General features: G+C 68.6%; 107 protein-coding genes and 1 other RNA gene. 34 read left to right on the forward strand and 74 right to left on the reverse strand.

The features are described 5' to 3' along the window. The first annotated feature begins 151 nt into the window (after positions 1 to 151). The 8 genes from C8263_RS14700 (at position 152) to C8263_RS14730 (ending at position 13,852) form a co-directional block, all read left to right on the forward strand. Positions 152 to 2,470: an eCIS core domain-containing protein gene (locus C8263_RS14700; RefSeq protein ID WP_233218840.1), complete on the forward strand. Its 2,319-nt coding sequence runs from the start codon at positions 152 to 154 to the stop codon at positions 2,468 to 2,470. Positions 2,471 to 2,473: 3 nt separating this feature from the next. Beyond that, positions 2,474 to 3,334, forward strand: a complete 861-nt coding sequence (locus tag C8263_RS19000; protein WP_146160707.1) for a hypothetical protein — start codon at positions 2,474 to 2,476, stop codon at positions 3,332 to 3,334. Between the two features lie 27 nt (positions 3,335 to 3,361). Continuing rightward, positions 3,362 to 4,150, forward strand: a complete 789-nt coding sequence (locus C8263_RS14705; RefSeq protein WP_107138897.1) for a TIGR00282 family metallophosphoesterase — start codon at positions 3,362 to 3,364, stop codon at positions 4,148 to 4,150. A 39-nt stretch (positions 4,151 to 4,189) separates the two neighbouring features. Beyond that, positions 4,190 to 6,676: a phosphoenolpyruvate carboxylase gene (locus tag C8263_RS14710; RefSeq protein ID WP_107138982.1), complete on the forward strand. Its 2,487-nt coding sequence runs from the start codon at positions 4,190 to 4,192 to the stop codon at positions 6,674 to 6,676. A 102-nt stretch (positions 6,677 to 6,778) separates the two neighbouring features. Then, complete coding sequence (locus tag C8263_RS19345) at positions 6,779 to 9,742, forward strand: winged helix-turn-helix domain-containing protein (protein ID WP_158263820.1); 2,964 nt, start codon at positions 6,779 to 6,781, stop codon at positions 9,740 to 9,742. A 555-nt stretch (positions 9,743 to 10,297) separates the two neighbouring features. Then, positions 10,298 to 10,450, forward strand: a complete 153-nt coding sequence (locus C8263_RS19350; protein WP_158263821.1) for a hypothetical protein — start codon at positions 10,298 to 10,300, stop codon at positions 10,448 to 10,450. Positions 10,451 to 10,453: 3 nt separating this feature from the next. Continuing rightward, a complete protein-coding gene (locus C8263_RS14720; protein WP_107138898.1) occupies positions 10,454 to 10,795 on the forward strand; it encodes a hypothetical protein in 342 nt (113 codons plus the stop codon). An 81-nt stretch (positions 10,796 to 10,876) separates the two neighbouring features. Further along, positions 10,877 to 13,852, forward strand: a complete 2,976-nt coding sequence (locus C8263_RS14730) for an AfsR/SARP family transcriptional regulator (RefSeq protein WP_107138900.1) — start codon at positions 10,877 to 10,879, stop codon at positions 13,850 to 13,852. Positions 13,853 to 14,084: 232 nt separating this feature from the next. On the opposite strand, the gene C8263_RS14735 is transcribed toward C8263_RS14730, so the two are convergent. From C8263_RS14735 to C8263_RS14775, 9 genes are all read right to left on the reverse strand, one after another. Continuing rightward, positions 14,085 to 15,824 carry a thiopeptide-type bacteriocin biosynthesis protein gene (locus tag C8263_RS14735; protein WP_107138901.1) on the reverse strand — a complete coding sequence of 580 codons (1,740 nt, stop codon included), beginning with the start codon at positions 15,822 to 15,824 and terminating at the stop codon, positions 14,085 to 14,087. Beyond that, positions 15,821 to 16,951 carry a hypothetical protein gene (locus C8263_RS14740; RefSeq protein WP_107138902.1) on the reverse strand — a complete coding sequence of 377 codons (1,131 nt, stop codon included), beginning with the start codon at positions 16,949 to 16,951 and terminating at the stop codon, positions 15,821 to 15,823. Before C8263_RS14740 ends, C8263_RS14735 begins: the two co-directional genes overlap by 4 nt. A 40-nt stretch (positions 16,952 to 16,991) precedes the next feature. After that, positions 16,992 to 18,890 carry a TOMM precursor leader peptide-binding protein gene (locus C8263_RS14745; protein ID WP_107138903.1) on the reverse strand — a complete coding sequence of 633 codons (1,899 nt, stop codon included), beginning with the start codon at positions 18,888 to 18,890 and terminating at the stop codon, positions 16,992 to 16,994. Positions 18,891 to 18,936: 46 nt separating this feature from the next. After that, complete coding sequence (locus C8263_RS14750) at positions 18,937 to 20,547, reverse strand: hypothetical protein (protein WP_107138904.1); 1,611 nt, start codon at positions 20,545 to 20,547, stop codon at positions 18,937 to 18,939. After that, a complete protein-coding gene (locus C8263_RS14755; protein WP_107138905.1) occupies positions 20,544 to 21,662 on the reverse strand; it encodes a lantibiotic dehydratase C-terminal domain-containing protein in 1,119 nt (372 codons plus the stop codon). The genes C8263_RS14750 and C8263_RS14755 overlap by 4 nt, the downstream gene beginning before the upstream one ends. Then, entirely contained in the window at positions 21,659 to 24,337 is a 2,679-nt protein-coding gene (locus C8263_RS14760; protein WP_146160708.1) for a lantibiotic dehydratase, read from the reverse strand. The genes C8263_RS14755 and C8263_RS14760 overlap by 4 nt, the downstream gene beginning before the upstream one ends. Before the next feature lie 106 nt (positions 24,338 to 24,443). Beyond that, on the reverse strand, positions 24,444 to 24,638 hold the full coding sequence (locus C8263_RS14765) for a thiazolylpeptide-type bacteriocin (RefSeq protein WP_107138907.1): 195 nt from the start codon (positions 24,636 to 24,638) through the stop codon (positions 24,444 to 24,446). 171 nt (positions 24,639 to 24,809) lie between these two features. Further along, complete coding sequence (locus C8263_RS14770; protein ID WP_107138908.1) at positions 24,810 to 25,622, reverse strand: ABC transporter permease; 813 nt, start codon at positions 25,620 to 25,622, stop codon at positions 24,810 to 24,812. Continuing rightward, complete coding sequence (locus C8263_RS14775; RefSeq protein ID WP_158263822.1) at positions 25,619 to 26,488, reverse strand: ABC transporter ATP-binding protein; 870 nt, start codon at positions 26,486 to 26,488, stop codon at positions 25,619 to 25,621. Before C8263_RS14775 ends, C8263_RS14770 begins: the two co-directional genes overlap by 4 nt. A 437-nt stretch (positions 26,489 to 26,925) precedes the next feature. Here C8263_RS14775 and C8263_RS19355 point away from each other — a divergent pair, with 437 nt between their 5' ends. From C8263_RS19355 to C8263_RS14785, 4 genes are all read left to right on the forward strand, one after another. Further along, complete coding sequence (locus tag C8263_RS19355) at positions 26,926 to 27,075, forward strand: hypothetical protein (protein ID WP_158263823.1); 150 nt, start codon at positions 26,926 to 26,928, stop codon at positions 27,073 to 27,075. A 171-nt stretch (positions 27,076 to 27,246) separates the two neighbouring features. Further along, a complete protein-coding gene (locus C8263_RS14780) occupies positions 27,247 to 27,474 on the forward strand; it encodes a hypothetical protein (RefSeq protein WP_107138910.1) in 228 nt (75 codons plus the stop codon). A gap of 17 nt (positions 27,475 to 27,491) precedes the next feature. Then, positions 27,492 to 27,641, forward strand: a complete 150-nt coding sequence (locus C8263_RS19360) for a hypothetical protein (protein ID WP_158263824.1) — start codon at positions 27,492 to 27,494, stop codon at positions 27,639 to 27,641. A gap of 112 nt (positions 27,642 to 27,753) precedes the next feature. Further along, positions 27,754 to 29,208: an alpha-amylase family glycosyl hydrolase gene (locus tag C8263_RS14785; RefSeq protein WP_107138911.1), complete on the forward strand. Its 1,455-nt coding sequence runs from the start codon at positions 27,754 to 27,756 to the stop codon at positions 29,206 to 29,208. 41 nt (positions 29,209 to 29,249) lie between these two features. On the opposite strand, the gene C8263_RS14790 is transcribed toward C8263_RS14785, so the two are convergent. Further along, on the reverse strand, positions 29,250 to 29,630 hold the full coding sequence (locus tag C8263_RS14790) for a hypothetical protein (RefSeq protein WP_107138912.1): 381 nt from the start codon (positions 29,628 to 29,630) through the stop codon (positions 29,250 to 29,252). Between the two features lie 136 nt (positions 29,631 to 29,766). Here C8263_RS14790 and C8263_RS14795 point away from each other — a divergent pair, with 136 nt between their 5' ends. From C8263_RS14795 to C8263_RS14810, 4 genes are all read left to right on the forward strand, one after another. Next, positions 29,767 to 30,315: a P-loop nucleotide/nucleoside kinase family protein gene (locus tag C8263_RS14795; RefSeq protein WP_107138913.1), complete on the forward strand. Its 549-nt coding sequence runs from the start codon at positions 29,767 to 29,769 to the stop codon at positions 30,313 to 30,315. 251 nt (positions 30,316 to 30,566) lie between these two features. Then, complete coding sequence (locus C8263_RS14800; protein WP_107138914.1) at positions 30,567 to 31,160, forward strand: chromate transporter; 594 nt, start codon at positions 30,567 to 30,569, stop codon at positions 31,158 to 31,160. After that, positions 31,157 to 31,675, forward strand: coding sequence for a chromate transporter (locus tag C8263_RS14805; RefSeq protein WP_107138915.1), 519 nt, complete (start codon positions 31,157 to 31,159; stop codon positions 31,673 to 31,675). Before C8263_RS14800 ends, C8263_RS14805 begins: the two co-directional genes overlap by 4 nt. Then, on the forward strand, positions 31,676 to 32,494 hold the full coding sequence (locus C8263_RS14810) for a phosphotransferase family protein (RefSeq protein WP_107138916.1): 819 nt from the start codon (positions 31,676 to 31,678) through the stop codon (positions 32,492 to 32,494). A gap of 61 nt (positions 32,495 to 32,555) precedes the next feature. Here the strand turns inward: C8263_RS14810 and C8263_RS14815 are convergent, their stop codons facing one another. From C8263_RS14815 to C8263_RS14840, 6 genes are all read right to left on the reverse strand, one after another. After that, positions 32,556 to 35,855: an SMC hinge domain-related protein gene (locus C8263_RS14815; RefSeq protein ID WP_107138917.1), complete on the reverse strand. Its 3,300-nt coding sequence runs from the start codon at positions 35,853 to 35,855 to the stop codon at positions 32,556 to 32,558. A gap of 140 nt (positions 35,856 to 35,995) precedes the next feature. Continuing rightward, positions 35,996 to 36,547 (reverse strand): GerMN domain-containing protein, encoded by a 552-nt coding sequence (locus tag C8263_RS14820; RefSeq protein WP_332888952.1) that lies wholly within the window; start codon positions 36,545 to 36,547, stop codon positions 35,996 to 35,998. After that, complete coding sequence (locus tag C8263_RS14825; protein WP_233218841.1) at positions 36,544 to 37,923, reverse strand: N-acetylmuramoyl-L-alanine amidase; 1,380 nt, start codon at positions 37,921 to 37,923, stop codon at positions 36,544 to 36,546. Before C8263_RS14825 ends, C8263_RS14820 begins: the two co-directional genes overlap by 4 nt. Positions 37,924 to 37,928: 5 nt before the next feature. Next, positions 37,929 to 38,360, reverse strand: coding sequence for an SsrA-binding protein SmpB (smpB, locus tag C8263_RS14830; protein WP_107138918.1), 432 nt, complete (start codon positions 38,358 to 38,360; stop codon positions 37,929 to 37,931). An 81-nt stretch (positions 38,361 to 38,441) separates the two neighbouring features. Then, positions 38,442 to 39,155 carry an SDR family oxidoreductase gene (locus C8263_RS14835; protein ID WP_107138919.1) on the reverse strand — a complete coding sequence of 238 codons (714 nt, stop codon included), beginning with the start codon at positions 39,153 to 39,155 and terminating at the stop codon, positions 38,442 to 38,444. Positions 39,156 to 39,221: 66 nt separating this feature from the next. Continuing rightward, positions 39,222 to 39,683: a hypothetical protein gene (locus C8263_RS14840; RefSeq protein ID WP_107138920.1), complete on the reverse strand. Its 462-nt coding sequence runs from the start codon at positions 39,681 to 39,683 to the stop codon at positions 39,222 to 39,224. 120 nt (positions 39,684 to 39,803) lie between these two features. On the opposite strand from C8263_RS14840, the gene C8263_RS14845 reads away from it, so the two are divergent. After that, on the forward strand, positions 39,804 to 40,478 hold the full coding sequence (locus C8263_RS14845) for a MazG family protein (protein ID WP_107138921.1): 675 nt from the start codon (positions 39,804 to 39,806) through the stop codon (positions 40,476 to 40,478). Then, a complete protein-coding gene (locus tag C8263_RS14850) occupies positions 40,475 to 41,050 on the forward strand; it encodes an NUDIX hydrolase (RefSeq protein ID WP_107138922.1) in 576 nt (191 codons plus the stop codon). The genes C8263_RS14845 and C8263_RS14850 overlap by 4 nt, the downstream gene beginning before the upstream one ends. Before the next feature lie 104 nt (positions 41,051 to 41,154). Here the strand turns inward: C8263_RS14850 and C8263_RS14855 are convergent, their stop codons facing one another. The 7 genes from C8263_RS14855 to mraZ form a co-directional block, all read right to left on the reverse strand. Then, positions 41,155 to 42,180, reverse strand: a complete 1,026-nt coding sequence (locus C8263_RS14855) for a DUF4384 domain-containing protein (protein WP_107138923.1) — start codon at positions 42,178 to 42,180, stop codon at positions 41,155 to 41,157. A 381-nt stretch (positions 42,181 to 42,561) separates the two neighbouring features. After that, on the reverse strand, positions 42,562 to 43,734 hold the full coding sequence (locus C8263_RS14860) for an ABC transporter permease (protein WP_107138924.1): 1,173 nt from the start codon (positions 43,732 to 43,734) through the stop codon (positions 42,562 to 42,564). A gap of 77 nt (positions 43,735 to 43,811) precedes the next feature. Then, positions 43,812 to 44,387: a 3D domain-containing protein gene (locus C8263_RS14865; protein ID WP_107138925.1), complete on the reverse strand. Its 576-nt coding sequence runs from the start codon at positions 44,385 to 44,387 to the stop codon at positions 43,812 to 43,814. A 916-nt stretch (positions 44,388 to 45,303) separates the two neighbouring features. Then, positions 45,304 to 46,647, reverse strand: coding sequence for a peptidoglycan D,D-transpeptidase FtsI family protein (locus C8263_RS14870; RefSeq protein WP_107138926.1), 1,344 nt, complete (start codon positions 46,645 to 46,647; stop codon positions 45,304 to 45,306). After that, positions 46,638 to 47,045, reverse strand: coding sequence for a hypothetical protein (locus tag C8263_RS19365; RefSeq protein WP_107138927.1), 408 nt, complete (start codon positions 47,043 to 47,045; stop codon positions 46,638 to 46,640). Before C8263_RS19365 ends, C8263_RS14870 begins: the two co-directional genes overlap by 10 nt. Beyond that, entirely contained in the window at positions 47,042 to 47,950 is a 909-nt protein-coding gene (gene rsmH, locus C8263_RS14880) for a 16S rRNA (cytosine(1402)-N(4))-methyltransferase RsmH (protein ID WP_107138928.1), read from the reverse strand. Before rsmH ends, C8263_RS19365 begins: the two co-directional genes overlap by 4 nt. Before the next feature lie 3 nt (positions 47,951 to 47,953). Beyond that, positions 47,954 to 48,382: a division/cell wall cluster transcriptional repressor MraZ gene (mraZ, locus tag C8263_RS14885; RefSeq protein ID WP_107138985.1), complete on the reverse strand. Its 429-nt coding sequence runs from the start codon at positions 48,380 to 48,382 to the stop codon at positions 47,954 to 47,956. Between the two features lie 245 nt (positions 48,383 to 48,627). On the opposite strand from mraZ, the gene C8263_RS14890 reads away from it, so the two are divergent. After that, positions 48,628 to 48,984 carry a DUF423 domain-containing protein gene (locus C8263_RS14890; protein WP_107138929.1) on the forward strand — a complete coding sequence of 119 codons (357 nt, stop codon included), beginning with the start codon at positions 48,628 to 48,630 and terminating at the stop codon, positions 48,982 to 48,984. Between the two features lie 125 nt (positions 48,985 to 49,109). Here the strand turns inward: C8263_RS14890 and rnpB are convergent. The 3 genes from rnpB to C8263_RS14905 form a co-directional block, all read right to left on the reverse strand. Further along, positions 49,110 to 49,548, reverse strand: an RNA gene (rnpB, locus tag C8263_RS14895) — RNase P RNA component class A. 87 nt (positions 49,549 to 49,635) lie between these two features. Further along, positions 49,636 to 50,394 carry a pseudouridine synthase gene (locus C8263_RS14900; protein ID WP_107138930.1) on the reverse strand — a complete coding sequence of 253 codons (759 nt, stop codon included), beginning with the start codon at positions 50,392 to 50,394 and terminating at the stop codon, positions 49,636 to 49,638. Further along, on the reverse strand, positions 50,394 to 50,765 hold the full coding sequence (locus C8263_RS14905; RefSeq protein ID WP_107138931.1) for a hypothetical protein: 372 nt from the start codon (positions 50,763 to 50,765) through the stop codon (positions 50,394 to 50,396). The genes C8263_RS14900 and C8263_RS14905 overlap by 1 nt, the downstream gene beginning before the upstream one ends. A 38-nt stretch (positions 50,766 to 50,803) precedes the next feature. Here C8263_RS14905 and truB point away from each other — a divergent pair, with 38 nt between their 5' ends. Then, the gene (truB, locus tag C8263_RS14910; protein WP_107138932.1) at positions 50,804 to 51,730 is read left to right on the forward strand and encodes a tRNA pseudouridine(55) synthase TruB; all 927 of its coding nucleotides are present in this window, start codon (positions 50,804 to 50,806) and stop codon (positions 51,728 to 51,730) included. Here truB and C8263_RS19005 read toward each other — a convergent pair whose 3' ends face one another. From C8263_RS19005 to C8263_RS14930, 5 genes are all read right to left on the reverse strand, one after another. Continuing rightward, on the reverse strand, positions 51,731 to 52,054 hold the full coding sequence (locus C8263_RS19005) for a hypothetical protein (protein ID WP_146160709.1): 324 nt from the start codon (positions 52,052 to 52,054) through the stop codon (positions 51,731 to 51,733). It abuts the gene before it with no gap. Positions 52,055 to 52,179: 125 nt separating this feature from the next. Next, a complete protein-coding gene (locus C8263_RS14915; protein WP_233218842.1) occupies positions 52,180 to 52,623 on the reverse strand; it encodes a DUF6210 family protein in 444 nt (147 codons plus the stop codon). 60 nt (positions 52,624 to 52,683) lie between these two features. Continuing rightward, entirely contained in the window at positions 52,684 to 54,135 is a 1,452-nt protein-coding gene (gatA, locus tag C8263_RS14920; protein ID WP_107138933.1) for an Asp-tRNA(Asn)/Glu-tRNA(Gln) amidotransferase subunit GatA, read from the reverse strand. Positions 54,136 to 54,398: 263 nt separating this feature from the next. Next, entirely contained in the window at positions 54,399 to 55,160 is a 762-nt protein-coding gene (locus C8263_RS14925) for a DUF4388 domain-containing protein (RefSeq protein ID WP_107138934.1), read from the reverse strand. Between the two features lie 101 nt (positions 55,161 to 55,261). Then, entirely contained in the window at positions 55,262 to 56,665 is a 1,404-nt protein-coding gene (locus C8263_RS14930; protein ID WP_233218843.1) for a S8 family peptidase, read from the reverse strand. 68 nt (positions 56,666 to 56,733) lie between these two features. On the opposite strand from C8263_RS14930, the gene C8263_RS14935 reads away from it, so the two are divergent. Continuing rightward, positions 56,734 to 57,279: a hypothetical protein gene (locus C8263_RS14935; protein WP_107138935.1), complete on the forward strand. Its 546-nt coding sequence runs from the start codon at positions 56,734 to 56,736 to the stop codon at positions 57,277 to 57,279. A gap of 188 nt (positions 57,280 to 57,467) precedes the next feature. On the opposite strand, the gene C8263_RS14940 is transcribed toward C8263_RS14935, so the two are convergent. After that, on the reverse strand, positions 57,468 to 57,800 hold the full coding sequence (locus C8263_RS14940; protein WP_107138936.1) for an HNH endonuclease: 333 nt from the start codon (positions 57,798 to 57,800) through the stop codon (positions 57,468 to 57,470). Between the two features lie 112 nt (positions 57,801 to 57,912). Here C8263_RS14940 and C8263_RS14945 point away from each other — a divergent pair, with 112 nt between their 5' ends. The 3 genes from C8263_RS14945 to C8263_RS14955 all read left to right on the forward strand — a co-directional run bounded on the left by C8263_RS14945 (position 57,913) and on the right by C8263_RS14955 (position 59,382). After that, positions 57,913 to 58,470: a Uma2 family endonuclease gene (locus C8263_RS14945; RefSeq protein ID WP_107138937.1), complete on the forward strand. Its 558-nt coding sequence runs from the start codon at positions 57,913 to 57,915 to the stop codon at positions 58,468 to 58,470. 74 nt (positions 58,471 to 58,544) lie between these two features. After that, positions 58,545 to 59,090, forward strand: a complete 546-nt coding sequence (locus tag C8263_RS14950) for a Uma2 family endonuclease (RefSeq protein ID WP_107138938.1) — start codon at positions 58,545 to 58,547, stop codon at positions 59,088 to 59,090. Between the two features lie 13 nt (positions 59,091 to 59,103). Continuing rightward, entirely contained in the window at positions 59,104 to 59,382 is a 279-nt protein-coding gene (locus C8263_RS14955; RefSeq protein ID WP_107138939.1) for a hypothetical protein, read from the forward strand. Between the two features lie 71 nt (positions 59,383 to 59,453). On the opposite strand, the gene acnA is transcribed toward C8263_RS14955, so the two are convergent. After that, complete coding sequence (gene acnA, locus C8263_RS14960; RefSeq protein ID WP_107138940.1) at positions 59,454 to 62,165, reverse strand: aconitate hydratase AcnA; 2,712 nt, start codon at positions 62,163 to 62,165, stop codon at positions 59,454 to 59,456. 147 nt (positions 62,166 to 62,312) lie between these two features. On the opposite strand from acnA, the gene C8263_RS14965 reads away from it, so the two are divergent. Continuing rightward, complete coding sequence (locus C8263_RS14965; RefSeq protein WP_107138941.1) at positions 62,313 to 63,143, forward strand: hypothetical protein; 831 nt, start codon at positions 62,313 to 62,315, stop codon at positions 63,141 to 63,143. A gap of 107 nt (positions 63,144 to 63,250) precedes the next feature. Here the strand turns inward: C8263_RS14965 and C8263_RS14970 are convergent, their stop codons facing one another. Further along, positions 63,251 to 63,535, reverse strand: coding sequence for a helix-turn-helix transcriptional regulator (locus tag C8263_RS14970; protein ID WP_199188412.1), 285 nt, complete (start codon positions 63,533 to 63,535; stop codon positions 63,251 to 63,253). Positions 63,536 to 63,625: 90 nt separating this feature from the next. Between C8263_RS14970 and C8263_RS14975 the strand changes: the two genes are divergently transcribed. From C8263_RS14975 to C8263_RS14980, 3 genes are all read left to right on the forward strand, one after another. Further along, a complete protein-coding gene (locus C8263_RS14975) occupies positions 63,626 to 65,119 on the forward strand; it encodes an NADP-dependent isocitrate dehydrogenase (protein ID WP_233218844.1) in 1,494 nt (497 codons plus the stop codon). Between the two features lie 288 nt (positions 65,120 to 65,407). Continuing rightward, a complete protein-coding gene (locus C8263_RS19500; protein WP_199188413.1) occupies positions 65,408 to 65,578 on the forward strand; it encodes a hypothetical protein in 171 nt (56 codons plus the stop codon). Positions 65,579 to 65,604: 26 nt separating this feature from the next. Further along, a complete protein-coding gene (locus C8263_RS14980) occupies positions 65,605 to 65,787 on the forward strand; it encodes a hypothetical protein (RefSeq protein WP_107138943.1) in 183 nt (60 codons plus the stop codon). A gap of 117 nt (positions 65,788 to 65,904) precedes the next feature. Here C8263_RS14980 and C8263_RS14985 read toward each other — a convergent pair whose 3' ends face one another. From C8263_RS14985 to C8263_RS15000, 4 genes are all read right to left on the reverse strand, one after another. Next, a complete protein-coding gene (locus tag C8263_RS14985; RefSeq protein WP_107138944.1) occupies positions 65,905 to 66,975 on the reverse strand; it encodes a type III polyketide synthase in 1,071 nt (356 codons plus the stop codon). 713 nt (positions 66,976 to 67,688) lie between these two features. Then, positions 67,689 to 68,579, reverse strand: a complete 891-nt coding sequence (locus C8263_RS14990; protein ID WP_199188415.1) for an aldo/keto reductase — start codon at positions 68,577 to 68,579, stop codon at positions 67,689 to 67,691. Positions 68,580 to 69,148: 569 nt separating this feature from the next. Next, the gene (locus tag C8263_RS14995; protein ID WP_107138946.1) at positions 69,149 to 69,931 is read right to left on the reverse strand and encodes a nitroreductase family protein; all 783 of its coding nucleotides are present in this window, start codon (positions 69,929 to 69,931) and stop codon (positions 69,149 to 69,151) included. 40 nt (positions 69,932 to 69,971) lie between these two features. Next, positions 69,972 to 70,292, reverse strand: a complete 321-nt coding sequence (locus C8263_RS15000; protein WP_107138947.1) for a hypothetical protein — start codon at positions 70,290 to 70,292, stop codon at positions 69,972 to 69,974. A 75-nt stretch (positions 70,293 to 70,367) separates the two neighbouring features. On the opposite strand from C8263_RS15000, the gene C8263_RS15005 reads away from it, so the two are divergent. Next, positions 70,368 to 70,838, forward strand: coding sequence for a hypothetical protein (locus tag C8263_RS15005; protein ID WP_107138948.1), 471 nt, complete (start codon positions 70,368 to 70,370; stop codon positions 70,836 to 70,838). A gap of 24 nt (positions 70,839 to 70,862) precedes the next feature. Here the strand turns inward: C8263_RS15005 and C8263_RS15010 are convergent, their stop codons facing one another. Both C8263_RS15010 and ndk read right to left on the reverse strand, forming a co-directional pair. Beyond that, complete coding sequence (locus C8263_RS15010) at positions 70,863 to 71,897, reverse strand: GGDEF domain-containing protein (RefSeq protein ID WP_107138949.1); 1,035 nt, start codon at positions 71,895 to 71,897, stop codon at positions 70,863 to 70,865. A 358-nt stretch (positions 71,898 to 72,255) separates the two neighbouring features. Further along, positions 72,256 to 72,672 (reverse strand): nucleoside-diphosphate kinase, encoded by a 417-nt coding sequence (gene ndk / locus C8263_RS15015; RefSeq protein ID WP_107138950.1) that lies wholly within the window; start codon positions 72,670 to 72,672, stop codon positions 72,256 to 72,258. An 86-nt stretch (positions 72,673 to 72,758) separates the two neighbouring features. Between ndk and C8263_RS15020 the strand changes: the two genes are divergently transcribed. The 4 genes from C8263_RS15020 to C8263_RS15035 all read left to right on the forward strand — a co-directional run bounded on the left by C8263_RS15020 (position 72,759) and on the right by C8263_RS15035 (position 77,927). Then, on the forward strand, positions 72,759 to 74,687 hold the full coding sequence (locus C8263_RS15020; RefSeq protein WP_199188416.1) for an ABC transporter permease: 1,929 nt from the start codon (positions 72,759 to 72,761) through the stop codon (positions 74,685 to 74,687). Then, a complete protein-coding gene (locus C8263_RS15025; protein WP_107138952.1) occupies positions 74,688 to 75,602 on the forward strand; it encodes an ABC transporter permease in 915 nt (304 codons plus the stop codon). A gap of 129 nt (positions 75,603 to 75,731) precedes the next feature. Continuing rightward, the gene (locus C8263_RS15030; RefSeq protein ID WP_107138953.1) at positions 75,732 to 76,679 is read left to right on the forward strand and encodes a helix-turn-helix domain-containing protein; all 948 of its coding nucleotides are present in this window, start codon (positions 75,732 to 75,734) and stop codon (positions 76,677 to 76,679) included. Between the two features lie 111 nt (positions 76,680 to 76,790). Continuing rightward, a complete protein-coding gene (locus tag C8263_RS15035; RefSeq protein ID WP_233218845.1) occupies positions 76,791 to 77,927 on the forward strand; it encodes an AI-2E family transporter in 1,137 nt (378 codons plus the stop codon). A 367-nt stretch (positions 77,928 to 78,294) separates the two neighbouring features. Here the strand turns inward: C8263_RS15035 and C8263_RS15040 are convergent, their stop codons facing one another. The 18 genes from C8263_RS15040 to rpsH all read right to left on the reverse strand — a co-directional run bounded on the left by C8263_RS15040 (position 78,295) and on the right by rpsH (position 90,244). Further along, positions 78,295 to 79,437, reverse strand: coding sequence for a GGDEF domain-containing protein (locus C8263_RS15040; protein ID WP_107138954.1), 1,143 nt, complete (start codon positions 79,435 to 79,437; stop codon positions 78,295 to 78,297). 207 nt (positions 79,438 to 79,644) lie between these two features. Continuing rightward, entirely contained in the window at positions 79,645 to 79,995 is a 351-nt protein-coding gene (gene rplQ, locus C8263_RS15045; RefSeq protein WP_107138955.1) for a 50S ribosomal protein L17, read from the reverse strand. Positions 79,996 to 80,157: 162 nt separating this feature from the next. After that, the gene (locus tag C8263_RS15050; protein WP_107138956.1) at positions 80,158 to 81,159 is read right to left on the reverse strand and encodes a DNA-directed RNA polymerase subunit alpha; all 1,002 of its coding nucleotides are present in this window, start codon (positions 81,157 to 81,159) and stop codon (positions 80,158 to 80,160) included. Between the two features lie 14 nt (positions 81,160 to 81,173). Further along, positions 81,174 to 81,794: a 30S ribosomal protein S4 gene (rpsD, locus tag C8263_RS15055; protein WP_107138957.1), complete on the reverse strand. Its 621-nt coding sequence runs from the start codon at positions 81,792 to 81,794 to the stop codon at positions 81,174 to 81,176. Between the two features lie 142 nt (positions 81,795 to 81,936). After that, positions 81,937 to 82,332: a 30S ribosomal protein S11 gene (gene rpsK, locus C8263_RS15060; protein WP_107138958.1), complete on the reverse strand. Its 396-nt coding sequence runs from the start codon at positions 82,330 to 82,332 to the stop codon at positions 81,937 to 81,939. A 3-nt stretch (positions 82,333 to 82,335) separates the two neighbouring features. Next, positions 82,336 to 82,716 (reverse strand): 30S ribosomal protein S13, encoded by a 381-nt coding sequence (gene rpsM, locus C8263_RS15065; protein ID WP_107138959.1) that lies wholly within the window; start codon positions 82,714 to 82,716, stop codon positions 82,336 to 82,338. Position 82,717: 1 nt separating this feature from the next. Further along, positions 82,718 to 82,831, reverse strand: coding sequence for a 50S ribosomal protein L36 (gene rpmJ / locus C8263_RS15070; protein WP_012693977.1), 114 nt, complete (start codon positions 82,829 to 82,831; stop codon positions 82,718 to 82,720). A 114-nt stretch (positions 82,832 to 82,945) separates the two neighbouring features. Then, on the reverse strand, positions 82,946 to 83,188 hold the full coding sequence (gene infA / locus C8263_RS15075; protein ID WP_012693978.1) for a translation initiation factor IF-1: 243 nt from the start codon (positions 83,186 to 83,188) through the stop codon (positions 82,946 to 82,948). 155 nt (positions 83,189 to 83,343) lie between these two features. After that, positions 83,344 to 83,949: a hypothetical protein gene (locus C8263_RS15080; protein ID WP_107138960.1), complete on the reverse strand. Its 606-nt coding sequence runs from the start codon at positions 83,947 to 83,949 to the stop codon at positions 83,344 to 83,346. 120 nt (positions 83,950 to 84,069) lie between these two features. Next, entirely contained in the window at positions 84,070 to 85,434 is a 1,365-nt protein-coding gene (locus tag C8263_RS15085; RefSeq protein WP_233218846.1) for a polysaccharide deacetylase family protein, read from the reverse strand. Positions 85,435 to 85,598: 164 nt separating this feature from the next. Then, positions 85,599 to 86,192, reverse strand: coding sequence for an adenylate kinase (locus C8263_RS15090; RefSeq protein ID WP_107138962.1), 594 nt, complete (start codon positions 86,190 to 86,192; stop codon positions 85,599 to 85,601). A 207-nt stretch (positions 86,193 to 86,399) separates the two neighbouring features. After that, positions 86,400 to 87,734, reverse strand: a complete 1,335-nt coding sequence (secY, locus tag C8263_RS15095; RefSeq protein WP_107138963.1) for a preprotein translocase subunit SecY — start codon at positions 87,732 to 87,734, stop codon at positions 86,400 to 86,402. Beyond that, positions 87,735 to 88,193, reverse strand: coding sequence for a 50S ribosomal protein L15 (gene rplO / locus C8263_RS15100; RefSeq protein WP_107138964.1), 459 nt, complete (start codon positions 88,191 to 88,193; stop codon positions 87,735 to 87,737). Further along, positions 88,190 to 88,357, reverse strand: coding sequence for a 50S ribosomal protein L30 (rpmD, locus tag C8263_RS15105; RefSeq protein ID WP_107138965.1), 168 nt, complete (start codon positions 88,355 to 88,357; stop codon positions 88,190 to 88,192). The genes rplO and rpmD overlap by 4 nt, the downstream gene beginning before the upstream one ends. Continuing rightward, positions 88,354 to 88,878 (reverse strand): 30S ribosomal protein S5, encoded by a 525-nt coding sequence (gene rpsE, locus C8263_RS15110; protein WP_199188417.1) that lies wholly within the window; start codon positions 88,876 to 88,878, stop codon positions 88,354 to 88,356. The genes rpmD and rpsE overlap by 4 nt, the downstream gene beginning before the upstream one ends. Continuing rightward, positions 88,868 to 89,206, reverse strand: a complete 339-nt coding sequence (gene rplR, locus C8263_RS15115) for a 50S ribosomal protein L18 (protein WP_107138967.1) — start codon at positions 89,204 to 89,206, stop codon at positions 88,868 to 88,870. The genes rpsE and rplR overlap by 11 nt, the downstream gene beginning before the upstream one ends. Beyond that, complete coding sequence (gene rplF, locus C8263_RS15120) at positions 89,206 to 89,763, reverse strand: 50S ribosomal protein L6 (RefSeq protein ID WP_107138968.1); 558 nt, start codon at positions 89,761 to 89,763, stop codon at positions 89,206 to 89,208. The genes rplR and rplF overlap by 1 nt, the downstream gene beginning before the upstream one ends. A 79-nt stretch (positions 89,764 to 89,842) precedes the next feature. Further along, positions 89,843 to 90,244 carry a 30S ribosomal protein S8 gene (gene rpsH / locus C8263_RS15125; protein ID WP_107138969.1) on the reverse strand — a complete coding sequence of 134 codons (402 nt, stop codon included), beginning with the start codon at positions 90,242 to 90,244 and terminating at the stop codon, positions 89,843 to 89,845. Positions 90,245 to 90,714: 470 nt separating this feature from the next. Between rpsH and C8263_RS19010 the strand changes: the two genes are divergently transcribed. Next, entirely contained in the window at positions 90,715 to 91,008 is a 294-nt protein-coding gene (locus C8263_RS19010; RefSeq protein WP_146160710.1) for a hypothetical protein, read from the forward strand. 9 nt (positions 91,009 to 91,017) lie between these two features. On the opposite strand, the gene C8263_RS15135 is transcribed toward C8263_RS19010, so the two are convergent. From C8263_RS15135 to C8263_RS15210, 16 genes are all read right to left on the reverse strand, one after another. Beyond that, a complete protein-coding gene (locus C8263_RS15135; RefSeq protein WP_022800309.1) occupies positions 91,018 to 91,203 on the reverse strand; it encodes a type Z 30S ribosomal protein S14 in 186 nt (61 codons plus the stop codon). A gap of 9 nt (positions 91,204 to 91,212) precedes the next feature. Further along, positions 91,213 to 91,752 carry a 50S ribosomal protein L5 gene (gene rplE, locus C8263_RS15140; protein WP_107138971.1) on the reverse strand — a complete coding sequence of 180 codons (540 nt, stop codon included), beginning with the start codon at positions 91,750 to 91,752 and terminating at the stop codon, positions 91,213 to 91,215. Positions 91,753 to 91,817: 65 nt separating this feature from the next. Continuing rightward, positions 91,818 to 92,165, reverse strand: coding sequence for a 50S ribosomal protein L24 (rplX, locus tag C8263_RS15145; RefSeq protein WP_107138972.1), 348 nt, complete (start codon positions 92,163 to 92,165; stop codon positions 91,818 to 91,820). Continuing rightward, positions 92,165 to 92,569, reverse strand: coding sequence for a 50S ribosomal protein L14 (gene rplN, locus C8263_RS15150; RefSeq protein WP_022800312.1), 405 nt, complete (start codon positions 92,567 to 92,569; stop codon positions 92,165 to 92,167). The genes rplX and rplN overlap by 1 nt, the downstream gene beginning before the upstream one ends. Then, complete coding sequence (rpsQ, locus tag C8263_RS15155; RefSeq protein ID WP_107138973.1) at positions 92,566 to 92,850, reverse strand: 30S ribosomal protein S17; 285 nt, start codon at positions 92,848 to 92,850, stop codon at positions 92,566 to 92,568. The genes rplN and rpsQ overlap by 4 nt, the downstream gene beginning before the upstream one ends. Then, positions 92,847 to 93,053 (reverse strand): 50S ribosomal protein L29, encoded by a 207-nt coding sequence (rpmC, locus tag C8263_RS15160; RefSeq protein ID WP_107138974.1) that lies wholly within the window; start codon positions 93,051 to 93,053, stop codon positions 92,847 to 92,849. Before rpmC ends, rpsQ begins: the two co-directional genes overlap by 4 nt. Beyond that, a complete protein-coding gene (gene rplP / locus C8263_RS15165) occupies positions 93,040 to 93,465 on the reverse strand; it encodes a 50S ribosomal protein L16 (protein ID WP_046843208.1) in 426 nt (141 codons plus the stop codon). The genes rpmC and rplP overlap by 14 nt, the downstream gene beginning before the upstream one ends. Beyond that, positions 93,465 to 94,211, reverse strand: coding sequence for a 30S ribosomal protein S3 (gene rpsC / locus C8263_RS15170; RefSeq protein ID WP_107138975.1), 747 nt, complete (start codon positions 94,209 to 94,211; stop codon positions 93,465 to 93,467). The genes rplP and rpsC overlap by 1 nt, the downstream gene beginning before the upstream one ends. Continuing rightward, on the reverse strand, positions 94,211 to 94,609 hold the full coding sequence (rplV, locus tag C8263_RS15175; protein ID WP_107138976.1) for a 50S ribosomal protein L22: 399 nt from the start codon (positions 94,607 to 94,609) through the stop codon (positions 94,211 to 94,213). Before rplV ends, rpsC begins: the two co-directional genes overlap by 1 nt. Next, entirely contained in the window at positions 94,606 to 94,893 is a 288-nt protein-coding gene (gene rpsS / locus C8263_RS15180) for a 30S ribosomal protein S19 (RefSeq protein WP_107138977.1), read from the reverse strand. The genes rplV and rpsS overlap by 4 nt, the downstream gene beginning before the upstream one ends. Before the next feature lie 12 nt (positions 94,894 to 94,905). After that, complete coding sequence (rplB, locus tag C8263_RS15185) at positions 94,906 to 95,739, reverse strand: 50S ribosomal protein L2 (RefSeq protein WP_107138978.1); 834 nt, start codon at positions 95,737 to 95,739, stop codon at positions 94,906 to 94,908. 13 nt (positions 95,740 to 95,752) lie between these two features. Continuing rightward, entirely contained in the window at positions 95,753 to 96,040 is a 288-nt protein-coding gene (locus tag C8263_RS15190) for a 50S ribosomal protein L23 (protein WP_107138979.1), read from the reverse strand. Beyond that, positions 96,037 to 96,651 carry a 50S ribosomal protein L4 gene (rplD, locus tag C8263_RS15195; protein ID WP_107138980.1) on the reverse strand — a complete coding sequence of 205 codons (615 nt, stop codon included), beginning with the start codon at positions 96,649 to 96,651 and terminating at the stop codon, positions 96,037 to 96,039. The genes C8263_RS15190 and rplD overlap by 4 nt, the downstream gene beginning before the upstream one ends. Before the next feature lie 3 nt (positions 96,652 to 96,654). Then, positions 96,655 to 97,275, reverse strand: a complete 621-nt coding sequence (gene rplC / locus C8263_RS15200) for a 50S ribosomal protein L3 (protein WP_107138981.1) — start codon at positions 97,273 to 97,275, stop codon at positions 96,655 to 96,657. Further along, the gene (rpsJ, locus tag C8263_RS15205) at positions 97,272 to 97,595 is read right to left on the reverse strand and encodes a 30S ribosomal protein S10 (protein WP_014685998.1); all 324 of its coding nucleotides are present in this window, start codon (positions 97,593 to 97,595) and stop codon (positions 97,272 to 97,274) included. The genes rplC and rpsJ overlap by 4 nt, the downstream gene beginning before the upstream one ends. A 6-nt stretch (positions 97,596 to 97,601) precedes the next feature. Then, positions 97,602 to 97,738 (reverse strand): EF-Tu C-terminal domain-related protein (locus C8263_RS15210; RefSeq protein ID WP_503487467.1); only part of this gene is annotated, 137 nt, incomplete at its 5' end.

Here is a 97,738-nt window from a genome sequence, read left to right on the forward strand (position 1 = left end):
GGGACTGCCGACAGGTGGACGAACTGCTTCAGGCGGTGTTTGCCGCACTGGATGCCGTCACACCGAGTGATATTCACGGCTGGTTCAAACATGTTCATCCATCAGTGTCTTTATGACAAATGCTCTAGACGCTGAAGCCACCCAGCCAGTCTTGCAGCGCATCCAAGCGAGGCGTGGGGCTGGCAACCCCCTGCCCGAATCGATCCGTCGTCATCTTGAACAGGGGCTGAACCATGACCTATCCCGTGTCCGCATTCACGATGACGCTGAGGCAGACAAGCTGGCCAAGAGTGTCAATGCGATTGCTTTCGCGACGGGCGCAGACATTTTTTTCCAGGCCGGTCGTTTTAACCCAAATACCCAATCTGGGCTGGAACTCCTTGCGCACGAAGTAACCCACACGGTGCAGCAGCGTCAAGGACGCGTGGCACCAGGCGTTGACCCGGATGCCAGCCTGGAGGCAGAAGCCAGAGAGAAAGGTCAGCAACTTTCACAAATGGCACACCCGCAGACCGTGGTTAAAGCTGTCACTGCCGTCAAACACAAAAGCTCCCCGAGTTCAAGTGGTGCCTTGCAGCGCGTGCTGAACAACAGCTCCATTCAACCTTGGAATGCAACCCTGAAAGGAACCTTGGCCGGAAAAGGTGTCAACCTCTCCCTTAGGCAACAAGCTGGAAAAATTCATGGGCATTATTCGTATGAAGGTCAAGCAGGCAAGCTGACTCTAGAAGGAGAACTGAAGCAAGGCCAAAAAACCACCCTGATTGAGCGAGACAACTCGGGGAAAATCACAGGTTTATTCAAAGGAATCTTCTCGGGCAGCGACAAGGATTTAGCATTCAAAGGGGAGTGGCTGACACCTGATCAACGGAAGAGGTTTGGTGTCGATTTGATGTACGGAGGCACCTTGCCCTCTGTTCCAGCCAATGCTAAGGAGTCCAAAAACTATTCTGGCTCTATCGGTGATTTTGCAATTAATATGCGACTGAATTTCAACAAAGGCAAGGTGTCGGGTTATTACTACTATGCCACTCAGGGCAGCTCAAACAAGATTCAACTTCACGGCTTAATCAGTGGATCAAATATAAGCTTGTCAGCAGGACAGGAGAGGTTTACCGCTCAGCTCCTCGGCTCTCTTGAAAACCTCAAAGGCAAGTGGGAGCTAGGAAGTAAAACTCTTGACTTCCAAGTCGGCATCCAAAACGCAGCACCACAGACTGGCAAGATCAATCCCAAATTGATCGACGAACTTATGCTCGAAATTCCAAAGGCAATGAAGTTTGACCCAGATAGACATGGAAATTCAAGACTGCCCGTCGATTTTCAAAAAAATCCCATCTACCGTCAGCACGTGATGCTGATTATTGAACAGTGCATTCGTTCTGGCGTGACCGACAAAGCACAAATTGCGTACATCCTTATTACAGCAGCGCACGAAAGCGCTCTGGGCGGAATTCCCAGAGAAAAATTATGGGGCAGCAATGTTACTCAAGCTCAGGAACAGCGATACTTCGACAACCAATATGGACCTTCTGGCAATGATGGTGCCAGAGCACGCAGAAATGGCAATACTCAAGAGGGGGATGGCTACAAATATCGTGGGAGAGGATTCGTACAACTGACCTGGGCAGCCAACTACAAGGAGTGGCAGGAACGCTTGACGAAGAAAGGAGTTAAGTCTGGGGGGAAACCTGTTGATCTCCTAAATGACCCAGATGTGGTCGCCCGAGACCCAAAAGTAGCGGCGATCATTCTCGTTGAAGGCATGAGAGACGGTACGTTCCGCAAAGCATATGGGCCACTTGGAAACTATCTTGGAAATGGAAGGTTAAATTTTCAGGGTGCCCGGAACACAGTTAACGGCGACCTGGCCACGAGCGGAGTGACCATGGGACGTGCAGGGCAAGCTCTGTACAAAGCGATCCAGAACACCCCCTTGACGCTCGGGGCAACCACCGCGCCGCCCACAGGTAGCGCCCTCTCTCAAAAAATCACGACTGCGGCATTGGCGGGCCTCCAGGGAGCAAGCACGGTACACATCGCTTACCGGTGCTCTCGGTGGACCAGGGAGGTCGTAACCCAGCATGTTGATCCCAACCGCACTCTTTTCGGCGGTTCAGCCCTTGAGACGTATGGGCGATTCAGAGCTGCTGGCTTGACCCGCTCTTACCGTGGCGAGGGTGATTTGAAACCTGGCGATATCCTCTTCTGGGATGTCCCAGCCCAGTACTGGCACGTCGCCATATATGTGGGTGGCGGCAATGTTGCAGGCAACCACTACGCTATCTATCTGCAAAAATATAGAGCCATTCAAGCGAACGGGGGCCAGTTCCCTGGCGCGATCGTCGATAGAGTAGGGTCAATGCCTGTTTATGACGGAATTGACGCCAGAGGTTCGCTGCCGCTCCTGAAGGTCGCCGGTAAAAATCCTGCCGCTGTCGCCACTATTCCCGACGGCTGGAAGCCTTGACCTATGAGACGTCTTCCTTTTCTCGCGGCAACTTTCCTCTTGACTGCTGCAGCGGGCGACCAAGTATGGGTGGGGCGTGGCGAGACGGTGCTGGGCAACGTAGCTGTCATTGATGAGGGGCTGCGTAATCGCCTGCATGAATTTGGACTCACCCAGGAGATTGGCCCTGTTAGCCCCGCCTATGCGCTGACCTCACCTGAGTTGAACAACAACCCTTTGTGGCGGACTCCTTATATGCTTCGCGTCTACCGCAGTGGTGGTGCAGCTGGATATAATTTTAGCTTCGGCCCGCAGAAGGACTGCCCCGATCTTGGCAACATTGACTGCACCCTAGGCACCTTACAGGTATCTCTCTCTTCAAAACCTCTGACTCGAAAGCCCATTACCTCTGTGCCCGTTTACGGTGGCCTGACTGTGAATCTAGATGGTTCAAGCCTGTGGTGGCGATTCAGAAAAGCAAATTACGATCTTTTTCTTCTGCGTAGCACACCACTACAACAGCTGGTGCTGGTGAACGCAGCTTTGGTTGCCAGTCGGGACATGCTCCCCTCAACACGGGTTTTTAACTTCAGTGGCACCATCGGCTCTACCCGGATCAGGGCGTTGAATGTGCGACTCACAGCAAACGAAGCCTGGGGATCTTACCTATACGCTTCAGCTAAATCTTCTGATGCGCGACTTTACTTGTACGGCTCGCTGCAAGGAAATCAATTGATCCTTAACGAGTACGACCTCTCAAAACGCACACCGCGTCCTTGGACAGGCACCTTTAAAGGAACCCTCAGTACCAACGGGACGTTTAGTGGGCAGTGGGCCGCATCAACTGGCAAAATTCTCCCTTTCCGCTTGACGCCGCTGAAGTAAGCCCCCACCCGCGCTACCCTGACCCCTATGCGCGTGCTGTTTATTGGCGATGTGTTTGGCCAGCCGGGTCGGCGGGTGCTGGGCGCCCAGCTGCCCACCCTGCGCGGTCAGGCCGATTTCGTGATCGTGAACATGGAAAATGCCGCCGGAGGCTTTGGCCTGCACCGCGAGGCCGCCGACGCGGCGCTCAAGGCGGGCGTGCACTGCATCACCCTGGGCAACCACGCGTGGCACCACAAAGACGTGTACGTGATGATGCAGGACGAGGGCACCTATCCCATCGTGCGGCCCCTGAACTACAGCGATCCGGGCACCCCGGGCGTGGGCTGGCGCACCTTCAATGTGAAAACGGCAGCCGGCACTGAAAAACTCACAGTTGTGAACCTGCTGGGCCGGGTGTTCATGGAGGCGCTGGCCAACCCCTTCCGGGCCATGGACGAGCTGCTGGAGCGCAACGACCTGGGCACGGTGTTCGTGGACTTTCATGCCGAGGCCACCAGCGAGAAACAGGCCATGGGCTGGCACCTGGCCGGGCGGGTGGCAGCCGTGATTGGCACCCACACCCATGTGCCCACCGCCGACACCCGGATTCTGGAGGGCGGCACCGCCTACCAGACCGACGCGGGCTTGACCGGACCGCACCACAGCGTCATTGGCAGCGGCCGGGACGGCCCCATTCAGAAATTCCTGACCGAGCGCCCCCACCGCTACGGGGTGGCCGAGGGCGGACCGGCCGAGCTCAACGGGGTGTTTGTCCAGATAGAGGGGGGCCGGGCCACCGGCATAGAACGGTACCGTTACGTCGAAGAAGGGTGAGTGGGCGCCACCAAGCCACGCACCCTGCCCGGAGGACGCATGAGTATCCGTGACGATGTGAGGGTGCTGGGCCGGCTGCTGGGCCAGGTGCTGAAAGAACAGGAAGGCGAGGCGTTTTTTCAGCTGGTGGAGCGCACGCGCGCCCTGGTCCGGGAGGTGCGGGCCGGGGGCGATGACCGCGCGCTGCGCGAGATGCTCTCGGGCCTTTCGGGGCCGGAGGCGGGCAATCTGGCGCGCGCCTTTACGTGGTATTTCCAACTGGTCAACCTGGCCGAGGAATACGAGCGGGTGCGGGTGCTGCGCGCCTCGGGCGGCGTGCGGCCCCAGAGCCTGGCGCAGGCGCTGCACGACCTGAAAGCCCAGGGACTGAGCGCCGAGGACACCGAGGCCCTTCTGGCGCGGCTGGACCTGGGCCTGACCTTCACCGCCCACCCCACCGAGATGCGGCGGCGCACGGTGCGCCGGCACCTGGAGGCCGTAGGGCGCGCCCTGCCCGCCCTGGGCGAGGGGGGCGAGGGGGGCCCGGCGGCCGAGGCGATCGCGGCCCATGTGGAAGCCCTGTGGCGCACCCCGGAGCTGCGGCGCCTGAAACCCACCGTGCTGGACGAGGTCAAGGGCGGCCTGAACTATGTCGCCAGCATTGCCCAGGCCCTGCCGGGGTTACAGCGGGACCTGAACGCGGCTTTCCGCGACGTGTATGGGCGCGAGACGGCGGCGACCCTGCCCCTGAGCTTCTCGTCGTGGATGGGTGGGGACCGCGACGGCAACCCCTTCGTGACCCCGCAGGCCACCCGCGAGGCGCTGGCCCTGCACCGCGCCCGCGCGCAGGAGGTGCTGCTCTCGCTCATCCGGCAGACCTTCGCGGACCTCAGCCAGGAGGAGGGCGGCGCCGAGGCCTACCGGCAGGAACTGCAGGCCCTGTTCGATGCGGTGCAGGCCGGAGAGACGGTGGACCTCGTGGGCCGCCTCTCGGCGCTGGACGCCAGCCTGCGTGCGGGCGGGCAGCGCCGCAGCGCCGAGGTGCTGCTGACGCCGCTGCTCACGGTGGCCCGGGTGTTCGGGCAGCACCTCGTGAGCCTGGACATCCGCGAGCACTCGGCACAGACAGGCGCAGCGGTGGCCGAGCTGCTGCGCGCCGCCGGGGTAGAGGCCGGCTATCTGGCCCTGCCCGAGCACGCCAAGCAGGAGCTGCTAACCCGCGAACTGCGCTCGCGCCGTCCGCTGTGGCCGGCGGGCGAGGCCCTGAGCGAGACGCTGGAAACCGCCATTGGTCCCATCCGCGAGGTGAGGGAAGCGGTGGCACTGGCGGGTCCCCGGGCCTTTGGGCGTTACGTGATCAGCATGGCCGAGAGCGTGAGCGACGTTCTTGAGCCCCTGTTGCTGGCGCGCGAGGTGGGGCTGCGCGTGCTGCCCGTGCCCCTCTTTGAAACCCTGGACGACCTGACCCGGGCGCCGCAGGTGGTCTGGGAACTGCTGTCGCTGCCCGAGTACCGCGCGGTGCTGGGCAGTGACGTGCAGGAAATCATGCTGGGTTACAGCGATTCCAACAAGGACACCGGCTTTCTGGCCGCCAACTGGGCCCTGCATGAAGCGCAGCGGCAGATCAGCGACGTGTGCCGCCGCGCCGGGGTGCGCTGGCGCTTTTTCCACGGGCGCGGCACATCCATTGGCCGGGGGGGCGGGCCCGCCAGCCGCGCCATTCTGGGCCAGCCGGGCGGCACCATTGACGCGGGGCTGCGCATCACGGAGCAGGGCGAGGCCCTGGCCGACAAGTACAGCCACCCGGTCCTGGCGCGGCGCAACCTGGAGCAGGCGCTGTACGGCCTGCTGCTCTCGGCTGCGCGCCCAAGCGGCGAGCTGAACCCCGAATGGACGGACGCCATGACCCGCGCCGCGCACAGCAGCGCCCGCGCCTACCGCGCCCTGGTGGACGACCCGGCGTTCCTGCCCTTTTTCGAGGCCGTAACGCCGATTCATGAGATTGCCCGGCTGAACATCGCCAGCCGCCCGGTGCGCCGCCCCGGGGCCCCCACCCTGGGCAACCTGCGCGCCATTCCCTGGGTCATGAGCTGGACCCAGAACCGCGCCGGGCTGCCGGGCTGGTACGGGCTGCAGGAGGGGCTGCAGGAGATTGGCGTGGCCACCGCGCGCGAGATGTACGCCGCGTGGCCCTTTTTCCGCACCGTGCTGGACAACGCCCAGATGAGCCTGGCCAAGAGTGACCCGCTGATTTTTGAAGAGTACCTGCGGCTGGCTGCACCGTCGCCCCTGGCGGCGCACCTTCAGGACACCTACCGCCGCACCGTGGCCCTGGTACAGGAGGTGGTGGGCGCCGAACTGATGTCGGGCGAGCCGCGCCTGCAGGCCAGCATTGGTCTGCGCAACCCCTACATTGACCCCATTCACCGCATTCAGGTGGAACTGCTGCGCCGCAGCCGGGGCAAAGAGGGCGGCCTGGACGAATTCGAGCGCCCCCTGTTGCTGTCCATTCAGGGCATTGCCGCCGGGGTACGCAACACGGGGTAGGGGGCCCTGGGCCATGAGCCGTGGGGCCAAGCCAGATGCCCAGATCTCATGGCTTTGCCTTCTTCCTGACCGCTTTGTGAAGTCTTTATACTAGAGTCCCCCATGCTTCCCTCCGCGCCTGCTCATCCGTCGGTGGTGGTGCCCCGGCCCCTGCGCACCGAGCTGGGGCGCGCGGCGCTGCTGGGCCAGCTGTCGGCGCCGGGCCCCGAGATCGTGGCGCTGCTGGCGCCCAGCGGCTACGGCAAGACCACGCTGCTGGCGCAACATGCACGCGCGCTGGGCCGCCCCACGCTGTGGCTGAGCCTGAGCCCCAGCGACTCCGAGGTGGAGTTTTTCGTGGCCTCGCTGTGGCGGGCGGCGGCCCGGCTGGGGCCGGTGCCGGATGTGCGCGCCGAGGCCACCCCGGAGCGGGCGGCCGACCAGCTGGCCGCGCACCTTCGCGCCGCGCAGCCGGAGCTCGCCGTGTATGTGGACCGCACCGAGCTGCTGAGCCCGCTGACCGGGCAGCTGCTGGCGCTGTTTCTGGACCCCCTGCGCGGCGGGCGGGTCTTTCTGAGCGGCGTAGCGATGGACGCCCTGCCCCTGGCCCGCTGGACGGCAGCCGGGCAGGCCACCGTGCTGGGCGCGGCGCAGCTGGCCTTCAGTGGGCCGGAAAGTGCGGCGTTCCTGCAGGCGCGCGGGGCCCCCGCCGAGGCCCACGCGGCGGTCCTGGCGCTTGAAGGCTGGCCGGCGGGGGTGGCGCTGGCCGCCGGGGGCGTGCACGCCGGCCTGGAACCCGGCGACCTGATGCGCGAGGCCCTGAACGTGCTGCCCGCCGCCCTGCGCGGGACCCTGCCCGAGGCCAGCGTGCTGGCCGAATGGCACGACGATCTGGTGCGCGAACTGGACCTGAAGTTGCCCGGCGACTGGCTGGACACCGTGCGCCGCGCGGGCCTGCCGGTCACGCCGCTGGGCCGGGGCTGGTACCGCCCCCACGGCCTGCTGCTGAGCACCCTGGACGCCGGGCTGCGACGCGACCCGGCGCGCTTCCGGGCGCTGCACGGCGCGCAGGCCCGGCGACTGGCCGCCGCAGATCCCCTGCGCGCCCTGCACCACGCCGCGCAGGCCCAGGACCACCCCCTGACCCTGGAACTGGCGGCCGGGGTGCTGCCGCGCCTGAAAGACCGGGGCGAGTTTGCCCTGATGCACAGCGTGCTCTCAGGGCTGCACCTGCCAGAGGCGCCGCCGTGGCTGCGCGAGTACCGCGCGGTGGCCCGCATTGAGGCCGGCGAGCCCGAACTGGGCGAACCCGAGCTGCGCGCCCTGCACGACCAGGGCCTGACCACCGCCGTGGGCCTGACCGCCCTGACCCTGCTGGCCACGCGCCGGGGTGACTTTGCCGAGCAGCTGCGCCTGGCCGAACTGGGACTGGCCCTGTTTCCGGCCGAGCAGACCCGCGCCCTGGCCCTGCAGCGGGCCGTGGCCCTGATCTCGCTGGGGCAGGTGCACGAGGGCCTGCGCGTGTGCGAGGCCGCCGCCGCCCAGGCCCGGGCGCGCGGGGCCCCCCTGGAAGAAGCGGCCGCCCTGACCATGGGCCAGTACGCGCACCAGATGCTGGGGCAGTGGGCAGAGCGGGCCCAGGCCGTGGCGCGGGCCAGTGCGCTGCTGCAAGAACAGCGCCAGGGTGCGCGCGCCGTGCCACTGCTGAATATTCTGGCCGAGGAAGCCCTGCTGCGCGGCGACCTGGACGCCGCGCAGGCCGGGCTGGCGCAGGCGCTGGACATTGCCGGGCGCAGCAGCCCTGTCATGGCCGCGCAGCTGCACCTGACGCGGGCGCAGCTGGAGGTGGCGCGCGGCGACCTGGGCGCCGCGCGGGCCACCCTGGACCACGCACTGGACACTGCCCGGCGCCTGGGGCTGGAGGTGCTGCGTCCCTTTGCCCTGCTGGCCCAGTTCGAGGTGCACGCCGCCCTGGGCCAGCACCCCGAGGCCGAGGCCGCCTATCAGGACGCGCGCGCCCTGCTGAGCGGCAACGCGCGCGCCGGGGTGCTGCTGCCCTTTTACAGCGGCCTCCGGGCCTGGACCCAGGGCGACCTGGCCCAGGCCGAAACGGACTTTGCCCAGGCCGCCGCGCTGCCCGGCCGCACCCAGCCGGCGCGCGCCGGGCTGTACCTGCTGGATGTGCAGCGCCGCGCGCGGCCCCTGAGCACCGCCGACGCCGCCCGGGCCCGGCAGCTCCTGGGCAGCCTCAGCCCACTGCCGCTGCTGGCCCTGGACCGGAGGGCGCTGGCCGGGCTGGCGACGGCCCTGGTGGGACTGGACCCCGCGCATCCACTGGGGACGCTGCTGGGCGCCGGGGCGATTCCGGCAGCGGCGCCGGTCCTGTCCCCCACCACCACGCTGGACGTGCGCCTGCTGGGTGCGGTACAGATCTGGGCCGGGGGCAGCGCCCTGCGGCTGCCGCTGGCCAAATCGGCCGAGGTGCTGCTGTGGCTGACGTGGCACGGCGCGGGCAGTTCGGCCGAGATCATGAACGACCTGTGGGACGGTTCGCGCCAGAGCAAGCACCACGAGTATTTCCGGGTGGCGGTGCGGCGCCTGCGCGCGGCCCTGACCCAGGCCAGCGGCTGGCCGTTTGACCCGGTGCCCTACGACGGCCAGCGCTACCGCCTGCACCCGGCCCTGACCGTGAGCCTGGACGCCCGCGAGGTGATGACCCGCCTGAACGGGGGCGAGGTGGCCGGGGCGCTGGACCTGTACAGCGGCGACCTGCTGCCGGGCGCCGAGGGAGAGTGGGTGCGCACCCTGCGCGAGGGCCTGCGCGCGGCCCTGCTGGACGCCGTGCTGGACGCCGCGCGCACCCAGCCCGGCGAACAGGCCCTGGCCCTGCTGCGCCGCGCCGCGCTGCTGGAACCGGCGGGCGAGGCCGTGAACGTGAGCCTGATTGAAGCGCTGCTGCCGGCCCACCCCCGCGACGCCCTGGGGGCCTTCCGCACCTATGCCCGCCACCTGCGCGGCCTGCTGGACGAGGACGTGCCCGAGCGGCTGGTGCGCCGCCTGCGCGGCCTGGGCCTGCCGCTGCCCTGAACAGCTGCCGATCAATGGTGCGGACAGTTCCAGCATCCACTGCGACCAGCAGCGGTCAACACGATATTTTTGCCCCTTCCTCTTGCGCAGGACGCGGAGCACTGCGCTGCAGAGGGAAGCGAGCGGGCTCTGCGTTCCAAACAACGTGGTCGCCACGGCCGCTGCAACAGACCTGGAAAGTGTCTGCACCATTGGCTGACATGGACTGCCCTCTGCTGCGCCGATCAGCCGGAACAGCACCGCCCTGCCAGCGCCACATCCGGAGGGGCGGTTTTCTCTTCCTTGCTCCGCTGGGAGTGAGCCGCTTGTGCGCCGGGTGGCGTCGGACGCCGCCTGAGCTGGTGCCGGTGGAAGCAGGCTGAAGCCTGGGCCGTCCTCTGCACCGGGCTGGCGCAGCTTTCACCGTCCTACAGGCGCTTTTTATTTTCCCCAAGACTCGCTTCCCACCCCACGGTCGGTGGGAACATGTGCGCGCGCTGAGGAGGGGCTCAAGACCTTCCCAGGGGATTCCCAGGGGGGGGCCTAGCCTGCAGTTACCGCAAGAAAGGAGACGCCATGAACACGATTCGCCTGCTACTGAGCACCCTTGCCCTCCTCGTCGCGTTCGCCCAGCCGGTTCAGGCCACCCCCGCCCAGCCTCAGCCCCTGGTGGATGACGGCGGCAGCATCATTGACCCCGTGTGGCCGCCCATCTGGTGGCCCCGGTGAGCCGTGTCGCCTGAGCGCTACGCGCTGGCGCTGGCGCTGGCCTGCCAGACCATCGGGGCCTGCCTGGACACCGCGCCCCTGCCCGGGCCCGAACGGCGCCGCCTGCACGCCGCCCTGACCGAGCTGCAGGCCGCCTGGGGCGACCACGCCCGGCTGCAGGGTCCCCTGAGCACCCTGCACACAGCCCTGCAGGGCCTGCCCGCCGAACAGGCCCTGGCCGCCCGCGTGAGCCTGCAGACCATCGGCCAGTGGGGCGGCGAGGTGCTGGAAGCGGCGCCGGTGCGCCGCCCGGTGGGCCCGGGGGAAGGCTCCGCGCCCTACAGGGGGATTTACCCGGAACCCTGAGGCGGGGCGCGGCGTCTGGCTCTCCCCCTTTCACCCCCCCCGCTTTCCTCGCCCCTCACCCTGTCTCCGGAGGTTGGCCGCATGACCCTCATTCCGCCTTCCCCCTGCCCGCCTCCGGGTGGCCGCCGCCCACCCGGTTTTCAGCTGCCCGCGCCCCTGCCCGGCGAACTGCCGCGCACCCACCTGCTGGCTGAACTGGCGCAGGGCCGCCGGCTGGCCGCCCTGATTGCCCCGGCGGGGTACGGCAAGACCACGCTGCTGGGGCAACTGGCGCGCGCGGCCCAGGCCGACGGACAGGCGGTGGCGTGGCTGACCCTGACCCCGGAAGAAGCCGACCCCGCGCGGCTGGCCGGGGAACTGGGCCGGGCCTGCGCCGCCCTGCCCGGCTTCCAGCCCACCGCGTTTGAAGCGGCGCGGGCGGCGGGTGGCCCGCCGGGGCCCCTGGCCGCCGCCCTGGCCCGCGACCTGAACGACCTGCCGCACAACGCGCTGCTGGTGGTGGATCAGACTGAAGTGCTGGGCGGGGCCGGGGCCGCGTGGCTGGGCACCCTGCTGGCCAGCCTGGGCGAGGGCCACCGCGCCGCCGTGGCGGGCTTTGACCTGGGGCCGCTGCGCCTGGGCCGGGTGCTGGCCCAGGGCGGACTGAAGCTGCTGGACAGTGAGCGGCTGGCCTTTACACCGGAAGAGGCCGCGCAGTTCTGCGCCGGGCATCCTGGGCTGCACACCTCTGCCGAGCGCTGGCCGCTGGGACTGGCCCTGAGCGCCGCCGGCGCGGAACTGGGCAGCGCCCTGACCCCACAGGCCTACCAGGAGGAGTTGCTGGATACGCTGCCGCCCCACCTGGACGAACTGCTGGACGCCGCCGCCGTGCTGCCGGTGTGGACCACCGCCGAGTTCCGGGCGCTGGAGCTGGAGCCGCCCGGCGACTGGGCCTGCACCCTGCTGGGCGCGGGCCTGCTGCTGCGCGCGCACGGCGACGGCACCTACCGCCCCCACGAGCTGCTGGTCTCGGCGCTGCGCGCCCGCCTGGACCGGCGCCCCCAGGCCCGTCCGGCGCTGTCGGGGCGCGCCGCTGCCCGGGCCGAGGCCCAGGGCCGCCCGCTGGAGGCCATTCGCCTCTACCTGCAGGCCGGCCAGACCGCGCGCGCCGTGGAGGCCGCGCAGCGCAGCGCCCCGGCGCTGGAAGAGGGCTGGGCCTTTGACGTGCTGCGCCAGATGCTGCAGAGCCTGCCCGCCGCCGCCCTGGGGCCAGACATGCAGGCGAAACTCTGCCTGTGCCTGCTGCACGCGGGCGAGGTGGTGCGCGCCGAGGCCCTGCTGCGCGAGTTGCGCGGGCAACCAGAGGCGCGCGCCGAGGCGCTGTTCCTGCTGAGCGTGGTGGCCTCGCGCCGGGGCGACAGCGCCCGGCAACTGGCCCTGGCCGAAGAGGGCCTGGGGGCCGGGCCCAGTGACCGCGTGCGCACCCGGCTGATGCGGGTGCAGGCCAGCGCCCTGAATGTGCTGGGCCGCGCCGCAGACGCCCTGCCCATTGCCCACGAGGCGCTGGCCCTGGCCCAGGACACCGCCCAGCACGGCGAGCGCGCGCACCTGCTGGCGCTGCTCAACGCCCTGCACGCCTTTACCCGCACGCCCCTGGCCGAGCGCGAGGCCGTCATTCAGGCCGGGGTGCGGGCCTACCACCGCGCGGGGCTGGCCCCGGCCTGCACCCGCCTGCACGCCTCGCTGGCGTACCTGTACCGCCTGCATGGCCGTGCCCAGGACGCCTGGACCGAACTGCGCGCCGCCCAGGCCCTGGAAGACCAGGGCCCCACCCCCGACGGCTGCCTGGTGCTGGAAGCGGCGGGCGACCTGCACCGCGCGGGCGGCGACGACCCGGCCGCCAGGGCCGCCTACGAACAGGCCCTGGCCCTGGCCGAGGCCCAGGGCATGACCTACCTGCAAGACACCCTGGCCTACAAACTGGCCGAGCTGGCTGTGCGGGCCGGCCAGGAGGCGCTGGCCCACACCTGGCTGACCCAGGCGCGATCCTGGCAGTACGAACAGCCCGGCCGCTGGACGGGGGGGGCGGCGCAGTTCTACGAGGGGCTGTTCGCGGCCCTGCGCGGCGACCCGGCAGCCGCCCGCCACCTGCGCGCCGCCCTGAACGACCCCCGGCTGGGCCTGGAAGAACAGGTGCGCGCCCACGCGTGGCTGCTGCACCTGAGCCCGGCCGGGCCCCTGCCGGCCGACCATCTGACCGCCCTGCAGGAGCTGCTGAGCTTCCTGGGCGGCGCGGCGGCGCTGCAGCTGGACCTGCCGGCCCTGGCGCCGCTGCAGGTCCGGGTGCCCGGCCTGCTGGCTGGCCTGTACCCCCCAGGCGCCGGAGCCCCCCCCGCCCCCACGGCGGCCCGGCGCGTGCAACTGGGGGTGAGCCTGCTGGGCGGCGGCGTGCGCGTCACCGTGAACGGCGCCCCGCTGCGGCTGGCGCACAGCAAACCCGCCGAGCTGCTGGCGTGGCTGGCGCTGCACGGCCCCGCCACCCGCGAGCAGTTGGTGGACGCCCTGGTGGGCGGCGGCACCGAGCAGCGGCACGTGGAATACGTGAAGGTGTCGGTGCGCCGCCTGCGCGCGGTGCTGAGCGAGGCGCCGGGCGTGGACTTCAACCCCCTGGAATTCCGGGCCGGGCAGTACCTGCTGTCTGAAGCCTTCGAGGTGGCGGTGGACGCCCTGACCGTGCGCGCCGCGCGCCACAGCCACGACCCGGCCGCCCTGACCCGCGCCCTGGACGCCTACGCGGGCCCGCTGCTGCCTCGCCTGGACAGCGCCTGGGCAGATGAGGCCCGGCTGGAACTGGAAGAGGACCTGATTGCCTGCGCCCTGCGGCTGGCCGAACTGGTGCGCGGCACCGACCCCGCCCTGGCCACCCGCGCCTACCGCCGTGTGCTGGACCTGGACCCCCTGCAGGAAGAGGCGGCCCAGGCCCTGGTGGAGCTGGCCGAAGACAGTGGGCGCGCTGGGGAAGCGCGGTATCTGGAACGGGTCTGCCAGAGAAGACTGGAAGAGGGGCTGGGGGCCTGAGGCGACTGTGAACAAGCGGTCCTACGAGTTCCGCCTGGAGGGGCTCGCAGAGCTGAGGAGGAGAGAAGGAACAAAGGCGGAGGTCCGGGCATCGGCCTGTCCCCAGCCGGAGGCGGGGACCATCCCCCTTCTTTCCCGGATGTGACGGACATGGACGGCCGGCCGTCTCAGTGATCAAGGGCGGGCCCCATCCTCAGGCGCGCCCTTGAGTCCTTTCCTCCCTTCTGCGCCCCTACACCGGGCCGCCCAGGGGGAGCATGTAGGCGGTGAATTCGTTCACGCCGTCCAGATGCAGCAGGGCGTTCACAGCGTCGTCGTAGAAGCCGCCGATGGTGAGGTGCGGTAAGCCCAGCGAGGCCGCGATCAGGCACAGGTTCTGGGTCAGGTGGCCGCATTCCAGCAGGGCGTGGCGGTAGGCGCGGTGGTGGTAGTGCGCCTTGACATAGGTGTAGTCCAGCACCGGCAGCAGCCACGCGGCCACCTCGCGCGCGGGCAGCACGTCGGGGTTCACCGGGTTCAGGAAGGGCGAGCTGCGTTCCAGCAGTTCCACCGGCGGCACGGTGCCAAAGCGCACGAGTTCGCTGCTGTGTTCGTCGAACACGTAATGCCCGGCGTCCAGGGCCTGAACGCGGTAGGCCAGCAGGTGCAGCCGCCATGGATAGCGGCCACCGCCCGACGGGTAGGGCCGCCGCTGCACCGCGAACTGCCCGCCGGGGTGGGTGACCACCCGCGTGTCCACGATGCCGGCGGCGCCGTGCAGCAGCCTGGAGAGGTCCGCGGTGGACAGCGGCTGTCCGTAGCGCGCGTAGGAACTGGTGCGGCGGCGCAGCACCTCGCCCAGCGGCATGGTCAGCTCGCCTTCCGCCTGCTGCGGCAGGGCCACGCGGCGTTGCCCCGGCCAGTGCGGCACCGGGCGCGGCTCGGGCGGCGAGACGGGGCGCAGCTGCGCCACACCGTGCGGGTAGAGCTTGCTGTCCTCGTGGGCGCGGTAGTCCGAGGCCCAGTCGGCGTGCAGGTGCTCCCCGCCGCGGTCTGACAGAATCAGGGCGGCCAGGGTGGCGAGGTAGCATTCGTCCTCGATGCTCAGCCCCAGGCGGTTGTGGAACATGTGCAGCTGCGAGCGCCAGATGTCCAGGCTGGGGTAGCTCAGCTGATCCTCGACCGCGCGGTAGGCCCGGTGGGCGGCGCGGACCTCGGCCTCCCAGGCCTGCAGCAGCTGGCGGCCGGGGCGCTGCGCGTAGGTCTGCCGCGCGCCGCTCAGGGACGCAGGCGAGGCGAAATACGTCGCCTCGGCGCGCTCGCGGGCGCGGGCCACCTGCTCGGTGGGGGTGGTGGAAAACAGCGGCCAGGCGTTCACAAAGTCGCGCAGCCAGCGCACCGCGCCGGGCGTGTCCAGGTCCAGGGCGCGCACAGTGGTCAGTAGCAGGTGCAGCCCCAACCCCAGCCGGGCCGAGCGGGTGGGGGTCAGCGGCAGAATCTGCGCGGCAAAGGCGCTGGAGGTCTCGAAAAAGCCCTCGCTGATCTCCAGCCCGGCCGGGCCGCCGTAGCGCAGGGTTTCGGGCTCATAGGGCGCTTCACGCACCAGGCCGTGCGGAAACCAGCCGTACTGCTCCGCCGCGCTGGCCCGCTGGCCAGGCGGCACGAAGGCCGCGTAATAGGCTTCCGAGTCCGGCGTACCGGCACTGGGTAAGGCCCCCAGGCTGCGGGTCAGGGTGTCGCGCACCTGGGTCACGGCCTCGGGCCGGGCGCCGCGCAGGCGCAGGCGCACGTGCGGTCCCCCCTCCCAGTAGCGGATGAAGAACCAGCCCGCCAGCGCCGAGCGGCCCTGCAGGTGGCCCAGCAGCGGGAAAAGGTCGGTGTGCAGCGCACGTTCCAGATCGGCGCTGGGGGCGAAGGTGTGGGCGTGGAACGAGGTCCACATGGAACGGGCGGGTGGGGGCGCGGTCACCGGGGGCGCGCTGAGCACAGTCATGCGGTCCTCCTGAGCAGGGGCAGCGAGAGGTCGTGCAGGGGCGCGCGCCCACACAGCAGGGCGTACGCGACGGTCTGGTGGGCGGGCAGGTTCAGCAGGCTGTCCAGCGGGGCTTCGCGGTAGGCGCGCACCGGGCGGGCAAACAGCCCCGCGCGGGCCAGGGCCAGGCACAGGCGCTGCGCCTGTTCGCCCAGGGCCAGCTGGGTGGGCAGGAACGGGTGGGCCGGGTGGTAGGTGGCGGTGAGCAGCACGGCGGCGTTCAGAGCGGTCACGTTCAGGTCGTCGGGGTAGGAATAGGCGTTCTGCAGCGCGTCGGCCAGGGCCGGGGCCGGCAGGGGCAGGGGGCCGTCGGCGCTGTAGACCCCCGGCGCCAGGCCCGTGAGGTGCTGCGCCAGCAGCACTGTGCCGGGCTCCTGCAGGGCGGCGGCAAACGGGGCCACGTCGGCAGGTTGCCGGTCGGTGAGCAGCCCAAACGGGCCCGGGCCAGAGGAACGGGCCTGCAGATCCGCCCAGGCCAGGGCCGCCTGCCGGGCATCGGCGGGGCCCTCCTCCACCGCCAGGCTCTGCAGGGGCCACCAGTCCGGGCCCAGGTCCGGTGGAGTCGCGCCAGGGTGCCCGGGCAGGCGCAGCCCCAGGCCCTCGCCCAGGTGCCGCAGGGCGCCCAGCAGGTGGCCGGCTTCCAGCGCTGCCAGCGTGGGGCGCAGCGCACCGTAGCTGTCGGGCACCGTGGGCAGGTGGCCCAGCAGGTGCAGGGTGGCGGTGCAGGGCGGCGTGAACGGTGCGGGGCCCAGGCGGCGCCAGCAGGCGCGGTGGGGGTCCAGCAGCCAGCGGCCCTGCGCGCTTTCCAGCGCCACATGCGCGGCGTACAGCGCCCGGGGCGAGGGATAGGCGCGGTGAGGGTTGTATGTGGCGTGCGGTTCCACCCGCAGTGGGGTGGCCGCCAGCCGCAGCAGGGTACCCAGCCGGGCCCAGAAGGAAGCCTCTTCGGGGCGGTCCAGTGCCGCCCAGTCGGGCTGCAGTGGCGCGTCGGCCGGATAGGCGTCCAGATGCGGGGGCTGCCCGGGCCGGGCGGGGCCCACCTGCTTCAGATACGACTGCTCCAGGGCGTGCAGGGGGGTCAGGGTCATCGGTTCACCTCCTTGAGGCTGGAATGGGGGGGGGCCAGGGTCACGGGAACGGGTGGGGCAGGTGCAGGGCGGGGGCGGGGTTGGGAAAGCCCAGCCGCCCGGGCACGGTGTGCAGGCGGTGCAGGCCCGCAAAGCGCTGGTTCAGGTGCCCGAAGGTCATGGGCAGGCTGCCCGGCACGATCACTTTCACCTGGGCAAAACCCAGGTCGCGCACCACGGCGCTTGTCTGGTCCACCACCAGCACGTCCAGTCCCTCGGCCAGCACGCGGTCAGTCAGGCGGCGCAGCACGCCCGTGAGGTCGGGGTCAATCCAGCCGCGCCAGTCGGGGAACAGGTCGTCCAGACGGGCAGGTGGGGCCGCGTCGCGGAACAGGAACGACAGACGGTCAAAGGCGTCGGGGTGCGCGTTGACCGCCACATGGTCATCCAGGGTGCGCACCAGGGTGGGGTCGCGCAGCATGGCCTGCAGGGCTTCTTCGGTATGGGCGTCCTTGCGCAGGTGCACAAAGGCGTTCACCGCCACCTCAATCAGCCCGGCACTCAGGGCCTTTTCCGGGTTGAAGTGGGCCCCGGCCGCCGACAGCGCCCGCGGGTAGCCGCCCGATTCGTTCACCAGCAGCGTCCAGATCGCGGGCACGCCGAACTCGGTGGTGATGTCGAAGGCATACGGCGTGAAGCCCAGCGACTCCACGCGGCGCAGCAGCTGTAGGGTCAGGGGGTCGCGCACCTCGCCCAGGTCAATGCGGCGGGCGGGCCGCTGGGCGTGCCACGCGAGCAAGAAGGCGTCGCGCTCAATCACTTCCAGCAGGCCATACAGCGTGGCCTCCTCCACCGAGGCGCCCAGGGCGCAGCCATTGGAACTCTCGTACAGAAAGCGTTCCTCGCGCGGCACGCGGTCGTGCTGGTAATAGGCAATGTGTTCGGGCACCAGCCGGGCCGCGTTCTGGGCAAACGAGTGGGCCCACACCCAGGGCGTGGGGGTGTCAGGGTTCAGGGGGGCATAGTCGTAGGCCGGGTGGTCTGGCTGGGCCACGCCACCCAGCGTGCGCAGGTCCACCGCATGGGCCCCCAGCGCGCGGGCACTGGCGCGGATGCGGGTGCGCTTGCCGCGTGGGCGCTGGCTGCCGTAGCGTTCCAGCGCTTCTAAAAAGGCCACGGGTTCTGCGCCCACGAAGGTGTCGGCGCGGCCCCAGCCGGATTCGTTCAGGCGGTGGTCCGGGGCGTGGAATTCGGCGCCCACCAGCGGCATGCCCGCGTTGTGTGCGCGGTACACATGGTGAATCAGGCCGTAGCGCCAGTCGTGCAGCGCCGCGCGCAGCGCCCCGGCGTCCAGGTTCAGCGCCTTTTCCCGGAAGGCTTCGGGGTTGGCCTGAAGGCGGGGCTGCAGGTGCAGCGTGGCGGCCTCGGCGGTGTCGTCGGGGTAGGGCGAGCAGTGCGGGCAGTCGTGCAGCGGCACGTGCCGGTGCCACTCGCCGGTCAGGTCGGTCCAGCGCCACGCGTAGATCTGCCCGGGGGCCGGCCAGTCGGTGCCCGCGCGGGCCAGCAAGTCGTCCAGCACGGCCAGCAGCGGGCTCAGGGCGGCGGGGGGCGGCAGGGTGGGGGCCGGGTGGGCAAAGTCGGCGTCCGGCACCTGGGCCACCTCGCGGCGGCGGCGCTCGGCACACAGGGCGCAGCCGGGCGTGTGGGGCGTGACCACCGGGCCCACCAGGGCCAGTGCCGCGTCCAGGCGCACCGGCAGCAGCTTCAGGTCATGGGCGCGGGCGTAGTCCTGCAGGTCGGCCAGTTCCTGGGGGCGCCAGTCGTCGTGCGCGGCCAGCAGCACGCTGCCGGGGGCCGGGGGGGCGTCCAGGGTGGTGCGCAGGGCGGGGCCGTGGACGCTGCGGGCCCGGATCAGGCCATGCAGCGTGCCCTCGCCCAGTAGGTAGATGGCAGGGGTCATGGTGGCTCCTTGGGGAATGGGGGCAGGGTGCTCAGCGGCAGCGGGGTTAGCCACGGGCGCTCACCCAGCCCAGCAGCACGCCGCGCTGCACGGTGCCCGGCACGCTCAGATCCGGAATCAGGCGGGGGGCGCGGCCCAGCGCGGCCAGGGCGGCCCAGGTCTCGCGTTCAGGCTGAGCGGCCGGCAGGGGCAGGAGTTCGCCCACGGGGGGCACAGCCGCGCCCGGAACCGGCAGGCCCAGTTGCAGCGCCGCCACCGCGTCCACCAGGGCCTGGCGGATGGCCGTGTCCGGGTCGGCGTGAAAGCCGCTGGCCAGCAGGCCCCGGACCGGGTCGTACACGGCCGCGCCGTGCAGGCCGCGCAGGGCCGGGTGGTTCAGGGTTACCACCTGCACGCCCAGGCCGTACACCATGCCCAGGGTCTTGAACAGCCACAGGTGCGCCAGCGGCAGAGCGGCGGGCGGCAGCGGCTGGGCGGTAAAGGCGTGCGGCGCGCGGGCCAGTTCGGCGCCCAGCAGGGCGTTCAGGCCCCGGCCCAGCAGATCGGTTTCGTGGTAGCCCAGCACCGGGAACGCAAATTCGCCGGGGTTCAGGCCCAGCGGCGCGCCGGGCAGCAGGGCCAGCAGGCGGCGCTCGGCGGCGCGGTTCAGGGCCTCGGTGCCGTCGGTGCCCCAGCCAGCCCGGCCGGCGCCGCCGGAGGTGCCGTAGGTGAACAGGGGCAGCTGCTCGCCCGCCGCGCCCGGGGCGTCGGTGAGGGCAAAGGGGCCGCTCAGCAGCGCGGCCAGATCGTCGGGCCCGGCCAGAGGCAGCTCGGCGCGGGCCACGGCCCACCAGTCCCCCTCGGTGGCCCCCTTCAGGAAGGCGGGCACGCGGGCGCTGCGCAGGGTGGCGGCGTCCACGACCAGCGCCTGGTCCCCGGTCACGCCACCCGGCAGGCCAGCGGCGGCCCGGAACGCTTCCAGCGCCATCAACCCCGCGAGCAGTTCGGTCAGCGGCGCGCCCGCCTCGCCGTCCAGGGTCAGGTGGCGGCGCAGGGTGGCTCCGGGGGTGTGCAGCGGGGCAATCACGCCCTGGTCAGCGTCCACGGCGGCCAGCAGCAGGGGCGTCTGCGCGCCCGACTGGTTCAGGTGCAGGGCCACACAGGGGCCGGGGGTGGTCTGAGCGTCCACCGTCACAAAGGCCAGGTCACGCAGGTGGGCGGCCACGGAGCGGGTCAGGGCGGGCGGGCCGCGCAGGGTCACCCGGGCGGCGCGCACGGCGCGGAAGGCGGCGGCAGGCTCGGCGCTCAGCGACTCCAGAAAGCGCAGCACGCCCGCAAACTCACCCACCTCGGCCGGGGTCAGGCCCGTCTGGGTGGGCAGCAGCAGGTCCCGGGCGCGCAGTTCGTCCAGCAGCAGCTTTGCAGCGGGCCACGCGCTCCCGGGCAGGCTGGCCTGCACCTCGGCGGCGGTGGTGCCCCCGGTCAGGCCGGGCAGCAGGTGCAGAAACAGGGCGTGCAGCGCGGGGTGGCCCTGAATGCGGAAGGTCGTGTCCCAGTGCTGAAAGCGGATGCCGCCCCGAATGGGCACGTGCCCCACGCCGGGCCGCAGGCGCAGCACCTCGGCGCCCAGGGCGGCCGGGCCAGGGGTCTGGGGGGCCTGAAGGGCCGGGGCACTCACGCCACACCTTCCTCGCGCAGCTGGACCCACCACTGGTCAAAAAAGCCGCGCCAGTCCTGGCCGTGCAGGTCCTGCATGGCCTCGCTGACCATGTAGTTCACGAAGTAGCGCTCGGTGGGCGAGATGTCCATCAGGGGCAGCACCGAGTACATGAAGTTCATCAGGGTGCGGTACGTGGAGAACATCTCGACGTGGTACCAGGTGTCAGAGACATTGAACTTGCGCAGCTCCTGGTGGAATTCGCTGAAGCCGTGCTCTGGCCCGAAGGCCCAGCGGGCCTGCGCTTCCGGGTTCACGCCCTGCGCCACCCGCTGCATGGTGGCGGTGGGATCGGGGGCCAGCAGGCCCGCGTCGGCCAGCTGCCGCCCCACCGGCCACAGGCGCCGGAACTGGGTTTCCCAGAGCGTCAGCACCTCGTCGCGTGCTCCGCCGGTCACCCCGTCCACCGCGCGCAGCACCTCATCCCGGATGGGCGCGTACTTCTGGGCAAACGCCGCGCGCAGCCGCTCGCCGCCGCCCTGGCGGTACAGGAACTCTTCCAGGTGCGAACGGTACGAGATATGCCCGGGATACACCCCGAACGGGTACGTGCCCGCGTACAGCACGAAGATGCGCGCCAGCCGGATCAGCCGGTCGGTGGTCGTGCCCGCATCTGCCTGCAGGGTCCGCAACAGGGCGGGGGTCAGCGCCGCGAAGTACTGCGCGCGAAAGGCCTCGGCTTCCGGCGAGCCCAGCACGTCGCGCCGGTCGGGGGCCTCGCCCACCAGCACGCTGTTGTCCGGGCGAATCGGCCCGTAGGGCCCCGCCTCCAGTTCCAGGGTGCCCAGCTTCTCGCTGCGCGTCAGGTACGCTGCCTCATCCAGGTCGCCGGTGGAGGGATGCTGGCGCAGGTAGGCTTCGGCCTGCCCCCGGGCGTGTTCCAGCGCGGCCTGCACGGCGCTGTCCTCGCCCTGCACAATCACGCGGACGTGCGGGCCGAACTTCCAGTGGCGCTCGGCGTAAGCCAGCGTGATCCCGGCGCGCGCCTGAAGCTCCAGCACCAGCGGTAATACCAGATCACGCAGAAGAGGGCGCTTTTCAGTCGCGTAGTGGGTGATGTACAGAGCAGCGTTCATAGGGAACCTCCGGTGCGGGGCAGTTGATGCAGTTCAAAGACGAGTTCACTGGTCAGGGGCCCGTGGTCACCCTGGACCAGCGCCTCTTCGGGCAGGGGGCGGCATTCTTCAAACACGAAGTCCTGCGGGCTGTCGCGCAGCACCTTGGCCAGCAGCCGCGCGTGCAGGGGACTGGAGAAGTCGAGGTACTGGGGCTTCTGGGTGCCGCCGGCCAGTTCGGCCTGCCACGCCTGGAGGTTGGCGCTGCCCCGCGCGGCGCGGCGCCGGCGCATGAAGACCTGGGCCGGCAGGCCATGGTCGGCCGCCCAGCGCCACAGGGTCAGGGCGTACCCGGCGTCGGTGGTGTGGGGCCCGGGGGCCGGCAGGGCGGCGTGGGGCACGCTCCAGCGGGCGCGGTGCAGGACTGCGGGCCCGGCGCGCAGGCGCGGCGTGCGCCGAATCTGGCCGTCAGCGGGGCCCAGGCTGGCCTCGGCAATATCGGGCAGGTGCGGCACGATCAGGCCGTTGTTCGTCAGGGTCACCAGAAAGTTCTTCAGGCTGGGCAGCAGCTGGGCGATCAGGAACCCGGCGTACACGATCTGCACGCTCTCGCCGGTATCGCGGCGGCGCAGCATCACCTCGTCCCGCGCCTCGTCGTGTTCCAGGTACAGGTCGTTCACGCTCAGGGCCGCCCCCGCCACCGGGGCGTCGATCTGCAATTCGGTGTCGGTCAGGGCAGGGTGCAGGTTGGCGGTGAACCCGTGGGCGCTGCGCAGGCCGATCTGGCTGTGGCCCCCGGGGGCCAGGGCACGCAGGGTGGCCCGCACGTCCGCCGTGACCTGGGCGGGCAGCGTGGCCAGGAAGCGGCTGAAATACTGGCCGTATCCGGCGTACACCTGATTCACGATCAGGCCCGCAGCGGTTCCCCCCATGGCCGGCTGGGCAAACACGTCGTAGGACCAGGGGCGGGCCGTGAGGCAGCCAGGGAGGCGCTCCAGCCACGCCTGCAGCTGCGCCTCGCTCAGGTCCAGCTCCTCCTGGCCCGCGCGGGTGGCGGCCAGGTAGGCGGCGCGCACCTCGCGCTGCACCGCGAAGATTTCCTGTAAGTCCGGGCGGGCGCGCAGGGCCTCGCCGGGGCCGCGCAGCGACGCCTGCAGCCATTCGTCGAACAGGTCGGCATTGTCCCGGACAAAGGTGGGCAGATCGTCCACCCGGGCGCCCCGGCCCAGCGTCCCCACCACGCGCTCACGCAGCAGCGGCCCGAACAGCAGGTGGGTGTCGAACACGCGCAGCACGGCCAGCAGCTGGTGCAGCCGCGTCAGGGCCGGCTGAAAGGGCGCCGGGTCCAGCGTCTGGGCGGCGGGGGCAGTGGTGTCCTCGTACAGCACCGGGCCGGCGGGCAGGGTCAGGCCGTACGCCTCGTAGGCGGCGGCCAAATGCGCGCGGGCCGCGTCCAGGGCGCCGGGGCGCGCCGCACTGTCCAGGGCCGCAAAGGCCTGCAGGGCGCCGGCCAGCGCGGCCAGCGCGCCGGCCGCCACTTCAGCCTGGGTGGTGCCGGCGCGGCGCAGCAGGGCCGCCACCTCGCCGGGCAGGTCCGCCGGCTGTTCGGTCAGGCCGGTCACCGGCAACAGGAAGGCGCTGTCCATCAGCTGGGCCAGGAAGCGGTGGGGGGCCTGGGGGTCGGCGGACAGGTCCGCCAGGGTGGCCACCAGGGCGGCGTAAGACGCCTCTCCCCCATCCTCCCGCACCCGGGCGATCAGGCGGGCCAGGCCGCCGCTCAGGCGCAGGGTCACGCGGCGGGACGCGAGGTTGCGGGCGCGGGGCTGACGAACGGCGTCATCCAGGGCCTGCTCGAAGCGCACCTCGGCGCCCTGCACCCGCAGGTGGTCGCCCAGGCGCCAGGGCAGGGCGGCGCGCAGGGCCGGGGTTTTCAGGGCACCGTCCAGCAGCCGCAGGAGCAGCACGTGGTTCACGGTCACACTGGCCTGAATCTGGGGCCGGGTGAGAAGGGCGCTGCCCCCCGGCACCCAGCGGCCCCCGGCCACCGAGGTGTAGTGGCTGAAGGGGCTGGTTTTCCAGGCGGCGCGGGACACGTACTGCAGCAGGCGGTACTCGCTCTTGCGCAGCGTGCCCTTCTGCTCGGCCAGGGGCGTGGCGGCGTACTGCCGCGCGGTGGCCAGCAGCGCGCCGCTGGAGACGGCCAGGGCTTTCAGAAAGCGTTCGTCCCGGCACGTGGCCTGCAGGGCCGTGCGTTCGGCCGTCAGGTGGGTGTCCAAGGCGCCCAGCAGCCCGGCGGTGCGCTGCTCCTGGGCGCTCCAGGCGTGCAGGTAGGCGTGCACCGCCTGGGGCAGCCGGGCGTGCAGGGGCGGCGGAAGCTGGCGGGGGCTTTTGCCGGCCAGCACCGTGCGCCGCAGGGCCAGCAGTTCGCGGCGCTCGGCGTCGTCTGTCAGGCCAGGAATCAGGGTGTACAGCGCCTCGGCCGCCTGGGCGCGCTGGGTCTCCAGTTCGGCCCGCGCCCCTGCGTCGCCGCGCAGTTCGGCCTCCAGGGGAAAGCCCGGCCGCGCGGGGCTGACGTGGTTAAAACGCAGGAGCAGCTGGGGAGCCAAAAGGTCATCTGATGTTGTGGGTGCCGGGGTGGTGGGCGGGGTGGTGGCGAGCGGTGCAGTGGGCTGGTGCCGAATAAAACCCTGGGTCATGGCCGTACCTCCTTGTCTGAAAGTCGAGAGGGCGTGGGGCGCGGGGCAAAGGGTGGGGGGAGGGGGGCCACTCGGGCCCAGTCCCTCCCCCGCCCGGGTGGGCGACTTACTCGGCAACAACTTCGACAGAGCCGCAGCAGCACGAGCTGCTTCCGCAGGTGGAGGTGGCGCTGCAGGAGCTGGAGCCGGACGAGGCGCCGGTTTCGGCCAGGGCGGTGCTGTCGCGCACCTCGGTCACTTCCAGGGCTTCGATGTTCAGGTCGCTGAAGTCAATGTCGGTCATGGGGGTGTTGATGGTCATGGTGGTCTCCTTGGGGCGTGCGCCACTCGGCGCAGCGAGGGGGCGAGGGGCCGAACAGCAGCGGGCGGGGTCAGGTGAGGGGGCGGGGCGTTAGAAGGCGATCACCTCCGGGTGGGACACAGAGAAGCCGGGTGGATTAGGAGCGCTGGAACCCTGGGGGCCGCAGGGGCCTTACAGGCCAGCGTTGCCTTCGTCGCGTCGGTAGCCCAGGCGGGCCAGGAAGAGGAACAGGGCGGCGTAACCAGCCAGCCACAGCACGTGAGAGAGCATGTTGGGGTCGTGGGCGGCGCCAATCTGTCCCAGCGCCAGCTGCGAGAAGTGGTAGGGGGGCAGGGCCGGGGCGATCTTCTGGAAGAACTCGGGGAGCATGGCGTAGGGCATCCAGAGGCCGGAGGCGAACGACATGGGGATGTAGATCACGTTGGCCAGGGCCGGCGCGGCGCCGGGGCCGGTCAGGAAGCCCAGGGCCAGCCCGAGGGCGGTAAACGGCAGGCCGCCCAGGATCAGGGTCAGGCCCAGTCGCAGCCACATCTCGGCCGGCATCTCCACGCGGCCCACGGTGGCGCCCAGCAGGAACATCAGCGAGATGATGGTGACGTTGAACATCAGCGAGGTCGCCAGCTTCGAGAGCAGGAACGCACCCGGCGGCATGGGCGAGACGCGCTTGATCTTCAGCCAGCCGCTGGCCCGGTCGTTGGCGATGCCCACCCCGAAGGAGAAGAGCGAGGCGCCGATCACCCCGAACGCGCCGTAGGTGGCGAGCATGTACATGGGCACCCGGACGTTGCCGGCCGACTGGTTCATGTACGTGAAGCCGAACACCACGTAGAACAGCAGCGGAAAGATGATGGTGGGAATCAGGAACATGGGGCTGCGCAGCAGGGTCATCGCCTCGGCGCGGATCTCCAGGCGGTAGAGCCGCCAGCGGTTGACGCGGGGGGCCGGGGCGGGCCGGGCGCGGGTCACGTCTTGGACAAGGCTCATGCGCTGACTCCTTGGGGGGTCTTGAGGCCCTGGAACACGTCCTCCAGGCTGGCGGGGCGCACCGCGAATTCCTGCAGGGCGGGGTCCAGGGCGTACAGGGGGGGCGCAATCACGGCCTGTCCGTCCACCGTCAGGTGCAGCACGCCGTCCTGCTGGCGCACGGCGCGCACCCCGGGCACGGCCATCAGCTGCGCTTCGGTCAGCAGGGCGCTGCGCAGAGAAACGTGCTGCACGTTCACCCGGGCCTTGAGTTCCTGCGGCGTGGCCTGGGCCACCAGCCGGCCCCTGTCCATCACCAGAATCCGGTCGGCCAGGGCGTCGGCCTCTTCCAGGTAGTGGGTGGTCAGCAGCACCGTGCGGCCGTCGTCCACCAGGGCCCGCACCTGGGTCCAGAAGGAGCGGCGGGTGTCCACGTCCAGCGCCACGGTGGGCTCGTCCATCACGATCAGGGCGGGGTCGCCGCACAGGGCCAGGGCAAAGCGCACCCGCTGGCGCTGCCCGCCGGACAGCTGGCGGTAGGTCCGGCCTGCCAGGTCACTCAGCCCGGCGCGGCGCAGCGTCTCGGCCACCGGCAGCGGGGCAGGGTAGTAGCTGGAAAACAGCTCGACCAGTTCCGCCACCCGCAGGTTGGCGGCCAGATGCACCTGCTGCAGCATGGAGCCGGTGTGCATGCGGTGGGGGGCGTTCAGCGGCGAGCGGCCGTACACCTTCACCGCGCCCCGGCTGGGGGCCAGCAGGCCCAGCACCATATTCACCAGGGTGCTCTTGCCGGCCCCGTTGGGGCCCAGCAGCGCCACCACCTCGCCGGGGTGGATGCTCAGGCTGGTGGGGTGAAGCGCGGGAATCGCGCCGTAAGACTTGCTCACCTCCTGAAGTTCGATGGCGGGGCCGGCGTACTCCGGTCTCCACGTCCTGGGTGTGTGCCGTTCAAGCTGCATTTCACTCTCCTTCCGGCGCGGGGCTTCTTTGGGTTCTTCCCGAGCGGTGAGCAGAGTGTGCCGGGCGGCCAGGGACACCCCGGAGACAGGGGGGCAGGCGGGAGTGGGGCCGGCAGGGACAGACCGCCGCCCGCCGGGGTCTGGGGCCGGCTGTCCCTGATCCGTCTCTGGGCTGTCTCCGGGCGGCGCGCACCGTGGGCGCACGTGCAGGCCCCTGTTGCAGTGGTCCGGCCTGCACCGGCGGCGCACTGGTGGTTCTGCCCAAGCACTGGCATCCACCTCTGGGCACCTCACGCTCAGGGCCGCGCCACTGGCGCCGCTTCCCGGCTCCCTGCTCACGCCCGTTTCTGCTTCAAGGAGGTTTCATGCGCGTTCTGTCTGCTCTTGTGCTTTCCCTGTTTCTCTTTGCCCCGGTGGCCCAGGCCACGGGCGCGGCCACGCCCCAGACTGGCGGCACCTTCGGCGGTTTCGGGGGCGGCTCCTCGGGTGGGGGTGGCGCTTCGGGCAGCTGGTAAGACGGGCGGCCACCCAGGCGCTCTGCCGCTTCCCCCGGTGCCCGGCCCTCAGCTCCTCAGCGCTGTGTTCAGCCCGCTGTCCCCGCCGCGCCCGGCCGTGTCCCCGCCCGTGTCCCTGCGGGCCTGCGGGGTGTCTCCGGGCCGTCCCCAGGCGCTTTTTACAGTTCCCCCATGACCCGCACCCGCACCCCCCGCACCGCTGTGTTCGCCCTGCTGACCGCCGCCCTGCTGGGCCTGAGTGCCGGCGCCCAGACCGCCACGCCCAACAGCGACCCCGCCGTGGGCCCCGTTCAACTCAGCGACCCCGCCGTGGGCCCGGTGCAGCTGAGCGACCCAGCGGTGGGCCCGGTGCAGCTGGGCACGCCCACCCCCGCACCTACCCCAACCACGGGCCGCTGAGCCCCAGGAGGTTCTCTATGCGTGTAAAGACTGTGCTGACCACCCTGCTCGCCCTCGTCCTTGTCAGCGCCACAGCGGCCCAGGCCACCGCTGCGCCCCAGACCCAGAGTTCGGTGCGTGGCGGCGGCGGCTCCTTCGGCGGCGGCGGCGCCTCTGGCAGCTGGTAAAGCCCACCTTCCCGGCAGGCGGCGAATCCATTCAGGGTTCGCCGCCTGCTGTGGTGCTCGTGGCTCCGCCCCACCACCCCTCTTCTGATCTCGGAACCGCTACCATAGCCCCATGCGCTTCTTTGCCCTGACGGGCGCGCTGCTTCTGGCCCTGGCCAGCCTGAGCAGCGCGCAGACGGCCACGCCCCCGGCCCGCTTCGAGGGGCAGATCATCTATCAGGTGATGCCAGACCGGTTTTTTGACGGCAACCCGAACAACAACCAGGGCGTCAACCGCGCCGATCTGCGCGCGTGGCACGGCGGCGATCTGCCGGGCCTGACCCAGAAGCTGCCTTACATCCAGAAGCTGGGCGCCACGGCCGTGTGGCTCACCCCCGTCTACCAGCAGCAGACGGCCAACTCGTTTGGCACCGCGCCCTACCACGGCTACTGGCCCGCCGATTTCCGCAATGTGGACCCGCATTTCGGCACCCTGGCAGACTTTGGGACCTTCGTGAAGGCGGCGCAGGGTGCGGGCATGCGCGTGGTGCTGGATCAGGTCATCAACCATTACGGCTACGAGGCGGCGGCGGTGCGCGCGCGCCCGGGGTGGTTCAACGGCGAGGCGCAGTGCACTGCGGCTACCAACAAGGACGTGGACTGCCCCCTGGCCGGGCTGCCCGACCTGCGCCAGAGCGAGCCCCAGGTGCGCGAACTGCTGCTGGGCAACGCCGACTTCTGGCGCCAGCAGGGCGTGCAGGCGTTCCGCTACGACGCGATCAAGCATGTCGAAGGGCCCTTCCTGCGCGACCTGCTGAGCGCCGACCGGCAGGCGGGCACCTGGACGCTGGGCGAATGGTTTGACGCCGACACCGGCACCGTGGCCGACTGGCAGAAAGAGGGCTTTGACAGCCTGTTTCTCTTCAGCCTGCAGGCAGCCATGAAGGGCAGCATCATGGCCGGCCAGAGCCTGGACGGCGTGCGCAGCGTGCTGGCGCGGCAAAACGAACTGGTACGCCCCGGCGAGGTAGCCCTGTTCCTGGACAACCACGACGTGCCCCGCTTTGCCCAGGGCACCCTCTTTGAAGACATTGGCCAGGAGCGCACCAAATACGGCCTGCGCGCCCTGATGACCCTGCGCGGCGTGCCCGTGATCTGGCAGGGCACCGAGATTGCCATGCGCGGCGCGGCCGACCCGGACAACCGCCGCGACATGCGCTTTGAAGAGGTGTGGACCCCCGGCGAGCGCGCGGTGTTCGAGGCGGCCCAGGGCGCCATTGCCGCGCGCAAGGCCAGCCCCGCCCTCAGCAGCGGTCCCCTGAAGCTCCTGCCCACCCTGGAGCGCCTGAGCGGTGATCTGCTGCTCTTTACCCGGGAATTGAACGGCCAGACGGTCCTGGCTGCGTGGCATAACGGCAAGGCCCGCAAGTCCTACAGCCTCAAGCTGGGCACGCTGGGCGTGGGCTGGGCAGCCCGGGCCGCCACCTCTTCGCTGTTTGCGGGCCAGAATGCGAAAGCCAGTGTTTCAGGCGGCTACCTGCACCTGAGCCTGCCGTCCCAGGACGCAGCCGCCTTCCGGGTGGAATAGCAGCGCGTGGCGCGTGGGGGTTCACCACGCGCCACGTTCCTTTACGCCTTCAGGGGTCTGGGCACCGGCAGACTGTACGTGGCAAAGGGCTTCCACTGCCCGCCAGGGTGGTGGCGGGCCTGGGGGCGGTCCTGGGCGTCCACGTACACCATGCGGTAGCGCACGCGCCCCAGTTCCAGGCCGCCCCGCTCGCGCCACAGCACCTGCACGTCCACGTTGGTGGCGGCGGGGTCGGTGTCGTGGGCGGCCAGAATGCTGAATTCACCCAGCCGGCCTGGATAGACCTTTTTCACCTGCCGGATGGTGCGCCGCCCGGTGGGAAATACCCGCGCGGGCAGGGCCAGGGCCATTTCGCGGTAGTGGCCGCCCTGCCAGTGGGTCAGGAAGGCGCTCAGGGCATCCTGGGGCGTGGCCGTGTTCATGGCCTCAGCATGGCACGAGGGGCGCGGCAGAACGGTGAGGCATTTGGCGCAGGGCAGGGTGGCACAGGTGGCGTAGGGGTGGCCCGCGCCACTTTGGACGGATGGCCACGCGGCCCCCGGGCGGTAGGCTCGCCACGTGACCCCGCCCCTTCTTCTGGTGCTGACCGGGCTTCCGGCCGCCGGAAAATCCACCCTGGGGGCCGCGCTGGCCCGCGAATTGCAGCTTCCCTTCGTCACCAAGGACGAGTACAAGGGCCTGCTGCTGGCCCGGCAGCCGGACCTGCCCCGGGACATTTCGGGGCCCCTGAGCTTTGACCTGATGTGGCATGTGGCAGGCGTCACACTGGCCGCAGGCGTGAGCACCGTGCTGGAAACGCATTTCTACCGGGGCGTCAGCGAGGCCTACCTTCTGCGGCTGGCCCAGACCCACGGCGCCCGGCTGGCCCAGGTGTTCTGCACCGCGCCGCTGGAGGTGTTGCGGGCGCGGCACGCGGCGCGCGTGGCCTCGCGGGCGCGGCCGGGCATTGACCTGCCGTTTGAACACGCCCTGGCCCCGGCCCACTGGTGCCACACGCCGCTGGACCTGGGCCCGGCGCCGTGTCTGGCGCTGAACACGGCCGCCGGTGATCCGCTGCCCAGGGCGCTGGCCTGGGTGCAGCAGCTTAACGCGCTGCCGACGGACTGAGCGAAAGGGGCTCCTGTCTGGTGAACCGCACGGCCCCTCGCTCGCCCCGGGCACGGGTGAACAGGCCCATGAACGGCCCTGCTCCTGCAGCCAACCGGCGTGAATCCTGCCCCCAGCCTGCATCAACCACAGCGCCCGGCGCGCTGTCCCCACCGCTGGGCCAACCTTCCGCCCCTTTCGTGCCTTGTGTTCCCGGCTGTTCCTGCTGCAGTCACGCCTGCGCGGTGGCCGACCGGGACTAGGCTCTGGGCATGCCTGCCCCGGCCCTCTCCCCCACCGCCCCGGACCACCCGGCCCAGCCGCAGCGGCCCCCCACGCCGCTGGGGCTGCTGCGGCTGTTCGTGGGGGTGGCGCTGGTGGGCATTGGGGGCGGCCTGCCCGCCCACACCCGCCGGGCTCTGGCGGCGCGTGGCTGGCTGAGCGACGCCGCCTTTGCCGAGGCCTTTACCCTGGCGCAGCTGACTCCCGGGCCCAACGCCGTGAATCTGGCCGCCATGATCGGCGCGCACCTGTGTGGGCCCCGGGGCGCGGCGCTGGCGGTGGTGGGCATCCTGACGCCTGGACTGATCGCCATGCTGGCCGCCAGTGTGGTGACCCTGGGGCTACCCGGGGGCCTGCCGCCCACCCTGCAGAGTGCGCTGCGGGGAGCGGCCTGCGCGGCCCTGGGGGTCATGCTCACCGCGGCGGTGCCGGTGGTCAAGGTGGCGCTGGGGGTGCGCGGCGGCGCGGTGCTGGCGGGCGCGACGTTCGTGGCCCTGGCCGCCCTGAAGCTGGACCTGCTGCCTGTGCTGGCCGTGGTCGTCGCCGCCGGCCTGACCCTGAACCGGCCCCGGAGCGGCGAATGACCGCCGACGCCTGGGACATCCTGCTCACCTTTACCCGGCTGGGGCTGGTGAGTTTCGGAGGTGCCAACCTCCCCGAAATCGAGCGGGTGCTGGTGGAGCACAAAGGCTGGATCACCCCACAACTGCTGGCAAACGGCTTTGCGCTGGGGCAGGTGATGCCGGGGCCCAACATGCTGGCCATGACCCACTACGGCTTTGCGGCCGGGGGCTGGTGGGGCGCCCTGGCGGCCACCGCCGGCTTTTACGGCCCCACCGCCCTGCTGAGTGCGGCGGCCATGCTGGCGTGGCAGCGCCTGAGCCGCTGGCGCTGGCTGCCGCCCCTGCGCAGCGCCCTGCTGCCCTTCGGGGCCGGCGTGCTGCTGGCGGGGGCCCTGGTGCTGGCCCGCAGCAGCCTTCACAGCTGGCCCGCCGCCCTGATGGCCGTAGCCGCCTTCGTGCTGCTGCAGCGCACGCGGGTCAACCCGGCGGTGGTGGTGCTGGGCGCGGCGGGGCTGGGGGCCGTGCTGGGGCTGTAAATGGCGGCCACCCTGAATACTGGGCACATGGAGCCCCGGCAACCATACGCCACCCCGATCGTGCTGGCCGACCTGCCCGGGGAACTCCGGGCGCGGCTGGGGCCAGAGCCCTACCTGCACGGGCCCCCGCACCAGGGCCGCACCTCCCGCGTGGCCTTCGCGCTGGATGCCAGCGGCAGCCCCGCCGTGCTCAAACGCTCGGTCGGCCCGCACCTGGCGCTGCTGCGGCGCGAGTACCACGCGCTGCGCACCCTGCACCCGCTGCGCGTGCCTGCGCCAGCACCGCTGCTGTACCTGGAGCGCCCCGCCCCACCTGACCCGGAAGGCTGGCTGATGACGCGCCGCCTGCCCGGCACGACGCTGGAGGCCGCCCTGCGGGCCACGCCGGACCGGACGGACCGCGCGGCGCTGCTGGCCGACTTCGGCGCGGCCCTGGCGCAGCTGCACGCCACCCCGCCCCCGCCGGGATTTGGCCACCCAGACTGGCTGGAACAGGCCCTGGCAGCGGCGGCCCAGCTGAATCCCGGGGTGGACCCAGCCCACCTGGCCCAGCTGCGCCGCGAGCGACCCACACCCCAGCGGGCAGCCCTCATTCACGGCGACCTCTTTCTGGACAACGTGATGGTGGCCGGCGGGCGCGTAACGGGGTTCATTGACTGGGCCTTTGCCGATGTGGGCGATCTGCGCGCCGATGTGGCCGTCGCCACGCAGAACCTGAGCCCGGCCGATCAGACCGCCTTTGCCGCCGGCTATGGCCCGGGTGCCCGGCTGACGGCCCAGGAACGCGCCTTTTTCATGGCGGTGGCGTTGCTGTTCTGAGCGGGGGGGGCAGTGGGGCGCAGGCTGCCAGGGCTTCAGGGCCGGCCGCCGGTGCTCCGCCCTACCCCGCCCGGGCATCCTCGGGCTGCTTGATGCTCAGCACGCGGCTGGCACCAGTCTGGTCCGTGGTCACGCCCCACAGGGCACTGGCAATTTCCATGGTGGCCTTCTGGTGCGTAACCAGCAGAAACTGGGCGCCGCGCTCGCTGAACAGCTTTAAAAAGGCGGTGAAGCGGCGGATGTTGGCCTCGTCCAGCGGGGCGTCCACCTCGTCCAGCACGGCCAGCGGCAGGCCACCCGCGCTGCCCTCGCCCCCGGCATGGTTCAGGGCGAACAGGAACCCCAGCCCCGCCATCGTGCGCTCGCCCGCCGAGAGCAGCGTCATGGAGCGGGTGCGCTTGCCCTTCGGCTGCACCGCCAGCCGCAGGCCGCGCAGGCGCCCGGCCTCATCGGTCTCGCCTTCCAGTTCGCCCTGGCCGCCCAGCAACTGGGCGCTGTACTCGCGAAAGGCAGCGTTCACCCGCTCAAAGGCGGCGGCGGTGGCGTGGCCCTCAGCGGTTTCCAGGTCGTGCAGGTGGGCGCGCAGTTCACTGGCGGCCGTTTCGGCGTCGTGCAGCTCGGCGTGCTGGGCGGCCAGCAGCTCGGCCTCGGCGGCGTGGTCGGCCTCGGCGCGGGCGTTCACCGGGCCCAGGGCCTCCAGGCTGGCGCGGGTGCGGGTCAGTTCGGCCGTCCATTCGCGTGGGGTGCCGGGCGGCAGGCAGCCGTCGGGCAGGGGTTCTTGCAGCCCCTCGCGCCGGGCCACCAGCAGGCGCACCTCGTCCAGCCGGGCGCGGGCCTTGTTCTGCGCGGCAATGAGGTTCGCGTAGGTCTGCGCGGCCTGCTCGCGGGCATATTCGGCGCGGGCGTACTCGTGCTCATCCAGGGTGCCCAGGGCGGCCTCGCGGCGGGTCACCTCGGTCACGGCGGCGGCGAGGTGAGCCTCCTGGGTCTGCAGGGCCGTTTCACTGGCTTCCAGGCGGGCACGCAGCTCGCCGGCGCGGGCGCGGCCGGTGCGGTAGGCGCGCCACGCGGCGTCGGCCTCGCGGGCCAGCGCCAGGGTTTCGGCGGCGGTGCGCTCAGCGGCGCGGCCAGCTTCGGCGTTCTGGCGGGCACCGGCCAGGGCCGCTTCCAGGGTAATCAGGTCGGGCAGGGCGACCGGGTCCACAGGTGCAGGGTCTTCCGGGCCCAGGCGGGCCCGGAGGCGGTCGCGGTGGGCTTCCAGGCTGCGGGCCTGCGCGCCCAGTTCGGCGGCGCGGCGCTCGGTCTGGCTTTCCTCCTGCGCGGCGCGTTCCCGCGCGGCCAGCAGGGCGTCGTGCGCAGCGGCGCCTCCGGCCAGCGCCGCTTCCAGCTTCTTCAGCTCGGCGCCCAGGTGGGTGCTCTGGCGGTCGGCGTCGTCCAGCTCGGCGTCCAGTTCCTGAAACCGGCGCTGGTCCGAGAGCACGCCCGCGCCCGTGTCGCGCGCGCGGCCCCCGGTGATCGCGCCGCCGGGCGCCACCAGTTCGCCGTCCAGGGTGACCAGCCGGGGGCGGCTGCTGTACGTGCGGGCCATACGGTTGGCGGCGCGCAGGTCCCGCACCACCAGGGTGTCGGCCAGCATGGCCTCGCTCACCAGCGGGGGGTCGCTGGGGCACAGGTCGGCCAGGTTGCCCACCACGCCGTTCTCGCGCATCAGGGCCGCGTCGCGGCGTGGCCGGGCGCGAATCAGGTCCAGCGGCAGAAAGGTGGCGCGGCCCCCCACCCGCTTCAGTTCGTCAATGATCTCACGGGCGTCCTCGGCGCGCTGCACCACCACCTGCTCCAGCCGCCGGCCCAGCGCGGCCCCCAGCGCGGTCTCGTACTCGGCGGGCACGCTCAAGAGGTCTGCCACCGAGCCCACGATGCCCGGGTGGTCCAGCCGCAGGGCGTTGCGGGCGCCCTCGCCGTAGCGGGCGTAGGAATTCAGGGTCTGTTCCAGCCGCTCGCGCTCGCGGCGCAGCGGCGCCACACTGGCGTTCACCCGCGCCAGTTCGGCCCGCAGGTGCCGCTCATGGTTCAGGGCCGCCTCGCGCTCGGTGTGCAGGGTGCGGTAGGCGGCCTCGGCCTGCTCGCGGGCGTCCCGGGCGGTGTCCAGGCGTTCCTGGGCGGCGTGCAGGGCGTCCAGGGTGGTGTCCAGGTTGCCCTGGGCGCGTTCCAGTTCGGCGCGCAGGGTCTCGCGGCCCCCCGCCTCACGGGCCTGGGCCTCGGCGGCGCGGGCAGCCAGCGTGCGCGCGCGCGACAGTTCGGCGTCCAGGCGGCGGGCCTGGGCCTCGGCAGTTTCGGCCGCGCTGCGGGCGCCCTGCAGCGCGGCGTCCAGGGCCGGCAGGTCGGGGGCGGGTACCTCGGGGGGGCTCCTGGGCAGCGCGTCCAGTTCGGCCCGCAGGGCGGCGCGCTCGCCCAGCAGGTGGTCGCGGTAGCGCCCGGCCTGCGCGGCGGCGTCGCGGGCGGCGCGCAGGGTCTCCAGGGCCCCCGCGTAGGCGTCGCGGCGGGCGCGGGCGCCCTGGGCGGCCTCGCGGGCCTGTTCCACGGCGGCGGCGGCGGCCTGCACCTCGGCGCCCAGGGCGGCGCTGCGGGCCTCCAGCTCGGCGCCCTCGGCGCGGGCAGCGGCAATCTCGCGGGCGTGCGCGGCCTGCCGCTCGCGGCGCAGGGCGTCTTCCAGGGTCAGCACGCGCAGGCTCAGGGTGCGCCAGTCGCGGGCCTCCTGGGCCGCGCGGGCCAGGCGGGCCAGCGCCGCCTCGCGCTCGCCCAGCACCAGCCGCAGCGCGCCCAGGTGGGTGTCGGCCTCGCGCAGCCGCGCCTCGGTTTCCTGCCGCGCCGACACCGCGCGTGACAGCCCGGCGGCCTCCTGCACGTGGCCTAGCAGTGTCTTGCCCTCGGCCTGCACCACCCCGCTCACCTCGCCCTGCCCGATCACCGCCAGCCCGCCGGGCCCCAGGCCGGTGCCGCGCAGGGCGCCCTGCACGTCGCGCACGCGCACGGGGCGGCCATTCAGATCCTGCTCGGCCGCGCCGTCACGGTAGATGCGCCGGGCCAGATTCACCCGGCCTTCCGGGGTATGCAGTTCCAGCTGCACCTCGGCCAGCCCCAGCGGGGCCTTGCCGCCGCTGCCATGAAAAATCAGTTCCGAGGCCCGCCCGGCGCGCAGTTCACGCGCGCGCGCCTGGTGGGTGGCCCAGCGAATGGCCTCCACGACATTGCTCTTGCCGCTGCCATTGGGCCCGATGACCGCACTGACACCGGGCCCGAATTCCAGCCGGGTCCGGTCCGCAAAACTTTTGAAGCCCTGGAGGGTAATGCTGCGCAGCATAGGCAAGTCAAAGGGTCTAAGAGTCTAGAAAAACAACAGAAGAGAGAAAACAGAAGAGAGTGAGCCTGCACCCAGGACCCGCACCCTGAGCCCCTTCGACGCTCTGACCCTTGGCCAGCTCCTCACTGGTCCGCACAGTCTTACTCGTCCGCACAGTCCCCCCGCGTGTAGGGCTCGCGCAGGTCCATGTGGCCCAGGGTCTCGACGGTCTGACCGCCCAGCAGGAAGGTCACGTCCTGGCCCCGGGCGTCCAGCAGGGTGCGCGTGAGGGTGCACAGCAGCATGCGCTCGCCACTCGTGCCGTAGCGCAGCCGGGCGTAGGCTTCAGGCAGGTCCACGAAGAAGTGCTGGCCGCGCAGATACACCTTGGGCGCCGCGCCGCCCGCAGGCACCAGCCCCAGCAGGCCCTTGTCAAAAGGCCCCTGGGCCCACACATTCACGGCAGCCTGGGCCACGGCGCGCGGGTTGGTCTGGACCACCTGAATGGTGCGGGTTTCTGGTTTCAGGCGCTGCACCTGGGGGTCGGTGAAATACACCTTGACCTTCAGGGCCTGGCGCTCTTCCAGGTCCGGCTTGGGGGGCGTGGGCGTGGGCGGGGTGCGCTGCACCGCCTGCACGGCCAGCACCGAACAGACAAACAGGGCGGCGGCCACCACATTGAACAGCGAGAACAGCTTGCGCAGCAGGATCATGGCTGGGCCCCCGCTGCGCCGGCACTGATGTTGGCGTTGTTGTTGGCCCGGGCGGTCAGGTAGGTGGCCACCGAGCGGGCCACCGCCACCGCCATCACCTGCAGGCGCTGGTCCACGCCCAGCTTGGCGAGGTCCTCGGCGTTGCCAGCCCAGCCCAGTTCCAGCAGCAGGGCGGCCTGCGGGGCCTCGCCCAGCGAGAGCACCCGGCTGGTGGTTTCGCGCCCGGCGGTAACGCCGCCGGCCTTCAGTTCGCCGCGCAGCAGTTCACCCAGGCGGCGGGTGCTGCCGGGCCCGGCCACCACCAGCGCCGCGTAGGGCGGGGCCGCACCGGCCCGGATGGCGTTGATCAGCGGCGCGCTTGCCCGGCCGGTCTGCTCGTAGACAGTGACGCCGCCGCGCCGGGCGCCGGGCAGCCGCCCCAGGTCCAGCGCCAGATACACGTCGCTCTGGCGGGTCAGCCGCAGGGCGTCCTCGCGGCTCAGGGTCTGGCTGGTGTCACGGGTCATGCGCACCTGCCAGCCGAACTTGGAGAGCAGCTCGGCCGCGCGCCGCGCCACCTCCAGTGTCACGTCGCGGCCCACGCCGGGCACGCGCACCGGGTCCAGCACAATCAGGGGGGCCGTCACCCGGGTCAGCACCTCGGGGCTGCTGCGCGCCACCCCGGGCCCGGCGTCCACCACCACGCGCACGTTACCGGGGCGCACCACCTTGTAGACCCGGTAGCCGCTGCTGGCCTTCAGGGGCAGGGTCACCGTCAGGTTCTCGCCGCTGCGCGCCACCTCCGCCGAGGGCACAAAGGCCCCCCGGGTGGTGTAGCGCCTTGCCTCGCCCTTCAGCCCGCGCAGGGTAATCACCACGCGGTCGCCGCGCCCCTCGTCCTGCATCTCCACGTCGCGCGAGAGGTCCAGCACCAGCCGGTCGGCGTCGCGCCCGGCGCGGCTGCTCACCCCCAGCAACTGCGGGGGCGGCACCGTCAGCTTGCCGGGCTCGTACTGGGCGCCTAGGCCGGCGGCCAGGGTCTCGACTGGCAGGTACAGGTTGCCGTTGACCAGCGTGGCGGCGCGCGCCTGCAGGCGGCGGGTGTCCAGCTGCACCGTGTTGAAATCGGTGGTGGCGCGCTGCTGGTCCTCGTCAATGGGCAGCAGCAGGGTGTGGCCCAGGCCCGTCACCCGCACAATGGGGCCTTCACGCGTGACCGTCAGCAGGCCGCTCAGGGCACTCTGGCTGGCGTATTCAGCGCCGTACAGCTGAATACTGTCCACTGGCTGCCCGGCCAGACTCAGGCGACTGAAAGCAATCTGCGCCCCGGCCAGCCCCAGCAGCAGCAGGCCAGCGCTCAGCAGGCGCAGGGCGGCGCGCTGGGGCGCTGTTCGCACCGCCCTCACAGTTCGCGCAGCTCCCGGCGCACGGTTTTCTCGGCCTCGGCGCGGCGCTTGTCGTGCAGCTTCTTGCCGCGCGCCAGGGCCAGTTCTACCTTGAAATAGCGGCCCTTCTGGTACAGCTTTGTCGGCACCAGCGTCAGGCCCTTTTGCTCCAGCCCGCGCTTGAGTTTGCCAATTTCCTCGCGGTTGAGCAGCAGGCGGCGGGTGCGCCGGGGCTCGTGGTTGTTGTAGGTGGCTTCCTTGTAGGTGGGGATGTACAGCCCTTCCAGTTCCACGTTGCCGCCCTGCAGCCGCGCAAAGGCGTCGCGGAAATCCACGCCGCCCGCCCGCACGCTCTTGACCTCACTGCCCGTCAGGCTGATGCCCGCCTCGAAGCGCTCCAGTAATTCGTACTCGTAATGAGCGCGGCGGTTCGTGTACACGGGGGGCATTCTAGCAAGGGGGGTGTGGGCCGTGGGCTGTAGGGCGTGGGACACATCTTGCCCCCCCCACAACCGACGACCCACCTCCCACTACCCCTTCCTCGGCCGGCTGGGCCGCACCTCCACGCGGCTGGGCAGGGTGCGCGCGGGCATGCGCAGCAGGTCCACCGTCAGCTGCGCGAGGTCCTCGGGCTGAATCTTCCAGGCGTCCTGTTCGCCGGGGGTATGGCCGCCAAAGTGCGTGGCCACGCTGCCGGGCATGATCTGGGTCACCTTGATGCCCCGGTCACGCAGGTCCAGCATCAGCACCTCGGACAGGCCGTTCAGGCCGAATTTGCTGGCGTTGTAGGCCGCGCCGCCTGCAAAGGGGTTCTTGCCCGCGAGACTGGAGAGGGTGAAGATGTACCCGCCGCGCTGCGACAGCGCCGGAATGGCCGCCTTGACGGTGTAAAAGGCGCCGCTGAGATTGGTGTCTATCACGTCCTGCCACTGCTCGATGCTCAGGTCAGCCACTGAAGCAAAGTGGCCCACGCCCGCATTCACGAACAAGACGTCCAGGCCACCGAACGCCGCCACATGGGCGTCCACGGCGGCCTGCACGGCCTGCGGGTCTTTCACGTCGCAGGCCACCCCCCGGGCCTGGGCTCCCAGTTCCGCCGCCACCCCTTCAATCTCGGGCTGGTGGCGGCTGGTGATCGTCACGCTGTAGCCCTCTCCCACCAGCGCCTGGGCCACGGCCCGCCCAATGCCCTTGCTGGCCCCGGTGATAAAGGCGCTCTTGCCACGTTGCGTGTGGGTGGTCATGGGCGGACGGTAACATGCCGGGGCCCGGTCGCAGTGTGGGAGCGCGTGCAGACACCGGCCCCCGCCTCAGGGCAGGCGCGCGGCCAGCTGGTCGTACAGGTAGTTCACGAACTCGGCCTGGTGGCGCAGCAGCACGGAGATGCCAAAAGTCTCGCTGAGCACCATGGTCTGGCCCTCGGGCAGGCGGAATTCCAGCCGGGCGCCCAGCTTGGCCCACGGCAGCAGGGCCCGGGGCGCCACGAACACCGGGCGCACCTCAATGGCCCCGGGCGTGCTCGCCTTCTCGGTGACCGTGGCCTTTGGGTACCGGCGCTTGATCGCCCCGGCGCTGTCGCGCTTCATGGCCGCCAGGATGCTGGCGCGCTGCTCGGCGCTCACGAGGTTGGGGTTCCCCTCGATTTTCGGGTCCAGGATGACGTAGGTGGCCGCCGACAGGCGCGGGGCGGTCCAGCTGGCGGGCGTCTGGGCGGCCGCCAGGGGCAGGGTCAGAACAGAGGCGGCCAGGGCCGTGGACAGCAGGCGGTTCATGCGGGCCAGTGCATCACACCCAAGCTGACGCGGCGTGAGGGGGCGCTGAGGGGAGGGGGGCGCGGCCACCCTGCCCACCGGGGCCCCCAGGCCGTCCCAGTGGGCCGCTACAGTAGGGCCATGCAGGACTTACTGACCATCATGCGCCGCCTGCGTGGGCCCGGCGGCTGCCCCTGGGACCAGGAGCAGACCCACGAATCCCTGCGGCCCTACCTGCTGGAAGAGGCGGCCGAGGCCGCCGACGCCGCCGCCGGGGGCGGCGGCCCAGACCTGGCCGATGAACTGGGAGACGTGCTGCTGCAGGTGGCCTTTCACAGCGTCATTGGCGAGGAAGCCGGCACCTTCTCGTACGCCGACGTGGAACGCAGCATCGTGGACAAGCTGGTGCGCCGCCACCCCCATGTTTTTGCAGATACGGCGGTGGACAGCAGCGCCGAGGTGGTCGCCAACTGGCAGGCGATCAAGGCGGCCGAGCGCGGCGGGCGGCCCCGAACAGCCCTGGAGCGTGTGCCGGCGGGCCTGGGCGCCCTGAGCCGCGAGGCCCAGACGCAGAACCTGAGCGCGCAGAAGCTGGCTGAACAGTCCAGGGGCGACGCGGGCGCGCAGCAGGTCCAGGCCCTGACGGTGCTGCAGGGCGCGGCCCCCACCCCCGAGGGCGTGGCCGCCGTGCTGAGCGCGGTGGTGGCCTGGGCGCGCGCGGCCGGCGTGGACCCCGAACTGGCCCTGCGCGACCACACCACGGCGGCGCTGCGGGCGCTGGACCCCGCTCCCCAGACCCCCAGCGCCGCGCCATGACCGACCCCCTGGACCGGGCAGCGGATGATCCCTGGGCCGTCTGGCTGGGCACGCGCGAGCGCCGACCGCTGCACCTGCCCGAGTACCGCCGCGCGGCCGTGCTGGTGGGCCTGACCCGCGAAGCCAGCCCGCGTGTACTGCTGACCGTCCGCTCGGCCGACCTGCCCACCCACCGGGGCCAGATCAGCTTTCCCGGGGGCAGCCTGGAACCGGGCGAAGATCCCGTGAGCGGCGCCCTGCGCGAGGCCCACGAGGAGGTGGGCCTGGACCCGGCGGCCGTGGCCGTGCTGGGCGAACTGGACGATGTCTTTACGCCCATCGGCTTTCATGTCACGCCCGTGCTGGCCCGCCTGGGCGCGCAGCCCGCTCTGACCCTCAGCTCTGAAGTGGCCCAGCTTCTCCTGCCCACCCTGGCCGAGCTGCGCACCCTGCCAGTCACCACCGAAACGCGCACCCTCCCGGACGGCACCCGGGTGCCCCTTTACCGCTACCCCTGGCAGGGCCACGACATCTGGGGCATGACGGCGCGGATTCTGCACGACCTGCTGACCCAGGGGCCGGGGGGCCCGTAGCAGAAAGCGGAGGGCCAGAGGCAGCTGGCTCAACCAGCCCAGCCATCTGCCATGTCCAAAAAAACCCCCACCACAACGGGCGGGGGTGCTTTTGCGGCTGAAGATCAGCGGGTGGGGGTAATGGTGATCTGACCGTTCTGGGTCACGTTGTAGGTGTTGGTGAAGGTGCGGTAGCCGGAAGCCACCACCACGATCTCATGGGCACCACGCGACAGGCGCAGGTTCAGCACGCCGTTGCGGATCACGCCCACCTCGTCACCGTCCACGAACACTCGGGCGCCGTTCACCGGGCTGCGCAGGGTCACCGTGTACTGGCCCTGCACCGGGGCCGGCGCGGGGGTCACGGCCTGGGCGAACTCCACGTTCAGGTTGGTGGTGCTGCCCGCACGAATGGCGATGGTGGTGGTGTAGTCGCGGTACCCGGGGGCCTGCACGCGGACCGGGAAGGTGCCGGCGCGCAGGTTGCTGTAGGTGACGTTGGCGCCGCCCAGTCGCTGGCCGTTGAGGATCACGGTCGCATTGTTGACGTTGGTGCCCACGAACAGGCTGCCGGTGCTCACGGGGTTGCGCGCTGCCACGGTGTAGAAGGCGGTGTCACTCACCCAGCTGTTCTGGGGCAGGGGGTTGACCACAATGCTCAGGGCCTGGGCCAGGCCAGCCTGGCTCTTGGCATTTACAGTGGCAAACTGGTCCTGCGCGTTCTTGAAGGAGCTGATGTCATCCAGGTCCAGCTCGGTCAGGCTGGCCAGGGCCAGCACCTTGTTCTGGCCAATGGGACCAGCGACCGTGTACGTGAACTTGTCATCGGGGGCGGGGAACACCTTCGTGGTGTTGGCCTTGACGAAGTTATTTTCCGAGAGGCGGTTGGGCAGAATCTGGTCCACCGTGCCGTCGGGGTTCACGTTGAACAGGTACACGTAGGCGTCACGGTTCGCGCTCGTGCTGATGGAGATTTTGTCACCCACTCGGTAGGCGGGGTTCTGGTTGCCGCTGGTGTCCTTGTCCACGCGCACACTCACCGACAGGTCGGGCTGGGTGGGGTTCACGATAATGCTCTGGGCACTGATCTTGGGGGCCGCAGCGGCCGTGCTGATCAGCATGGCAGCGGGAATCAGAAAAAGCTTCTTCATGTCGTACCTCCGCGACATAGCCTACGGGCGGCAAGATGACGCACCGTGAGCGGCCTGGGAGGCTTTGTTAATGGTGCTTCAGGTCACCGTCAGGCAGGTGATGCGCGCCTGACAGCGCCCGCCAGCACGAAGAGAATGGCTGTCTGGCATAGGTAAGCACCAGCGGCGTACAAAGGCCAGAGACGACCCCGCCCGGCCTGATTCTGGCGGGCTTCCGTCCATTTCTGGAACAGCCGGGAGAAGGGGGATGTGCCCCGCCTTCGGCTGGGGGCGGTCCAATGCCCGGACATCCGTCTCTTTTTCTGCTCTGCTCCGCCGCGCTGCGAGTTCCTCCGGTCGGAAAAACTCCCTCATGGGTGACGGCATTGTTCGGAACTCGGATCAGCGCAGAATGCGCGCCGGTTCCACGGCCGCTGCCCGGCGCGCGGGAATCAGGGCGGCCAGCAGGGTGGTCACCAGCCCAATGGCGTTGACCCCCAGCACATCCGTCAGGCGCACCTCCACAGGCAGCGTGGTGATGAAATACAGATCGCCCGGCAGGCTGAAGGGTCGCACTGTGAAATACGCACTGATCCCCAGGCCCAGCAGGTTGCCCAGCAGCAGCCCGCCCAGCCCCAGCGCCAGCCCCTCCAGCAAAAAGATGCGGGTGATCAGCGACCGGGTGGCCCCAATGGCGCGCAGAATGGCGATTTCCTGCGTTTTTTCGAACACCGCCAGGGTCAGCACATTGGCAATGCCAAAGGCCGCCACCACCACAATCAGCAGCACCACGAAGGCAATCACGCGCTTTTGCAGGGCCAGCTGGTCCAGCAGTGTGCCGTACAGGCTCTGCCAGGGCAGCGGCGAGTAGGCGCGGGCGCGGGTCAGGTCGTCGCCCACGGCCGGAGCCTGAGCCGGGTCGTGCAGGCGCAGCTGGTAACCGGTGACCGCCCGGGTGCCCTGCAGGGTTTGCAGGGTCCGCAGGGAAGTAAACGCGTAGGCGGAATCAATCAGGTAGTTGCCCGTGGAAAACACCCCGCGCACCAGCAGGGTGGTGCGGCGCTGGGTGCTGTTCAGCAGCCGCACGCGGTCGCCAGTAAAGGCCCCAACGCTGCGGGCCAGCGCCGCGCCCAGCAGTACCTCACCGTCTTTCAGGCTGGCCAGGGCGGCCTGCTGCTCGGGCGGCAACTCCAGCACCTGCCGGGCGGCGGGCGTCACGCCAAACAGGGTCGTGAAGTCCACGCCCGCCGCCCGACCGGCCGAAGCGGGCCGGGTCAGCAGGCCCTTGTCGGCCAGAAACGGAGTAAAGGCCCGCACCCGCCGGTCGGCGCGCAGGGCCGCTTCCAGTTCGGTGTCGGGGGGCGATGGGGTCAGGGCCGTCACGCTCAGGTGTGGACTGGCGCGCAGGGTGGCCTCCACCAGGGCGCGGGTAAAGCCGTTGGTCAGGCTAAGCGCCGCAATCAGCGCCATCACCCCCACCGCAATGCCCAGAATGGTCAGGGTGTTCTGGGTGCGGCGGCGGCGCAGGTGCGCGCGGGCCAGCCGCCAGGGCAGGGTGCGCTCAGGCTTGGACATGCACCGGGGAGGATAGCAGAGGACAAACGAGGCCCCGCCCGGCAGCGGCGCGGGCGGGGCCTGGCGTGGCGCGGGGCCTAGCGAATGGCGGTGATCCGAATCTGGCGCGCGCCCCAGTTCAGGGCCTCGGTGCGGGTGGGCATCCAGATGTCCACGCTGTTGGTCTTGCGGGCCGCCATGGTGTCTTCCACCACGAACACCCGGCCACGCAGCATGTTGGTGTAGCGGCCACTCAGGTCCTCAATGATCACGCGGGTGCCGTACGGAAAGATGCGCAGCAGGTCGCGCGACAGGGCCACCACACCGGGGCGGGTGCGGGTGCCGGTGGCCGTGATGAACGGCGTGCTGTCGGTCTGGTTGGGCAGGCTGTTGTAGGCCGTAGAGCGGGCCACCACGGAGCGCCCACGGATGGGCGTGATCGCCACAGGCTCACTGGGCCGCTGCTCAGTCGGGCGCTGCGCCTGGGCAATGGCAGCGGCGCGGTTCTGGGCGGCCTGCTGGGGAGCCGCAGGTGCAGCGGGGGCCCGCACGGTCAGGGCGTCACGGACGGCCTCGGTGGCCAGCGAGCCGGCAGGGAGGGCCGGGGTGGCGCCTGCCGTTCCCAGCAAGACAACAGCAGCAGTGCGAATCCAGGCAAAAGCAAATTGAGACATGAAATCTCCTGCAGGCGCCGCGCCAGAGCGCGCGCCCGTTGAGGGGTAAGAAAATGGGACCTTCGGGTTGAGGGCAGATGAAGCCGCCCCCTGTTCGTGCATGAGCGTAATGGGCCTGAATGGCAGTTTTCTAAGAAAAGGTGATTTCTGTACTCATCTCTGCGCAAGAGGATCGAGGCAGAGAGTTCAAAACAATCAGGTTTTTTACTCTACGACAGCTTTCTCATCATGAGATAAGTTCTAATCGTCTCATTTAGTTTCTCATGGTGAGAGTGTGAAGAATGCCGAATATGGGCCCCGCGTCAAGCCCTGTGCCCGGCCAGATGGCCTAGACAGTGGGCCAGCCAACACTTCACCGGTGAGGACCAGTGAGAGGCCCCCGAAGCCGCAGTTGACCGGGTGTTCAGATTCTCAGCCTCTCTTAGAATTGACTCATGTTTAGGGGCACCTTCAGACGGCCAGGCGGGAAGAAAGAGATTCCGTAGCAGATACAGCTTCCAAAAAAGTCGTCACGCATGGCGCAATGGTTTCGACCGAGCAGACTCTAGGCAGTGCGCAGCCGCGCAGGAAGAGAGACGGATGTCCGGCACTGAACGGCGGTCCGGATGAGGCACCTGGGCAAACGGGGCCCAATCCACCCAGGCCTCCGGCGCTGTGGAGCCCGTCGCTGCTCGCCTCAAACGACAACACAGGCACGGCGAGCGGCGTGGAGAGAACCACCCACGCCGCTCGTCATGCCTGCTCTGCTTGCCTCAGCCTGGGGCCCCTCAGGGCCTCACCCCTCCCCTCTTCAGCGGTTCAGAAGGAGCACCGAAACGTTTCCTTTCCCGGTGCGAGGCCCTTTGCTCGCCTCTCGCGCTGCCCGGTTGATCTCTAGATCAACAGCGACCTCCTGAGCCGCCGGGCGCCGGGCCCCTCACTCCTTCCCGTCCCCCTCCTGCACCGGGGGCACCACGCCCCAGCCCGACAGCACATCTGCCGAGATGGCGCGGAAGATGGGAGCCGCCAGCATGGAGCCGTGGTATCTGACCTTGGCGCCGTGCACCATAACTGCGATGGTCACGCGGGGGCTTTCGGCCGGAAAGAAGCCGGCGAACACGCTGTCGTAGATGCTGCTGGAATAGCGGCCGTCCACCACCACCTGCGCGGTGCCGGTCTTGCCGGCCAGGTCGTAGCCGTCCAGGCCAGCGGTGCCGGAAATGCGCTTGACCACCGTTTGCAGCATGGCCCTGGTTTCGCGCGCCACTTCCGGGCGCAGCACGTCGCGCCGCTCCTGGCCGGTTTCGCCTTCCACCAGCCGGGGCGAGAGGTAACGGCCATCGTTGGCCAGCACGTTGAAGGCCGCCGCCAGTTGCAGGGTGGTGCTGCTCATGCCCTGCCCGAAGGAATTGGTGGCGCGCACCAGATCGCTCCAGCGGCTCAGGGGCTGCAACTGCCCACTGGCAGCCGGGACCGCCGGCAGCGGCACCTCGCGCCCGAAGCCATACGCCTCCAGATACCCGCGCATGCGCTCCTTGGGAAAGCGCTCCACGATATGGGTCATGCCCACGTTGGAGCTGTACTGCAAGACGCCCTCGGTGGTCAGCGTTGTGGGGTGGGCCACGCTGTCGCCGATGCGGCTGCCCCAGCGCCCGCCCACGAAGCGGCTCATGGGCGTGTCGTACAGGGTGTTGCGGGTGGTCAGGCTCTCGTTCAGGGCGGCGCCCACCACCAGGGCCTTGACCGTGGAACCGGGCTCGAAGCGGTCCAGGAAGGCGCGGTTGCGCCGGGCGCCCTCAGAGGAGCTGCGCCAGGTGCCCGGGTCGAAGGGGGGGTAGCTGGCGGCGGCCAGCACGCGCCCGGTGCGGGTTTCCATGACCACCACAGCGCCGTATTCGCCCTGATGCTCGGGCACCGCGCGGGCCAGCGCCGATTCGGCCGAGGCCTGAATGCCGGTGTCAATCGTCAGCTTCAGGTTCTGCCCGGCCATCAGGGGGCCGTCGTAGGCGTGTTCCAGGCCCTCCAGGCCCTCGGTGTCGCCCATCATGCCCAGCAGTTGCCCGGCCAGGGTGCCCTGCGGATACACCCGCTGACCGTCCACGCTGGTGGCCAGCACCCGGCCATCGGCCGACAGCACGGTGCCGCGCGCCTGCACGACCTTCTTCCGGGCCCCCTGCGGCGCACCCCATTCCAGCTGGGCGTAGGCCCAGACCAGGGTCAGGAACATCAGCAGGGCCAGAATGCGCATCAGGTGAGAACGGGCGCGTATCTTCACTTCCACAGGGTCTTCACCTCCAGGGTGCGGGCCGCCGCGGGGCGGCCGGGCGCGGGGGGCAGGGGCGTAAAGGTGGCCGTGGCCTTGGGGGCCACCGCCACCAGGCGCATGCCACGTGCCTGCGCCCAGTCCTTCAGGCGGCGCTGGTTTTCCAGGGTCTGCAACTGCACCGTGAGGTTGGCGTTCTGTGTGATCAGGGCCGCTTCGCGCTTCTCGGCCGCGCGCAGGGCCGGGCGCACATCGCTGGTCAGGGCGCGCACGGTGACCAGCACCAGCACCAGCGCGAGGTAAATGAGCACGTAGCGCACCGCGCGCGCCCGCCATGTGGGCAGCGAGGTGTCCAGCTCGCTCCAGCGCGGCAGAAAGCGGGCCAGGGAAGTCTGGGGGCCCTGCAGGCGGGTCATGCCGGCCTCCGCTCGGCCACCCGCAGCTTGGCACTGCGGGCGCGGGGGTTGGCGGCCTGCTCCTGTTCCGAGGCCACCAGGGGGCGCTTGGTCAGGGGACTGAGCACCTCACTGCCCAGCAGGAAGCGCTTCACAATGCGGTCTTCCAGCGAATGAAAACTGATGACCGCCAGCCGCCCGCCGGGGGCCAGCAGGGTTTCGGCCGCCTGCAGGCCGTCGCGCAGGGCGCCCAGTTCGTCGTTGACATGAATGCGCAGGGCCTGAAAGGTGCGCCGCGCCGGGTGAATGCCCTTGGAAAAGCCGGGGTAGGCCCGCTTGACCAGCTCGGCCAGCTGCACGGTCGTTTCGATGGGCGCTTTCTCGCGCGCCATGACGATGCCCCGGGCGATGCGGCGCGAGAGCCGGTCCTCGCCGTACTCGTAGATGATGGCGGCCAGTTCCTCTTCCGGGTAGGTGTTCACCACGTCAGCGGCCGATTCGCCGCTCTGGCTCATGCGCATGTCCAGCGGGGCCTCGGTGTGGTAGGAAAAGCCGCGCGCCGTGTCGTCCAGCTGAAAGCTGCTCACGCCGATGTCCAGCAGAATGCCGTCCACCTGCGAGACACCCACACCAGAGAGCAGGGCCACCATGTCGCGGTAATTGCCCTGCAGTACGGTCAGGCCCGGCCGGCCGGCCTGCCGGGCGCGGTCCAGGGCGTAGGGGTCCTGGTCAATGCCATACACGGCAGCGCCCGCCGAGAGCAGCAGGCCCGTGTGTCCGGCGCCGCCCAGGGTGCCGTCCACACACACGCGGCCCGGGGCCGGTTGGAGCGCTTCCAGCACCTCGGCGGCCAGCACCGGCACATGCGACAGGCCGCCTTGGGCCAGGGCGGCTTCGGAAGACGGAATATTCAGGGGGTCGGTCATGGGTCAGGCCACAAAGTTGGATAGAAGGTCTGGTTTGGGGGGGTTGTCCTGCACCGCCGCAATGGCGGCGTCCCAGCGCGCCGGGCTCCAGAGTTCCAGGCGACCGGGCGCGCCGGCCACGATGACCTCGCCCTCCAGGGCTGCAAAGGCGCGCAGGGTGTGGGGCACCGAGACGCGGCTCTGGTTGTCCAGCCGCGCCTTGCTGGCCCCGGAATAGAAGAAGCGAACGAACGCCCGGGCCTCGGCGTCCGTGAGGGGCAGGCCCTCCAGCTGCGTTTCCACCCGTTTCCAGCTGGACAGCGGAAACACGTACAGGCAGCCTTCCATGCCGCGCGTGAGGATCATGCCGTCCTCCACGAAGTCACGGAACGCGGGGGGAATGACCACGCGGCCCTTGTCATCAATGGTGTACGGGTACTCGCCAAACGGCACACACTTCTCCTCTTTTCCCACCCCCTCCCACCAGGGCGGCGGGGGGGGGCCGGGGGGCCCCTCAACCATGAACACGTGCTGAACGCCTTTTGGTTGATGCGGCGAGTGTAACAGCCGTTTCCACGAATTACCACCAATTCCCACCAACGCCCCACTTTCCCCACGCCCGGGCCCCTGCTCCCCCACCCCGCCGCCCCGGGCGGGCGGGACACCGGCCACCCCCCGGTTGCCCTACGCTGCGCGGCATGCGTTCTCACCACACCCTGCGCGCCGGCGCCGTGCTGGCGGCCCTGGCGGTGGCCCTGGGCGCCTTTGCGGCCCACGGCCTGAAAGCCCGCCTGAACCCGGCGGCCCTGGCCACCTTTGACACCGGCGCCCGCTATCAGATGTACGCCGCCCTGGCCCTGCTGGCGCTGGGTACCCAGGCCGGGCAGCGCCGCGCGCCCCCGCTGCTGCTGGCCGGGGCCCTGGTGTTTGCCGGCAGCCTGTACCTGCTGGCCCTGACGGGCCTCGGGGTGCTGGGCGCCGTAGCCCCGGTGGGCGGCGCGCTGATGATGGCGGGGTTTGTGGTGGCGGCGCTGGACGCGAAGAAGGGGGTGTAGGGGGTGGGTTGTCGGTTGTAGGAGAAACAACGGGGACCGTGCGCGCCTTTTTTCTGCCTTTCCCATAGCCCACACCCCACGACCTACAACCAAAGCAGGCCGCCCCCAGATGGGAGCGGCCTGCACGGCGCGGGGGAACTATAAGCCGGGTTCTGTCCACCGCTTGCGCGGCTGTTCGGCCATCTCTCTGGGACGCGCCTTGCGGCGCGCCTCAAGCGACCATCCTGGCGGTCATCGGGCGGGCCAGCCCTCGCGCACTGTCGGGTCTTGCACCGGATGGGGTTTACCAGACGCCCGCAGTCTCCTGCGGGCCTGGTGCGCTCTTACCGCACCGTTTCACCCTGACCACGCGCCTGCCCACTGCCGGGGCTTCACGTTCTGCACGCCGGCGCGTGGCGGTCTGGTTTCTGTGGCACTGTCCTTCGGCTTCGCCGCCACCCAGGCCCCGGCAGTGGGCCAGACTGGGCACTTGACTCGCCGACCAGCCGTTAGCTGGCATCCTGGCCCTGCGGTGCCCGGACTTTCCTCACCCACTTGCGCAGGCGCGGCCGAACATTCCCCCGCAAGGGAAAAGGATAGCAGGCGGCGGGACGCGGTGCGCAGCAGGCGGTGAAGAACATGCATTCACCGCGCACTGCATCCCGCCGCCCCTTACCCCCAGCGCTTCTGAATGCGCTCCCACTGGCGGTCCCACACCTGGGGCGGCGTCTGGTCCGGGTGCAGGAGGTCGTGCAGGTCACGGCTGTCGAGCAGGCGGTACTCCCCGACCTCCAGGTTACCCAGCCACAGGCCGCCCACGCGGTAGCGCAGCAGGCGGGCGACCGGGTGGCCAATGCCTTCCAGCATCCGGCGCACCTGCCGGTTGCGGCCCTCGCCCAGCACCACGAAGGCGCCGTCCCGGGCCGGGCGGGCCTCCCGGGCCTGGGCGGGACCGTCGTCCAGGGTCAGGGTGCCGTCCAGCAGCGTGTCCAGCTCGGCCTGGGTGGGCTCGTGGGGCCCCTGGGTCCAGGCGCGGTAGGCCTTTTCGTGGCCGTAGCGGGGGTGCGTCAAGGTCAGCGTCAGGTCGCCGTCGGTGGTCAGCAGCAGCAGGCCTTCCGAATCGCGGTCCAGGCGACCCACCGGATGCAGGCCGGGGGTGGGTGGCATGGCGTCCAGCACATTCTTGCGGCCGTACTCGTCGCGGGCGGTGGTGACATAGCCGCGCGGCTTGTAGAGCATGTAGGTGACTTTGGGCGCGGCGTCGGTCTCAATCAGCTGGCCGTCCACACGGATGTCGTCAGCGTCGGTCACGCTCTGGCCCAGGGTGGCGGGCACGCCGTTGACCGTGACCCGCCCGGCCTGAATCATGCTTTCCGCCGCGCGGCGCGAGGCCACCCCGGCGCGGGCCAGCCGCTTGTGCAGCCGTTCCATTACAGCCGCCCCCGGCGCGAGGGGCTGCCCAGCAGCGCCATGAGGGCCAGCAGGGTCAGCGCGCCGGCCACCACCAGCAGCGCGGTGCGCAGCGCTGGCGGCAGGGTTTCGGCGCCGCGCAGCACGGGGGGCACCAGGGCGGCCACCAGCAGCAGGTTGCCCCCCACCAGCCCGCCCACCTTCACGCGGTCCGGCGCGAAGCTGGCGGCCAGCTGAAACGCGCCCCAGGCCAGCACCACCGCCCCCGCGCCCCGCGCCAGCCACAGCGGCGACACACCGATCAGGGTGGCCACCACCGGCGGCAGAAAATACAGGTAAAGCCCCAGCGGAACAAACAGCAGGGCGGTCAGCCAGAAGGCGGCGCGCAACACAGGGGCCAGTGTACCGCCCACCTGCTACCCTGCCCCCCATGCCCGTTCTCGCCGTAGACAAGCCCCTGCTCTTGACCTCACACGATGTGGTCAGCCGCGCCAGGCGGGCGCGCGGCACACGCCGCGTGGGCCATACCGGCACCCTGGACCCGCTGGCGACCGGCGTGCTGGTGCTGTGCGTGGACGACAGCACCAAGGTCGTGCAGTTCATGGAGGCCGACACCAAGGATTATCTGGCCTGGATCAGCCTGGGGGCGGGCACCCCCACCCTGGACGCCGAGGGGCCAGTGGACACGCAGGCGGGCGTCCCGGCGCTGGACGGGGACCGGGTGCGCGAGGTGCTGGCGGGCTTCACTGGCCCCCAGGCCCAGGTGCCGCCGCAATACAGCGCCATTCAGGTGGGGGGGCAGCGGGCCTACGCGGTGGCCCGCGCGGGCGGCGCCCTGGACCTGCCCGCCCGGAACATCGTGATTCACGAACTGGCGCTGCTGGGCCTCTACCCCAGCGTGCAGGCGGCGCCGCGCACCTTTGATCCCCAGACGTGGCGCCCGGCCGGGCACGGCCACACCTTCACCCTCCCCGAACCACTGGGCGAGTTCCCCACCCTGCTGGTGTGGGCCCGGGTGGGCAGCGGCACCTACCTGCGCTCGCTGGCGCGCGATGTGGGCGCGGCGCTGGGCGTGCCCGCGCATCTGGGCGGCCTGGTACGCACCCGCGTGGGCCGCTACAGCCTGAAAGACGCCGTGCCGCTGGACGGGCTGGCCGACGCCCCAGGCATTCCTGATCTGGCTGCCCTGGACTTTCCGGTCATCGAAGCCGATGAGCGGCTGGCACGCGAACTGCGGCAGGGCAAACGGCCGGCGCATGAGGCCGCCGGCCGCTTTGTGGTGACGCTGGAAGGCCAGCTGGTGGCCGTGGTAGACGGCGACGGGCAGCAACTGAAGGTGGTCCGCGCCTGGGCGTGATTAACGCATGGGTGTCAGCGCCAGCCAGCGGGCAAGCTCGGCGGCTTCGTCTTCTGGAAGGCCCGCGATGAATTCTGGATGACGGCGCAGATCGGCCATCACGTTACGTAAGAACCCCAGTTGCCGAATGCGTTCATGCGGGAGCGACCGCCAGCACATGAGGTCGGCGGCCAATTGCCCAGCGGTTTCAGTGGCGAGCGTTGTCCACACCCAGCGCCGCACTCTTTGTCGCCATGAACCGGCCTCCTGCGCCTGAGGAACGAGCGCGGCACAGCGGAGCCTGCCGGTGTACGCAGCCACCGTGTCGTAGCAGGCGATGGACACGACACGTCAGGTTGCCCTCTGGCAACATACAGGGCGTGCCAAACCTGCTCCTTCAAAAGCGAGAGGGTCGCCCCGAAGAGTCCCTATTGGCTTGCCAGGGAAAGCTTGTCAGTTCGCACAGGGCCTTAATCGCAGTTCTGGTGGGTCAAGATGCCTGGGCCATAGGAGGTTAGGACAGGAATCCAACCCTCCGTGAGCTCATCAAGACGTGCCCGATCAAATTCAAGGGATGCAGGTTCATCCTTCTCCCGAGTGGTATGCCACAGCGGAATCCCCCGGACAATCTCTGTCAATACCTGCAAATCCTTCTCTTGCCACCATTCGTACGGCGTGCCTGGATAGGGCGGATTGCCGCCATACCGGCCGAAAAACATCTCTAAGGCATGGAGGTGCTGAGGGTGGAACAGCGGAATCGCGAACCCCTCTACAGAGCGCTCGTCATTTGCATAACCGCCAACCTGAGAGGCGTACACGACACCGGTAGGGGCTTGAACGACGACCACTGCACCGGCTCCCTGAGATCCATCAGGATCGAGAAACACGTATGCCCGTTCAGCCATGCCATCCATTTTCGATCCTCCCAGGTGACGACTCAAAGTTGACCGCCCACTCACCATTGCCTGGACGTCTCAATATCCAGGCGCCACCCCAGCCTGCACCACACCCAGCGCCTCCAGCCCCCCGGCCAGCCGCACCAGCTGTTCATCCTGCAGGGCGGGAGCAATGAGCTGAATGCCCACCGGCAGCCGCGCGCCCTCCACGGTCTCAAACCCGGCGGGCACGCTCAGGGCGGGCAGGCCGGCGAGGTTGATCGCCACGGTGTCCACATCGGCGGCGTACATGGCCAGGGGATCGCTGGTTTTCTCGCCGCGCCGGAAGGCGGGGAAGGGACTGGTGGGCGTCACCAGCACGTCAACGTGCCCGAACGCCTGGGCAAAGCGGTCGGCAATCAGGCGCCGCACCTTCATGGCCTTGCTGTAATAGGCGTCGTAATAGCCGCTGCTCAGGGCGTAGGTGCCAATCAGGATGCGGCGCTGCACCTCGCGGCCAAAGCCCTGCTCGCGGGTGAGGGTCATGGCCTCGGTCACGTCGCGGCCGGGAACGCGCGCGCCGTACACCATGCCGTCAAAGCGCGCGAGGTTGCTGCTGGCTTCCGGCATGGCAATCAGGTAGTAAGCGGCGATGGCGTACTTCAGTTCGGGCAGGCTCACCTCGGCCACGCTGGCCCCGGCGCCGCGCAGGGCGTCCAGGGTGGCCTGCAGAGTCGCGTCCACACCCGCTGTGTTGCCGCCCAGGCTCTCCCGAATCACGCCCACACGCAGGCCGCGCAGGTCATCGGCGGTGCCCGGCGCGAAGGCGGGCGGCGCGTGCAGGCTGGTGGCATCAAGGGGGTCGTGCCCGGCCAGCACATTCATCAGCAGAGCCAGGTCCTGCGCGGTGTGCGCAAAGGGCCCAATCTGGTCCAGGCTGCTGGCATAGGCCACCAGGCCGTAGCGGCTGACCCGGCCGTAGGTGGGTTTCAGGCCATACACGCCGCAGAAGCTGGCGGGCTGGCGCACGCTGCCGCCCGTGTCGCTGCCCAGGGCGACCGGCGTGAGGCCCGCCGCCACCGCTGCGGCGCTGCCGCCACTGCTCCCGCCGGGCACCCGCGCCTCGGCCCAGGGGTTCAGGGCCGGGCCATGGGCGCTGCTCTCGGTGCTGGAGCCCATGGCAAATTCGTCCATGTTGGCCTTGCCCACGATGACCGCCCCCGCCTGTTGCAGACGCGCCGCCGCCGTGGCGGTGTAGGGGCTGACATAGTTCGCCAGAATGCGGCTGCCGCAGGTGGTGGCTGTGCCCGAGACGTTGATGTTGTCCTTGACCAGGATGGGCACGCCCGCCAGAGGCAGCGTTTCCCCGGCCTGCACGCGGGCCTGCACCGCCTCGGCCTGGGCCCCGGCGCCGGCATTCAGGCTCACCACGGCATTCAGGGCCTGCGCCGCCCGAATGCGGTTCAGGGCGGCGCCCAGCAGGTCAGGCGCAGTGGTCTCGCGGGCCTGCACGCGGCGGGCCAGTTCGGCGGCGGTGGGGGGCACGGACATACCGGGCCAGTGTAGCGGTGGGGCAGGGGAGCAAGGAGGCGGGCCGTCTGGAGGTCCAGACGAGAGGGCGGGCCGGGAAAGCGCTCAGGGAGGCAGAGCGCCGGGAAAAGGTGGGTGGCCGGACACTGCGGCGGGAGAGCTCAGGGCCCTAAAGCTTTACCAGCGCCAGATTCACCAGCGCCGCGTCCTGACGCTCAGGACTCAGCCGGCCACAGGCGCCCCAATGCCCCGCACGCCTCTTGACCCCGCCACAGCCCACTGCCCTACACCGGCTTGACCAGCACGCTGTCCCCGGCCCGCAGCCCTGTGCGCATCAGCAGCTCGGGGGGCACCATCAGCTGGGTGGTGAGGTTGGACGCCGTGCGAATGGGCAGGGTGTACACCTGCCCCCCGTCGGTGCGGATGGCCACACTCTGCGGGTGGCGCACGATGTCCTCTTTCCAGCGGCGGAAAATCAGTTCATCCACCAGGGCCACGTCGCGCACCTGCCGGGTCACGGTGACGGTCAGGCGGGCCACCCGCGATTTGCGCGGCGCCAGCAGGCCAATGCGCAGCAGTTTCAGCAGCAGCCGCTTGGCATCCGGGTCCCGCGCGAGGTCCGAGATCGGCTGCTGCGCCTCAATCTGCTGCAGGATGTCCAGTTCCTTCAGACCCCAGCGCATGCGCGACACCCGCTCCGGCGAGGTGATGCGCGCCGGGCCGTCAAACGGCAAGTCCTGCACTGGCAGGGCTTCCAGCGCCTCCAGGGCCACCTCGTCCAGCAGGGCGTCCATGCGCGGCTGCGGGTGGGTCAGCCCTTCATCAAAGTGAAAACGGCCCTGGGGGGCCTGCAACAGCCGCACCAGCGCCGGCACCCCCAGGTCGTCGCCAAATTGCAGGTGCCGCACCCGCCCGCCCGCCAGCCACGCCTGAAACTGTCCGTCGGCGCGCTCCACATGCAGCACCCCGCTGCGCCGCTGCTCGGTGAGCAGATAGAGCAGTTCCAGAAAATCGAAGGTTTCGAGGCTGGTGGTGGATTTTGTCATGAGGCTCGGGCCGTACTGCCTCATGTTGGCTCATCTGATGCCCCTAAGCAAGCCAGAATACTTTAGTGTTCAGTCAATTCACGTCTATGCTTCTGCCCTCTTCAGCGGGTGGCCGCCCGCACCGCCGCGTTCACGTCCAGCCGGGGCAGGCCCGCCACACTGGTATTGGCACTGTCCACTAGGCGCTGCCTGGTTTCGGCCGCCGTGAGGGCCGGGTTGGCCGCGCGCATCAGGGCGGCGGCGCCACTGACCAGGGGCGCGGCGAAGCTGGTGCCGGCGCTCAGGGTGTAACCCCCGCCCGCCGCCAGAATCAGCATCTGGCCCGCGTTGGTGGCGCCCGCGCAGTTGCCGGCGCCCCCGGGTGCCACGAGGTTCAGGCCCCGGGGCCGTGCCGTGCTGGGCCGGGCGCTGTAGCAGGCCAGGGCCGCCTCGCTGGTGCCCAGCGCCCCCACCGCCACCACGTCGGGGTGACTGGCCGGGAAATACACGCCGTCGCCCGCCGTGTTGCCCGCCGCCGCCACAACCACGGCCGACTTCGCGGCGTTGGTCAGGGCCGCGCCGAGCACCTGATCGCCCGACCCTGCCGGTTCGTTCGCCTCCAGGGGTCGGCCCAGGCTCAGGTTGATCACCTTGGCGCCGCCGTCCACAGCCGCGTTCAGGGCCTGGGCCAGCGAGCTGGTGCTGCCGCCCTGGGTGCCCAGCACCTCCAGGGCCATCAGGGGCCCGCTCCAGGTCACGCCAGCCAGCCCCGCGCCGTTGTTCGTGGTGGCCCCCACCAGCCCCGCCGAGGCGGTCCCGTGCCCCGTCTGAATGTCCGAGCCGCCCGCTTCCGGCGTGAGGAAGGAAGCGCGCTCGGCAATGCGGGCGACCAGATCCGGGTGGTTGTCCACCCTGGCATCCAGAATGGCCGTCTTGGCGGCCACCGGGGTCTTGCCGCAGGCCTGCAGGAAGGTCCACGCCGCCGGCGCCTGAATGCGGTTCAGGTAGGTCTGGGTGTAGGCCACGCCGCCGGCCACCAGCGCCACGCCGCCGTTCCCGGGCACGCCCGGATCATTGGGATTGGCCAGCGGCCCGTACAGGTAATCCGGCTGCACCTGTAGCCCCTGGGCCTGCAGGCGAGCGGCAAAGGCAGCGTCGGCCTCGCCAGCGGGGGTCTGGGCCAGGGTCACCCCGGCGCCCAGCGTGCGCGTCTGCACCCCGCGCAGAATGTCCTGGGCCTGCAGGCGGGCAGCGTTCACGATCAGCACCCGGCCCGGCACATGCGGCGCCGACCACACAGGCGCGGCCACGGCAGCTTCGACAGGTTCTCGTTGAGGCTGCGCCGGCACCTGCGGCGCCTGGACCAGCGCGCTCTCGCCCTGCGCACACACGGGCGCTGGGGGGGGTGGAGGCGCTGGGGCCGGCTCGGGGGCTGGGGCCGGGCCGCCGCCACAGGCAGCCAGCAGCAGGGCCAGCGACAGCGGCAGCAGCGTGCGGGACACAGAGCGGGGCAGCAGCGTGGGCATACCCCCAGGGTATAGGGAACAGGGCTGACCCGGCTCTGAAGGGCCGCACGGTGGGACGCGGGGGCACTATGGGGAGGGCGCCGCCCAGAGGACATCTGACCACGGGCGCCGAGGACAATCTGCTGAAGCTGGCCGAGTTGCGCGGCATGCTGACCGCCGAGCAGACGCAGCGCTGGGCGGCGATCAAGGCCGATTACCGCCGCAACAAGGCCATGGGCGGCAACGACGCCGACACCGGGCGCACGCATGGTGGCCGGGCTGGCCGATATTGCCCAGGGACTGCAGGGGCTGGGCACGGTGCAGGCGCCGGCCCCCCTCGCCCCGCCTCTGGCCGGCGCCCTGCGCGAGGGCCTGGCCCCCTTTCTGCAAGAGCTGGCACGCGGCCTCCAGGCACGGCCCCCCAACTGGCTGGAGGCCCCACCGCCCCCGACGACGCCCCGCTGCGCGCCGCCCTGGCGCCCCTGCTGGCCGGGCTGGCTGCCACCACCCAGAAGCAGGACCAGACCAACGCGGCCATTTACGAGCTGGTAGAGGTGATTCGCAAGCGGCAGAGCGTGGTGCGGGGTGCGCCAGTTCCATTCAGCGTGACCGGGCGGCACCCTCAGGACGAGTAGGCTCCGGCAATCCTTCTTCAGGGGGCGTTGCCCTCCTGAGCGTTAAGTCGCTCGCTGTTGATCTAAAGATCAACCGAGCGGGCTGGAACAGCTGCGCAGCAGAGCGAGTATCGAAAAAAGGACGTTGCACCGGGAGTGGAGACTTTGCGGTGCTCTCCTGCAAAGTCGTAACGTGAGGTGCAACGTCCTTAGTGCACCCGCACGCCCCGGGTGAGCGGCTGCTTTTGCACCCAGCGCACGAACTTCTGCACTTCATCACGCGCCAGAATGGCTTCGACGGTGTTCAGCTCGTTGGCCAGTTCCGCGTTGCTGAAGGTCTTGGACAAAAAGCCCTGGCAGGCGGCGCACATCTTCACGGTGGGAATTTGCCCCAGCTTCACGCCCTGGCGCCGCCCCTGCGACTTGGGAATGAGGTGATGGTCGGTCATCTCGCCCTCGCGGCCACACAGCACGCACACGTCCTGCGGCTCTGTCCGCGTGTCCTCGGCCCAGCTGGCCTGCTCCCGTTCTTTCCGACCCATCCCGCTACGATAGCGTCCTGCCGTGCGAGGACCTCATCCTTTCTCTGAATGAGATCTATGACGGCGTGAACCTGTGACGGTTGAAGGTGCGGCCACAACCTACACTGTGCCCATGACGGAGCCCGCCTTCCGCACCATGACCGAGGAGGAATACCTGCGCTGGGACGGGCCCCGCGAGGGCAAATGGGAGTTCGTGGACGGCTTCGTGTACGCCCAGGCCGGGGCCAGCCGTCCCCACAACCAGATTGCCAGCAACATTCAGCGCGTCCTGCTGCCCGCCACCGCCGATGGCCGCTGCTGGTCGTATACCAGCGATCAGAAGGTGTGCGTCTACCGTGACGGCTGCTCCCGGTATTACCTGCCCGACCTTGTGGTGGTGTGCGACTCCAACCTGGCAGGCGATGTCGAGACCACGCCCTGCCTGATCGTGGAGATCCTGAGCGCCAGCACCCGCGCCGTGGACGAGTCATTCAAGGCCAGCGATTATCGGCGCCTGGACAGTTTGCAGGGGTACCTCCTGGTGGACAGCGAAGCGCGCAGCGTGGAGTTTCACCGCCGGGTCGGGACCGGGACGGAATGGCAGTTGGAGGTCGTTGACACCAGCGTTGACCTGCCTTGCCTGAGCGTGTCGCTGAGCGTGGATGATATTTACCGGCACGTTGGGCTTTGAGGGGTGTCAAAGGTCACCCTGACCGGCGTGAAGCCATGACGGTCTGACCTGGGGCGCAGGTCTACACTGTTCCCATGACCGATGCCGCCTTCAAGCTCGTGTCTGTGGAGGACTATCTGCGCGCCGAGCGGGACAGTCCCACACGGCATGAGTACATTGACGGCTTCGTGTATGCACAGGCGGGGGCCAGCCGGGCGCACAACATCATCACCAGTAACCTTCACGTGGCGCTGCACGGCCCCGCGCGCCGGGCGGGGTGCCAGGTCTTTCAGAGCGACATGAAGGTGCGCGTCACCCCCACCCGCTACCACTACCCTGATCTGGTCGTGAGCTGCGGCCCCCCAGGCGAGGACGAGTACACCGAAACCGCCCCCTGTCTGATTGTGGAGGTCCTCAGCGAGAGCACCCGCGCGGCGGATCAGAATTACAAGGCAGAGCGCTACCGCGAGTTGCCTTCCTTGCAGGCCTACCTGATGGTGGACAGCGCCCGCCGGGCCGCTGCCCTCTACCGCCGCACCCCGGAAGGCTGGGTTTTTGAGGTTGTGGCGGAGCGTATACAGTTGCCGTGTCCCCCTGTCGAACTCATGTTGGAACTCATTTATGAAGGCGTCACGTTTTGAAAGGGGTTCTGACATGACACTTGAACTAGCAGACGTTCTCAAACACTCCTTTTCTGCAGACGAACTCAGGGCAAATCTCCACTATGTTCTCGCTGCCATCTACGAGGACGCTTCGAACCGCACTCTGGCTTCGAATGTCAGCCAAGCATCTGGACTTGATTACTATTGGCTCTACAACGAACTCTGCGGCATCTCGACCTTTGACCTCAGCGACACGGCGAGAATGACAGACGTTCAGCACCGCTTGGAACAGGGCGGCTTGCTCGAGTGGCGCCGTCAGAATCCCATCTAAAGCTGCCTGAGCGTCTGAACGGCAAATAAAAAACCCCCTCCCATTGCGGAGGGGGGTCATGCTGAAGGGGCTTACGCCTTCACTTCGTTCTTGCTGCGTTCCAGGATGCTGCGCAGCACGGTCTGCAGAATGCCGCCGTTCTTGTAGTAGTCGATTTCCACAGGCGTATCAATGCGGCACTGCACGGTCACAATGCGGCTCTGGCCGTCCTTGGTAACGCGCAGGCTCACGTCCTGGCGGGGCTTCAGGTCGCCGGGCAGCAGCACGTCGAACACCTCGTCGCCCTGAATCCCCAGGCTCTCGGCCGTCTCGCCGTTCTTGAACTGCAGCGGCAGCACGCCCATGCCCACCAGGTTGGAGCGGTGAATGCGCTCAAAGCTCTCGGCAATCACAGCCTTCACACCCAGCAGGAAGGTGCCCTTGGCGGCCCAGTCGCGGCTGGAACCCATGCCGTAGTCCTTGCCCGCAAACACCAGCAGCGGAATATGGCTGGCCTTGTAGTTCACCGAGGCGTCGTAGATGCTCGTGACGTTGCCGGTGGTGAAGTCGGTGGTGAAGCCGCCCTCGGTGCCGGGGGCCAGCTGGTTCTTCAGGCGGATGTTGGCAAACGTCCCGCGCGTCATGATGCGGTCGTTGCCCCGGCGGCTGCCGTACGAGTTGAAGTCCTTGGGCGCAATGCCGCGCTCGGTCAGGAACTTGCCGGCGGGGGTGTCGGCCTTGAAGGACCCGGCGGGGCTGATGTGGTCGGTGGTCACGGAGTCGCCCACCTTCACCAGCACGCGCGCGCCCTCAATGCTCACGATCTCGCTGGGGCCGCCGGCCAGATTGTCGAAGAAGGGCGGGTTCTGGATGTAGGTGCTGTCGGCGTTCCAGTTGTACAGCGCGCCCTCAGACACCGGAATGGCGTTCCAGTCCTTGTTGCTCTTTTCAATGCCGTCGTAGACCTTCTTGAACATGTCGGCGTTGATGGCGCTGTCCATCACCGTCTGAATTTCAGCGGCGGTGGGCCAGATGTCTTTCAGGTACACGGGGCGGCCGTCGTGGCCGGTGCCAATGGCGTCATTCACAATGTCGTTCACAACGGTGCCAGCCAGGGCGTAGGCCACCACCAGGGGGGGGCTGGCGAGGTAGTTCGCCTTGATGTGCGGGTTCACGCGGCCTTCAAAGTTGCGGTTGCCGGAGAGCACGCTGGCCACCACCAGATCACCCTCAGTAATCGCGTCCACCACCGGCTCGGGCAGGGGGCCGGAGTTGCCGATGCAGGTCATGCAGCCGTAGCCCACGGTGTTAAAGCCAATCTGGTCCAGATACCGCTGCAGCCCGGCGGCCTGCAGGTACTCGGTCACCACGCGGCTACCGGGCGCGAGGCTGGTCTTGACCCAGGGCTTGCTCTTCAGGCCCAGTTCCACGGCCTTCTTGGCCACCAGACCGGCGGCGATCAGCACACTGGGGTTGGAGGTGTTCGTGCAGGACGTGATGGAGGCCAGGGTCACGGCGCCGTGCCCGATCTGGATGTCGGTGCCGGTGATGGTGCCCTGGGCGGCCAGCTTGCTCCCGTGCAACTCGAAGCCGCGCGCCTTGACGGGGGCCGTCAGGGCCTCATTGAAGACCGTGTGCATGTCCGTCAGGTTCACGCGGTCCTGCGGGCGCTTGGGGCCGGCAAGGCTGGGCACGATGGTTCCCAGGTCCAGCTCAATGTGGTCGGTGAAGATGGGATCGGGCGTCTCGTCGGTGCGGAACATGCCCTGGGCCTTGTAGTACTGCTCCACCAGCTCGATTTCCGTTTCCAGGCGGCCGGTGCGGCGCAGGTAGCGCAGCGCCTCGTCGTCCACGGGGAAAAAACCCATGGTGGCGCCGTATTCCGGGGCCATGTTGGCAATGGTCGCGCGGTCGGGCAGGGTCATGTTGCTCAGGCCCGCGCCGTAGAACTCCACGAACTTGCCCACCACGCCCTTGGCGCGCAGCATCTCGGTCACGCGCAGCGCGAGGTCGGTGGCGGTGGCCCCCTCGGGCATGGCGCCGGTGATCTTGAAGCCGATCACCTCGGGCATCAGCATGTAGATGGGCTGGCCCAGCATCACAGCCTCGGCCTCAATGCCGCCCACGCCCCAGCCCACGATCCCCAGGCCGTTGATCATGGTGGTGTGCGAATCGGTGCCCACGAGGCTGTCGGGGTACACGACCACGCCGTCGTCCTCGGGGCGGCTCTGCACGCCCTTGGCCAGGTACTCCAGGTTCACCTGGTGCACGATGCCGCTGGCCGGGGGAACCACGCCGAAGTTGTCGAAGGCCTGCTGGCCCCACCGCAGAAACTCGTAGCGCTCGCGGTTGCGCTCGAATTCCAGGGCCATGTTGTTGGCCAGCGCGAAGTCGGTGCCGAACTCGTCCACCTGCACCGAGTGGTCAATGACCAGGTCCACAGGGATCAGGGGGTTGATCTTGCTGGGGTCGCCGCCCAGCGCCACCATCGCGCTGCGCATGGCGGCGAGGTCCACCACGGCAGGCACACCGGTAAAGTCCTGCAGAATCACGCGGGCGGGCTTGAAGGGAATCTCGACTTCCTCGTTCACGGGCTTCCAGCCGGCCACCGTGGCCACGTCCTCGCGGCGCACGTCGTAGTCGTTGGCCTCGCGCAGCACGCTCTCCAGCAGCACCTTGATGCTGACCGGCAGCTGGCTGATCTCAAAGCCCTGGGCCTGCAACTTGTTCAGGTTGTAGTAGTACAGCGGCCGGCCGCCTTGCGTGGTAAGAACGTCGCGCGTTCCAAACAGGTTCATCGCCATGAGTGTGGTTCCTCCTTGCCCCGGGGGGCGGTCCATTCATCATAAATGTTTCGTGTGTGGGCGGGCGTTACCGGAACAGGCACGGCCCCGCCAACTTGGTTACCACCGCAGAGACAACAAGGTCCATGTGGCAGATTGAGCAGGCGTATGGCCCCCACCCTCTCCCCCACCACTGGCGCCGCTGCCCTCGAACCCCACGAAGCTGCCCGTCTGAAAGCCCTGGAACAGACCGTGCGCGACGGCCTGCGTGACTTTCAGCGCACCGGGCAGGCGCTGAGTGAAATCCGCGACAACGCCTTTTACCGCGCCACCCACGAGAACTTTGAAGCGTACCTGCAAGAGCGGTGGGGCTTTACCCTGCCGCAGGCCGGGCGGCTGATCGAGGCGGCAGATGTGGCCAGGGTGCTCTCGCCCATCGGCGTGCAGCCACAGAACGAACGGCAGGCGCGCGCCATGAAGGCCGCCGCCAGGATCGTGACTGAGCTGGAGCCCGAGCAGCAGCGGGTGGTGGCGCGGCTGGTGGAGGATGCCGGCGACACCGCGCCCTGGGAAGACGCCCCGCCCGCGGCCGAACTGCGAATTATGGCCGGGGTGGTGAAAAAGCTGGAGCCGGAGACCACCGTGCACCACCCCGACAGCGGCGACGAGGTGCCCTTTGATTCTCTGAGTGGGCCGCAGCGCTATGAGGTGGTGCGCACCCAGGTGGACCAGAAAACCCAGGCCTACCGCGAGAAGCAGGAGGCCAGGGCGAACGCGCCACAGCCCGAGAAAGTGAACTGGGCCGAGTGGTGCCTGGACTATGCGGCCCAGGCGCTGGGCCCGGGGCAACGCCTGGAACTGGTGATTGAGCCCGGCGAGCAACCCCGCGTGCAGGCCCGCGTGATGGACGGCGAGACCGGCGAGGTGCTGGCCGAGGGGCACGAAGCGGGCAATCTGAAACGCGCCGTGCTGAATCTGGTGGCGGAGGTCAAGGGGTAGGGCCGGCGCACAGCCAACGCGCCACACGCGGGCCCCAGGTTGACTCCCTGGGGTTCTGGGTTTGCCCTGCGCCGTGCCGGATACCCAGAGCCGCTGCCTCTGGCCCCCTACCCCAGAGACGCCAGCAGTTCGCCCACCGTGTGGTGCGCCTCCAGCGGGTGGCGCAGCGCCGCCGCGTGCTGAATGCGGTAGGTGTTGCGCCGGCCCTGGCGTTCGCGGGCCACCACCCCGGCCGCTTCCAGGTCGCGCACGATGCGCTGCACGGCGCGCTCCGTGATGCCCACGCGCGCCGCCACCTCGCGCAGCGTGTCGCCGGGGAAGCGGTGCAGACACAGCAGCACATGGGTGTGGTTGGTCAGGAAGGTCCAGGGGGCAGGGACAGGCGCGGGCATAGGGGTCTTGACACTAGCACACAACATACGACATTCTTTTCGCGTATTAAGTTTCGCATGAATTCACCCTCACCGCCCCGGAGGCACTCCATGATGCAGGCCACGCTTGATTCCAACCTCTCCGCTCTCACTGACCCCGGCGCCCTGGTGCCTGTGGCTGTTGCCCACGGCGACGGCATTGGCCCGGAAATCATGGACGCCACCCTGCGTGTGCTGTTGGCAGCGGGCGCCCGCATTCAGCCCCTGCCCATCCGCGTGGGCGAGGCGGTGTACAAAGAAGGCCACACCAGCGGCTTTACCCCCGACACCTGGGACACCCTGCGCGCGGCGGGCGTGCTGCTCAAAGCCCCCATCACCACCCCCCAGGGCGGCGGCTACAAGAGCCTGAACGTGACCCTGCGCAAGACGCTGGGCCTGTATGCCAACGTGCGCCCGTGCCGCTCGTATGCGCCCTTCGTGCCCACCCTGCACCCACAGACCGACGTGGTGATCATCCGCGAGAACGAGGAAGACCTGTACGCGGGCATCGAGCACCGCCAGACGCGCGAGGTGGTGCAGTGCCTGAAGCTGGTCACCCGCCAGGGCTGCGAGCGGATCGTGCGCTACGCCTTTGAATATGCCCGCGCCCACGGCCGCAAGAAGGTCACGGCCCTGAGCAAGGACAACATCATGAAGCTGACCGACGGCCTGTTTCACGAGGTCTACCGTGAAATTGGCGCCGAGTACCCGGACATTGCCCAGGAGCACCAGATCATTGACATCGGCACCGCGCGCCTCGCCACACGCCCCGAGCGCTACGACGTGATCGTGACGCTGAACCTCTACGGCGACATCATCAGCGATGTGGCGGCCGAGATCACGGGGTCGGTGGGGCTGGCTGGCAGCGCGAACATTGGCCCCAGCTTCGCGCTGTTTGAAGCCATTCACGGCAGCGCGCCGGACATTGCCGGGCAGAACCTTGCCAACCCCGGCGGGCTGCTGCAGGCGGCGGTCATGATGCTGGGCCACCTGGGCCAGCACGAGGTGGCCGAGAAGGTGCAAAACGCGTGGCTACGCACCCTGGAAGACGGCGTACACACCCCCGACATTGCCGGCGAGCACACCACGCAGAAGGTGGGCACCCGTGAGTTTGCCGACGCCGTGATTGCGCGGCTGGGCCAGACCCCGGCGCAACTGCCCGCCGCGCGGCGCAGCCCTGGCCAGCTGGTGTTGCCCCCCGCGCCCCCCGCGCCGCGCGACGTGACCAAGACCCTGGTGGGCACCGACGTGTTCTTCGAGTGGGCCGAGGCCGACCGTGATCCCCAGGCCCTGGCCGAAACCCTGCAGGCCCACACTGGCGGCGCCCTGCGCCTGAACATGATCACCAACCGGGGGGTGAAGGTGTGGCCCGGTGGCCAGCAGGAAACCCGCCGCGCCGACCACTGGCGCTGCCGCTTCCTGGCGCCCGAAGGCCAGAGCGTGAGCCACGAGGATGTGGTGGCGCTGCTCTCCGGGCTGCTGGGCAGCGGCCTGGACTTCATCAAGACTGAGCATCTCTACACCTTTGACGGCGTGCCGGGCTTCTCGATGGGCCAGGGACAGTAAGGGGAACAGCCCCCTCCAGGGCCGCTGTTGCGCTGCAAGCTGGCGCAGCAGCGGTCTTTTTCTGTGCTGCTGGCGCAGGCAGGTTGAATGGGACCGCCGAAAGATCAGCTCCGGGAGAGCGGGGCCGGCCCAGCACTTCCGCCCCGCTCTCTCCCACACGCCGCCTTCCCCTCTGGCCAATGCCCAATCCTCCATGAAGCCCGGCCGGGGCAGGGCTTCATGCCCCGGGCCTACGCTGAGAGCCAAGCCATCTCAGATATTCAGGCCACAAGGAGGCGCGAGAACCCCATGACGGACAAATCCCACCCCCAGGGCGGCACCAAGGACACGAACGACCTGAGCGACATCAAGGACGTGCAGGACCAGACCATGCAGGAACACGCCCGGCAGGCCGACCAGACCCCGGACGCTGTGAAAGGCGAACTCGACGGCTCGCAGCCCCAGAACCTGCGGCGCTGAGCCGGCACCACCCCAGGAGGTCCCCCATGGGCGAAGGTAAACCCAGCAGCACAGATCATGAGCCCAACGTTGGCGTGTCGCAGATGGAGCAGCTGAGCAGCACCACGGACCCTGCCCACAGCAAGGAAGAGGGCGGCCTGCTGGCCAACCCGGATGTGGCCGACGATCTGGCTGACCGCGAGGAACGGCTGAGCATCACGGACGAATAGACCAGAGAGACAGGAACAGCCCACGCCGCCGGGTCAATATGACCCGGCGGCGTGCTGTTGTCACCCAGGAGGACAGCCAGCGGGGGACGCGCTGCACCCACCAAGAATTTGCCTTTTTCAGGCAGGAAAGCGCAGCAACACGTGCTCGGCACTGAACCCGGGACCCATGGCGGTCAGCAGCGCGCGGCCCTGGGGCCGTTCCTTCAGGGCCTCCTGCAGCACGAACAGCACAGTGGCGCTGCTCATGTTGCCGAAGCGGCGCAGGACGGCCCGGCTGGTGTCCAGCGTGCCTCCTGGCAGCGCCAGCGCATCCTCGAAGGCAGCGAGCACTTTGACGCCCCCCGGGTGGATGATGAAGGTGCCCACCTCCGAGCGGCTCCAGCCGTGGGCGCCCAGGGCCCGCTCCACATCCTGCTCCATCATCCCGCGCACCAGAGCCGGAATATCGCGGCTGAAACGCACCTTCAGGCCGTCATCCACCACGTCCCAGCCCATGATGTCCTCGCTGGCCTCAATCAAGGTGGAAGAGGCGCCGCACAGTTCGGCCAGGGGGGGCGGGCCCGGCACGTCCGGCGCTGTGAGCACCAGGGCCGCGCCGCCATCAGAAAACAGCGCCGTGCCCACGAAGTTGCTCTTGGATTCGTCGCCCGCCAGCAGGGTCAGGCTGCACAGTTCCACGGCCACGAACAGCACCCGCTGGAAACCGGCCCGCACCAGATCGGCGGCGCGGGCCAAGCCAGCCGCGCCCCCTGCACACCCCAGGCCCCACACCGGCAACCGGGCGGCGTGGCGGCCCAGGCCCAGCGCCTCAATCAGGTGGGCGTCCAGGCTGGGCGCACTGATGCCACTGGTGTTCACCAGCACCACGGCGTCCACCGCGGCCGGGGCCACCTGCGCTTCTTCCAGGGCCTGCCGCGCCAGCCGCACGCTCAGCGCGCGGGCCTCCTGCACAAAGGCGCCGTTGCGTTCACTGAAGCTGCGGGGCGTGAGATACCACTCCAGCGGCCGGGCCAGCGCCCGGGTCTCAATCTGCGCGTTGGTAAACACATCCAGCAGACCCGGCCGCGCCGCCATGCGCGGAAACAGCGTGCGGGCCGCCTCGCGCACCTGGCTCTGCGGGGCTGACCAGGGCGGCGTGCCCGTGACCAGGGCGCGCAGCAGAGGAGCGGGAAACGTCATGCCGGGCATTCTGCCGCTCCCCCAGCGCCCAGACCGTGCGCAAAGTTGCCCCCCACCTTGGGAAAAGGCTGGGAGTTGTTGGACAGACAGTCGAACACGGCGCAGACCTGCTCCACAGAGAAGAGGCCAGAGCAAGCGTCACCGCTCAACCTGAGGCGTGCCCACACGCAGCCCCGCCTGACGGTCTCTGGAAAAGGGAACCTTCTCAGCCGCAGCAAGGCGCCTTGCTCCAGCCCCGGCCAGGTGCAGACGAAGCCGTCGTGCGCGCAGTGAATAGGCGGGCGGCCGGCGATGGGCGGAGGGAGGCGACGGCGGACAGTGCAGGGGCGAAATCCGGCTGCCCGAGAGCGTCAGTCAACGTTGCCCAGTGCTCAGTCCCTCGCTGCCAAGCCCCCGATCAACCGAGCGGGCTGGAACAGCTGCGCCGCAGCGCGAGTCTCGAAAAAAGGACGTTGCACCGAGAGTGGAGACTGTTCGGTGCTCTCCTGAACAGTCGCAACGTGAGGTACACCGTCCTTACCGTCTGCTCCCCTGTCACCAGGTTTCAGGCGCGTTGCCGCTGATTCTGTCAACGCGCAGGCCGCCCTGCACGGGGAAGTCGTCTCCCCTCTGCTACGCACCTCTGCGAGTCTGGGGGTGGGGCACAGCCGACCTTTCCAGACCACATACAACAGCGGCAGTGGGCCTGGGCCCACCGCCGCCGTCCACCCGAAGGCCGTTCCTTACCCGCTCTGCTTGGCCCACTCCTGCTGCCCCACCTCATCCAGCGCCCGGAAATCCTCATCCGAGAGCGTCAGGCGCGCGGCAGCCACATTCTCTTCCAGGTGTTTGCGCTTGCCGGTGCCCGGAATGGGCAGCATGACCGGACTGCGCCGCAGCACCCAGGCCAGCGCCACCTGCGACGGCGTGGCCCCCAGGCGCCCGGCCACCTCGCTCAGCACGCTGCCGGGCCGGGCCAACCCGCCGGCCGCCAGCGGATACCACGGCAGAAAGCCGATGCCTTCGCGCTCGCAGTAGTCCAGCACGTCTTCGCTTTTGCGGTGAACGAGGTTGTACAGGTTCTGCACGGTGGCGACCGGGAACACGGCGCGGGCAGCCTCAATCTCCTCCACGCTGACCTCCGAGAGCCCGGCGTGGCGAATGACGCCCTCGTCCATCAGTTCCTTGATGGCCCCGAACTGCTCGTCGCGCGGCACACTGGCGTCAATGCGGTGCAGCTGCCACAGGTCAATGCGCTCCACCCCCAGGCGGCGGCAACTGAGGTACGCCTGCTGCTTGAGGTACTCCGGGCGGCCCAGCGGAATCCAGATATTCGGGCCTGTGCGGGTCAGGCCGGCCTTGGTGGCGATCACCACGGTGTCAAAGGGGTGCAGGGCCTCGCGCAGCAACTCCTCGCTGACCGCCGGGCCGTAGCTATCGGCGGTGTCAATGAGGTTCACGCCCAGTTCGGGCAGGGCGCGCAGGGTGTCCAGAGCCGCGCGGCGGTCGGTGGGATCGCCCCACACGCCCTCGCCGGTCACCCGCATAGCGCCAAAGCCCAGGCGGTTCACGGTCAGGTCGCCGCCAATGTTGAAGGTGCCGCTGGCAGCGGCCGGTGCAGTCGTGTCGGTCATTCGGAATCCTCCAGCGGGCATTGTGCGCCCCCAGCCGGGTCGCAGATATGGCACTTGGCTCAAGGCGTCCTAAAGATGAGGGCACACAGAGAGGGCGCCCCAGACCGCCACCACCGCAGACGCCCGGCCCAGGGCAAGACGGCTGGGAGGGACGTGCTTTGCTCCTCCCTCTGCTTCGCAGCGGTGGCGGCAGTGTCCCTCCGCTCGGATGGCCTCGCCTGTGTCCGTGATGCCCACAGGTTCAGAACACAGGACGAACGGAGACGATGCGCACGGCATTTCTGCCCTTCCCCTTGCGCCAGAGGCCAGGTGGGGAGAACCGGGCAGACGTCCCCAACGACGGTTGTTTCCTCCCCCGCGCAGCAGACCTGATACGGATTCCGTCTCTTCCGCCGACAAATCGGAACAGAGCCGATGTGCCGACTCCACGCCCGGAACCCGTTTTGCTCCTGCTCGCTCTGCTCGGATGGAATCGCTTTTGTCAGTGATTCAAGTGGAATTCGTATGAGAACGGTCTGCACTATGGGTGGCCAGCGACTCGACCGGCGTCCAGCGCAGTCCTGCCCTGATCAGTCCTGTTCGGGCACCGCGCAGCTTTCGCGGAAGACGAACTGGCTCAGGCGTTTGCGGTGGCGGCTGCTCCAGTCAATGCTGGGGCGCGCGCTGTCCTGCGGCAGGTAGCCCAGGCGGTAAACCGCCATCAGTTCCAGATCGTCTGGCACCTGCAGCAGTTCGCCCAGGGCCTGCCAGTGGCGCGGAATTTCCATGGGCGTGCTGACAAACTGAATGCCCATGCCCAGCGCCCCCACCGCGTTCCAGATGTTTTCCATGGCCGCGCCCAGCCCAAAGACCGAGTAAAACCCGCTGAGTTCCCCAGGGCGGTACTCGGTGCGGTCCAGCAGCGCCGCCAGCAGCAGTGGACTGCCGGCCACCAACTTGCGGTTGTCCTCGCCCAGCTTCCTGGGCACGCCCAGCTGCCGCATGAGTTTCAGGCCTGCGTCGCTGAACACCTGCCGGGTAAAGGGTTTCAGGGGCCCGGGCAGATGGTCAATATGAATGCCGTCGCGCCGGGCGTCCATCTCGGCCTCGGAAAAGCGGAAGTAGCGGCGGTAGCGCTCGAAAAACACGCCGGCCTCAATCAGTTCGGTCATGCTCTGCCCGGCCAGCTGCGCCACGCGGCCAATGGTCTGGGGGTCTTCAATCAGCACAAAGCGCCAGGGCTGGGAATTGAAATGGCTGGGCGCGGCCTGCGCCACACGCATCAGCAGATGCTGGTGCTCCCGGCTCACCGCGTCTGGCCGGAAGGGGCCATTGGTGGTGCGCCGCGCCAGCATGCCGTCAATCAGATTCATGGCGGTCAGGCTAGCAGGGGGGCCAGCCAGCGGGGGGGGATCAGGCCCAGGTGAGTGCAGCCCCCAGCCCAAACGCAGCGGCGCAGGCCAGGGCCCGGCGCCAGTGGTTGCCCTGCCCGGGGCGGGTGGCGGGCATGGTCAGCAGCAGCGCCAGCGCGGGCAGCAGCGCCGCCCCTGGTTGCCCGGCCCGCTGGGCCAGCAGTCCACCCAGGCCCGTGCCCAGGCACACAGCAAAAAAGAGGGCGTGGTGCGGCCAGCGGGCCCGGCCCCCGCCCCGGCCCAGTTGCAGGCGCAGACCCAGCCCCAGCAGCCCCAGCAACAGGGCGCCGGTCAGCAGCAGGGCCAGCTGGTGCGCGCGCATGGCGGCATGGTGGCACAGCGCCGGGTATGACAGATGCCCCCGCCAGCGCCGGGCGCGTGGTGTACGGTGGGGCCCATGCGCTCTGGCCCCCTTCTGCCCTGGCTTCTGCTGACGGCGCCCCTGCTGTGGGGGTGCAAGCCCGCCGCCGGGGGCGGCCAGGATCTGGTGTCGCGCACCCTGTTCACTGCCACCGGCGCCTACGACGCCCAGGCCGATCTGCGCGAGCGCATTCCGGTGGGCCAGCGCCGCACCACCTGGGCCGAGCGCCCGCCGCTGGACGCCGCGCAGGTGGTGGTGGTCTACGACAGCGACGCCCGCCCCCTGAGCTGGATGCTGGAGATCCGCACGCCCCGCTTCAGCGCGCAGGACCTGGCGGGGGGCGGGGCACAGGCGGTGAACACCCCCAGCGGGGGCGGCCTGCGCCCCGCCCCCGACTCGCGCCTGGCCGACACGCTGATTCTGCCCACGGCGACCGGCCTGCGGATTCTGACCCGGGGCTACGTGACCCAGAACGAACCCGAACTGCTGCGGGCGTTCGTCAGGTAAGGCGGCGCGGTGTTCGGTGCCCGCTTAGCGCACGGCGTTGCGGCCCGAGCGCTTGGCGTGGTACATGGCGCTGTCGGCCCGGCTGAAGATCGCGTCAATGGTGTCGTGGGGCCCGCGCATGGAGGCCACCCCGAAGCTGGCCGTCACCTGTAGCCCCGCCACCGGCTCGGCGCTCACCTCGCCGCGCAGGCGCTCGGCCACGGCCAGGGCGTCGGTCTTGGCCACGCCGGGGAGCAGCACGATAAATTCCTCGCCGCCCCAGCGGCCCACCAGCCCGCCCGAACCGCTCACGCTGCGCCGCAGCCGCTTGGCTGTGGCCCGCAGCACATCGTCGCCCACTGCGTGACCGTGCTGATCGTTCACCCGCTTGAAGTGGTCAATATCAGTCACGATGATGCTCAGGGGGGTGCGGGCCTGCGCGGCGTGCTGCACCGCCCGCTCCAGCTCCTCTTCAATGGCGCCCCGCCCCATCACTTCCGTCACGGCGTCCAGCCGCGCGGCGCGCAGGCGCTCGTTGTCCTCGCGGTGGCGCGAGAGGTTGTTCTCGATAAAGGACACCAGCACGTAGGCCATCACGCCCATGGCGCCCATCACGATGCTCACGGTCACCCAGTCGGCGAGGTTGGGCGCCGCCACCGGGCCGTTCACCACCAGGCTCACCAGCATGATGGCAATGGCCGCAATGTTCAGCCCCGTGCCAAAGCGCGAGCCGAACACCAGATACGACACCAGGATGTTCATGGTCAGCCACAGGCTCAGGTGCATGGGCATGTCGCCCCAGGCCACGGCGCGCGGAATCTCCACCACCGCCGCCAGCACGTACCCGGCCGTCGTGACCATGTAGATGCGCCGCAGCGACATGGGCGAGACCAGCACGGCCAGCACCGTGCCCAGCGCCACCAGTGCCGCCCAGTATTTGGGCACGTTGTAGGCCCCGGGAAAGGCGCCGGGCGGGTCAATCAGGGCCGTCAGCAGCGCGTACAGCACGTAAGCCAGGCACGACGTGATGACCGCCACCTGCCGGCTGCGTTGCAGGCGAAGGGGCAGGGCGTCAGGCACGCCGCTGTCTCATACGGCTTCCGAAAAATTCCGTCATGTGTGACGGAATTTTTCCGACCGGAGGGAGAAGGAACAAATATGGATTTCCGGGAATTGGAGGAACATCCGGCTCTTTCCCGGATGTTACGGAAATGGACGGAATCCGTATCACGCCGCTGAACTGTGGGGTGGCGCCTGTGTTCATGCATGGTCCTGGGCATGGCACCCCCGCAAAGCACTTGTTCACCGGTGGGCCATGCAGCACGGCCCAATAGTAGTGCATGGGGTCAGTCGGGGGCGGCACAGCCCGCGCAACGAAGGCCGGCGCCCCCGCCCCCCAGTGGGGGGCGGGGGCGCCGGCCTCGGGGGGCAAAAGGGCTCAGGCCAGCAGTTCGCCGTCGGCAAAGAACAGGCCCAGTTCGCGCGCGGCGCTCTCGGGGCTGTCGCTGCCGTGGGTCACGTTCTCGCCGGTGGTGGTGGCGAAATCAGCGCGAATGGTGCCGGGAGCGGCGTTGGCGGGGTTGGTGGCGCCCATCATGGCGCGCCAGCCAGCGATAGCGCCATTTCCTTCCAGGGCAATGGCCACCACGGGCCCGCCGGTAATAAAGTCCACCAGCTCGCCGAAGAAGGGCCGCTCCCTGTGCTCGCCGTAGTGGGCCTCGGCGGTTTCACGGGCAATCACCATCTGCTTGAGGCCCACGATGCGGTAGCCCTTGTGCTGAATGCGCTTGAGGATTTCAGGGGTCAGGCCACGGCGCACGCCGTCGGGCTTGATCATGGCAAAGGTGCGTTCCATACCACCGGGCAGCATAGCAGAGCCCACCCCCATCTCCCCCGGGCAAAGGCTGGCCGGAATTCCCTGGCACCACGTACAATGGGAAGGTGACCCACGATTCTCACTCTCGCCCGTCTGGCGTCGCGGCGCGCATCGCCATGATCGTCTGCGCGGTTGCCATTCTGGGGCTGCTCCTGACGCCCCTGGCCACGCTGGGCCGGGGATTCAACGCCGACGCCGCGCTGCTGCACCTGAGCGGCGCCGTCTATAACCTGACCGGCGACCAGCAGATTCCCCTGCCACCCACCGGCCCGGTGCTGCCGCTGGCCTGGGGCGCGCTGGCGGCGCTGGCCGCCACCCTCTTCGGCGCGTGGCGCCGCGCCCGCTGGTTCTGGATCACGGCGCTCGTGGGCTTCGTGCTGGCCACCGCCGCCGTGCTGGTGCTGCGCGGCGCTCTGGACAACGAAACCGCCCGCGTGCTGGCCGATCCCGCCCTGCGCCCGGGGGCCAAGCGGCAGCTGCGCAACTTCTATGCCAGCGGCGGCATGAACCTGGGCCTGTTTCTGCCGGCTCTGGCGGGCCTGATTGCCGCCGGCGCCGGCCTGAGTTACCTGCCGCGCTGGTGGGACACCTTCAACCGCCTGCGAGGTCTGCTGGTGCCCTTTACCGCCATTGGCCTGGCCATCGTGGTGGGGGCCATCGTGGTGCTGGTGGTGCAACCGGCGGTCAACAGCAGCGCCGCCCCCCTGAGTCTGTGGAGCGGCTGGCTGGCCAAGAGCGACCTCGTGTATTTCGTGTATTCCTCGCTGTTTGCGCCAGTCACGGCCCTCAGTCCCCTGCTGGACAGCCTGAAGCTGGCCACCCCGCTGATCTTCACTGGCCTGTCGGTGGCCTTTGCCTTCCGCACGGGCCTGTTTAACATTGGCGCGCCGGGGCAGCTGACCATGGGCGCCATTGCCGCGATGCTGGTAGGCGTGTACGGGCCGGCCAGCCTGGGCTGGGGCCTGCTGGTGCTCAGCGTGCTGGCGGCGGGCGCGGGCGGGGCCCTGTGGGGCGCCATTCCCGGGGTGCTCAAGGCGCGCTTCGGTTCCAGTGAAGTGATCAACACCATCATGCTCAACTACATCGCGTCGGCCATCTTCATCTTCATGATCGGCAGCGACACCTACTCGTTCCTGGGCAAAACCTACACCCTGCCCTTCAAGGCCGAGGGCTCGAACCCCGAGAGTGAACTGATTCAGTCGCAGGCCCAGCTGCGCCCACTGCTGGAAGTGCTCAACGTGGGCCAGAACGGCGCCGTGGCCCTGAGCATTGGCCTGCTGGTGGCGCTGGGGGCCTTCTTCGTCACGCGCATCGCCATGCGCGGTCACCGCCTGCGCTCATGGATCGCGGCGGCCGTGGCCCTGGTGCTGGGCGCCCTGACGTGGCGGGTGGGCATTCCGGTGGAGGTGGCAGGCAGCCAGCTCAACGGCGCGTTCCTGATTGCGCTGGCCTGCGTGGCGCTGTTCGGCGTGCTGATGTGGCGCACGGCGGCCGGCTACGCCCTGCGCGCCGTGGGCCTGTCGCCCAAGGCCGCCGAATACGGCGGGATCAGCGTGGCGCGCAACACCATCCTGGCCATGACGATTGCCGGGATGTTCGCGGGCCTGGCCGGCACCCACTACGTGAACGGCGGCGCACTGGACCAGTACCGCCTGAAGCAGAACATGCCGGTCAACGTGGGCTTTGACGGGATTGCCGTGGCCCTCATGGGCCAGAGCACCCCGGCGGGCGTGGTGGCGGCCAGCGTGCTGTTCGGCACCATTGATACGGGCGGCGTGAACGTCACCACCAAGCTGCAGAAGGTGAACAGCGACATCGTGACGGTCCTTAAGGCGCTGATCGTGCTGTTTATTGCCGCAGGCGGCTTCCTGAGCCGCCGCATCACCGAGCCGCCCGCAGCGGCCCTGAGCGGCCCCAGTTCCTCGGCGCCCAACATGGCCACCAATGCCGTCGCGCACCGCCAGATGCACATCCCCAACGACGGGAGCAAGTAAATGGACAGCCTCTTTGCACAGCTTCTGACCACGGCCTTTCTGGCCACCTTTATCCGCAGTGTCGTGCCGCTGCTGCTGACCGCCCTGGGCGGCCTGTTCAGCGAGCGCGCGGGCGTGGTGAACATCGCCCTGGAAGGCCTGATCATCTTCGGCGCGCTGGCAGGCGCCGTGGTGGCGCAGCTGTTGGCCCCCAGCCTGGGCCCGGCCGCGCCCTGGGTGGGCTGGCTGGCTGCCGCCGTGGTGGGCGGCCTGATCGCCGCCATTCACGCGGTCCTCAGCATTCGCTACCGCGCCGATCAGGTGATCAGCGGCACCGCCATTAACCTGCTGGCCACCGGCGTGCCCGCCGTGCTGCTGACCGCCCTGTACGGCGTGTCCAACGAAAGCCCCAAGGTGGCCTACGCGCTGCCCCTGTGGGGCTTTGGCGACCTGCGCTTCTCGCCGCCTGTATTCTTTGCCTTCCTGGCCGTGGCGGTCACGTGGTACGTGATGTACCGCACGCCCTACGGCCTGCGCCTGCGCGCCACAGGTGAGCAGCCCGGCGCCGCCGCCAGCATGGGCGTGAACGTCAAGCGCATGCGCTACAGCGCCGTCATCCTCTCGGGGGTGCTGGCGGGTACCGCTGGGGCCTTCCTGAGCATTGGCAACCTGGATTCCTACGTGCGCAATATCAGCGCCGGGGCCGGCTTCATTGCGCTGGCCGCGCTGATCTTCGGGCAGTGGAAGCCACTGGGTGTGCTGGCCGCCACGCTACTGTTCGGGTTTCTGCAGGCGCTATCCATTGTGCTGGGCGGCACCAACCTGCTGCCGTCCTCGCTGGTGGGGGCCCTGCCCTACCTGATCACCATTCTGGCGCTGATCTTCACGGGCCGTAGCCGCGCGCCCAAGGCCCTGGGCCGCCCCTACGACGGCTGAGCCCCGACCACCCTTGCAGCGGGAGTGCCCTGGTGGCCTCCCGCTTTTTTGTGCCCGCGTGAAGGGGTGCTCAGCAGGGCGCCGAATCCGGTACAGACACCCGGCGCGGCCACCGTGTAGGGTAAGGACATGGGGTTTGGCAGCGCGCTGAAACAGGCCAGGGAAGCGCAGGGGCGCACCACGCAGGACGTGGCCCTGCACACCAAGATTCGCAGCGATTACCTGCAGGCCCTGGAAAACGGCGAGCTGCACCGCCTGCCCGAACGGACCTTTGCCCGCTCCTACCTGCAGCGCTACGCCCGGGAACTGGGACTGGACCCGGCGCCGCTGCTGGCGGAATTTGACCGCCACCTGCCGCTGCCCCCGGCGCCCACCCTGGCCCGGCCGGCCCGGGCGCCGCGCCGCGCCGCGCCCGCGCTGCTGCTGGGGGCGGGCCTGGTGGCCGCGCTGCTGGGCGGCACAGCAGCGTGGCGCCTGCTGCGGGCGCCTGCGCCGGCGGTCGTCGTGGCCCCGGAACCGGCAGCGGCGCCCCTTCCCGTCACGGTGCGGCTGACTGTCAGCAGCGTACCGGCCGGGGCACGGGTGTACCTCGACAACCGCTATCTGGGCACCACGCCGGTGCGCTCTTTTCCCCTGCAGGCGCGGGCGCGGGCGCAGCTGAGAGTGGAACTGACGGGCCGCACGCCCCTCAAGGAAGCCGTGGCCCTGGGCCGCAGCCGCAACCTGCGCGCCACCCTGCGCCCGGCCGGGCAGGGCAGCCTCCTGACCGATCTGAACGCGCCGCGCCCCAGGCCCCAGGCAGCCGCGCCTTCCGCGCCGACCCCTGCGCCGACCCCCGTACCGGCTCCGGCGAAGGCGCCCGTCACCGTGACCTTCTCGGGCCCTTCGTGGACCCGGGTAACCGATACCCAGGGCCGCGTGCTGTTCGAGGGCACGCCCACCGCCGGCACCGTCAAGGGCTTTGAAACCGGCGTGACCATCCGCACAGGCAACGCGGCGGCCGTGCTGGTGAGTGTGAACGGCGCGGCCTCGGCGCCGCTGGGACAGGCCGGGCAGGTGGTGACGCGCACCTTCTGATCCCGCTTCCGGCTCCACTGTGGGCAAGAACGCCTTGACTGCACCCCAGCGCAGCGCGCAGACACAGGCTGGACAGGCGGCGGCAGCGCCCTGCCGTACAGTAGGAACACTGTGACCCGCCCCCCACCCCTGTCCCCTGCACCGAATCCCAATGCCTTTCAATATGCGTGGCGCCAGCCCTGGATTCGTCTGGCGGTCTTTGCCCTGGTGGCGTACACGCTCTACCACTTTGTCGGGCAGGTGCGCACCGTGGTCATTGACTTCGCCGTGGCCTTTCTGATCGCTTACCTCGCCAATCCGCTGCTCAACTGGCTGGAAAAGGGGCGGGTCAAACGGGGGCTGGGCGTGTTTTTCGTGATGCTGATGTTTGTGGCCCTCTTCAGTCTGGCGGGCATTCTGCTGGCCACGGTCTCGGCGCAGCTCATCACCCTCTTTCAAAAACTGCCCGACCAGATTGGCTCTCTGGGCGACACCCTGGACCGCGTGTCCTCGTGGCTCAGTGCCCGGGGTGTACCGGGACTGGACGACGCCCGCGAGCGCCTGATCACGGCGGCACAGACCTACGTGCAGAACATCGGGCGCAACATCGTGCCCATCCTGCAAAACGCCCTGAATTCCACTGGCACCCTGCTCAGCGGCCTGCTGTCCATTGGCGGCATGGTGGGCCAGATTCTGCTGATTCTGCTCATGAGCATCTACCTGATGCTGGACTACAGCCGGGTGAATGCGGCGCTGCTGGCCATCTTTCCCCGGCCGTGGCAACCACGCGTGCTGGAGCTCAGCGAATTGACCGGGACCGCTGTGGGCGGCTACGTGCGCGGGCAACTGCTGATTGCCGTGTTTATTGGGGTGTTCGTGTGGGTGGGCCTCACGCTGGTGGGCATTCCCAGCGCCGCCGCCATCGGCTTTCTGGCCGGCGCCTTTAACATCGTGCCGTACCTGGGCCCCATCATTGGCGCCACCCCCGCCATTCTGCTGGCCCTCACCCTGCCCGGCGCGTGGCTCAAGATTCTGCTGGTGATCGTGGTGTTCGTGGCGGCCAACCAGATTGAAGGCAACTTCCTCAGTCCCTACATCCTCAGCAAAACCACGGACCTGCACCCCATTACTGTGCTTGTGGCCATTCTGGTGGGGGCTTCACTGCTGGGCTTTGCGGGCGCGCTGCTGGCAGTGCCCACCGTGGCGCTGGGCAAGCTGGCCCTGCACCGCTATTACTTTCCCAGCCGGATCTACCGCGAAGGGCCATAGGGCGCCGCTGCGCCTGAACAGCGGCACACCGCAGACACCACAGGCGCCCCTCCATCTTCAGAGGGGCGCTTCTCTGTACCCGGCCTGAATGGCAGCGTGCGGGTGTCAGCTTGGGCTGGGTCATACGGCTTCCGAAAAATTCCGTAACACATTACGGAATTTTTTCCACCGGAGGGCGCAGGAATAAATGCGGATTTCCGGGAATTGGGCTGGAACAGCGCCGAAGGCGGGGAACATCGCCCTTCTTCCCGGATGGTACGGAAATGGACGGCAGTCCGCATCAAACCCTCTGGCTCTGGCAGCACCGCTGGCGGCGCTGTAGACCCGGGGCAGGGGCCTGCCTGCTGCCCGTCATCCCTTCACACCATCAGGTCTTCACAGGCACAGGGGTGCGCTGGCGTTCATAGCGCTCGGCCACCGGGGCCGCCAGATGCACGCGGTTGCGCCCGGCGCGCTTGGCCTGATACAGCGCCTCGTCGGCGGCGTCCAGCAGGGTGGGGCCGTGAACCGGGGCGCCCATCACCGCCACGCCCACGCTGACGGTGATGGGCAGCCCGGCCAGTGGCTCGCGCGACACCCGGCTGCGCAGGCGCTCACAGAATTCCAGCGCGGCTGTTTCGTCCGGCAGGCACAGCAGACACAGGAATTCCTCGCCGCCGTAGCGTCCCACCAGACCGCCGGACGGCTGGTGCCCCCGCAGTTGCACCGCCAGCGCCCGCAGCACCTCGTCCCCCCGGGGGTGGCCATGGTCGTCGTTGATGCGTTTGAAATGGTCCACATCCACCAGGGCGGCCACCAGGCGCGGGCCGTCCATGGTGAGGGGCCCGGCCAGCCCCTCCAGGGCCAGCATCAGGGCGCGGCGGTTGGGCAGGCCGGTCAGCACATCGGTATGGGCATCGGCCATGGCCTGCCGGGCCAGGCGCGTGACCAGCGAGGTATGCCGCGTGGCCACCAGCTGCGCCGAGAGCACGGCCAGGGTGGCCAGCACCAGCTGAATCAGCGTGGTCATCAGGTACAGCGGCGCGGGCCCGGCCCCCTGGGGCCACCACGCCAGCATGCACAGCACCTGACCACACAGCACCATGAAGTTCAGCCGCAGCGCCGCCATCCCCGGAAACACCCAGGCGTTCAGCATCAGGGCCACGACCGTCCAGGGCAGGGTGGTGCTCAGCAGCGCCGCGCGGGTCCCGGCCTCCAGCGTGCTATCGGCCAGCAGGGCGCCCAAACGCAACACCACGAAACCATTCAGCACCGCCACCAGCGCTGTTTCGGTCCAGGTCAGCGGCAGGCGGGTCCAGCTGAGCGCCGACAGCAGCACCAGCAACACCAGCAGCACTGGCAGCGCCGCCTGATCAAACGTGCCCAGGTACGGCGAGGCGGCGTGCAGCCACAGCGGCAGCGCCACCGCCAGGGCGCCGCCCGGCAGCACCAGACGGCCCAGCAGCCGCCGCTCCCGGAAGGACAGATCCGCCGGGTCAGAACTTGCACTCGGCGGCGCAGGGACGTGCATGGGCCAATGATACGAAGTCCGGGCCCCATTCGTATACTCAGTTCAGGACCGGCGGGCCGCAGCGAAGCACGGCTCTGCGCTCCTCATGCCCGGGAGGTGCACAGCCTCTCCCCTCCTCGGCACCGACCCTGTATGGCGGCCACAGGCGCAGACCACCAAAGCAAAAACCGGAAGCTTGACGCTCCCGGTTCTTGTGGGCTGGAAAACTCAGACGAGTTCGATCAGGGCCATCGTCACGCCGTCGCCGCGACGGGTGCCCACGCGCAGAATGCGGGTGTAGCCCCCCTGGCGGTCGGCGTACTTGGGCGCCACTTCGTCCATGACCTTGCGCACCACGGCGTTGTCGTGGATGTCGCGGGCGACCAGACGGCGGGCGTGCAGGTCGCCGCCCTTGGCAGTGGTGATCAGTTTCTCAACGTAGGGGCGCAGCTCTTTGGCCTTGGTGAGGGTCGTCTGGATACGGCCCTCGCGCAGCAGGGCGGTGGCCTGGGCACGGGCCAGGGCCACACGGCTGCTGCTGTTGCGGTTGAGCTTGCGACCGGCTTTACCGTGACGCATGGTGGGTCTCCTTGGGGGTAAATGGGGGGTGGAAAGCGGTCAGCGGGAGAAAGAGGGTGCGGGAGGCAGGAAGCGGGGCGCGGGAAGGAACCTGGGCAAGGCCGGCAACTTCAGCGTGCTCTCTCCTTAAACCCTTCGACTCTTTGATCCTCAGACCTTTTCTCAGTCGCGCAGCGCCAGCCCAAACTGGGCCAGTTGCTGCTTGATTTCGTCGAGGCTGCGCTCGCCGATACCGGGCACCTTTTTCAGGTCGCGGTCGGACAGGGCGCACAGGGCGTCCACCGAGTCAATGCCTTCTTCCTTGAGGGAATGCAGCACGCGGGTGGTCAGGCCCAGGCCTTCGAGGGTCACGCGGGGCGTGTCCAGTTCGGCGGGGTAGTCGCCGGGGTTCAGGTTCACGCTGCCGGTGGTGGGCGGCAGGTCGTACACGTTGGGCGCGCTGGGCGCCGGGGTGTAGACCGGCTGCTGGTATTCCGGCACGGCGGCGGGCAGGGTTTCCACGTTGCCGAACACCGTCAGTTCGTCACGCAGAATCTCCACGGCTTTGTCCAGGGCGTCCTGGGGGCCGGTGGAGCCGTCTGTCCAGACGCGCAGAATCAGGCGGTCCAGGTCAGTCTGCTGACCCACGCGGGTGTTTTCCACGTGGTAGGCCACGCGCCGTACCGGCGAGAACACGGCGTCCACCGGAATGGAGTTGATGCGGTCCTTGGTGGCGTGCTTGTCAGCGGGCACGTAGCCTTCGCCTTCTTCCACGCGCACTTCCATGACCAGCTTGCCGTCTTCGGCCAGCGTGGCAATCACGAGGTCAGGGTTGACGATTTCCGCGTCACTGGGCACCTCAAAGGCGCTGGCGCGCACCACCCCTTCGCCCTGCGCGCGCAGCGTCAGGGTTTTGGGGCCCGTGGCATGAAACTTCACCACGAGTTCTTTGAGGTTCAGAATGATCTGGATGACGTCTTCCTTGACGCCGGGGATGGTGGAGAACTCGTGCAGGACGTCCTCGATGTACACGCTGGTCACAGCCGTGCCGGGGATCGAGGACATCAGGATGCGCCGGATGGGGTTCCCGATGGTGACGCCGTAACCGCGCGTGAGCGGCTCCAGGACGAATTCGCCGTAGTCGCCGTCCACGCGGGCTTTGAGTTGAGGGCGCTTTTGATCCACTGGGGCCTCCTGATTTAGCGCGAGTAGTACTCGATGATGAAGTTCTCGTTGATGGGCAGGGCGAGGTCTTCACGCGCGGGCAGGCGGGAGAAGGTGCCCTTGAAGTTCTCGGCGTCCAGTTCCACCCAGGGGCTGACGCGGCGGCGCTTTTGCGCTTCCATGTTCTCCTGAATAAAACCGATCTTGCGCGCGCCTTCAGCCACGGTCAGCTCGTCGCCAATCTTGACGCGGTAGCTGGGGATATCCACTTTCTTGCCGTTGACCAGGATGTGGCCGTGGCCCACGAACTGCCGGGCCTGACGGCGGGTGCTGGCAAAGCCCATGCGGAACACCACGTTGTCCAGGCGGCGCTCCAGCAGCTGCAGGAACACGGTGCCGGTCACGCCGGGGACGTTGGCCGCTTCCTCGAAGAGGTTACGGAACTGCTTTTCGCCAATGCCGTACAGGCGGGCGAGCTTCTGCTTTTCACGCAGGCGCACCGAGTAGTCGCTGGGCCGGCCACGGCCACGGCGCTGGCCGTGCTGGCCGGGCGCGTAGGGGCGGCGGTCCAGGTACTTCTGGACTTTTTCAGTCTCCGCGAGGTTGATGCCTTCGCGGCGGCTCTGCTTGGTAATGGAACCACGGAAACGACCCATGTTCAAATTCTCCTTGCGATTGGCCCTGGGGGCTCAAATCGGGTCTGCGGCCCTCTGGCGCCCGCTTCCATCGCCCGTGGTGAGGCTTATGCCGCGTGGGGCGGCAGGGGAAGCGGGACAGGTGGGCAGCGGCTTGGCGCGTTTAGGCGCGGAACTTCTTCTTGGGGCGGCAGCCGTTGTGCGGCACGGGGGTGTCGTCCATGATGGACTTCACTTCAATGCCCGACGCCTGAATGGCGCGGATGGCCTGCTCGCGGCCGGAGCCGCTGCCACGCACAATCACGTCCACCACGTTCATGCCAAAGGTCTGTACGGCCTTTTTCACGGCGTCGGCGGCGGCCAGCTGGGCGGCGTAGGGGGTACCCTTCTTGCTGCCCTTGTAGCCAATCGTGCCGCCGCTGCTCCAGGCGACGCTGTTGCCGTCCAGATCGGTGATGGTCACGATGGTGTTGTTGTAGCTGGCGTGCACGTACGCGCGGCCAGCGCTGATGTTGCGCCGGGCGCGGCGCGGGGTCTTGCCTTTGGTGCTCTTCGCCATGGCTTACTTCCTCGTGGCCTTTTTCTTACCGGCGACGGTCTTGCGCGGGCCCTTGCGGGTGCGGGCGTTCGTCTTGGTGCGCTGGCCGCGCACGGGCAGGCCACGGCGGTGACGCAGGCCACGGTAAGCGCCGATGTCCATCAGGCGCTTGATGTTCTGGCCCACCTCGCTGCGCAGGTCACCTTCGACCTTGTAGGTCTTCTCGATGGCCTCGCGCAGGGTGCTCTGCTCGGCTTCGCTGAGGTTCTTCACGCGGGTGTCCGCGCTGATCCCGGTGCGGGCCAGCACTTCCTTGGCGCGGGTCAGGCCGATGCCGTAGATGTAGGTCAGCGCGATTTCAACGCGCTTTTCGCGGGGCAGGTCAACGCCAGCAATACGCGCCATATCAGCCCTGCCTCTGCTTGTGCTTGACGTTGGAGCAAATGACCAGCACGCGCCCATGGCGGCGGATCACTTTGCAGTTGTCGCACATCTTTTTGACACTGCTGCGAACTTTCATTGCTTCCTCCTCGCGCCGCCGCGCCAAAAGGTCCCATCATGGACCCTGACTGGCAGCGCTCGACCCCCCACCTACCTTGGCCGGTAGGGAATCTGTTGGGTACTTCGGCCGGGGTTACTTGCGGTAGACGATGCGTCCGCGCGTCGTGTCGTAGGGACTGATTTCCAGAACCACGCGGTCCCCCGGCAGGATGCGGATGTAGTGAATGCGCATCTTGCCGCTGATGTAAGCCAGGATGTCGTGCCCGGTGTCGAGCTTCACGCGAAAGGTGGTGTTCGGCAGCGCCTCTTCCACCACGCCCTCGGCCCGCACGGTATCGGACTCTTCCTTCTTACGCTTTTCCCGCTGTTCCGGCATCTTTCGTCTTGCCACGCAACCTCCAGGCCTGATACAAGCCAAACGTAAAGGTATCATGGGCATCAAGCGGAGGGCAAGAGCCAGTGCACAGGCAGCAAGCGGTAGCAGCCTGACCTCTCCTCCACGGGGCCCTCACCGCCAGTGAGCGGCTCCGTTTACTGATTCTTGACGATGAGATCGGTCTGCTGACTGATGACAGTCAGGCGAATCTTAGTTCTGGCGCTCTCGAAGTTGGGGGTGGCATAGGTGCCTGAAGCCTGCAGGGTATCCACCACAACTGCTCCGTTGATGGTCAGGCTGCCCATGCTGAACTTCTGGAGGATGAGCTGCACGCCGGTCCCGGCCGGGACTTGCAACTGCACCTCGCCCTGCTGGGTGCGCAGGGTGCCGCCGTAGCTTCCAGCCGGCAGCTTCAGGTTGACGTCGGTCTGGTTGGTGGCCAGGTCCAGACCGCGCAGGGTCAGGCCCGTCAGCTGGCCCCGGAGGCTCCCCTGCGAGAGGTTCAGATGCAGATTGACCGGCAGTTTGGTGCCCAGTACGGCGCTGTACTCTCCCATCTGACGGGCCATGCCCACGTAGGCCACGCCACCACGGACTTTGGGGTTCTGGATTCCCAGCACGGGCGAGGCCGAAGGAGACGTGCTGAGCTGACCATCAGACATCTCCGTTTTGATGGTGATGTCCACCTGCGAATACGGCGTCGCCGCCAGCGCAATTCCGCCTGCAAGGGCCACGGCACCCAGTCCAGTCAGTACGTTCATAGGGTCAGCTTTGCCCGGTGTTGTCAGGCACTGATGAGACCAGACTTCAGAGGCAGCTTGTTGACCTGGTGCCCAGTTCTGGTGTTGGCTCAGCGCGGCTGAAGCGAAGACAGCTTGGGCTCACCATACCGCCGTCAGCCGCACCCCGAAGCGGCGTCCACGGCTCACCTCGGCGGCCACGCTATAGCTGCCCACGCGGTACTCCAGCTCGGCGTAGGGCCCGGCGCCCTCGCCCCAGCGGTAGCCGCCGCCCACGCGCAGAGGGCGGCCTTCGCCACTTTGCCAGGGCAGCGCCGCGCGCAGGCCCAGCTGGGTGCCCGCGCGGTCCTGCGCCGCCGACAGCTGCACGTAGTCAACCGGAATCAGGGTGCCGCCCCAGGCCCAGAACCACTCGCCGCCCACGCGGCTGGCCCGCGCCCAGACCTCGCCGTACCCGCCCAGAGCGAGGGCGCCTCCCACCAGCGGCCCGCCGGAATCCAGGCCCGCCGCCAGGGTGACGGGCGCAAGGTTCAGCGCCGCGCCCAGGCCGGTATAGGCGGCCTGCCCCGGGCCCACACCCCGGCGGGCCGCCAGATTCACGCTCCAGCGCCCCTCGCGCCATGCCAGCCGGGTGTCGCGCTCCCCGCGCCAGGCGGCCGTGATCAGACCGTTGCCCAGCAGTTCGTAGTGCGCGGCGTTCCAGGTGCGCGGCGGCGCGGCCAGGGGGTGTGCCGTGCCCAGACCGTCCAGGGCGGGCAGCAGCAGTCCGGCGGCCAGCAGCGGTGTGCGGGCGTCCACGCCCCAGCGGGTGCGCAGGGGCAGCAGGGTGTCGTCCCAGGGCGTGATGGCGGGGGCCGGCAGCGCCATGGGGTCGGCGCGGGTCAGGGGCGGGGGGCCCCCGGCCACGCCGCAGTTCAGGCCCTGCCGCGCGGCTTCGCGGCGCACCCGGGCGTCGTGCCGGTTGAGGGGATAGGCCACGCACTGCGCCGTCTGCGGCCCGGCCTCCTCACCTGGGGCCAGTTCCCGCCGCAGCCCCCCAGGGCTCAGGTCGGCCAGCGCTGCGTGCGAGTGCGAGTGGGTGCCCACCTCCCAGCCTGCCGCGCGCAGTTCGGCCACCTGCGCCGCGCTGAGGCTGCCCGGGCGGTTCAGCCGGGACCAGATCACGTAGGTGGTGCCGGGCACGCCCAGTTCGCGCAGCACTGGAAAGGCGAGGCGATACACGCTCTCAAAGCCGTCATCGAACTGAATGACCGCCACGCGTTCGCCCGCCGGGGCGCGGGCCGCTTCACTGGAGGTCACAAAGCGGTAGCCCAGGCGCCGCAGGGTCTCGACCCGGTGCCGCAGGGCCTCAGGTGAAATCCCCAGCGACGCGCCACCGGCCGTTCCCACCTGATGAAACACCAGCACCATGGGCCGGGCCTGGGCAGGCGTGGGCAGCGCCAGCGCCGCCACCGCGCCCAGGCACAGCGCCGCACGTGACCAGGTGTGGGGCAGGTGGGCCAGCAAATGAGAAATCATAAGGTTCGCTGAAGACGATAGCCCGGGGAGTGCTCCAAGTGGTGAAGGCCGGAGGTCATCCAACGGGGGCACCTGGGGGGGCCAAGCTGCATGTCAAAAAAGGGCTGCCAGCCTCCCCACAGGGACACAGGCAGCCCGGCTGGATCAGAGGCTCAGTTCATACCCGCCAGAATGCGGTCATAGACCTCGTCCATCGTGCCCACGCCGTCCACGCGGTACAGGTGGCCGCGGGCCGAGTAGTAGTCAATCAGTGGCTGGGTCTCCTCTCGGTAGATCTGCTGGCGGCGGCGGGCCACTTCCTCGGTGTCGTCGCTGCGCACGGCCTCTCCGCGGGCGGCGGCCTGACGCCCCCGCTCCACGATGCGGCGCACCAGCACCTCATCGGGCACGTCCAGCAGAGGCACGGCGCACACTGGAGCGCCCAGTTCTTCCAGCAGCACGTCCAGGGCCTGGGCCTGGGCAGTGGTGCGGGGGAAGCCATCGAAGATCACGCGCACCGGGTCCATGTCGGCCAGCTTGTCGCGGATCAGGGCAATCAGAATCTCGTCGGTCACCAACTGCCCGGCGTCCATGATGGGCTTTACCTGCTGACCAAGTTCAGTGCCGCGTGAGACGTGGTCGCGCAGAATGTCCCCGGTGCTGATCTTGATAAGCGCCTTGTCCTGCGCCAGTCGCTCGGCCTGGGTGCCCTTGCCCGCGCCGGGCGGCCCCAGGAAGATCACGACATTGTGTTTGGCTTGAGTCACGTTTCCTCCGTTCACACTTCAGCATAGTGGCTGCGCGCCCAGTTCGTCTGGCCCTGCCCAGGCGGGGCCTGTTCCCGCAGGGGTGACGAAACGCGTGGGGCGGGCCAGAAAAAACCGCCCCTGGAGTGGGGCGGCCTGCCTGAAAAGGATGGTGCGCGTTCCGTCTGTTTCGGGAACAGGCAAGAACCTGTCCTTTTCCGGCCCGGTTTAGTTGTCGCGGTTCATGCGGCCACGGATGCGGCCCTTGGAGATGAACCCGTCGTAGCGGCGCACCGTCAGTTGCGCTTCAAGCTGCTTGAGGGTTTCGAGCGCCACCCCCACGATGATCAGCAGGCCTGTGCCGCTGAACTGGAAGGTGCTGATACCCGTCCAGCGCTGCACGAGTTGCGGCATCACGGTCAGAATGACCAGGAACACTGCGCCCCACAGGCTCAGGCGGCTGCTGATGGTGCCCAGGAAGTCGGCGGTGGGGGCCCCCGGCCGCACGCCCGGGATGAAGCCCCCGGCTTCGCGCAGCTGCTCGGCAATGCGTTTGGGATCAAACTGCACGCTGTTGTAGAGGTACGTGAATCCGAAGATCAGCAGGGCTTCCAGGGCGATGTACAGCGGCTGACCAAAGGTCAGGTACGTCTGGATAAACGCGTTGACGTTGGGCGCGCGCTGGGCCGTGGCACTGGCGATCAGGTTGGGAATGATCAGCATGGCGCTGGCGAAAATCACCGGAATCACGCCGGCCTGGTTCACCTTGATGGGCAGCCAGGTGGCCTGACCGGCGCCGCGCGCCTGCGCCGCTGCGCCGCCCCGGGCGCGGGCGTAGGTCACGGGCACCCGGCGCTCGGCCTGGTAGATGTACACGATGCCGGCAATGGTCACGAGAATGACGCCCACAAAGGCCAGCAGGCGCAGCGGCCAGTTGCCTTCGCCGCCATCGGCCTGCACCAGCTCGGCCGTGCGCATGATCTCCCCGGGGTACATGGCGATGATGCCCGCCGTGATGATCAGCGAGATGCCGTTGCCCACGCCCACTTCGGTGATGCGCTCGCCAATCCACATGGTAAAGGCCACGCCCGCCACCTGGGTCAGCACCATCACGACGATGGTAAACAGGCCCGCGTCCCAGCCGGGCGCCAGGAAGCTGGCGTTGTTGGTGATGTACAGCGAGAAGAACAGCGCCTGCACGGCGCCCAGGCCTACCGCCGCGTAGCGGGTGTACTGGTTGATCTTCTTGCGGCCCTCTTCTCCTTCCTTGGAGAGTTTCTCCAGGGCCGGAATGGTGGTGGTCATCAGCTGAATGACGATGCTGGCCGTGATGTACGGCAGCACCCCCAGTGCGAAGATCGAGAACTGCGAAAGATTGCCGCCCGAGATCATGCTGATCAGGCCCAGCAGCCCCGCCGAGTCGGCGTTACTCAGCGCGGCGCCGTTCACCCCTGGTGTGGGAATGCTGCTCCCCAGCCGGTACACGGCGAGGAGCAGCAGGGTGAACACAATCTTCCGCCTCAGTTCCGGAATCCGGAATGCGTCGCGGAAGGCGCGCAGCATTTATTCCGCCTTCTCGGCTTCGTTTGCTTCGGGCAGGATCACTTTGCCGCCGGCCGCTTCCACGGCCTTCACGGCGCCTTCGCTGGCCGCGTCCACGTGAATGGTCACGGCGCGGGCAATCTCACCGCTGCCCAGCAGTTTCACGGGGCGGTTCTTGCGGCGCACGAGGCCCATCAGTTCCAGCACGTTCCGGTCAATGGTGGCGTCTTCAATGTTGGCCAGCTGGGCCAGGTTCACCACTTCGTAGGTGGTGCCCACATTGTTAAAGCCCTTCTTGGGCAGGCGGGCGATCAGGCGGCTGCGGCCACCCTCAAAGAAGCTGCCCTTGCCCGCACCGCTGCGCGACTTCTGGCCCTTGTGACCACGGCCGGCCGTCTTGTCGGTGCCGCCGGGGCCACGGCCCACGCGCTTGCGGTTCTTGCGACTGCCCACATGGGGCGTCAGTTCGTGGAGTTTCATTCCTGGACCTCCAGGAGGTGTTTGACGGTGTTCACCATGCCGCGAATGGCGGGCGAATCACTCACTTCGCGGCTGTCGCCGATCTTTCGCAGACCCAGCGCCTGTACGGTCTTGACCTGGTATTCAGGGCGACCGATGACGCTGCGCTTCAGGGTAATTTTCACTGGGCGCCTCCGGCGGGCTGCACCTCGCCGCGCAGGGCACGAACCTGCTTGGCGGTGCGGAGGTTCTTCAGGCCATCGAACACGGCGTAGGCCACGTTCACCTTGTTGCGGCTGCCCAGTTCCTTGGACAGCATGTTGGTGATGCCGGCCAGTTCGGCGATCGAGCGGGGCACGGTGCCGGCAATCACGCCGGTACCGGGGCCAGCAGGCTTGAGCAGCACGCGGCTGGTGCTGTTCTCCCCCACGATGTCGTGGGGAATGGTGCCGTTTTCCACCGGCACAGTGATCATGTTCTTGCGGGCAATGCTCTTGGCTTTTTCAATGGCCACGGGCACTTCCTTGGCCTTGCCGATGCCCATGCCCACGCGGCCGTTGCGGTCGCCCAGGATCACCAGCGCAGCGAAGCGGAAGCGGCGTCCGCCCTGGTAGGTCTTGGAGGTGCGGTTGACAAACAGCATCTTCTCTTCAAATTCGCTGCTCTCGCGCTCCGCGTTGCGGTCGTTACGACGATTAAAAGTCAAGGCCACCCTCCCGCGCCGCGTCTGCCAGCGCCTTCACGCGTCCGTGGTAACGGAACTGACCACGGTCAAAAACCACCGACTTGACGCCCTTGGCGGCCGCTGCTTCGGCCAGGGCCTTGCCCACGGCGGCGGCGGTGTCGGTCTTGGTGCCCGTCTTGACGGCGGCCGAGGAAGCCGCAGCAACGGTGATGCCCTTGCTGTCGTCGATGATCTGGGCGTAGATGTGCTTGCTGGAGCGGTACACGCTGAGTCGCAGACGCTCGCCAGCGGCCTGCCGCACCTTGCGGCGGGCGCGCAGCTTGCGGCGCACGGTCGTCTGGGTCGCCATTATTTCTTCCCTTTGCCGCCGGTGGCACCAGCCTTACCGGCCTTGAGGCTGATCTTCTCGCCGACAAAGCGCACGCCCTTGCCGTGGTAGGCGTCGGGCTTGCGCACCTTGCGCACGTTGGCCGCCACCTGACCGACGAGTTGCTTGTCAATGCCAATCACGTCAATCTTGGTGGGTTCGGGCACTGCAAAGCTCACGCCAGCAGGCGGCTCAATGATGACGGGGTGGCTGAAACCGATGGCCAGTTCCAGGGCCTTGCCGCTCATCTTGGCGCGGAAACCCACGCCCTTGAGTTCCAGGTTGATGGTGTAGCCCTCGCTCACACCTTTGACGGCGTTGGCCACCAGGGTGCGGGTCAGACCGTGCAGGGCGCGGTGGCGCTGCTGGTCGCTGGGGCGCTCCACAAGCAGCGTGTCGCCGTCTTGCTTGATGGTCAGCTCGCTGTTGTAGGGAACGGTCAGTTCGCCTTTGGGCCCCTTGACCTTGAACACGCCGTCTTGGGCGCTCAGGGTCACGCCGCTGGGCACGGCGATGGGCATTCTTCCGATACGGGACATAGCTGTCCTCCTTCTTGCCTTAAATTCGCTGGCGCGAGGTCAGGTGGGTGTGCGGGGTAGTCTGCGGACGGGCTCTGGATTACCAGAGAACGCAGATCACTTCGCCGCCGACGCCCTGCTTGCGGGCTTCGCGGTCGGGCAGCAGGCCCTTGCTCGTGGAAACCACGGCCAGGCCCAGGCCACGCTGAATGCGGGGCAGGTTCTCGGCGCTCACGTAGGCGCGGCGCCCGGGGCGGCTGATGCGCTCAATGTGCTTGATGACCTGCTCGCGCTTGGCGCCGTACTTCAGGGTCAGGCGCAGCACGTCGAACTGCTGGCCTTCGGGGCGCAGGCGCTCGGCGGACGCCACGTAGCCTTCGGCCACGAGCAGCTTGGCGAGTTGCTCCTTGAACTTGGAGGCCGGGATGTCCACGGTCTCCTTGTGGGTGCGCGTCGCGTTGCGGATGCGCGTGAGCATATCGGCGATGGGATCACTCAACATGTAGCCTCCAAGGGGCTGTGTTGATCCGGGCTGGTTCCTGCATGCAGGCCTGCTCCCGGCAGGTGGCCCGGCCCCAGACAAGGCTGGCGGACGGGCACGCGTCTCCCCAAATCGAATGTGGGCTGCGGGGCGCAGCGCTTCTTCTGTTGGGTCTTTTCCTCCGCCGGACGATCACAGGTCAAGTGATCTGTTCGTCTCCGGGGGGCACAGCGCCGCACGCCTGACCAGAGTCAAGACACGGCAATTAGGGAGTGTACCAGAGTCAGGGCGTCGAAGGCAATGAGGGGCAGGGTGGCGGCCGGGGCTCCTGTCAAACTGAGGGCCTGACCGAAGAGCACCTGACTGAGATGGAGCGGTGCACGCAGCGGGCAACCCCGGGCCCCTGGTACGCCATTGCGACCGACGACGAACTTTGTCAGGGCGCGACCTACGTGGGCACTCAGCCTCGTGGTCACAAGAGCGAGGGGATCTTGGACGAGACCACGGGGGAGATCATCGGTAAAGGCTGCTTCGTAGACGGAACCCGGCACAAGCAGAGGCTTATGACCGGCGGTGTCCCTGCTGAGAGCGTCATTGCTATCACCACGCTTCAATATCCGCCCCTGGCAGACGCCGAACTGCTCAACGAGAACGCCATCTTTGTTGCCGCCGCCCGCACAGATGTTCCCCTTCTCATTGCGGAAGTGCGTCGGCTCCAGGCCCTGCTCTCAGAAGCCCAGAAGGGCCCAAAGGAAAACCCCCCCACATGGGAGGGTCTTCTTTGAGACTGCGTCTTACCAGCTGGCTTTTTTCACGCCGGGCAGTTCGCCCTTGTGCGCCATCTCGCGGATGCAGATGCGGCACATGCCGAAGAAGCGGTAGTAGCCACGGGCGCGGCCACAGCGGGAGCAGCGGTTGTAGTTCTGCACGGCAAACTTATGGCCGCGCGCCGCTTTCACAACTTTCGAGGTATTCGCCATAACGCTTCCTTATTTCCGGAACGGCAGACCCATCGCCTGGAGCAGCGCGCGGGCCTCTTCGTCGGTCTTGGCGGTGGTGACAATCGTGATGTCCATGCCGCGCACCTTGTCCACCATGTCGTAGGTGATCTCGGGGAAGATCAGCTGCTCCTTGATGCCCAGGTTGTAGTTGCCACGGCCGTCGAAGGCGTTGGGGTTCACGCCCTTGAAGTCACGGATGCGGGGCAGGCCGATGTTGATCAGCTTCTCCAGGAACACGTACATGCGCTCGCCGCGCAGCGTGACCTTCAGGCCCACGGGCATGCCCTGGCGCAGCTTGAAGTTGGAGATGCTCTTTTTCGCCTTGGTGACAATGGGCTTTTGCAGGGTGATCAGGCCCAGTTCCTTGGCGGCCTTGTCAATGGCCTTGCTGTCTTCCTTGCTGGAGCCCAGGCCCTCATTGATCACGATCTTTTCAATGCGGGGGGCGGCCATCACGGAGGTGTAACCGAACTGCTGCACCAGGCTGGGGCGCACCTGTTCGTTGTATTTGGCCTTGAGGGTCTGCATGTTGCCTCGCTTCGCGCGGTGTGGGCCGCGCGGGGCACCCGTCTAAAGGTGCCCCTGAAAGAATCTCAGTCGATGGTCTTGCCGCTGGCCACAGCCACGCGGACTTTCTTGCCGTCCACGATCTGCTTGCGCACGCGGGTGGCCTTGCCGGTTTCGGGGTCCACCAGGGCCACCTTGGAGGCGTGCAGGGCCAGCTCGCGCTGTTCCTGGCCGCCCTGAGGGTTGGCGGGGCTGGGCTTGACGTTCTTGGTGACGAGGTTCACGCCTTCCACCACGACCTTCTGGTCGCGGGGCAGCGCCAGCAGCACCTTGCCGCTTTTGCCCTTGTGCTTGCCGCTCAGCACGATGACGGTGTCACCCTTTTTCACGTGCAGCTTGTCGTTGTGGTGGCTACCAGCGCTGGGACGGGGCATTACAGCACCTCCGGGGCCAGGGACACGATCTTCATGAAGCGGCGGTCGCGCAGCTCGCGGGCCACCGGCCCGAAGACGCGGGTACCACGGGGCTCGCCCTGGTTGTTGATGATGACGGCGGCGTTCTTGTCGAAGCGGATGGTGCTGCCGTCGGCACGCTTGATGGCGTGTGACGTACGCACGACCACGGCCTTGACCACGTCGCCGGCCTTCACGGTGCCGCGCGGCGCAGCGTCCTTGACGGAAGCCACGATGATGTCACCCACGTGGGCGTAGCGCTTGTTGCCGCCGCCGCCGGTGGTCAGACCCTTACCGCCGATGCCGCTGTTCAGCACGCGGATGCACATGATCTCGCGCGCGCCGCTGTTGTCCGCCACGTCCAGGCGGGACTGGGGCATGATCATGCGTTACCGCCTTCGGTGTCCACCGCCGTGGTCTCGATGCCACGGGGACGCTCGACCAGCTTGGTCACCTTCCAGGTCTTGGTCTTGCTGATGGGGCGCACGGCGATGATCTCCACGCGGTCACCCACCTTGTATTCGTTGTTCTCGTCGTGGGCCGCGTACTTGTGGCTGCGGGTCACAACCTTGCCGTACAGGGGGTGAGCAAACTTGCGCTCGACCTTGACGCTGACCGTCTTGTCGGCCTTGTCGCTCACGACGACGCCCGTAAAGGTCTTTTTCATGCCTGCTCTCCCTGCTGCTTGCTCAGCTCGCTCTTGATGGTGTTGAGCTGGGCCACTTCACGGCGGAGCTGCTGCACGCGGTGCGGCTGGCTCAGGGTGCCCATGGCCGCCTGAAAGCGCAGCTCCATCAGTTCTTTCTTGCGGCTCTCGATTTCACGCGCGAAATCGTCCGCCTTCAGGTTGCGCATCTCACTGGGCTTCATCGTAAACCTCGCGCTTGACCATCTTGGTCTGGATGGGCAACTTATGACCGGCCAGGCGGAAGGCTTCTTTCGCCTGCTCCTCGGTCACGCCGCTCACCTCGAACATCACGCGGCCGGGTTTGACCACACTCACCCAGTACTCCACGGCGCCCTTACCCTTACCCATTCGGGTTTCGGCGGGCTTCTTCGTCACGGGCTTGTCGGGGAAGATGCGGATGTAGATCTTGCCCCCACGGCGGAAGTGACGGCTCATGACGATACGGCAGGCCTCGATCTGGTTGCTCTTGATCCAGGCGGGCTCCAGGGCGATCAGGCCGAAGTCGCCGAACGCGACGTAGTCGCCGCCCTTGGCGTCACCGGTCATCCGGCCACGGTGCTGCTTACGGAACTTGGTGCGCTTGGGAAGAAGCATCACTCACCTCCGGGACGGCGCCGCGCGGCGGGGCGGCGGCGGTTGGGACGGTCACCGTCTTCGCGGCGGCGCTCGTCGTTGCGGCGCTGGGGACGCGCGAAGGTTTCAGTGCGGCCACCGATGACTTCACCGGTAAAGACCATCACCTTGATGCCTAAGCTTCCGTAGGTGGTCTCGGCGCGGGCGGTGCCGTAATCAATGTCGGCGCGCAGGGTGTGCAGGGGCACGCGGCCCTCGCGCACCATCTCGGTGCGGGCCTGCTCGGCGCCGCCCAGACGGCCGGCCAGGATGATCTTGACGCCACGGGCGCCCGACTCCATCACGCGCTGCGCGGCCTGCTTCATGGCGCGGCGGAACGCGAAGCGGCGCTCAATCTGCTCGGCAATGCGCAGGGCCACCAGGGGCGCGCTGATGTTGGGGTTGGGGATCTCCGCGACGTTCACAGCGACCGTGCCAGCCGACACCAGACGCTCGATGTCCTGACGCAGCTCCTTGATGCTCTCGCCGCCCTTACCGATCACGATACCGGGCTTGGCCGCGCTGATGATCACGTTAACCTGCTGGCCAGCGCGCTCAATTTCAATGCGGGCAATCCCAGCCGCGTTCAGCTTGCGCTGCACGAGTTTGCGGATCTTCTCGTCTTCTTTCAGCAGGCCGGCGTACTGCTTCTTGCCGGCGTACCAGCGGCTGTTCCAGCCACGCGTGATGCCCAGGCGGAAGCCGTTGGGGTTGATCTTGTTGCCCATTATTTGGCTCCCTTCTCGCCCACGATGATGGTGATGTGGCTGGTGCGCTTCTTGATGATGTTGGCGCTGCCGCGTGCCCGGGGAATCAGGCGCTTGAGGGTGGGGCCCGCATCCACGTAGGCGGCGGTGATCACCAGGCGGTCTTCAAGCATGGAGTCGTTGTGCAGCGCGTTATGCTTGGCGCTGTTGAGCACCTTGGCCACGGGCTCGCTGGCCGCGCGGGGGATGAAGCGCAGCAGGTCCTCGGCGTCACGCACGCTCTTGCCGCGAATGACGTCCACCACGAGGCGCACCTTGCGGGGGCTCATGCGCACGTACTTCGCCACGGCGTAGCCGGGCTTGCGCAGCTTGACTTCCTGCTTGCGCTGCTTCTTGTTGCGGAATTCAGGAGCGGTCATTTCTTCTTGCTCCCCTTGGCGTTCTTGTCGGCGCCGTGGCCACGGTAGCTGCGGGTGGGGCTGAATTCACCCAGCTTGTGGCCGATCATCTGCTCGTTGACGAACACCGGCACATGCTGCTTGCCGTTGTGCACGGCAATGGTGTGGCCGATCATCTCGGGCACGATGGTGCTGCGGCGGCTCCAGGTCTTGATAAGGCGCTTGTCTTTGCGCTCGTTCTGGGCGTCCACCTTCTTCAGGAGGTGATCATCCACGAACGGGCCTTTCTTGAGGCTGCGGGGCATGCTCTACCCTCCTTACTTCCCGCCGCGGCGGGTGATGATGAAACGGTCGCTGTTCTTGCGCTTGCGACGGGTCTTGAGACCCTTGGCCAGCTGGCCCCAGGGGCTCACAGGCTGGCGGCCGGCACCGGTGCGGCCTTCACCACCGCCGTGGGGGTGATCCACGGGGTTCATGGCGCTGCCGCGCTGATGGGGCTTGTTGCCCAGCCAGCGGCTGCGTCCAGCCTTACCCAGGTTGATGTTCTTGTGCTCGGCGTTGCCCACGGTCCCCAGGGTGGCGTAGCACTCGGAGTGAATGCGGCGCAGCTCGCCGCTGGGCAGACGCAGGATCACGTAGTCGCGCTCCTTGCCCTGCACCTGAATGCTGGTACCGGCGCTGCGGGCGATCTGGGCACCCTTACCAGGGATCAGTTCGACGCTGTGCACCACGGCACCCACCGGCACGAAGCGCAGCGGCAGGGCGTTGCCCAGCTTGGGCTCGGCCTCGGGGCCCGCATTCACGGTGGCGCCCACCTGCAGGCCTTCGGGGGCCAGGATGTAGCGCTTCTCGCCGTCGGCGTAGTGCAGCAGGGCAATGCGCGCGCTGCGGTTGGGATCGTACTCAATGGCAGCGACCTTGGCAGTCACGCCCGCCTTGTCGCGGCGCTTGAAGTCGATAATGCGGTACAGGCGCTTGTGCCCGCCGCCGATGAAGCGGCTGGTGATGCGGCCACGGTTGTTGCGGCCACCGGTCTTGGGCAGCGCTTCGGTGAGCGCCTTTTCGGGGCGCTTCTTGGTCAGTCCACTGAAGTCCGCAGTCGTCATCTGGCGACGGCTGGGGGTGTAGGGACGGTATTTCTTGACGGCCATGTGTCAGATCTCCTTAAGCCTGGCCCTCAAGGGCGGCAATGGTCTGGCCCTCGGCGAGACGCACAATGGCCTTCTTGCGGTCAGCACGCTGTCCGAAGAACTTGCCCACGCGCTTGCGCTTGCCGGGCACGTTCATGGTGCTGATGCCGATCACGGTCACGCCGAACGCCTGCTGAATGGCGCTCTTGATGTCCGTCTTGGTGGCCTTGGGGCTGACCCAGAAGCTGTACACGCCGCGTTCCATGCCTGCGTACGCCTTCTCGCTCACCACAGGCGCCTGGATGATGTCGTAGTGGCTCATGCCTCTTCCCCTTCCTGTTCGTCCTGGGCGGGCTCCAGCACCACGGCGTCAATCACCAGGCGGTCGTGGCGCAGCACGTCGTAGGCATTCAGGCCAGCGACGGGCAGCACGGTGGCCCAGGCGACGTTGCGCGCAGCCTGGCGAGCCTGCAGGTCGTCGGTGACGATCAGCACGCGCTCAGAGCCGTCCATGCCGTTGGAGGCGGCCCAGACCACAAAGCCCTTGGTCTTGCCGTCGAGGCCGAAGCCGTCCACGGCCACCAGCTTGCCGCCTTCCTGGCGCGCGGCCAGGGCCATGGCCAGACCCAGCTGACGAACCTTGCGGGGCAGGGTGTAGCCGTAGCTGCGGGGCTTGGGCCCGAAGGCCACGCCGCCGCCCACAAAGGTGGGCACGCTGCGGTCGCCGTGACGGGCGTTGCCGGTGCCCTTCTGGGAGAACATCTTCTTGCCCGTGGCGCTCACCTGCGCGCGGGTCTTGGTGCTGGCGGTGCCCCGGCGGCGGCTGGCCAGTTGCCAGGTCACCACGTCGTGCAGCACACCCTTGTTCACTTCCGGCAGGTCGAGGTCAATGGTGCGTCCCCCGTTCTGGCCGATGACGTTGATCTGCGCCATGTCTTACTTGCCTCCCTTGGCGGCCTGGCGCAGCACCACGAGCCCACCGTTGGCGCCGGGAATCGCACCCTTGACCAGGATGATGTTCTCGTCGGCGCGGATCTCGACCACTTCAAGGTTCTGCACGGTAATGCGCTCCATGCCCATGTGGCCGGCCATACGCTTGCCCTTGTACACGCGGCCCGGGGTCTTGCGCTGACCAATCGAACCGGGGCGGCGGTGCCACTTCTTGGAACCGTGGCTGGCGGGACCACCCTTGAAGTTCCAGCGCTTCATGACGCCCTGGGTGCCCTTACCCTTGCTGGTGCCGGTCGCGTCAATCTTCTCGCCTTCAGCGAAAATATCCACGTTCACGGTGTCGCCTTCGGGGTTAAAGCCACGGAACTCGCGCAGGAAGCGCACAGGCGAGACGCTGTACTTCTTGAAGTGACCGGCCTGGGGCTTGGTCACGCTCTTCTCGCGCTTGGGCGCGTAGCCGATCTGCACGGCCTCGTAGCCGTCGGTAACCGACGTCTTGCGCTGCACGACGGGGCAGGGGCCCGCCAGCACCACCGTCACCGGAATGGCCTTGTCGCCTTTCCAGATCTGGGTCATGCCGACTTTGGTGCCGAGGATGCCCTTCATGCGCGGCCTCCCACCGTCTTGATCTCGATGTCCACACCAGTGGGCAGGTCGAGGGTCATGAGGCTGTCAATCGTCTTTTTGGTGGGGTTCATGATGTCCACCAGACGGTTGTGGGTGCGGATCTCGAAGTGCTCGCGGCTGTCTTTGTTCACAAAGGGGCTGCGCAGCACGCAGAAGCGGCGGATGCGGGTGGGGAGGGGCACGGGGCCGCTCACGTCCGCGCCGGTGCGGCGCACGGTGTCCACGATCTTGCTGGCGGACTGGTCCAGCGCCTTGTGGTCAAAGCCACGCAGTTTAATGCGGATCTTGGGGGCAACCATGTTCTATTACTCCAGGACCTTGGCAACAACGCCAGCGCCGACGGTGCGGCCACCTTCGCGGATGGCGAAGCGCAGGCCTTCTTCCATGGCGATGGGCTTGATCAGCTCGACGATGAACGTGATGTTGTCACCGGGCATCACCA

Source organism: Deinococcus arcticus (assembly GCF_003028415.1).
In the GTDB taxonomy this organism is placed as follows: Bacteria; Deinococcota; Deinococci; order Deinococcales; family Deinococcaceae; genus Deinococcus; species Deinococcus arcticus.

Bases quoted from the DNA above. Each gene is read 5' to 3' on its own strand.
- C8263_RS14995 (WP_107138946.1), bottom strand. From the start codon at position 69,931: ATGAATCTGATTGACGGCATGCTGGCGCGGCGCACCACCAATGGCCCC.
- C8263_RS14770 (WP_107138908.1), bottom strand. From the start codon at position 25,622: ATGAGCCTTGTCCAAGACGTGACCCGCGCCCGGCCCGCCCCGGCCCCC.
- rpsK (WP_107138958.1), bottom strand. From the start codon at position 82,332: ATGGCGAAGAGCACCAAAGGCAAGACCCCGCGCCGCGCCCGGCGCAAC.
- C8263_RS15135 (WP_022800309.1), bottom strand. From the start codon at position 91,203: ATGGCGAATACCTCGAAAGTTGTGAAAGCGGCGCGCGGCCATAAGTTT.
- C8263_RS14930 (WP_233218843.1), bottom strand. From the start codon at position 56,665: ATGCCCACGCTGCTGCCCCGCTCTGTGTCCCGCACGCTGCTGCCGCTG.
- C8263_RS14950 (WP_107138938.1), top strand. From the start codon at position 58,545: ATGACCGATGCCGCCTTCAAGCTCGTGTCTGTGGAGGACTATCTGCGC.
- C8263_RS14855 (WP_107138923.1), bottom strand. From the start codon at position 42,180: ATGAAGAAGCTTTTTCTGATTCCCGCTGCCATGCTGATCAGCACGGCC.
- rpsH (WP_107138969.1), bottom strand. From the start codon at position 90,244: ATGTTGAGTGATCCCATCGCCGATATGCTCACGCGCATCCGCAACGCG.
- C8263_RS14900 (WP_107138930.1), bottom strand. From the start codon at position 50,394: ATGGAACGGCTGCACAAGCGGCTGGCCCGCGCCGGGGTGGCCTCGCGC.
- C8263_RS14990 (WP_199188415.1), bottom strand. From the start codon at position 68,579: ATGACCGACACGACTGCACCGGCCGCTGCCAGCGGCACCTTCAACATT.
- C8263_RS14835 (WP_107138919.1), bottom strand. From the start codon at position 39,155: ATGACCACCCACACGCAACGTGGCAAGAGCGCCTTTATCACCGGGGCC.
- rplR (WP_107138967.1), bottom strand. From the start codon at position 89,206: ATGGCGACCCAGACGACCGTGCGCCGCAAGCTGCGCGCCCGCCGCAAG.
- C8263_RS15000 (WP_107138947.1), bottom strand. From the start codon at position 70,292: ATGCGCGCGCACCAGCTGGCCCTGCTGCTGACCGGCGCCCTGTTGCTG.
- C8263_RS14860 (WP_107138924.1), bottom strand. From the start codon at position 43,734: ATGTCCAAGCCTGAGCGCACCCTGCCCTGGCGGCTGGCCCGCGCGCAC.
- C8263_RS14805 (WP_107138915.1), top strand. From the start codon at position 31,157: ATGACCGCCGACGCCTGGGACATCCTGCTCACCTTTACCCGGCTGGGG.
- infA (WP_012693978.1), bottom strand. From the start codon at position 83,188: ATGCCGGAACAGCGGGAAAAGCGTAAGAAGGAAGAGTCCGATACCGTG.
- C8263_RS14705 (WP_107138897.1), top strand. From the start codon at position 3,362: ATGCGCGTGCTGTTTATTGGCGATGTGTTTGGCCAGCCGGGTCGGCGG.
- C8263_RS14965 (WP_107138941.1), top strand. From the start codon at position 62,313: ATGGCCCCCACCCTCTCCCCCACCACTGGCGCCGCTGCCCTCGAACCC.
- C8263_RS15040 (WP_107138954.1), bottom strand. From the start codon at position 79,437: ATGCACGTCCCTGCGCCGCCGAGTGCAAGTTCTGACCCGGCGGATCTG.
- C8263_RS19350 (WP_158263821.1), top strand. From the start codon at position 10,298: ATGAACACGATTCGCCTGCTACTGAGCACCCTTGCCCTCCTCGTCGCG.
- C8263_RS14740 (WP_107138902.1), bottom strand. From the start codon at position 16,951: ATGACCCTGACCCCCCTGCACGCCCTGGAGCAGTCGTATCTGAAGCAG.
- C8263_RS14970 (WP_199188412.1), bottom strand. From the start codon at position 63,535: ATGCCCGCGCCTGTCCCTGCCCCCTGGACCTTCCTGACCAACCACACC.
- rplO (WP_107138964.1), bottom strand. From the start codon at position 88,193: ATGAAACTCCACGAACTGACGCCCCATGTGGGCAGTCGCAAGAACCGC.
- rsmH (WP_107138928.1), bottom strand. From the start codon at position 47,950: ATGACCGACCCCCTGAATATTCCGTCTTCCGAAGCCGCCCTGGCCCAA.
- rpsQ (WP_107138973.1), bottom strand. From the start codon at position 92,850: ATGAAAAAGACCTTTACGGGCGTCGTCGTGAGCGACAAGGCCGACAAG.
- rplV (WP_107138976.1), bottom strand. From the start codon at position 94,609: ATGACCGCTCCTGAATTCCGCAACAAGAAGCAGCGCAAGCAGGAAGTC.
- C8263_RS14730 (WP_107138900.1), top strand. From the start codon at position 10,877: ATGACCCTCATTCCGCCTTCCCCCTGCCCGCCTCCGGGTGGCCGCCGC.
- rplP (WP_046843208.1), bottom strand. From the start codon at position 93,465: ATGCTTCTTCCCAAGCGCACCAAGTTCCGTAAGCAGCACCGTGGCCGG.
- C8263_RS19355 (WP_158263823.1), top strand. From the start codon at position 26,926: ATGCGCGTTCTGTCTGCTCTTGTGCTTTCCCTGTTTCTCTTTGCCCCG.
- C8263_RS14955 (WP_107138939.1), top strand. From the start codon at position 59,104: ATGACACTTGAACTAGCAGACGTTCTCAAACACTCCTTTTCTGCAGAC.
- rplF (WP_107138968.1), bottom strand. From the start codon at position 89,763: ATGTCCCGTATCGGAAGAATGCCCATCGCCGTGCCCAGCGGCGTGACC.
- C8263_RS15005 (WP_107138948.1), top strand. From the start codon at position 70,368: ATGCGCTCTGGCCCCCTTCTGCCCTGGCTTCTGCTGACGGCGCCCCTG.
- rplB (WP_107138978.1), bottom strand. From the start codon at position 95,739: ATGGCCGTCAAGAAATACCGTCCCTACACCCCCAGCCGTCGCCAGATG.
- C8263_RS14755 (WP_107138905.1), bottom strand. From the start codon at position 21,662: ATGAACGCTGCTCTGTACATCACCCACTACGCGACTGAAAAGCGCCCT.
- C8263_RS14820 (WP_332888952.1), bottom strand. From the start codon at position 36,547: ATGATCCTGCTGCGCAAGCTGTTCTCGCTGTTCAATGTGGTGGCCGCC.
- C8263_RS19000 (WP_146160707.1), top strand. From the start codon at position 2,474: ATGAGACGTCTTCCTTTTCTCGCGGCAACTTTCCTCTTGACTGCTGCA.
- C8263_RS19500 (WP_199188413.1), top strand. From the start codon at position 65,408: ATGACGGACAAATCCCACCCCCAGGGCGGCACCAAGGACACGAACGAC.
- C8263_RS14845 (WP_107138921.1), top strand. From the start codon at position 39,804: ATGCAGGACTTACTGACCATCATGCGCCGCCTGCGTGGGCCCGGCGGC.
- C8263_RS14735 (WP_107138901.1), bottom strand. From the start codon at position 15,824: ATGACTGTGCTCAGCGCGCCCCCGGTGACCGCGCCCCCACCCGCCCGT.
- C8263_RS14745 (WP_107138903.1), bottom strand. From the start codon at position 18,890: ATGACCCCTGCCATCTACCTACTGGGCGAGGGCACGCTGCATGGCCTG.
- gatA (WP_107138933.1), bottom strand. From the start codon at position 54,135: ATGTCCGTGCCCCCCACCGCCGCCGAACTGGCCCGCCGCGTGCAGGCC.
- C8263_RS14925 (WP_107138934.1), bottom strand. From the start codon at position 55,160: ATGACAAAATCCACCACCAGCCTCGAAACCTTCGATTTTCTGGAACTG.
- C8263_RS14935 (WP_107138935.1), top strand. From the start codon at position 56,734: ATGGGGAGGGCGCCGCCCAGAGGACATCTGACCACGGGCGCCGAGGAC.
- C8263_RS14810 (WP_107138916.1), top strand. From the start codon at position 31,676: ATGGCGGCCACCCTGAATACTGGGCACATGGAGCCCCGGCAACCATAC.
- acnA (WP_107138940.1), bottom strand. From the start codon at position 62,165: ATGGCGATGAACCTGTTTGGAACGCGCGACGTTCTTACCACGCAAGGC.
- ndk (WP_107138950.1), bottom strand. From the start codon at position 72,672: ATGGAACGCACCTTTGCCATGATCAAGCCCGACGGCGTGCGCCGTGGC.
- rpmJ (WP_012693977.1), bottom strand. From the start codon at position 82,831: ATGAAAGTTCGCAGCAGTGTCAAAAAGATGTGCGACAACTGCAAAGTG.
- C8263_RS14850 (WP_107138922.1), top strand. From the start codon at position 40,475: ATGACCGACCCCCTGGACCGGGCAGCGGATGATCCCTGGGCCGTCTGG.
- C8263_RS14710 (WP_107138982.1), top strand. From the start codon at position 4,190: ATGAGTATCCGTGACGATGTGAGGGTGCTGGGCCGGCTGCTGGGCCAG.
- C8263_RS14760 (WP_146160708.1), bottom strand. From the start codon at position 24,337: ATGACCCAGGGTTTTATTCGGCACCAGCCCACTGCACCGCTCGCCACC.
- C8263_RS14945 (WP_107138937.1), top strand. From the start codon at position 57,913: ATGACGGAGCCCGCCTTCCGCACCATGACCGAGGAGGAATACCTGCGC.
- rpsM (WP_107138959.1), bottom strand. From the start codon at position 82,716: ATGGCGCGTATTGCTGGCGTTGACCTGCCCCGCGAAAAGCGCGTTGAA.
- rpmC (WP_107138974.1), bottom strand. From the start codon at position 93,053: ATGAAGCCCAGTGAGATGCGCAACCTGAAGGCGGACGATTTCGCGCGT.
- rplD (WP_107138980.1), bottom strand. From the start codon at position 96,651: ATGGCGCAGATCAACGTCATCGGCCAGAACGGGGGACGCACCATTGAC.
- rplN (WP_022800312.1), bottom strand. From the start codon at position 92,569: ATGATCATGCCCCAGTCCCGCCTGGACGTGGCGGACAACAGCGGCGCG.
- rpsC (WP_107138975.1), bottom strand. From the start codon at position 94,211: ATGGGCAACAAGATCAACCCCAACGGCTTCCGCCTGGGCATCACGCGT.
- C8263_RS14915 (WP_233218842.1), bottom strand. From the start codon at position 52,623: ATGGATGGCATGGCTGAACGGGCATACGTGTTTCTCGATCCTGATGGA.
- C8263_RS19360 (WP_158263824.1), top strand. From the start codon at position 27,492: ATGCGTGTAAAGACTGTGCTGACCACCCTGCTCGCCCTCGTCCTTGTC.
- C8263_RS14765 (WP_107138907.1), bottom strand. From the start codon at position 24,638: ATGACCATCAACACCCCCATGACCGACATTGACTTCAGCGACCTGAAC.
- smpB (WP_107138918.1), bottom strand. From the start codon at position 38,360: ATGCCCCCCGTGTACACGAACCGCCGCGCTCATTACGAGTACGAATTA.
- C8263_RS15190 (WP_107138979.1), bottom strand. From the start codon at position 96,040: ATGAGCCACTACGACATCATCCAGGCGCCTGTGGTGAGCGAGAAGGCG.
- C8263_RS15025 (WP_107138952.1), top strand. From the start codon at position 74,688: ATGGACAGCCTCTTTGCACAGCTTCTGACCACGGCCTTTCTGGCCACC.
- C8263_RS15030 (WP_107138953.1), top strand. From the start codon at position 75,732: ATGGGGTTTGGCAGCGCGCTGAAACAGGCCAGGGAAGCGCAGGGGCGC.
- C8263_RS14940 (WP_107138936.1), bottom strand. From the start codon at position 57,800: ATGGGTCGGAAAGAACGGGAGCAGGCCAGCTGGGCCGAGGACACGCGG.
- rpsS (WP_107138977.1), bottom strand. From the start codon at position 94,893: ATGCCCCGCAGCCTCAAGAAAGGCCCGTTCGTGGATGATCACCTCCTG.
- C8263_RS19345 (WP_158263820.1), top strand. From the start codon at position 6,779: ATGCTTCCCTCCGCGCCTGCTCATCCGTCGGTGGTGGTGCCCCGGCCC.
- secY (WP_107138963.1), bottom strand. From the start codon at position 87,734: ATGCTGCGCGCCTTCCGCGACGCATTCCGGATTCCGGAACTGAGGCGG.
- truB (WP_107138932.1), top strand. From the start codon at position 50,804: ATGCCCGTTCTCGCCGTAGACAAGCCCCTGCTCTTGACCTCACACGAT.
- rpsD (WP_107138957.1), bottom strand. From the start codon at position 81,794: ATGGGTCGTTTCCGTGGTTCCATTACCAAGCAGAGCCGCCGCGAAGGC.
- C8263_RS14980 (WP_107138943.1), top strand. From the start codon at position 65,605: ATGGGCGAAGGTAAACCCAGCAGCACAGATCATGAGCCCAACGTTGGC.
- rplX (WP_107138972.1), bottom strand. From the start codon at position 92,165: ATGCCCCGTCCCAGCGCTGGTAGCCACCACAACGACAAGCTGCACGTG.
- C8263_RS14780 (WP_107138910.1), top strand. From the start codon at position 27,247: ATGACCCGCACCCGCACCCCCCGCACCGCTGTGTTCGCCCTGCTGACC.
- C8263_RS14840 (WP_107138920.1), bottom strand. From the start codon at position 39,683: ATGAACCGCCTGCTGTCCACGGCCCTGGCCGCCTCTGTTCTGACCCTG.
- C8263_RS14785 (WP_107138911.1), top strand. From the start codon at position 27,754: ATGCGCTTCTTTGCCCTGACGGGCGCGCTGCTTCTGGCCCTGGCCAGC.
- C8263_RS14890 (WP_107138929.1), top strand. From the start codon at position 48,628: ATGCGTTCTCACCACACCCTGCGCGCCGGCGCCGTGCTGGCGGCCCTG.
- C8263_RS14790 (WP_107138912.1), bottom strand. From the start codon at position 29,630: ATGAACACGGCCACGCCCCAGGATGCCCTGAGCGCCTTCCTGACCCAC.
- C8263_RS14815 (WP_107138917.1), bottom strand. From the start codon at position 35,855: ATGCTGCGCAGCATTACCCTCCAGGGCTTCAAAAGTTTTGCGGACCGG.
- rpsJ (WP_014685998.1), bottom strand. From the start codon at position 97,595: ATGGTTGCCCCCAAGATCCGCATTAAACTGCGTGGCTTTGACCACAAG.
- rplE (WP_107138971.1), bottom strand. From the start codon at position 91,752: ATGCAGACCCTCAAGGCCAAATACAACGAACAGGTGCGCCCCAGCCTG.
- C8263_RS19365 (WP_107138927.1), bottom strand. From the start codon at position 47,045: ATGACCCGCCTGCAGGGCCCCCAGACTTCCCTGGCCCGCTTTCTGCCG.
- rplC (WP_107138981.1), bottom strand. From the start codon at position 97,275: ATGAAGGGCATCCTCGGCACCAAAGTCGGCATGACCCAGATCTGGAAA.
- C8263_RS15080 (WP_107138960.1), bottom strand. From the start codon at position 83,949: ATGAACGTACTGACTGGACTGGGTGCCGTGGCCCTTGCAGGCGGAATT.
- rplQ (WP_107138955.1), bottom strand. From the start codon at position 79,995: ATGCGTCACGGTAAAGCCGGTCGCAAGCTCAACCGCAACAGCAGCAGC.
- C8263_RS14985 (WP_107138944.1), bottom strand. From the start codon at position 66,975: ATGCCCGGCATGACGTTTCCCGCTCCTCTGCTGCGCGCCCTGGTCACG.
- C8263_RS14865 (WP_107138925.1), bottom strand. From the start codon at position 44,387: ATGTCTCAATTTGCTTTTGCCTGGATTCGCACTGCTGCTGTTGTCTTG.
- C8263_RS14975 (WP_233218844.1), top strand. From the start codon at position 63,626: ATGATGCAGGCCACGCTTGATTCCAACCTCTCCGCTCTCACTGACCCC.
- C8263_RS14800 (WP_107138914.1), top strand. From the start codon at position 30,567: ATGCCTGCCCCGGCCCTCTCCCCCACCGCCCCGGACCACCCGGCCCAG.